This is a genomic window from Kitasatospora sp. NPDC050543 (genome assembly GCF_044457565.1).
Taxonomy (GTDB): Bacteria; Actinomycetota; Actinomycetes; order Streptomycetales; family Streptomycetaceae; genus Kitasatospora.
The window spans coordinates 345,324-447,858 of record NZ_JBITGZ010000001.1; the positions used below are offsets into that span (position 1 = coordinate 345,324).

Here is a 102,535-nt window from a genome sequence, read left to right on the forward strand (position 1 = left end):
CTGAGGATCGCGGAGGGCTGTGCGTCGGAGGACATCCGCCGACGCCCTGCCGTGCTGGAGCTGGCCGGTGACATGGCCTCCCGTGACCGACGTGGCGCTGTCCCTGAGCTTCGCCGTTTCTGCCAGGAGTTGGGAGTCCAGGTTTGACCGATCAGCGCGAGCCGTTCCTCTACGTTGTCGTCTGCGCTTCAGGCGTCGCGGACGACGTGGGCACGCTCATCACCGCCGCTCACAACGAAGGCTGGAAAGTCGGCGTGGTGGCCACCCCCAGCGCGCTCGGCTTCATAGACCAGGAAGCCATCCAGCTCCAGACCGGCTACCCCATCCGTTCGGCCTGGCGCACGCCCAGCGTCCCGCAGCCGCTACCGCCGGCCGACGCCATCGCGGTCGTGCCCGCCACCTTCAACACCATCAACAAGTGGGCCGCCGGCATCTCGGACACGCTCGCGCTCGGCATCCTCTGCGAGGCGTACGGACTCGGCATCCCAACCGCCGTCCAGCCGTACGTGAACTCCGCTCAGGCGGCCCACCCTGCGTACGACGAGAGCCTGGCCCGGCTCCGCTCGATGGGCGTCCTGATCGGCGACTACGTGCCCCATAAGCCCAAGGCTGGCGGAGGTCGCGACAACTACAGCTGGACCCACGTCCTTGACCTGCTCCGCCCAGTCGTCATTCCAGACGCGCGACGGGATTAGCCCGGTAGCAGGTCTGCGGACCGGCGAGCGGTGGTCCGGCACTAGGAGGCTTGGGTGCCGGACCGCCGTCATATGCGGCACGCCTCGTTACCGGCGATGCCGCTGGGTGCGGATCTTGAGGGTCACCGGCGGACCAGCAAGGCCACGGCCTCATCCACCGCGCCGATGGCGTCTTCGATGCGCTCCAGGAGCTGGCGTAGGTTGGCATTCGGCTGTCCACCGGCGTTGACGTAGTGCGTCAGATGGTTGAGGTTGTTGCCGACTGCGCCGAGTTGCCGGTTGGACTCCATCAGCTCCTGGATGCCGCGGCGGTAGTCGGCAACGGCTGCGGCGGCGTAGCCGCCGGCGGCGAGTTCGGCCTGGTCGGCGGCTCGCTGGAGGAGGGTCCACTCGCTGTCGCTGAAGCGGGGGGGTGACTCGGTTGGTGCGCGGCACGCTCTCGCGCGGGCGGCGGCGCGGCACACCTCGGCCTGCGATGGTCGGCGGCTGTTCATGTCCCTTCGTCGGCACCCCTGGGCCGACTCCCTCGTCGTCGGCAGGCCCCCCTGGGTCTGCCGACGACCAGGGACCTTCCGCCCCCTTCGGGGCGGGGGTGGGGTAAGGACTCCTTACCCCACAACTTGCTCCGCCAGGAGCCTGATCGGGGTCGCGCTCACCGCCGTCAGTCGAGCCCCAGGAGTCTGAGCGGTCACCGGCCTGACTCCGCGCTCTGCTGGTGGATATCGCACTGGATGTCCTCGATGAAATCCATAGCCAGATAGCGGGTTCGGCGGCGGCCATGTCGGCACTGTTGCACATTCCAGATGCCATCAGAGCCTGCCTCGGCCGGGTGACGGCGGTCGATCTCGTGCAGGCCAGCGATCCAGGTGTCCACTTCGACGGCCGTAGTGCAGGTCATGCGTATGGTGGTGCTCTCCGGTTCGCTGGAGGAGGTCGTCGGGTGGATGGCGTGGGGCAAGCGACTGGGCCGGCCACCCGCCCCAGGTGGTGCCGGGTCAGTTCTGGGGGGGCGGTGATCGGCTGTCCGTTCTGCTCACGTAGTTGGGCCGTCAGGGCGGTCAGCGTGTCGGAGGACAGCGGGATCTGCTGACTGCGGATCGGCTGGACGACCACCCTCCGGGTCAGCTTGTCCTCGGCCATGACCGCCAGTTGGGCGTTCTCCAGAAGCCGCTCGGTCTCCGGGTCACCGCGCAGGTCACCGGCTGTCCGGTAAGTCCCGGTCACTGACCGGGCGGCGCGGTCACCGACCGGTCAGTGACCAGCGGGGCGCTGACCGGCCGGTGACCGCCCAGGTCAGCGGCATCCGGCTGCTGGTCACCGTGACCGGCGCCGGCCGAGTGCGGCCCGATGCTGCCCGTAGGCGCGCTACCTCTGGTCACCGCCGGGGGTCTGCCCGGCGGTGCACCAGGGACGCCCGGGGCCCTGCGGTCAACGCGGTGACCGGGTGACCGGCTGACCGGGCTCGTGCTGACGCTGACAGGCGTGGTCAGCCCCCTTGACCGGAATCCGATCGACCTGACCGGAGTGACCGGGCTGGCTGAGGTCTCCTCGGTCACTCTCGCTGGCCGCCTCCTGGGCGATAGGGATGCAGTGGTGGACCGCTCCGGCCAGGGCGAGCGGAGCGAGGGTGGACAGGCCGACGGCAGCGTGGTCCCAAACGGTCACACGGCGATAGGCCCAGTCGCTCGGCGGTGTGGTGGTGGGCATGGCGGTGGGGTCCTCGCGGGTGGTGGAGGTGCTCTCTGAGATCCGTCTTTGCCGTCTTGGCCGTTGAAACCGCAGGTCAGGGCTGGTACTGCTCGGTGGCCCGTGGCGTCTTGATCGCGGGCGGATGCCGTCTTGGACGGCGACCGCTTCCGTCTTGAGACGGCTATCCGTCTTGGCGGCAGGCCGCCTGACCTGCGGAATCATCGGCTGGTACGGCGGGGACGGCACAAGACGGCTGTGGGTACCGTCCCCGCCTGCCTACCGTCGGCGCGTTCGGCGGCAGGCAGGGGCGGTATCGGCTGGTGTGCCGTCTTGCATGCGGTTGGCGTCTTGGCGCCATGTGGTGTGACCTGCGGTGTTACGGCAGGGACGGCACGGACGGCAACCGCTGGTGGGTGGTCAGCTCTCGCTGCCCTCTCTCGGGTCGAGTGGGTGGACGGCGGGGCAGTATCGCCGCCAGGCGTCGGCGAACTTGTTGCGGGTGTACCCCTTGCGCTGGATCTCGCCGACGCGGACGTTGCCCGAGGAGATCCCGTAGTCGCGGAGCATCGCGCCGAGACCACGAGGGCTCAGGCCGCCCCGCCCTCGCTCGGCCCACGGCGCTTCGGAGTCACCGTTCAGGGCGAACAGGAGGTCGTCGGTGCTCAGGCTCTCGACATCGCCCCGGTTGAAGAAGATCCGCCGGATGTCGGCGAGTATCCTCGCGCCGCTCGGATTCTCCTCCTCGGCCTGGGCCTCGGAGGCGACCATGCGGGCGCACGCCTTGCGGGCCAGGCGCGGCCAGGGGCCGCCCGCGAGGTCGGCGATGATCACCAGCGGTTCCCAGGTGTCGGCGGCGCGGTCCTCGACCGGCATCTTGGGCTCCAGGTGCATGGCCTGGTCGGCGAGCGGCTTGGTCCAGAGCACGATCTCGGCGCGAATCTCGTTCAGGACCGTCTGGTCGCGGCGGGTGCGATACGGGCAGACGCGCTCGCCGTCGGCTCGGCGGCGCATCCGGATGACGATAGACCGGTCCATGATCGTGTCGGGCAGGTCGCCGATGCCGGCGATGGCCGCCATGGCGAAGGTGTGGAAGGCGTGGGGCTTGTGGTCGTTGCCGACCACCCGCAGCACATAGCGGTCGCGCTGGTGCCCAGCGTTGAGCAGGCCGCGCATCTCCTCGTTCTTCTCTGCCATCTTCGGGGTGCCGAAGATGGTGTCGGCCTCGTCGACGATCAGTGTCGGAGGCTCCTCGGTAATGGAGCGGAAGACCGCCGCCGGGGTGGAATTGACCATGATCACCGGCTGGTGCACGGTCTCGGTGAGCACGTCGAGCAGGCGGGACTTGCCGCACCGCTTGGCGGGACCGACCACGGCCAGGCGTGGTGCGTGCTGCCACGAGCCTTGCAGGTGGGTCGCCGCGACCCAGAGCGTGGCAGCGTCCAGCGCCTCCTCGGAGGGCAGGATCACGTACTTGGCGATCAGGGCCTTCAGTTGCGCGAGCAGGTCGGCGCCGCCGGTCGCGGGGACGTCCGGCATCGCGTCGAGTCCGGTTGGCTCGGTCGATCCGGCGGCGTCCCGCCCATCTCCACGGACTGTGGACGACGCCGAAGGCTGGACCGGCAGGTACTGGCCGGGCTCTCCGGGCTTAACGACGGGTGGCCACGATGCACTTCCGGATGCATCAGTGGCTTGCGGGGACGTAGCCTTCACGGTGCACTCCTCTTGGTGGAGCGCGGGGCTGGCAGGCCCTGCTCCACCGGCTCGAATCGGTTTGGCGTGGACGGGGTGTTCATGGCCCTCGGCGTTGGCGCGCCGAGGGCCGTTTTTCGTACAGGAGTCGGGCCCATCAGGCCCCCAGCGCCCAGTTGGCGCGCTCGTCGAGCAGTTCTTGGTCGAAGCGGGTGAGCTCGGCCTCCGGGTACAGGACACGGCGGCCGACCTTCACACCTCGCGGGCCGTAGCCGATGTGCCGCCAGTAGCGCACCGTGCTCTCGGCGGTGCGGTATCGCTCGGCGACCTCCGACGTGGTGAGGTAGCGATCCATGATTTTCCCTTTCGACTAGCTTGAGTTCCCTTCTGCATAGGTTGTACCGCGCGGAGAGCTGCTAGTCAAACGGGAAAGGACATGGTTCAATCGGGATAGCCGCGAGACACGATGGAGGACTGCATGTCCGGAGAGCCGGGCAGGGGCGAAGCGCCACTGCTGTACAGCGAAGGCAACGCGGCGGCGCGCGTCGCGTTGGAACGTGAGGTCAGAGGGTGGAGCACCACCGAGCTGGCCGCGCGGATGACCAAGGCCGGCGTCCCGATGAACCAGACGGCGGTCTGGCGTATCGAGAACGGAAATCCCCGCCGCAAGATCACCTTGGACGAGGCCCTCGGCTTCGCTCGCGTCTTCGAGCTGCCCTTGGAGGAGCTCATGTCGCCGCCACTGGATGGCGTCGACATCGAGGGGAGACGCGTCGTCCAGGAGGCCGTCGAAGCGTTCTACGAGGCTCGCGATGCGCAGGACCGCCTGCACCGCACCGTCGTCGCCATCGCCGACTACATCGCAGCCCATCCCGACAGCTCGACGGGCATCCACGAGCAATGCCTCCGCCTCATGGGCGAGGAACGCGATGCCCGCGCCCTCACCGAGTACATCGAGAGCGGCGGCTACTACTAACTACCAGAGGAGAAGAGCAACTTGGCGAACATCCAGAAGCGCCCCAACAACAAGTGGCGCGCGCGGTACCGAGACCTCGACGGCAAGGAACACGCCCGTCACTTCGACCGCAAGATCGACGCCCAGCGGTGGCTCGACGAAGTCACGGCCAGCCTGGTCACCGGCCAGTACGTGGACCCCCGGTCGACCAAGAAGCCGTTCAAGGACTACGCCGAGGAGTGGCGCACCCGTCAGCCCCACCGGCCCTCGACGGCCAAGGCTGTCGCCCAGCATCTGCGGTGCTACGTGTACCCGGCCTGGGAGAAGCGAGCGTTGGGCGCCATAAAGCCGGGCGACGTTCAGAGCTGGGTGACTGGTCTCTCGACCACCCACAACCTGGCGGCAAGCACAACGCGGACCGTTTTCAACACGGTCAACGCGGTCTTCCGGGCGGCCGTCCGCGACCGCATGATCCCTCGCAACCCCTGTGAGGACGCGAAGTTGCCGTCGGTGCCCCGCAAGCGGATCGTGCCGCTGCCCGTGGATCAGGTCCGCCGTCTGGCAGCGGAGATCCCTGCCCGCTACAGGGGCCTGGTCCTGCTGGGCGCTGCCACCGGACTTCGTCCCGGGGAACTCTTCGGGCTCCAGCTCCGGCACGTCGATCTGCTGCATGCGACCGTCTCGGTGGAGCAGCAGATCCAGCAGGCAGCGAAGCACGGGGTGTACGTCGGGCCGCCGAAGACCGCGCGCTCGTATCGCACCGTGCCTTTGCCGAGGGTCGCGGTCGACGCTCTCAAGGCGCACCTGCGGGACTTCCCCGTCAACGCTCCGGAGGGCTGGCTCTTCACCGCTCCCCAAGGCGGTCCGGTGGTCTACACCCACTTCATGGACGGCTCATGGCGGACCGCCTGCGAGAAGGCCGGCATATCGAAGGGCACCGGTCCACATGCCCTGCGGCATCACTACGCCAGCCTGCTGATCAAGCACGGCGAGTCGGTGAAGACCGTCTCCGAGCGGCTCGGCCACACCAATGCGGCCATGACGCTGAACATCTACACGCACCTCTGGCCCGACTCCGAGGAGCGGACCCGGGCTGCCGTCGACAAGGCTTACGCCGACGGCGGTCCGCACCAGGGCGATCTACCGACCGCTGAAGCGGCGTAACCGAGCCCGGTGCGTTGGCTGAGGTTGGCACACTTGCGGACTCCACGCGGACCGCAAGGCCGCCCAACCCGCTCCGCCGCAGGTCAGACGGCCTTTCCGCCAGTCGATTAGACGTTGAAGCGGAACTCCACCACGTCGCCGTCCTGCATGACGTACTCCTTGCCCTCGATGCGGGCCTTGCCCTTGGCGCGGGCCTCGGCGATCGAGCCGCAGTCGACCAGGTCGTCGAAGGAGATGACCTCCGCCTTGATGAAGCCCTTCTGGAAGTCGGTGTGGATCACGCCGGCTGCCTCGGGCGCGGTGGCGCCCTTCTTGATCGTCCAGGCGCGGGTCTCCTTGGGGCCTGCGGTGAGGTAGCTCTGCAGGCCGAGGGTCTCGTAGCCGACGCGGCCGAGGGTCGCCATGCCCGTCTCCTCCTGGCCCATCGACTGGAGGAGTTCGAGGGCCTCGTCCTCGTCCATGCCGATCAGCTCGGACTCGATCTTGGCGTTGAGGAAGATCGCCTCGGCGGGGGCGACCAGGGCGCGCTGGGCGTCCTTGAACTCCTCGTCCGTCAGCTCGTCCTCGTCGACGTTGAAGACGTAGAGGAAGGGCTTGGTGGTGAGCAGGTGCAGCTCGCGCACCGAGGTGGCGTCGAAGCCGGCCTCGAAGAGGGTCTTGCCGGACTCCAGGATCTTCTGGGCGGCCTCGGCGGCGGCCAGCGTGGCGGCCGACTCCTTCTTCAGGCGGGCCTCCTTCTGGAGCCGCGGCAGCACCTTCTCGATCGACTGGAGGTCGGCGAGGATCAGCTCGGTATTGATGGTCTCGATGTCGTCCTTCGGCGAGACCTTGCCGTCCACGTGCACCACGTCCGGGTCGACGAAGGCCCGGATGACCTGGCAGATCGCGTCCGACTCACGGATGTTCGCCAGGAACTTGTTGCCCAGGCCCTCGCCGACCGACGCGCCGCGCACGATGCCCGCGATGTCCACGAAGTCCACGGTGGCCGGCAGGATGCGCTGCGAGCCGAAGATCTCGGCGAGCTTGCCCAGCCGGGCGTCCGGGACACCGACGACACCCACGTTGGGCTCGATGGTGGCGAACGGGTAGTTGGCCGCCAGCACGTCGTTCTTGGTCAGGGCGTTGAACAGGGTCGACTTGCCGACGTTCGGCAGGCCGACGATTCCGATCGTGAGCGACATGAAGCGAAGTCCCGTGGGCTCGGAGGAAGGTGGAGCGGCACCGTACGGGCCGATCCCCCAGTCTACGGGCAGGCGGTCATTCGCCCGGCTCGGGCTCCAGGAACTCCAGCCGGTTGCCGAGGACGTCGCGCGAGTGCAGGCGGCGGTAGCCGGGGAAGCCGTCGTCCCAGATCACCTCGTGGCCGTGCGCCTCCAGCCGGGCGGCCAGCGCCGGGAGCGAGCGGACCAGGATGCCGGGGTGGGCCTTGCGGGCGGGGACGAACCCGGGCACCACCCCAGGTGCACCTCCACACCGCCGCCGCGGAACCAGCAGCCGCCGCGGGCGGCCAGGACCGGCAGCTTCACCACCTCGGTCATGCCGAGCACCCCACCCCAGAACTCCCGGCAGCGCCCCTCCCCACCGGCCGGTATGTCCACCTGGACGTGGTGAAGCCGCTCGAACGCGAAGTCGGACCCGGCGCCGGCGGTCATGGCGTCTCCCCCGGTTGTGCTGACGGACGATCACATGACTACTCCACCCGGAGACACGGAACAAGCTCCGGGCTGCCATTACACAGTGTGGCGATGATCGGACCGTACGTTGGGCGGGTGGAGCAGAGCATCCGTACCCAGCCACCAGGGCCCAGACGCCGTCCGCCGTCCGGCGGCGCCGGGGCCGCCGTACCGGGGCCCGGGCGGGCCTCCGAGCCCGCTCCGGACGAGGGCCCGCCCTGGCCGCACGCGAACGGCGCGAGCCGGCTGCGGGCCAGCGGGGCGGGGCTGTCCGCGCGCTCCAGCCCCCGGCTGCGGCTGGCCCTGCCGCTGCGCGCCCGGCCCCGGGCCGAGCGCCGGCGCGGGCGCCCGGCGCGGCTGACGGCGGTGGGCACCGGCGTGCTCGCGCTGCTCGGGACGCTCGCCGTGGCCGGCGCGGACCGGCTGCTGTTCGGCGGTCTCGGGGTGCTGTTCGGGCTCGGCTACCTGCTGGTCTGCTTCCAGCTCGCCGTCCGGGTGCGCTTCGCCGACCTGCTGGCCGCGCCGATCAGCGGGCCGATCGCCTTCGCCGCCGCCCTGCTGCTGCTCGGCCCCGTCATCGGCTCGGGCGTGACCGCCCACGTGGTGGCGCTGGCCACCGGCCTGGCGCTGCGGGCGACGTGGCTCTTCTCCGGCACCGGCCTGGCGGCGCTGATCGTGCTCGCCCGCTTCGTGGCGCAGCGCCGGATCCAGCGCGCCCGCTGAGGAGTGGGAAGTCGGACCGGCCGACTTTCCACTCCGGACACGCCCGGCGCCCCGCCGCCCGCGCACCCCCGAATCGTCACGCTCCGTGACGAATCTCGGCCTCGGTCGCCCTGGTCGGCCTCAATCGGTCCAAGCCGGTCTCAGCCGGTCTCAGCCGGTCTCAGCTGCCTCAGTCGGCCTTCGCCGCGGCCGCCATCGCCGCGCCCACGATGCCGGCGTCGTTGCGCAGCAGGGCCGGGACGATCCGCGCCTCGCGCCCCTTGAGCAGCGGCAGGAACCTCTCGTGCTTGCGGCTCACCCCGCCGCCGATGATGATCAGCTGCGGCGAGAACAGGCGCTCCACCAGGTCCAGGTACTCGTCCACCCGGACGGACCACTGCTCCCAGTTCAACCCGTGCCGCTCCTTGGCCGCCGAGGAGGCGCGGCGTTCGGCGTCCTTGCCACGCAGCTCCAGATGGCCCAGCTCGGTGTTGGGGACGAGGGCTCCGTCGGTGAACAGCGCGCTGCCGATGCCGGTGCCGAAGGTGAGCATCATGACCACGCCGCCGTGATCCCGCCCGGCGCCGTACGAGATCTCGGCCAGACCGGCCGCGTCGGCGTCGTTGAGCAAGGTCGCGGGCAGGTCCAGCGCCTCCCGGAAGAGGCCCTCGGCGTCCAGGCCGATCCAGCCCTTGTCCACGTTGGCCGCCGTCCGGGTGTGACCGCCGACCACCACGCCGGGGAAGGTCAGCCCGACCGGGCCCCGGTGGCCGAAGTGCTGGACCACCTCGCAGACCGCGGCGACGACGGCCTCCGGCGAGGCGGGGCGCGGGGTGAGCACCTTGTGACGCTCCTGCGTCAGCGCGCCGCGGCCCAGGTCCACCGGGGCGCCCTTGATGCCGGACCCGCCGATGTCCACGCCGAAAACCGTCGCCGTCATGGCGTCCTCCCTGTCCACACCTGTGAACAACGTACGAGAGAGCCTGCGGTCCCGCCCGCCGATCCCCGAAGCCGGTCCCGGTCAGGCCGGGGCCGGCTTCGGGGCCGGGTTCGGGGGCCGGGTTCGGGGCCGGGGCCGGTCCTCAGAGCTTGCCGGCGGCCTCGGCGCGCAGGTCGCGGCGCAGCTCCTTGGGCAGCGAGAAGATCAGGTGCTCCTCGGCGGTCTTGACGGTCGAGACGTCGGCGTAGCCGCGCTCGGCCAGCCAGGCCAGCACGCCGTCGACCAGGATCTCCGGCACCGAGGCGCCGCTGGTCAGGCCGACCGTGGTGACGCCCTCCAGCCAGGACTCCTCGATCTCGTCGGCGAAGTCCACCAGGTGGGCGGCGCCGGCGCCGTACTCCAGGCCGACCTCGACCAGACGCACGGAGTTGGAGGAGTTCTTGGAGCCGACCACGATCAGCAGGTCGGTCTCGGGGGCCATCTGCTTGACGGCGACCTGGCGGTTCTGGGTGGCGTAGCAGATGTCGTCGCTGGGCGGGCTGACCAGCAGCGGGAAGCGCTTCTTCAGCTCGCCGACGGTGGCCATCGTCTCGTCCACCGACAGGGTGGTCTGGGACAGCCAGACGACCTTGGTCTCGTCGCGGACCTCGACGTTCGCCACGTCCTCGGCACCGTCCACCAGGTGGATCCGCTCCGGGGCCTCGCCCATGGTGCCGATCACCTCCTCGTGGCCCTCGTGGCCGACCAGCAGGATGTCGTAGTCCTCCTCGGCGAACCGGACGGCCTCCTTGTGGACCTTGGTCACCAGCGGGCAGGTCGCGTCGATGGTGGCCAGCCGGCCGGCCTTCGCCTCGTCGTGCACGGCCGGGGCGACGCCGTGGGCGGAGAAGACCACGATGGAGCCGGCCGGCACCTCCTCCGTCTCGTCGACGAAGATCGCGCCCCGCTTCTCCAGGGTCTGCACCACGTACTTGTTGTGGACGATCTGCTTGCGGACGTAGATCGGAGCCCCGTACTGCTCAAGGGCCTTCTCCACGGCGATGACGGCGCGGTCGACGCCCGCGCAGTAGCCCCGGGGGGCGGCGAGCAGGACACGGCGCTGAGCAGTGTTGGACATGCCTCCCATGGTACGGGCGCCGCCGGGCCGCGCCGACGGGAGCCGCGTCCGGGGCGCGCTGCCCCGCGGTGCTCGAACGGGCGGCACGGTGGCGCCCGCGGTGGGCGTCGCCGTGGCCGTCGCGGTCGCGGTCGCGGTCGCGGTCCCGCACGCCGCGCAGCCGCCGGTCCCGCTCGCCCCTGGTCCCGCTCCTCCGGGGCGCCTCGCCTGTCGGCCGACGGCGCTAGATTCGTCGGCATGGCCAACATCAGCTCTCCCGAAGCCCCGCTCCCGGTGGGCAAGGTCTCCACACTGATCGGGGGCTGGATCGACCGGCTCGGCTCGGTCTGGGTCGAGGGCCAGATCACCCAGCTGAGCCGCCGTCCGGGCGCCGGTGTGGTGTTCCTGACCCTGCGTGACCCGCAGCACGACGTCTCACTGACCGTCACATGCTTCCGGGCCGTGTTCGAGCAGGTCGCGGAGGTGGTGCAGGAGGGCTCGCGGATCATCGTGCACGCCAAGCCCGAGTGGTACGGCGCCCGCGGCACACTCTCACTGCGGGCCTCCGAGATCCGGCTGGTCGGGCTCGGCGAGCTGCTCGCCCGGCTGGAGCAGCTGAAGCGGCGACTGGCCGGCGAGGGCCTCTTCTCGGCGGAGCGCAAGCGCCCGCTGCCCTTCCTGCCGCAGTGCATCGGCCTGGTGACGGGCCGGGGCTCGGCGGCCGAGCGGGACGTCCTGGAGAACGCCAGGCGGCGCTGGCCGGCCGTCCGCTTCGAGGTGCGCAACGTACCCGTGCAGGGCGTCAGCGCGGTGGCGCAGGTCTCGGCGGCCGTCCGGGAGCTGGACGAGCACCCCGAGGTGGACGTGATCATCGTGGCCCGGGGCGGCGGCAGCGTGGAGGACCTGCTGCCCTTCTCGGACGAGGCGCTGCTGCGGGTGGTGGCCGGCGCCACGACGCCGGTGGTGAGCGCGATCGGGCACGAGCCGGACCAGCCGCTGCTGGACTTCGTCGCGGACCTGCGGGCCTCCACCCCGACGGACGCGGCCAAGCGGGTCGTACCCGACGTCGGCGAGGAGCTGGCGAAGGTGCGCCAGCTGCGCGACCGCGCCCGGCGGCACGTGCTCGGCCGGGTCGAGCGCGAGCAGCACGGGCTGGACGGGCTGCGCAGCCGCCCGGTGCTGGCCGCGCCGCACCGGATGCTGGGCGGGCGGGCGGACGAGCTGTCCGGCCTCCTCCAGCGGGCCCGGCGCACCCTCGGGCACCGGCTGGACCATGCCGAGTCCGACCTGGGGCACACCCTGGCCCGGGTCGTGGCGCTCTCGCCCGCGGCCACGCTGGAGCGCGGGTACGCGGTGCTCCAGCGGGGGGACGGCTCGGTGGTGACGGACCCGGCGCAGGTCACGGCGGGCGAGCGGCTGCACGCTCGGGTCGCCGGCGGCGGCTTCGAGGTGACGGCGGCCGGCGAGGGGTGACGGCCAGATGCGGCGGCCGGTGAGAGTGACGGCGGCCGGCCGGAGGTGGGCCGCCACCGCTGTCGGGGATCGGGGGCCGCCGGGCTGTCGGTGTCAGCCCCTAGGCTGGGCCCATGGCAGAGCAGGAGATCGATCAGCCCCAGGAGCTCCCGGGCGCGCAGCCGAAGAACGCCGACGACGCGCTCGGCTACGAGCACGCCAGGGATGCGCTGCTGGACGTCGTCCGGCAGCTGGAGACGGGCGGCACGTCCCTGGAGCAGTCGCTGGCGCTGTGGGAGCGCGGCGAGCAGCTGGCGAAGGTCTGCCAGCGCTGGCTGGACGGCGCCCGGGCCCGGCTGGACGCGGCGCTGGCCGCCGAGGGCACACCGACCCAGGAGTGAGCGCGCGATTCCGAAGAGTGATGCGCGTCACACGTCAGCCCGGGAATAGTTGAAGATTCACTCATGTTGTGGATGCGTGAACGGCGCCCGCCGTCTCGTACGCTCCCGCCGACGCATGAGGTAGACAAGCCATGACGACCGCTGCCAACGACGCTCTGGTGCTGGACACCGCCGCCCAGGACCTCCTCTTCCGCGAGGCCCGTACGGCCAACACCTTCACCGACGAGCCGGTGACCGACGAGCAGATCCAGGCCATCTACGAGCTGGTCAAGTACGCCCCGACCGCCTTCAACCAGCAGCCGCTGCGCGTCGTCCTGGTCCGCACCCCAGAGGGCCGCGAGCGCCTCGTCCAGCACATGGCGGACGGCAACAAGGCGAAGACCTCGGCCGCCCCGCTGGTCGCCATCCTGGCCGCCGACAACGAGTTCCACCACGAGCTGCCGACCCAGCTCCCGTCCTTCCCGCAGGCCAAGGACATGTTCTTCTCCGAGCGTCCGGCCCGCGAGTCCTCCGCGCTGTTCAACGGCGCCCTGCAGGCCGGCTACTTCATCGTCGGTGTGCGCGCCGCCGGCCTGGCCGCCGGCCCGATGACCGGCTACAACGCCGAGGGCATCAACAAGGAGTTCTTCGGCGACGGCGAGCACTCGGTGCTGGCCGTGGTCAACATCGGCAAGCCGGGCGAGAACGCCTGGTACCCGCGCTCCCCGCGCCTGGCCTACGACGAGGTCGTCACCACCGTCTGATCCGGGCGGACGCGAAAGGCCCCGGCCGACCGGCCGGGGCCTTTCGCATGCCGTCGCGGGCATTCCCCGAGCGGCCGCCGGCCACTTCGGACCCCCCGGCCACTTCGGAGCCCCGCCGCCAGGCCGTGGGCCGCCCGCCGCCGGCTACTTCAGGGCCTGAGCGAGCTGCGTCAGCTCCTCGTACGAGGCGGTACCGGTGACGAGCGTGACCGCCTTGCCACTCTGGACGGCCAGCGCGCGATCCTTGGCGCCCTGCACCCGCTCCCAGTCCCTGCCGCCCACGGTCGCACTGCCGTCCGACTTCGCGTCGTGCACCTTGTCGGCCAGCACGTCGTCCCGGGGCGCGTCGCTCTGCTCGACCGCCGCGTACTGCCCGGACGGCGTGACGAAGCCCAGGTGCCAGGTCGAGTGGCCGTCGGAGCCGGCGCGGCCGGCCGGGCGGTACTCCACCGAGGTGGCCCGCCACTTCTCGGGCAGCCCCTCGGGCGCCAGCAGCGGGTAGGGCGCGGCCCGCTTCGCCGACGCCGCCGCCGTGCGGTACTCGACCACGTGCACCCCGTCGCCCGACGAGTGCGGGCCGAACGCGTACGCCACCGCGACCACACCGCACACCGCCAGCATCGACAGGACCATGTCCCGTACCGTCTGCCGACCCCTCATGCTGCTCTTGCCTGCCACCCCCACATGGTGACCCATCGCGCCCCGGGGCCTCGCACCCGGGGTACCCACGTACGGGTGAACGGGGACAAACCGCCGTGAAGCCCGGCAGCCGGGACCCGCGCCACAGACAGCTATCTGGTGGGCGGCTACGATCGCAGAACCCTCACCACGGCGTTCGACCAGGCAGTAGTCGGGCGCTCACTGGCCGTCGCGTACAGAGAGGTAACGACGATGACCACGCAGTACCCGCACAACCTCCCTCGATCCCTTGAGGTTGCACCCGAGGCTCCCGACCGGAACCTCGCACTCGAACTGGTCCGCGTCACCGAGGCCGCCGCCATGGCGGCCGGCCGCTGGGTCGGCCGCGGCGACAAGAACGGCGCCGACGGCGCCGCCGTCAAGGCCATGCGCACCCTCGTCTCGACCGTCTCGATGAACGGCGTCGTCGTCATCGGAGAGGGCGAGAAGGACGAGGCCCCGATGCTCTACAACGGCGAGCGGGTCGGCGACGGCACCGGCGCCGAGTGCGACGTCGCCGTGGACCCGGTCGACGGGACCACGCTGACCGCCAAGGGCATGGCCAACGCGGTCGCCGTACTGGCCGTGGCCGATCGCGGCACCATGTTCGACCCGAGCGCCGTGTTCTACATGGACAAGCTCGTGGCCGGCCCGGAGGCCGCAGAGTTCGTCGACATCACCGCCCCGCCAGCGGTCAACATCCGCCGGGTCGCCAAGGCCAAGGGCAGCGCCGTCGAGGACGTCACGGTGATGATCCTCGACCGCCCCCGGCACGAGGGTCTGGTCCGGGAGGTCCGCGAGGCGGGCGCCCGGATCAAGTTCATCACCGACGGCGACGTGGCCGGCGCCATCATGACCGCCCGCGAGGGCACCGGCGTCGACCTGCTGCTCGGTGTCGGCGGTACGCCCGAGGGCATCATCGCGGCCTGCGCCATGAAGTGCATGGGTGGCGTGATCCAGGGCCGGCTGTGGCCGAAGGACGACGCCGAGCGCCAGAAGGCCCTCGACGCCGGCCACGACCTGGACCGCGTGCTCACCACCAACGACCTGGTCAGCGGCGAGAACGTGTTCTTCGTCGCCACCGGGATCACCGATGGCGAGCTGCTGCGCGGCGTGCACTACCGCCAGGAGACCGCCACCACCAGCTCGCTGGTGATGCGCTCCAAGAGCGGCACCATCCGGGAGATCCACTCCACCCACAAGCTGTCCAAGCTGCGGGCGTACAGCGCGATCGACTTCGACCGGGCGAACTGACCCGGACGCGGTCCGTAGGAACGACGGCAGCGGCCTCGGCGAAATCCCCTTTCGCCGAGGCCGCTGCTGTTGCGTCCGGTACGCGTGGACGCGTGCGGGTGCGCCGTCACGCCGGCACGCGTGTGAGTCCGGACGCCTGTGAATCCGTCCGGACGCCTGTGAATCCGGCCCCCCGGACGCCGTGGCGCCCGTACGCCGGCGGTCTCAGCCGGCTATCCGGCTGCCGCCGGCCGGCACCCGCGCCGCCTCGCGCAGCTCGGTGTCCCGCCGCCGGCGCCGGGCCAGCACCACCCGGCGCTCGGCTGCCGTCAGTCCGCCCCAGACGCCGTACGGCTCCGGCTGGGCCAACGCGTGCTCGCGGCACTCCAGCAGTACCGGGCAGCGCGCACAGACCCGCTTCGCCTGGTCCTCACGGGAGAGCCGGGCAGCGGTCGGCTCCTTGGACGGCGCGAAGAACAGCCCCGCCTCGTCCCGCCGGCAGGCGGCACCGGTGTGCCAGGGGTTGTCCTCGGCGTGCGGCTGGGGTGGTTGCCCGGCGGGCCCGTCCAGCCGGTTGGCCGGCTGCCGCTCCAGCCGCTGCGCGGCGGCGACGGGACGTGCGGTGCGGGACTCGATCGGATGCAGCACGGCGGACTCCTGACGAGGCTCAATCTCGGGGAAGGTCGCATCCCTGCCCGGCTGCCCCGTGCTTCACCCCCCGGACCGGCAAAGGCCGCCTCCGGTGTCACAGCCGTACAAGAAACGATGTGCGAGAGGAATTACCCCGCACCACTGTGATTCATGCACACCGCACGCAACTGACTACAGAGTGCACTCGACGCCCCGCACAGTGCCCTCCCGGAGCCCGCCCGCCCCACCTCCCCCACCCGGCCCTCAGGTGCCGAGCTGCTTGCGCACCCACTCCTTGAGCTTCTTGCCCTTGCGCGGCCGCGCCTCACAACCACCGAACACCGCAGCACCCTTGACCCGCACCACCGGGGCGTACGGGTCGGCCGAGGTCTGCTCCCGGACGTCGAAGCCGCCGAAGATCCCCACCCCGCTGCCGTGCAGGCTGACGTTCTCCGGGACCTTGATGTCGACGCCGCCGAACACCGCCGCCACCTCGATCACCACCTCGGGCGACTCGAACACGGCGTCCGTCAGGTCGATCTCGACCCCGCCGAACACCGCCACGGCCCGCAGATGCGAACCGACCCGCCAGCGGCCCTTGCGCGACGCCCCGCCGAAGATCGCCACCATCATCGGCGACTCCTGCCGGGCCGGCGGCAGCGGCGCCGCCCGCGGCGCGTCCAGCGAAGGCTTCTCGAATGAGATCGGCCGGTGCACGGGCAGATCCCGGGTCAGTGGCGCCAACTCGCCGAGCGTCTTGGCGGAGTAGGCCGCCTCGATCCGCTCGGCGTGTTCGTCCACGCTCAGCCGGCCCTCGGCGTACGCGTCGCGCAGCAGCTCCGCGATCCGCTCGCGATCGGCGTCCGAGGCCCGCATGTCGGCCTCCGCCACCGGGGCGGTCTCGGGCCGGGCCGCCGGCGCGCTCCCGGCCTTTGTCATCGGTACGGGCGTCTGCCCCTGGTCGTCCTGCGACGGCGAGTTGTCCACACCGCAAGCCTAGTCACCGGGGTGCCTGCCGAACGGCAGTTCCCCCCTCTTGCACGTGACCCCCGTCACGCAGGCGGACCTGTGCGCGTGCGGTGATTTCGCGACGCCTACCCTGGAGGGTGCTTCGTCGACGCAGCCGGATCACCCTAAGGACCTCCCCCATGGCTCCCACGCCAGAGTTCGCCTACACCGACCTGCTCCCCATCGGTGCGGACCCGACCCCCTACCGCAAGATCACCTCCGAGGGGGTCTCCACCTTCGAGGCCGGCGGCCGCCGCTTCCTCCAGGTCGAGCCCGAGGCCCTGCGGCTGCTCACCGCCGAGGCGATGCACGACATCTCGCACTACCTCCGCCCGGCCCACCTCGCCCAGCTGCGCCGCATCCTGGACGACCCGGAGGCCAGCCCGAACGACCGCTTCGTCGCGCTGGACCTGCTGAAGAACGTCAACATCTCGGCCGGCGGCATCCTGCCCATGTGCCAGGACACCGGCACCGCCATCGTCATGGGCAAACGCGGCCAGAACGTGCTGACGGCCGGCGCGGACGAGGCCGCCATCTCGCGCGGCGTCTTCGACGCGTACACCAAGCTCAACCTGCGCTACTCGCAGATGGCCCCGCTGACCATGTGGGACGAGAAGAACACCGGCTCCAACCTGCCCGCGCAGATCGAGCTCTACGCGACGGACGGCGACGCGTACAAGTTCCTCTTCATGGCCAAGGGCGGCGGCAGCGCCAACAAGTCGTACCTGTACCAGGAGACCAAGGCGATCCTCAACGAGGCGTCGATGCTCTCCTTCCTGGAGCAGAAGATCCGCTCGCTGGGCACCGCCGCCTGCCCGCCGTACCACCTGGCGATCGTGGTCGGCGGCACCAGCGCCGAGTTCGCGCTCAAGACCGCCAAGTACGCCTCCGCGCACTACCTGGACGAGCTGCCGACCACCGGCTCCGCCACCGGCCACGGCTTCCGTGACCTGGAACTGGAGGCCAAGGTCACCGAACTGACCCAGAAGATCGGCATCGGCGCCCAGTTCGGCGGCAAGTACTTCTGCCACGACGTGCGCGTCATCCGCCTGCCGCGGCACGGCGCCTCGCTGCCGGTCGCAATGGCCGTCTCCTGCTCCGCCGACCGCCAGGCACTGGGCAAGATCACCGCCGAGGGCGTCTTCCTGGAGCAGCTGGAGACCGACCCGGCCAAGTACCTCCCGGACACCACCGACGAGCACCTCGACGAAGACGTGGTCCGGATCGACCTCGACCAGCCGATGTCGGCCATCCGCAACGAGCTCTCCAAGTACCCGGTGAAGACCCGCCTTTCGCTCACCGGCACGCTCGTCGTCGCCCGCGACATCGCGCACGCCAAGATCAAGGAGCGGCTGGACGCGGGCGAGGGCATGCCCAAGTACCTCCAGGACCACCCGGTGTACTACGCGGGCCCGGCCAAGACCCCCGAGGGCTTCGCCTCCGGCTCCTTCGGCCCCACCACGGCCGGCCGGATGGACTCCTACGTCGACCAGTTCCAGGCGGCCGGCGGCTCGATGGTGATGCTCGCCAAGGGCAACCGCTCCAAGCAGGTCACCGACGCCTGCGCCGAGCACGGCGGCTTCTACCTCGGCTCGATCGGCGGCCCGGCCGCCCGTCTCGCCCAGGACTGCATCAAGAAGGTCGAGGTCCTGGAGTACGCGGAGCTCGGCATGGAGGCCGTCTGGCGCATCGAGGTCGAGGACTTCCCCGCCTTCGTCGTCGTCGACGACAAGGGCAACGACTTCTTCCGGGAGACCACCGAGGGCCCCCTCATCACCAGCCTGCGCGTCCGCTCGGCGGAGTAGCGCGGCGGGCCGGCTGGAGAGCGGGCCCGCGGAAGAGATACACAGCAGCGGAGTAAGCGCCTCGCGCCCACAGCTCGTGGGGGCGAGGCGTGCACTCCGGCCTACCGGCGTCGGGCTACGGACGGTTGGTGATCACGCCGAGCGGCTCGAAGGTCTCGCCCGGCTTGGCGCCGTCCGCCGGCTTGGTCCCGTCCGCGGGCTTGGTCCCGTCCGCGGGCTTCGCCTCGGGCGACAGCACGGGCTCGGCGCCGAACAGCTCGTCGGGGTTGAGCTCGGCACCGACTGGGACGTCGAAGGCGACCGGTGCCGCGGGGTCGAGCGGTGCCGTGGTGGTGGCGGGCTGAACGGGCTTCGGATCGGCGGTCGTACTCTCGTTACTGGCCATGGGCGTACTGCCTTTCGGGTCGTCGGATTGCGTCGAGCCCGACCGGTCCGGCCAGGGCGCCCGGACAGTATCGTAGGGGCCGGTAAATGTCCTATAAACATCAGGCCGCTCGTCCTCTTCTCCAACGTTTGCGCTGTTCCGCCTAAACTGGCGCGGAACCACAAACCACTGAGCGCTCGGCGCAGGAAGCACAACCACAGGCCATCGGGGGATTTCATGGAGCTTCGGGAACCGCCGCTGTCAGATGCGCTGCGCTTCCAGGTGCTCGGTCCCGTGCAGGCTTGGCGCGGCGACCAGAGCCTCCCGCTCGGATCCCCACAGCAGCAGGCGGTCCTGACCGCCCTTCTGCTCCACCACGGACACCCCGTCACCACCCAGGACCTCGTCGACGGTCTCTGGGGTGACCGGCCGCCGCCCCAGGCGGTTGCCGCCCTGCGCACCTACATCTCCCGGCTGCGCGGCGTCATCGAACCCCATCGCGAGGCGCGGACTCCCGCCGAGCTACTGATCTCCGTTCGCGACGGATATGCCTTGAAGATTCCGGCACAGGCGCTGGATCTGTCCGTATTCGACACCACATATGCCGAAGCGACGGCCGCGCGCACGGCGGGTGATTCCCACCGCGCGCATCAACTGCTGATCTCCGCACTGTCGCTCTGGGGTGGGCGCCCACTCACCGGTATCCCCGGCCCGTACGCCGAAGGCCAGCGCCAGCGACTGGCCGAGCGCCAGGTCACGGTGACGGAGGAGCGCTTCGCAGCAGCGCTCGACATCGGCCTCCACTCTGAGGTGGTCGCGGAGTTGAGCGCGCTGGCCGCCGAGCACCCGCTGCGCGAGCGGCTGCGCGAGCTGCTGATGCTCGCGCTGTACCGCTGCGGGCGGCAGGCCGAGTCGCTGGGCGTCTACTCGGACACCCGGAAGCTGCTGATCGAGGAACTCGGCGTCGAGCCGGGCGCCGGCCTGGCGGCCATCCACTCGCGCATCCTGGCCGCCGACCCCACCCTGATCCCGCCCCCCAGAACGGATCCGCAGGTCAGCAGCAGGGACGAGGCCCCGGCCTTCACCCCCCCAGCCCAACTCCCGGCTGATATCTCGGACTTCAGCGGACGAGTGAGCCTGGCCGGCGAACTGCGGGACGCGCTGCGCAAGGCGGCCAGCCAGGCCGTCGTCATCACCTCGTTGGCCGGAATCGGCGGGGTCGGAAAGACCACGCTGGCCGTCCACGTGGCACACAGTGTCCGAGCCGATTTCCCCGACGGTCAGCTGTACGTCGACCTGCGTGGCGCCGGTGCCTCCCCGGCTGATCCGGCCATTGTCCTGGGCGACTTCCTCTTCGCCCTCGGTGCCACCGAGGCACCCGACTCGCTGGAACAACGCGCCGCGCTCTACCGCTCGATGCTCGCCAACCGGCGGATGCTCATCCTGCTGGACAACGCCCAGGACGCGCGTCAGCTGACGCCGCTGATCCCAGGGGTGTCCGGTTGTGCGGTGCTGGCGACCAGCCGCTCCCGACTGGCCGGCATCCCCGGCGCCCACCTCTTCGATGTCGAGGAACTGACCCCCGACGAGGCGTTGGCGCTCTTCTGCGCCATCGTCGGCGAACAGCGGGTGTCCGCCGAGCCCGAGGCCGCCCTCGCCGTGGTCACCGCCTGTGGCTTCCTGCCGCTCGCGGTACGGATCGCCGCCGCCCGGCTGGCCAGCCGGCCGCGCTGGAGCGTCTCCGACCTCGCCCGCCGCTTAGCGGACCAGCGGCGCAGGCTCGCCGAGCTGCAGCTGGGCAACCTCGCGGTGGAGACCACCATCGGGCTCGGCTACGGGCAGTTGCGGCCCGAGGAGGCCCGGGCCTTCCGGCTGCTCTCCCTGGTGGACTCGCTCGATCTGCCGCTGAGTGCGGCCGCCGCCCTGCTCGGCGTCGACGAGGAGCGCGCGGAGGAACTCGTCGAGGCCCTGGTCGAGGCCAATATGCTCGAATGCTTCACCCCCGACCGCTACCGCTACCACGACCTGCTGCGGCTCTACGCCCAGCGGAAGAACGAACAGCTCGGCGACACCGCGGAGCAGCAGGCCGCCCTGCTGCGGCTGCTCGACCTGCTGCTCGCCACGGTCCGCAACGCCGCACAGAGCGTCGAACCCGACGACCTGCTCTTCGCACCGCTCAACGAGCTGTCGTCCGCCGGCCTGCCGATGAAGTCCGGCGCGGAGGCCCAGGGTTGGCTCAGGGCCGAGGTGGCCCTCCTGCTGAGCAGCGTCGAGGCGGCCGTCCAGGGGCCTCAGACGCTGCTGCGCCCTGCGGTGGACCTGCTGATCGTCCTCAACACCATGGTCGAGGACCCCACTCACGCGCAACGCATCCGGCGGATCCTTCAGATCGCGGACACCAACGCGCGGGCTGCCGACGACGTCCCCACCCTGGCCCGGGTCCGATTCGCGCTGGGTTTCCTCCAGCATGTCACCAGTGACTTCCAGAGCGCCGAGATCACGCTCCGGGAGAGCCTGGAGCTGCAGAGCCCCAATGACGTCACGATCCTGAAGTCGACCGTGACGAACCTGCTCGGCGTCATGCTCAGCATCGCCAACCGTCCGGCCGAAGCCCTTCCGTTCTTCGCGCAGGCGCTGACCATCAGCCGCGCCATCGGAGCCGCGAACAGTGAGGCCCGGCTGCTCGGCAACATCGCCCGGGCCCGACTGGACATAGGGCAGACCGACGCAGCCGTCGAGGCCGTCCGGGAGGCCGTTGCGACCGCGCGGATCTCCGACAACGTCCCGTGCCTGGCCGACACGCTGTACCAGCTCGGGGTGGTGCTCTCCTCGACCGGCGCACCCGCCGAGGCCGTCACACATCTGCGCGAGGCCCACCAGCTCTACCAGTCACAGCAACACCGGCTCTGGGAGGGCTACTCCCTGGTGCGGCTGGCCGCCAGCCTGCTCGCCGACCAGCAGATCCCCGCCGCCACCGAGGCGGCCGAGGAGGCGCTGGCGATCGCGCTGGAGATGGACGCCGCGTACTGCCAGGGCCTGGCCAACGCCGCGCTCGGCGAGGCGTTGCTGCATCTCGCGCAGCCGGCGCGTGGGCTGGCGTGTCTTCAGGAGGCGCACTCGATCTTCACGCGGCTCGGTGTGCCTGAGGCCGCCCCCGTTGCGGACCTCGTCTCCCGACAGCAGCAGCACACCGAGCCTCTCTCCTCCCCCGCGCCGTAGCCCCCGGTCCCCCGTTCCCCCGACTGGGAGGCTCCCCCCGGTGCGTCCGGTGTTCCCGCAGCCCCCCGGCTGCGGGAACACCTTCGACGCTTCCCCGGCGCTGAGAACACTGTGCCCGGCGCCGATTGACGTTCGATAAACGCCCAATAGCCGAACAAACGCGCAGGTCAAGGCGGTCTGCGTGGTCGCGTCCACGGCGCGGGGGCGGCGCCCGGGGCGGCGCGGTCCGCCCCGTGTGCTTCCGGGGCACCGGCCACATTCGACCCAATCAACGCGAGTTGGCCGGAAAGGGGCCCCATGGCGCAACGATCACGCATATTCTCGGAGGCCAGTGCCGAGCACTGGCATTCGGATCGATGCGACGAAGTGCCGGTCAGGCACTCGGCGGGGGCGGGATCCCGGCAGCAGGGGCAGCCGGGAAGCAGGGCAGTTGGGCAGCAGGAGAGCAGGGCAGCAGCACACAGTGACGCGGGGGGCGTGACAGACCACCACCGGCAGGAGGCCGGCGGGGCAGCGCGGCGCCACCGGCAGCGGCGGCGACCAGCCACCGCAGCGCCGGCCGGGGCCAGGGTGGAAAGGTGCATCTGAATCGTGACGACCGGCCGGATATCGGACCCCACCCCCACAGGCACCGCCGCGACGGTGACCGACGAGCCCGACGAACCCGACCAGCCCTTCGAGAGCGCCGAACGCTTCGGGAGTACCGAACCCTTCGGGAGCACTCCGGCCCTCGGACCCGAGCAGCCCTACGGGTACGAGCGGCTGGACCAGCACGGCCGACCGTCCGCAGCCGCCCCACCCGCGGCCCCACCGGCCGAGGCCACCGCGCCCACCCCCACCACCATCCCCACCACCCCGCCCGACGCCGACGCAGACGTGCTCCGCCGCCGCGCCGAACGCGCCCTGCAGGCCATCGCCTTCGACGCGATCGGCGCCGGCTACGCCGAGGCCTTCCCCGCCAAGGGCGGCCAGCTGGCCTGCGGCGATTGGCTGCTGCGCGAACTGGAGCCGGGCGCCACAGTGCTGGACGTCGGCTGCGGCACCGGCGACCCGACCGTCCGTCAGCTCACCGACGGCGGGCTGCACGTCACCGGCGTCGACCTCGCCGACGGCATGCTCTCGCTCGCCCGCACCACCGCCCCCACCGCCGCGTACCACCGCCTGGACATGTACGACCTGGCCACCGACCGCGCCGGCCACGCCTGGAACGCCCCCGGCCTCGGCCCGGCCGGGACCGGCCGCTTCGCCGCCGTCACCGCGTTCTTCTCGCTCATCCTGCTCCCCCAGGACGAGATCCCGATCGTGCTCCGCCGCATCCACCGGCTCCTGCGCCCCGGCGGCCTGCTGGCGCTCGGCACGGTGGAGGCCGATCTCGATCACTGCCCGCTGCCGTTCCTCGGACATGAGATCCGGATCAGCGGGTATCTGCGAGAGGAGCTCGAACGCGTGCTCGTGCAGGCCGGGTTCACGGTCGAAGGGCTGCACGGGCTCTCGTACGCGCCCGCCAGTACCACGTTGCCCCCGGAGGAGCAGCTGTTCCTGCGTTGTCGGCGGACCGGCTGAACCCACCGTCACCCCCCTCCTACCTCCGAGGACAGGCTGCCGTGCGCGACCAGCTCTACCCCCAGACCGGGCAGCCCCCCGCCGTACCGGCGCAGCGCCGCCCGCCGCCCGAGGACGCCGAGGCCGACCGCCGGGTCGCCGAGCGGCTCGGCTACCTCAACGCGGCCACCCGCCGGATCAACAGCGCGCTCGACCTGACCGCCACCCTGCGCAACCTGTGCCGGGTGCTGGTGCCGGTGGTGGCCGACGCCGCCGTCGTGCACCTGCGCGAGCCGCTGCCGAACGTCGAGCACGATCCGGGCTGCCCCGACGGGCTGCGCCTGCTGCTCTCGCACGGCAGCCGGCTCGGCAGCCGCTCCGCCGGGCAGACCGTCCCGGTCGACCCGGTCGGCCCGCTCGCCCAGGCCATGCTGAGCCGGCTCCCCCCGGAGCCGGTCGTGCTGGGCACGCCGGGCGAGGCCCGGCTGCGCCCGCTGCTGGAGGAGCTGTACGGCGGGCGGACGCTCGCCCGGCTCGCCGCGGGCACCGCCCTGCTGGCCCTGCCACTGCGCGGGCGGCGCTCCGTCCTCGGGCTGGTGCTGCTGATCCGGCGTCCGGACAAGACGGGCCAGGACCGTTCCTTCGACGCCACCGACAGCGCGACCGCCGTCCACCTCGCCACCCAGGCGGGCCTGGCCGTGGACACCGCGCTGCGCTACGCCCGCGAGTGGGAGATCGCCGACGAGCTCCAGCGCTCGATGCTGCCCACCCATCTCCCGCAGCCGCACGGCGTCCGGCTGGCGTACCGCTACCTGCCGGGTGAGCGCGGCGCGCAGGTCGGCGGCGACTGGTACGACTCGATCCCGCTGCCCGGCAACCGGGTGGCGCTGATCGTCGGCGACGTGATGGGCCACTCGCTCACCTCGGCCGCGATCATGGGCCAGCTGCGGACCAGCGCGCAGACCCTGGCCGCCCTCGACCTGCCCCCGCACGAGGTGCTCTACCACCTCGACGAACAGGCCCAACGGCTGGGCCGGGAACAGCACCTGGCGACCTGCGTGTACGTCGTCTACGACCCGATCGCCAACCGGGTGGTGCTCGCCAACGCCGGCCACGTACCGCCCGTCCTGGTCCAGCCCGACGGCCGCACCGAGCTGCTCGACCTGCCCTCCGGCGCCCCGATCGGGGTCGGCGGCGTCGACTTCGAGTCCACCGAGCTGCCCGCCCCGCCAGGATCGGCGCTGCTGCTCTTCACCGACGGGCTGGTGGAGACCAGACAACGCCCGCTCAGCACCGGCCTGGAACTGCTCCGCGCCCGGCTCGCCACCTCACACCGCCACTCGCCCGAGCACCTCTGCCAGGACGCGCTGCGGATCCTGCCGCCGGGCGACCGCGGCGACGACATAGCGCTGCTCGCGGCCTCCTTCGACGGCATCCCGGCGGAGGACGTCGCGCACTGGTACCTCCAGCCCCGGCACGAGACGCCCGGGCGCGCGCGCCGGCTGGCCGGGCACACGCTGCGCCGCTGGGGGCTCGAACACCTCACCGAGTCGACCGAGTTGATGGTCAGCGAGTTGGTGACCAACGCGGTGCAGCATGCCACCCGCCCGGTGACGCTCAGTCTGGTCCGTACCTCACGGCTGCGCTGCGAGGTGGGCGACGACAACCCGCTGCTGCCCCGGCCCAAGCGGGTCGGCCCGGAGGACGAGCGCGGGCGGGGGCTGCAGATAGTCGCCCGGTGCGCGGACCGCTGGGGCGCCACCCGCCTCGGCGCCGGGAAGGTGGTCTGGTTCGAGCAGCGGCTGCCGTAGCCGGCCCCCTGGCCGTACCGGCCGGCGGCCGAGCAGGTCCGCAGCCGGGCACGTCCGCCGGGGCCGAGCCCCACCGGCCCGGCCACCCCACGATCCCGGCTACTCCACGATCCGGACGGGAAGTTCGGCCAGCACTTCGCGCAGCGAGTCGGCGAAGCGGTCGTACTCGGCGGTGCGGGCCGACCCCGGCCGGGTGGCGAGGCCGATCCGCCGGCCCGGCGCCGGCGCGGCGAACCGGACGGCGGCGAGCCGGTCGGTGCGCCCGGCCTCGACGTCCAGGGCAGTGGCGGGCAGCAGTGTCACCCCGAGGCCGCCGGCCACCAGCTGGACGAGGGTGGAGAGCCCGGCCGCCCGGGTGGTGGCGCCCGAGGTGTCGGCGCCGACCTCGCGGCAGATGTCCAGGGCCTGGTCCCGCAGGCAGTGGCCCTCCTCCAGGAGCAGCACGTCCAGGTCGAGCAGGGCGTCGCGGGGCACGTCAGCGCGTCCGGCCAGCGCGTGCTCGGGCGGGGTGACCAGAACGAAGTCCTCGTCGAAGAGCGGGATGTCCCGGGTCGGCGAGGCCCCGCCGGCGGGCAGCGCGAGCAGCAGCACGTCCAGCCGGCCCGCGGCCAGCCCCTCCAGCAGGGACGGCGTGCGCTCCTCGTGGACGTGCAGCTCCAGCTCGGGGTAGCTGCCGCGGACCAGGCGGAGCACGGTGGGCAGCAGGTACGGCGCGACGGTCGGGATGACACCAAGGTGCAGCGGGCCGGTGAACGGGCGGCGGGCCGCCTCGACCTCCTCGGTAAGGGCGTGCAGCGAGGACAGCACCCGGCGCGCGTGGTCGAGCACCCGCTCCCCCAGTGGAGTGATGATGACCTTCCGCGTCGTACGCTCTACGAGCTGCGCGTCCAGCGCCTCCTCCAGTGCGGCGACCGCTCCGGACAGGGCCGGCTGGCTGGTGCCGACGGCCGCCGCGGCCTCCCTGAAGTGCCGGTGCTCGGCCACCGCGACGAAGGCCCTGAGCTGGGAGACGGTCGGGGTACGGGGCGCTCGCGATGTGGCACTTGCCACAGCGGGCCGAGGTTTGCGCGGCCGACCGGTGCGCTGGTCGGCCCGGGGCCTGGGCTGCTGGGTATTGATAGCTCTCTCCGATCAGATACATCGAGTGTAGCTATTTCCCCGATCAGTACGCGGTGTGTCACTGTGGATCACGTCCGAATCCGCCGAACCATAGGTAATCCGGACATAATCCCCTCACTTTCTCAACCCAGGAGAAGCGAACGTGCTCACGATCGGTGACAAGTTCCCCGAGTTCGAACTCAACGCCTGTGTCGACCTCGACGCCGCGAACGCCTTCGCCGAGATCAACCACAAGTCCTACGAGGGCAAGTGGAAGATCGTGTTCTTCTGGCCGATGGACTTCACCTTCGTCTGCCCGACCGAGATCGCCGCGTTCGGCAAGCTGAACGAGGAGTTCGCGGACCGCGACGCCCAGATCCTGGGTGTCTCCGGCGACTCGGAGTACGTCCACCACGCCTGGCGCAAGGACCACGCCGACCTGCGTGACCTGCCCTTCCCGATGCTGGCCGACGTCAAGCACGACCTGATGCGCGCCTGTGGCGTCGAGGCCGCCGACGGCACCGCCCAGCGCGCGGTGTTCATCGTCGACCCGAACAACGAGATCCAGTTCGTCATGGTGACCGCCGGCTCCGTCGGCCGTAACCCCAAGGAGGTCCTGCGCGTGCTGGACGCCCTGCAGACCGACGAGCTGTGCCCGTGCAACTGGAACAAGGGCGAGGCCACCCTTGACGCCGAGCAGCTCCTGGCCGGCTGACCGATGGCGCTCGACGACCTCAAGGCGGCCCTGCCCGAGTACGCCAAGGACCTCAAGCTCAACCTGAGCGCGGTCATCGGCAACTCGGACCTCCCGGCCCAGCAGCTCTGGGGCACCGTGCTCTCCTGCGCGATGGCCACCCGCAGTGTCTCGGTCCTGCGCGAGCTGGAGCCCGAGGCCAAGGCGAACCTCACCCCGGAGGCGTACAACGCCGCCAAGGGCGCGGCCGCCATCATGGGGATGAACAACGTCTACTACCGGACGCTGCACCTGCTCTCCGACAAGGAGTACAGCAGCATGCGGGCCGGCCTGCGGATGAACATCATCGGCACGCCGGGCGTGGAGAAGGCCGACTTCGAGCTCTGGTGCTTCGCGGTCTCCGCCATCAACGGCTGCGGCCAGTGCCTCGACTCGCACGAGGCCGTGCTCCGCAAGGCCGGCGTCGAGCGCGAGGTCATCCAGGCCTCGATGAAGATCGCCGCCGTCCTCCAGGCCGTCGCCGCGACCCTCGACTCCGAGGCGATCCTGGCCACCGTCGACGCCTGACGGCACCGCACGACACCGCACCACCGCTGAGGGCCCCTCCGGAACACCATCCGGAGGGGCCCTCAGCCGTCCCGGGGGCTTGCCTTCGGCGCCCCCGCGCCGGCGATCAGTCGGCCGAGGCCGGCGGCGGGGCCGCGGCGGCGGTCGCGGTCGCCGCCGAGGCGGAGGCGGTGCGTTCGGCGGCCTCGCGTGCGGCTTCCAGGGCCACGAAGACCTCCTGGCCGGCCTCGTTGCGGCGGCGGAGGTGGGTGACGACGGTGTTGGTGACGGCGATCAGCGGGACGGCGACGATGGCGCCGCCGATGCCACCGACGATGGAGCCGGCCGCGACGCCGAGGACGACGCCCAGCGGGTGGACCCGGACCGCCCGGCCGAGGATCAGTGGCTGGAGGATGTGGCCCTCGATCTGCTGGACGGCGATCAGCACCACGAGCACCATCAACGCGGTGAACGGGTCCTTGGTGACCAGGGCGATCAGTACCGCGATGGTGCCGGTGACGAGCGCGCCGACCAGCGGGACGAACGCCCCCAGGAAGATGATCACCGCCAGCGGGAGCGCCATCGGCACGCCCAGCAGCTGGATCCCGATACCGATGCAGACCGCGTCGATGAAGGCCACGCAGACGGTGCCGCGGACGTACGCGGTGAGCGTCGCCCAGGCCTTCGGGCCCGCGCCGGCCATCGCGTAGCGGGAGTGCCGGGGCAGTCCGCGCAGCGCCCAGTTCCAGATCCGCGCGCCGTCGTAGAGCAGGAAGAAGGTGGTGAAGAAGGCCAGCAGCATGGTGGTCAGCACCTCGACGGCGATCTGCGCGCCGGTGATGCTGGCCGAGGTGATCTGCTCGGAGTTGGCGTTGATCGCCGTGGTGATCTGCTTCGCGAAGTCGGTGATCTGCTGCTGCGTCAGGTGCAGCGGGCCGGTGACCAGCCAGTCGCGCAGCTGGTAGACGCCGTCCTGCACCCGGTTGGTGACCGACGGGAGGTTGGTGGTCACCTGCCAGACCACGAACCAGCCGACCAGACCGATGCCCGCCAGCCCGCTCATGAAGGTGCCGGCCGCCGCCAGCGAGCGCGGGACGCCGTGGCGGCGCAGCCAGGAGACGGTGGGCTCCAGCAGCGCGGAGATCAACAGCGAGGCGAGGACGGCGAAGGCGACCAGCCGCAGCATGTCCACCACGCGGAAGAGCACGTAGAGCGCGGCGCCGAGCAGCAGCAGCCGCCAGGTCGACTCGGCCGCCACCCGCAGACCCCACGGCACGGCCTCGACGGGGGTGGCCGGGCGGCCCGGGTGGAGCTCGCGGCCGAAGGCGCCGTGCGTGGACGCCGGCGGCGCGCTCGACGCCCGCCGCGGGGCGGGGACGTGGTCGGTGCCGGCCACCGGGGTCGCGGTGACCACCGGCCCGGCTGCGACGGCCGGTACGGCCGCGGCGAGCGGGGCGGGGGCGGGTACCGGGGCGAGGAGGTCGACCGGTGCCTCGTCCGCCTCGGCGGCGATCGCCGCCCGCCGGCGCCGCTCGATGCCGGCGGCCACCCGGACGACCGCTGCGGCACCTATCGCCGCCACCTTGAAGACTCTTCCGCCCCGCGCCATCTCGCCCTACCCACCGCTCCCCGCTGGACCGCCGTGCCGGGCGGAACGCCGTGGGTCCGCCACGGCCGTCAGGGATGACGCTACCCGCCCGACGGGCGCGGATTCCGGCGGGCCGGTGGGTTGGTGCCCGCCGGACGCCCGCCGGGCTGCGGACGAATCACCCGAAACGGGGCGGTAGTGATGGTTTCGGGCTCGGGGGCGGCGGGGAGGAGTCCGAACACAGGAGCCATCCGTCTGCGGACCGGCCGGTGCGGGAAGCACCCAGGACCCCTTCCCGCGCCCCGCGTCCGCGCCGGGACCGCACCGTCCGTGAGCGCACTGGTCAGCGCAGCCCGGACGGCGCGGCCCACCTTCGTCCGGGCGGTCGGCGCGGTCAGGGCAGCCAAGGCGCCACCCGGGGCGGGGTGCAGGAGCGCGGCGGTGAAGCAGAAGGCCCCCGACCGCGTCGCGGTCGGGGGCCTGACACCCGGGGCGCGGGTATCTGGGTACCAGCGTCTAGTACCAGTGGTGCGACTGCCAGAACGACCAGGCGCCACACGGGCTGCCGTAGCGGCTGTTCATGTAGTTCAGGCCCCACTTGATCTGCGTGGCGGGGTTGGTGCGCCAGTCCGCGCCGGCCGAGGCCATCTTGGAACCGGGCAGCGCCTGCACCAGACCGTACGCGCCGGAGCTCGCGTTGGTGGCGGTGTAGTTCCAGCCGCTCTCGCGCTTCACGATCTGACTGAAGCACTGGAACTGCGCGTCGTCGCCGACGATCTGCTGGGCGATCTCCTGGACCGAACCTGGGCTGACCGAGACGGCCGGCGCGGAGGTGTCCACGGCGGACATCGCCGAGCGGGCCTTGGAGCGGTTGGCGGCGGCCTCGTCGGCCTTCCGCTTCTCCTCGGCGGCCTTGGCGGCCTTCTCGGCCTCCTCCTTGGCTGCCTTCTCCGCGTCCGCCTTCGCCTGCGCGTCGGCGGCGGCCTTCTGGCGCGCGGCCTCCTCGGCAGCCTTCTTCGCGGCCGCGTCGGCCGACGCCTGCTGGGCGGAGGCCTGGTGGCTGAAGTTGTCGCTGATGGTCTGTGCCTGGACACCTGAGGGGACCTCGGCAAGCAGGGTCGAGCCTGCTACGTCGACCGTGTGCACGGCCTTGCCCTCGCTGCCCGAAGCCATACCGACGACGGCACCCATTGCGGTGACGGCGGTGGCGGAGGCCACAGCGACTCCCCGGACCGAGATCCGAGTCACATGGTTTCCTTCCAGCATCGCCCACGCGTGACCGTACGGGCGCAACATGCCCCTTGGCGCTGCCCTCCGTCGGTGCTGGTCACGGGAGGTGCTGGCCCGGCGTCCGGCCGAGGTGAATCGGCTGGGCGTGGTGATCGGGCGGCGTACGGCTCAGGTCTTCAGTTGTCGCCCGGCCGCCGGAGCGGCCGAACATTTCGTACACATCGTCACCTTGAGGTGGCGTGGGCCTCCTTGCGGAAGCCCCGTCATGCCGTACGCGGGGCCTGACAGAACCCTCACCATGCCGCACCGGATGGCGCCGACGCAATTCCCTGCTGCGTGGCGCATCTCACAAACCATCCGTCCGGGCAAGTTTGGCCGAGCTCTGGACAGCACCCGGTCCGATGTGATGACGAACGAGGGGCCCATCCCGCCAAGGATGGGCCCCTCGTAGCAATTTGACCGATATATCCGATCTGTCGCTATGTCCTCTGTGTACCGATCAGGGCTGAATGTCCTCCAGCATCTCCGTCACCAGCGCCGCGATCGGCGAACGCTCCGAGCGGGTCAGGGTGATGTGCGCGAAGAGGGGGTGCCCCTTCAGCTTCTCCACCACGGCCACCACACCGTCGTACCGACCCACCCTCAGGTTGTCCCGCTGCGCCACGTCGTGGGTGAGGACCACCCGCGAGCCCTGGCCGATCCGGGAGAGCACGGTGAGCAGCACGTTCCGCTCCAGCGACTGCGCCTCGTCCACGATCACGAAGGCGTCGTGCAGCGAGCGCCCGCGGATGTGGGTCAGCGGCAGCACCTCCAGCATCCCGCGGGAGATGACCTCCTCGATCACGGCCGGGGTGGTGACGGCGGACAGCGTGTCGAAGACCGCCTGGGCCCAGGGGCTCATCTTCTCCGACTCGGAACCCGGCAGGTAGCCGAGTTCCTGGCCGCCGACCGCGTACAGCGGCCGGAAGACCATCACCTTGCGGTGCTGCTGGCGCTCCAGCACCGCCTCCAGCCCGGCGCACAGGGCCAGCGCCGACTTGCCGGTGCCGGCCCGGCCGCCCATCGAGACGATGCCGACCTCGGGGTCGAGCAGCAGGTCCAGCGCGACCCGCTGTTCGGCACTGCGCCCGCGCAGGCCGAAGGCCTCGCGGTCGCCGCGCACCAACCGCACCCGTCCGTCGCCGGTGACCCGGCCCAGGGCCCGGCCCCGCTCGGAGGTGAGCACCAGCCCGGTGTGGACGGGCAGTTCGTCGGCGCCGTCGATGTCCACGGCCGCGTCGTGGCCCGCGCCGAACAGCGCGTCCACCTGGTCGCCGGAGACGTGGAGCTCGGACATTCCCGTCCAGCCCGAGGTGATCGCCAGCTCGGCCCGGTACTCCTCGGCCAGCAGGCCGACCGAGCTGGCCTTGATCCGCAGCGGCAGGTCCTTGGAGACGACGGTGACGTCGTACCCCTCCGCCTGCAGGTTGCGGGCCACCGCGAGGATGCGGGTGTCCGCCTCCCCGCCGCCCGCGCGGTACCCGGCCGGCAGTATCGACGGGTCGGAGTGGTTGAGCTCCACCCGGATCGTGCCGCCGAGCTCGCCCACCGGGATCGGCTCGTCGAGGCGCCCGTGCCGGATCCGGAAGTCGTCCAGCAGGCGCAGCGCCTGGCGGGCGAAGTAGCCCAGCTCGGGATGGTGCCGCTTGGCCTCCAACTCGGTGACCACCACCACCGGGAGGACGACCTCGTGCTCCTCGAAGCGGCTCATGGCGAGGGGGTCTGCCAGGAGCACGCTGGTGTCGAGAACGTACGTGCGCCGGTCTGGTGTCCGGCGGCTCTTGGAACTGACCACTAGGCCTCCAGGGCGGATGACCCTGCGTCACCCGCGGCATACCGGCCCCCGCGGCCCCGGTGGCCGGGGTACCGGTCTGATCCGAGTATTCCCAGGCGAGGGGGTGTGCATTCGCGTCCGGAAGAACTGACGGATCATTCTCGGTGAACGTTTGCCCCCACCGGCGCCGGGTACGTCAGCCCTACGGAAGCCGGACTCGCGCCCGGGCGCGCGGAGCCGGTCGGGCGCGGATCGACGGCCCGTCGGAGCGAGCGCCGGGCGGTTGTCCGGCGTGGTGGCGAGAGCACCGCGGGGCGGGCGTGGTGCCCGGGCGGGTGGCCGCCGTCGGAGTGGGCGTCAGAGACCCATCCGCCGGTTGCGCTGCTCGAACGCGCGCAGGGCCCGCAGGAAGTCGACCTTGCGGAAGGCCGGCCAGTACGCCTCACAGAAGTAGAACTCGCTGTGGGCGCTCTGCCAGAGCAGGAAGCCGGAGAGCCGCTGCTCGCCCGAGGTGCGGATCACCAGGTCGGGGTCGGGCTGGCCCTTGGTGTAGAGGTGCTCGGCGATGTGCTCGACGTCGAGGATCTCCGCCAGCTCCTCGATCGAGGTGCCGCGGCCGGCGTGCTCCTGGAGCAGTGAACGCACGGCGTCGGCGATCTCGTGCCGGCCGCCGTAGCCGACGGCGACGTTGACGGTGATGCCCTCGATGTGGGCGGTCTCCTGGGCGGCCTGCTTGAGGACGTCCGCGGTGTGCTGGGGGAGCAGGTCCAGGGCGCCGACCGGGTTGACCCGCCACCGGCGGGCGGCGGCGAGGCCGGTGACGGCGTCCTCGATGATCCCGAGCAGCGGGACGAGCTCCTCCGCCGGGCGGGAGAGGTTGTCGGTGGAGAGCATCCAGAGCGTGACGACCCTGACGTGCGTCTCGTCGCACCAGCCGAGGAACTCGCTGATCTTGTCGGCGCCGCGCTGGTGGCCGTAGGCGGTGGTGCCGCCGGTGGCCTTGGCCCAGCGGCGGTTGCCGTCCAGGATCACACCGACGTGGTGGGGGGTACGGGCGAGGTGCACCTCGACCCGGCGGCCGTAGAGGCCGTACATCCCGTCGAGCAGGGTGCGCAGACCCGGCGTGCGTTCGACGACATCGCGCAGACCCATGGCTTTCGGCCCCTCCGTGCTCTTTCCCCGGGGTGCGGACAAACCCCCGGCGCAGCCTACTCCGGCCTGGTCTCAGGCGGTAAAGCCGCAGGTCCCGGTCGGGTCACGGTCCGGTGCGGCAAGGTGTCCGACGGGCGGGGGCGCGGTGAAGAGCCCCGGCCGGGCGCGGGATACGCAACGGCCTCCGGTTCCTTAAGCGAGCCGTAAGCCCGGGTCCGGACGCTTGACGGCACCCAATGGTCTAGTCCAGCTTGTGAGCCGGGGGCGGTCGAGCACCGAAGTCGAGCAGCCCCCGCCCCACCCCCAGCTGTCCCGCGGACGTCCCCTCCCCCCACACGCGGCCGCCGCGACCCCCACCGCGGCGGCCGCCCCTCCTCCCCCACAGGAGTCGTCAGATGGCCCGTACGCCGAACGCGCCCGCGCACCGTCGCCGGCGCAGCACCCTGCCCGCCCTCGCGGCCGGCACCACCGCCCTCGCCCTGGCCGGCGCAGGCCTGGCCCTGTTCGCCGGCGGCGCCGGCGCAGCGGTCGGCAACCTGGTCAGCAACGGCGGCTTCGAGGCCGGCACCCTCTCCGGCTGGACCTGCACCGGCGCGGCGAGCGTGGTCGGCGGCCCGGTGCACTCGGGCAGCCGGGCGCTCGCCGCGACCCCGAGCGCCTCGGACACCGCCGAGTGCCGCCAGACCGTCAGCGTGCTCCCCAACAGCAGCTACACCCTGAGCGGCTGGGTCCAGGGCCCGTACGTCTACCTGGGCGCGAGCGGCACCGGCGGCGCGGACCCGAGCACCTGGTCCAGCCAGTCCTCCTGGAACCAGCTGAGCAGCACCTTCACCACCGGCGCGAACACCAGCAGCATCACGCTCTACGTGCACGGCTGGTACGGCCAGGGCGGCTACGGCGCCGACGACATCACGCTCACCGGCCCGGGCGGCACCGCCTCCCCGACCCCGACCGTCCCGGCCTCGCCGACGGCGACCCCCACCGCGACGGCCACCCCGACCACCACGCCCACGGCGACCGCGACGCCCACCGCCACGCCGACCTCGACCCCGACCACCCAGCCGCCCGCCACCGGCCTGCCGAAGCACGTCCTGACCGGCTACTGGCAGAACTTCGACAACGGCGCCACCGTCCAGCGGCTGCGGGACGTCCAGAGCACGTACGACATCATCACGGTGTCCTTCGCGGACGCCGACCCCGCCAAGGCCGGCGGCATCACCTTCACGCTCGACCCCAAGCTCTCCACCCCGCTCGGCGGCTACAGCGACGCGGACTTCCGCGCGGACATCGCCGCCAAGCACGCGGCCGGCAAGAAGGTCGTCCTCTCCGTCGGCGGCCAGAACGGCGCGATCAGCGTCGGCAACGCGACCGCCGCCGCCAACTTCGCCACCAGCGCGTACGCCCTGATGCAGCAGTACGGCTTCGACGGGGTCGACATCGACCTGGAGAACGGCGTCGACCCGACCTACCTGGCGCAGTCGCTGCACTCCCTGCGGAGCAAGGCCGGCGCGGGATTCGTGCTGACCATGGCGCCCGAGACGATAGGGATGTACAGCACCGCCGGCGCCTACTTCCAGCTGGCGCTGAACACCAAGGACATCCTGACCGTCGTCAACACCCAGTTCTACAACTCGGGGTCGATGAACGGCTGCGACGGCAAGGTGTACTCGCAGGGCAGCATCGACTTCATCACCTCGCAGGTCTGCACGCACATCCAGGGCGGCCTGCGGCCCGACCAGGTCGGCATCGGTGTCCCGGCGTCCACCCGGGGCGCGGGCAGCGGCTACGTCTCCCCCGCGGTCGTCAACAACGCGCTGGACTGCCTCGCCACCGGCACCCACTGCGGCAGCTTCGTCCCGCCGGCCAAGTGGCCGACCATCCGCGGCGCGATGACCTGGTCCACCAACTGGGACGCCGCCAACGCCAACGACTTCTCCAACACTGTGGGCGCGCACGTCCACGCCATGCCGTAACTCCCCGCTGCGCCCTGCCCCTTGAGGGAGGAGCCGGTGCGCCGACGACGGGCCCGCCGCACCGGCCAGGTGCGGCGGGCCCGTCCGCGTCAGGACCCCGGGCGGGCACGGCGGGCGGGCGGGCGCGGCGGCACCGTCACGCGGCCGCCAGCACCGCCAGCAGCGTGCCGAGCAGCATGAACGGCCCGTACGGCACCTCCAGGCCCCGCACCCGGCGGCGCCGCGCCAGGGCCACGACGGCGAGCCCGACGCTCCAGAGCCCGCCCAGCAGCGCGGTCAGGAAGAGCGCCGAGAACGCGGTGCGCCAGCCGTACAAGCCGAGCAGCGCCCCGAGACCGAGCACCAGCTTGCCGTCACCGAAGCCGATCAGGTCGAACCAGGCCGGGATCTCGAACAGCGCCCAGGCCGCGAGCGCCACCAGCAGACAGCGCAGCAGCACCGACGGATGCCCATCCGCGACCGCGGCCACCGTCAGCAGCGCGGCCGTGCCGAGGCCGAGCGTCAGGGTCAGTACGTCCGGCAGCCGCCGTACCGAGGCGTCCACGAAGCCGAGCACCACCCCGAGGGCGCCGGCCCAGAGCAGCAGCGGGCCGTGCCAGCGGTCCGCCGCCGCGCAGAGGGCCGCGCCCACCGCCGCCGCCACCGGCTCCACCCGCCAGGCGCCCGGCCCGATCCGACCCCGGCACCCGGGGCACCGCCCGGTCGGCGGCAGCCACCGCACCCCCCGGCTGCACCCCGGGCAGGCCGCCCGCCACGACTCCCCGTACGGGACGGAGTACCGCGCCACCGCACCCCTGAGCACCGGCGCCACGGCCGACCCGGCCACCGCCCCGAGGACCAGCCCCAGCATCGCTCCCCCTCTCGCCCACCGACCGGGCCGAGCCTATGCCCGCCGGCCCACCCACGGCCCGCACCGCTGTCCTCTCTTCCTCTTCCTCTCGTCCTCTTCCTCGCCTTGCCGGCGACTTTGCCGTCCACGTGGCAGAAGACACCCCCTGTGCCTGGCCCGAGCGCCGTAAAGTAAGCAGGCATGCAGGTCATCCAGTCCAGCAAGCTCGCCAATGTCTGCTACGACATCCGCGGCCCGGTGCTCGACGAGGCGATGCGACTGGAGGAACAGGGCCATCGCATCCTCAAGCTCAACACCGGCAACCCGGCCGTCTTCGGCTTCGACGCGCCCCCCGAGATCCTCCAGGACATCCTGAAGAACCTCTCCACCGCGCACGGGTACGGGGACTCCAAGGGCCTGCTCTCCGCGCGGCGCGCGGTGGTGATGCACTACGAGGAGCGTGGCCTGCACGGCCTCACCGTCGAGGACGTCTTCCTCGGCAACGGCGTCTCCGAGCTGATCCAGCTGGCGATGACCGCCCTGCTGGACGACGGCGACGAGGTGCTCGTCCCGGCGCCGGACTACCCGCTCTGGACGGCCTCCGTCAGCCTGGCCGGCGGCACGGCCGTGCACTACCTCTGCGACGAGCAGTCGGAGTGGTACCCGGACCTGGCCGACATCGAGGCCAAGGTCACCGACCGCACCCGGGCGATCGTGGTGATCAACCCGAACAACCCGACCGGCGCCGTCTACCCGCGCGAGATCCTCGAAGGCATCGTCGAGATCGCCCGCCGGCACAAGCTGGTGATCTACGCGGACGAGATCTACGACAAGATCCTCTACGACGACGCCGTACACATCCCGCTGGCCACGCTCGCGCCCGACCTCTTCTGCGTGACCTTCAACGGGATGTCCAAGTCCTACCGGGTGGCGGGCTTCCGCTCCGGCTGGATGGTCCTCTCCGGCGACCGGCACCGCGCGAACAGCTACATCGAGGGCCTGACGGTCCTGGCCTCGATGCGGCTCTGCGCCAACATGCCGGCCCAGCACGCGGTGGCGGCGGCGCTCGGCGGCCGTCAGTCGATCAGGGACCTGATCCTGCCGGGCGGCCGACTGCTGGAGTCCAGGGACGCGGCGTACAAGCTGCTGAACGAGATCCCCGGCGTCAGCTGCGTCAAACCCAAGGGCGCGCTGTACGCCTTCCCCCGGCTCGACCCCAAGGTCTACAAGATCAAGGACGACGCCCAGATGGTGCTGGACCTGCTGCGCTCGCAGCGCATCCTGCTCGTCCAGGGCACCGGCTTCAACTGGCCCGAACCGGATCACTTCCGCCTGGTCACCCTCCCCCGCGCGGAGGAGATCACCGACGCCGTGACCCGCATCGGCGACTTCCTCTCCGGCTACACCCAGCCGTAGCCGGAAGAGCAGGAAGAGAGAGCGGCCGGACGGTCTCCCCCGAGTCGGGGGGAGACCGTCCGGCCGTGGCGTCAGCGGTCAGCGCTCAGCCGAGGCGCTTGACCAGTGCCCGGTACTCGTCCCACAGCTCGGTGGGGGTGTGCTCGCCGAACAGCTCCAGGTGGGCCGGCACGAGCGCGGCCTCCTGGCGCCAGATGTCGGCGTCGACGCTGAAGAGCAGCTCGCGGTCGGCCTCCGAGAGGTCCAGGCCGGAGAGGTCGAAGCCGTCCTGGGTGGGCAGCACGCCGATCGGGGTCTCGACGCCCTCGCCGGTGCCCTCCAGGCGCTCGACGATCCACTTCAGCACCCGGCTGTTCTCGCCGTAGCCCGGCCACACGAACTTGCCCGCGCTGTTCTTGCGGAACCAGTTCACGTAGTAGATCTTCGGCAGCTTCGAGGCGTCGGCCTGGGCGCCGAGCTTCAGCCAGTGGCCGAAGTAGTCGCCCATGTTGTAGCCGCAGAACGGCAGCATCGCGAACGGGTCGCGGCGCAGCTCGCCGACGGTACCCTCGGCTGCGGCGGTCTTCTCGGAGGCGATGTTCGCGCCGAGGAAGACACCGTGCTGCCAGTCGAAGGACTCGGTGACCAGCGGCACCGCGGTGGCGCGGCGGCCGCCGAACAGGATGGCCGAGATCGGCACACCCGCCGGGTCCTCCCACTCCGGGGCGATGGTCGGGCACTGTGCGGCCGGGACGGCGAACCGCGCGTTGGGGTGGGCGGCCGGGGTGCCGGACTCCGGCGTCCAGTCGTTGCCGCGCCAGTCGGTCAGGTGGGCCGGGGGCTCCTCGGTGAGGCCCTCCCACCAGACGTCACCGTCGTCGGTCAGCGCGACGTTGGTGTAGACGGTGTTGCCCCAGAGCGTCTCGATGGCGTTGGCGTTGGTGTCCACGCCGGTGCCGGGGGCGACGCCGAAGAAGCCGGCCTCGGGGTTGATGGCGTAGAGCCGGCCGTCGGCGCCGAAGCGCATCCAGGCGATGTCGTCGCCGATCGTCTCGACCTTCCAGCCCGGGATGGTGGGCTGGAGCATGGCGAGGTTGGTCTTGCCGCAGGCGCTCGGGAAGGCCGCCGCGACGTACTTGGCCTCACCGGTCGGCGGGGTGAGCTTGAGGACGAGCATGTGCTCGGCCAGCCAGCCCTCGTCACGGGCCATGGTGGAGGCGATGCGCAGCGCGTAGCACTTCTTGCCGAGCAGGGCGTTGCCGCCGTAGCCGGAGCCGAAGGACCAGATCTCGCGGGTCTCCGGGAAGTGCGAGATGTACTTGGTGTTGTTGCACGGCCACGCGACGTCCGCCTGACCCTCGGCCAGCGGCGCGCCGACGGTGTGCACGGCCTTGACGAAGTCGCCGTCCTCGCCGAGCTGGTCGATCACGGCCTGGCCCATGCGGGTCATCACGCGCATCGACACGGCCACGTAGGCGGAGTCGGTGATCTCGACGCCGTACGCGGCCAGCGGGGAGCCGACCGGGCCCATCGAGAAGGGCACGACGTACATCGTGCGGCCCTTCATCGAGCCGCGGAACAGGCCGTTGTCGCCCTGGAAGATCTCCCGCATCTCGGCGGGGGCCTTCCAGTGGTTCGTCGGGCCGGCGTCCTTCTCCTGCTCGGAGCAGATGAAGGTCCGGTCCTCGACGCGGGCGACGTCCGTGGGGTCCGAGGCCGCGTAGTAGGAGTTGGGACGCTTGTCCTGGTTGAGCTTCTTGAAGGTGCCCTGAGCCACCAGCAGCTCGGCGAGGCGCTGGTACTCCTCCTCGGAGCCGTCACACCACTCGATGCGGTCCGGCTGGGTGAGCTCCGCGATCTCGCTCACCCAGGCCAGCAGACGCTTGTGGCGGGTGGGCGCGGATGCGCTGAGAGCAGAGTTCTCGTACGACACGATCGCTCCGTTTCACGCCATCTCGGCACCGAGACGGCGTAGCGGGGGTTTGAGGGTGCTTGCAGCGTAGCTCCGGCTGCCAGGGGTGAACACGGCGCCTTGGTGAAATTGACGCCACTTTTACTACTAGACGGATAATTACTGGCCAGTAATCAGGCTTCGCTGTCCCACTCGGGGCCCCCGGATGCCGCACCCGAATACTCCAAAACGTCTAAGAGTGACGAGCGACACTACCTACGCCCTGGTAACCTACGCCGCCGTAGGTAGGATCTTGCGCATGACTGCAGATCAGAGCACGGCTCTCGAAGCGCTCGTCGCGGAGATCAAGCCGAAGTGGCGCGGATGGCTGCACGCCGGCATGTTCCCGGCGGCGCTCGCCGCGGGGATCGTCCTGATCTGCCTCGCCGGATCGACCCGCGCGAGGATCGCCTGCGCCGTCTACTCGGTGAGCGCCTGGCTGCTGTTCGGCGTCAGCGCGGTGTACCACCGCTTCGACTGGGGGCCCAGGGGCGACGCGGTGCTGCGCCGCCTCGACCACGCGAACATCTTCCTGATCATCGCCGGCTCCTACACCCCCTTCACCATCCTGCTGCTGGACGGCGGCCGCCGGCAGCTGCTGCTCTGGCTGGTCTGGGGCGGGGCCCTGGCGGGGATAGCGTTCCGGGTCTTCTGGGTCGGCGCGCCGCGCTGGCTCTACACACCCTGCTACCTCGCGCTCGGCTGGGCCGCCGTCTTCTTCCTGCCCGACTTCCTGCGGGCCGGCGGGGTCGCCGTGATCACCCTGATGATCGTCGGCGGTGTCCTCTACAGCCTGGGGGGCGTGGTGTACGGCCTCAAGCGGCCGAACCCGTCACCGCGTTGGTTCGGGTTCCACGAGGTCTTCCACGCCTTCACCCTCGGGGCCTTCATCGTGCAGTACGTCGGCGTCTCGCTGATCGCATACAACGCCGCCAGCTGAACCCCCCGGCGCGGTCGCGGCCACCGGCCCGGCTGCGCCGGCCCCCGCGGCCCCGGACCCGGCCACGCGTCGGCCGGGGAGCCCCGCCGCCCGCGCGTCCAGCGCCTCCCGAGCCCGGCGGCAGCGCTCGCAGTGGGCGGCGTCCGGCGCCGCACCGCCCGGGCGGTGCGCCCTGAGCAGTGCCGGGACGTGCCGGACCCGGAACCGGCGCGCCACGTAGACCATCACCAGCAGCACCTCCACCCCGGCCACCGCCAGCACCAGCGCCTCGCCGTTGATCAGAAACGCCGCGACCACGGCCAGCGCGGCCGCCACCACCGCGGCCGCACCCCAGAGCTGCGCACCCGTCGAACCCCTGCCCGCCATGGCTCCTCCTTCCTGCGCCGGGCTCGTGGTCGGCTCCTGCCGCCCCACCCCTTCTCCGCTCTCGGCGTCGCACCGGTCCCGCACTGACCGATTGCCACATGATATCTACCGACAGTGACACGGCGGGGCCCCGGAACGGCGAACGCCGGATCAACGTTGCGTCAATTCCTCATGCCGGACGGGCACTTACCCTCCCCATCGGCGCACGCCCCGCGCGTACCCTCCGTAGCGCCCGCCCCGGGGCGCACCCAGGCGTCCGCTTCCCCGATGCGGGAGCGGCGGGAGCACGGGGAGCACTGCCCTCAGGCCTGCGCCCCGGCCTGCTCGGCGTCCGCTGGGACCGGGAGCAGGCCGGGGACCGGAGCAGGCCGGGGCCGGTGGGGTGGGTGAGCGGGCTACTCCCCGGCGCGCACGCCCAGCCGCTCGGCCAGCACGGCCGCGTCCACCGTCGGGGCGTCGCAGGTGAAGTGACGGCAGACGTACGCGGCCGGTGCCCCGGCCACCAGCGGGCGGTCGGCCAGCAGCGGCACGTCGCTCGGCCCGCCCTCACCGCGGGCGACCACCGCACCGGGCGCGGTGGCCAGCAGCGCGGTGCGGTGCAGCGCGGCGGTGGCGGGGTCGTCCGCCGGGCCGACCACGGCGACCTCGCGGGGGCCGTCCGTCCACGCCTCGGCCGCGGCCAGCCCCCAGCCGATGAAGCGCGGCGCCCGAGATGCCAGCGCGCCCACGATGGCCAGCGCGCGCTCGGCCGCGGTGCGGTGCAGCGCCGAGCCGGTGTACGCGGCGTACGTCAGCAGGGCGTTCGCGGCCGCCGTCCATCCGGAGGGGGTGGCGTTGTCGGTCGGGTCCTGCGGGCGGCGGATCAGCTCCTCAGCGTCGTCCGCCGTGTCGTACAGCGCCCCGGATGCCTCGTCGGCGAAGTGCAGCAGCACGGTGTCCAGGAGGCCGCCGGCCAGCCCGAGCCAGGCGCTCTCACCGGTCGCGGCGTAGAGCGCGAGGAAGCCCTCGGCGGTGTCCGCGTAGTCCTCCAGCACGCCCGCGTTGGTGCCCGCCCGGCCGTCGCGCGAGGTGCGCAGCAACCGGCCGTCGGCCGTCAGGTGGACGGCGATCAGCAGGTCGGCGGCCCGCACGGCGGCGTCCAGCAGGTCGGGGCGCTCCAGCAGCGCGCCCGTCTCGGCGAGGGCGGCGATCGCCAGGCCGTTCCAGGCGGCGACCACCTTGTCGTCCCGGGCGGGCGCCGGCCGCTGCGCGCGGGCGGCCAGCAGCCGGGCCCTGATCCGCTCGAACGCGGCCGGGTCCTCGGGGTCGGCCGGCAGCTGGAGCACCGAGGCGCCGCGCTCGAAGGTGCCGCGGTCGGTCACCTCGAAGAGCCGGGCGGCCAGCGCGCCGTCCTCGGGCCCGAGCACCTCCACCAGCTGACGCGGGGTCCAGGCGTAGTAGGCGCCCTCCAGCGAGTCGCCGGTCGCCTCGTCGACGCTGTCCGCGTCCAGCGCGGAGGCGAACCCGCCCTCTGGGGTGCGCAGTTCGCGCAGCAGGAAGTCCGCAGTCTCCAGCGCGACCCGGCGGGCGAGGCCGTCGCCGGAGGCGCGCCACAGGTGCAGGTGGACGCGCAGCAGCAGCGCGTTGTCGTAGAGCATCTTCTCGAAGTGCGGCACCACCCACTCCGCGTCCACCGAGTAGCGGGCGAACCCGCCGCCGAGCTGGTCGTAGATGCCGCCGCGGGCCATCGCCTCGCAGGTGCGCCCCGCCATCTCCAGGGCGGCCTCGGATCCCGTCCGCGCGTGGTGACGCAGCAGGAACTCCACCGCCATGGCCGGCGGGAACTTGGGCGCCCCGCCGAAGCCGCCGCGCTTGGCGTCGAAGCTGCGGCTGAGCCCGAGCAGCGCCTGGTGCAGGTCCGCCTCGGCGGGCGGCCGGTGCACGCCCGAACCGACCGCGTAGAGCGAGGCCCGCTCGGCCAGGTCCGCCCTGATCCGGGCGGCGACCTCGCCGACCTCCTCGCGGCGGTCCCGCCAGGCGGCGAAGACCCCCTCCAGCACCTGCCGGAAGCCGGGCATCCCGTGCCGCGGCTCGGGCGGGAAGTACGTCCCGAAGTAGAACGGGTCCTTGTCGGGTGTCAGGAAGACCGTCATCGGCCAACCGCCCTGCCCGGTCGCCGCCTGGACGGCCTCCATGTAGACGGCGTCCACGTCCGGCCGCTCCTCGCGGTCGACCTTCACCGCGACGAAGTGCTCGTTGGCGTACGCGGCGAGGCTCTCGTTCTCGAACGACTCGTGCGCCATCACGTGGCACCAGTGGCAGGCCGCGTACCCCACTGACAGCAGCACGGGCACCCCGCGCCGCCGGGCCTCCTCGAACGCCTCGGGGCCCCACGGCCACCAGTCGACCGGGTTGTCGGCGTGCTGGAGCAGATACGGCGAGGTCGCGTCAGCGAGACGGTTCGGCATGCCCCCATCCTTGCGCATCCCACCCCACCCGGGGCAGAGGACTCAGCCCCGAGCAGGAGACTCAGCGCCGGCTGAGCACCGCCGGGTCGAACCGCACCGGGAACGGCAGCGCCACCTCGGCCTCGGCGCCGGCGAGCAGCGCCGCGGTCTCCTTGTACCGGCCCTGCACCAGCTCGAGGACGATCAGTTGCGGCGAGGGTGCGAGCTCGAGCCGCCAGAAGTGCGGGATCTCCGCCTCGGCGTACAGACCGGGCTTGACGCTGCGGTCCATGTGCTTGTTGCTCGGCGAGACGATCTCCACGATCAGCTGGACGGCCTCACTGTCGAGAGCGACCGGATCACCGGCGGTCGCGGCGGCGTCCACCACCACGAGGTCCGGCACGAACAGCCCGGAAGGCACGATGACGTTGACGGCCTCCAGCACCTCGACCCGCGCGTCGGCCGCGAGGGCTGCGGCCTCCAGCAGATTGGCCAGGCGACGCGAAGCCCGCTGGTGGTTCACGGCGGGTGCAGGCGACATCATCAGGACACCGTCCAGGAGCTCGTACCGGCTGTTGCTCTCATCCAGCGCGAGTACGTCCTCGACGGTCCACGCCCCAGCGTGGTCATAGGCAACGCTCATCCGGCGGCCACCTCCTCGGCCGCCTCCATCATGCTGTGGCGCGTTCACCGTTGTCTCCCGATGCGGGCCGCGTCACTCCTTCGTGGGTTCGGGCTCCTCCACGAAGTCGACGCGCTTGAACTGCTTGTTCATGGACTTGACCAGGAACCACGTCGCCACACCGAGGGCGGCGAAGACCACGAAGCCGAGCAGGCCGGGGGTCACCTTGGTCTGGTCGAGCGCGAGGTCGGCGGCGAGGTGGCTGAGGTTCACGGGGGTACTCATCTCTCCATGGTGACCCGGCCCGGTGCGGGCCGGGTCACCGGGGTGGTGCGTGTCGCGGGCCGGTTCGGGTCAGCTGCCCGACTCGGCGGCCAGGCTGCGGCTGCGCAGCCCGGCGAACAGGTCGTCCTCGGGGAGGTCGGTGTCGATCAGGGAACGGGCCAGCTCGTAGTCCTCGGTCGGCCAGACGTCGCGCTGGACCTCCAGCGGCACCCGGAACCACGGGCCGTCGGGGTCGATCTGGGTGGCGTGGGCGATCAGCGCGGCGTCCCGGGTCGCGAACCAGTCGTCGCACTTCACCCGGGTGGTGATCTCGCGCTCCTTGCGGCCGCTCTTCTCCCAGCCCGCGATCCACTCGCCGTACGGCGAGTCGTGGCCGTGCTCGACCAGGTACCCGTGCAGGGCGCGGATGCGGTCCATCGGGAAGCCGTGGTTGTAGTAGAGCTTCAGCGGCTGCCAGGGCTCGCCGGACTCGGGGTAGGCGTCCGGGTCACCGGCGGCGTCGAAGGCCGCCATGGTGATCTTGTGGGTCATGATGTGGTCGGGGTGCGGGTAGCCGCCGTTCTCGTCGTAGGTCGTGATGACCTGCGGCTTGAACTCGCGGATCAGCCGCACCAGCGGCTCGGCCGCCTCGGCCACCTCCTGGAGGGCGAAACAGCCCTCCGGCAGCGGCGGCAGCGGGTCACCCTCGGGCAGGCCGGAGTCGACGAAACCCAGCCAGGCCTGCTTGACGCCGAGGATCGCGCGCGCCGCGTCCATCTCCTTGCGGCGTACCTCGTGAATGTTCTCCTCGACGAACGGGTCGCCCTGGAGCTTGGGGTTGAGCACCGACCCGCGCTCCCCGCCCGTGCAGGTGGCCACGAGCACGTCCACCCCCTGCTCGACGTACATGGCCATGGTGGCCGCGCCCTTGCTGGACTCGTCGTCCGGGTGGGCGTGCACCGCCATCAGTCGCAACTGCTCAGTCAACGCCTGGCTTCCTTCCGAGAATGTCTGCGCCGTACCAACGCCCGGGCCGCACAACAGCTGCGCCGTACCGCGACCGCCGCCCGTGCCACCGCCGGCCGTACGACCGCGGAGCCCGCCGCCGAAGCGCCCGGCCCCCCGCCCCCGCCGGACCGACCGCGGGTGTGTTCCTCCTATAGTGACGGACTGGAGGAGCCGTACATTCCCCCCGCACCACCCAGGTGGCCCCTCCCACCGAGAGGACTGAGCCACCATGAGCGCCGGCACCACCACCCCGCAGCCGCCCGAGGGGCGCTACGGCCGCCGCGGCGACCGCGAGGCCGACCGCCGGCTGAAGGCCGTGGGCGCGGCGTGCGCCGTCCTGCTGCTCGGCGTGATCGCCTGGTCCGGCGGCTCGTACCTGCTGCGCGAGACCAGGATGAACGGGTCGGTGCCGGCCTTCGAGGCGGTCTCCGACTCCGAGCTGCTGATCCATCTGTCGGTGAGAAAGCGCGAGGGCACGGCGGGCACCTGCACCGTCCGCTCGCAGGGCGCGGACGGCTCGGTGGTCGGCCAGTACGACTTCCAGGTCCCGGCCGAGGGCACCAGCTACGACGACCGGCTGACGCTGCGGACCACCGCCCGCGGCACCACCGCCCAGCTGCTGGGCTGCACGCCGGCCCGGTAGCGGCGGCCGCGACGGCCCGAAACCCGCCCCTCCGGGCGCATATTCGATCAGGGGAGCGGGAATCCGTACTGGGTGTCCCGGACACCCGGGCTTCACCTGGGCGTCAATGGCGCGCAAACGGCTCTCCCGTCCGCTGACGGAAATTGTTAGGCTCGTGGTTTCGCCCCTTCCGCGCCGGATGGTACGGGAGCGGGCGTTGCTTTGTAGTTACGACCGATATACCACCGATACCACCGCGCCCCTGCTGACGACCAACCCTCAGCACAGCCCCAGCACCTACGAGGAGCACCTGTGACCCAGACCAGCGAACACGTGACCTGGCTCACTCAGTCCGGCTACGACCAGCTCAAGGCCGAGCTGGAGCACCTGACCGGCCCCTGGCGGATCGAGATCGCCCAGAAGATCGAGGCGGCACGCGAGGAGGGCGACCTCAAGGAGAACGCCGGCTACCACGCGGCCAAGGAGGAGCAGGGCAAGTACGAGCTGCGCATCCGCCAGCTCACCCAGCTCCTGGAGCGCGCCAAGGTCGGCGAGGCGCCCGCCGACTCCGACGTGGTCGCCCCCGGCATGGTCGTGACGGTCGCCTTCGACGGCGACCCGGACGACACCATGGTCTTCCTGCTCGGCTCGCGCGAGGTGGCCGGCGACGACCTGGACATCTACTCCCCGCAGTCGCCGCTCGGCCGCGCCATCGACGGCAAGAAGGTCGGCGAGGACGCCGGTTACGAGCTGCCGAACGGCAAGAAGGCCTCGGTGCGGATCACCGACATCAAGCCCTACGCCGGCTGATCATCGCCCGGACAGCGGACCCGGACGGCGAACCGGGACACCGAAGGGGCGGCCGTGGAACACTCCACGGCCGCCCCTTCGCGTTCCCCTCAACCGGACCGGGCGGCCCGGTCCAGCGGCGCGCCCAGCCAGGACCGGACCGGGTCAGCCCACCGCGGAGCGGTACTTGCGGACCGACAGCCAGGAGAACACCGCCGTGATCACCAGCGACCAGACCACCGACACGCCCACCGCATGCTGCATCGGCCAGGCGTCCGGCACCGGCCCGACCTGGTTGCCGAAGAGGTCGCGGCAGGCCTGCACGGTGGCGCTGAACGGGTTCCAGTAGGCGATGCCCTGCAGCCAGCCCGGCATGCTGCTGACCGGCACGAAGGCGTTGGAGATGAAGGTCAGCGGGAACAGCCAGATCAGGCCGGCCGAGGTCGCCGCCTCCGGGCTGCGCACCGACAGACCGATCAGCGCGCCGATCCAGGAGAAGGCGTAGCCGAGCAGGAGCAGCAGCCCGAACGCGCCCAGTGCCTTCAGGATGCCCTCGTGGATCCGCCAGCCGACCAGCAGCGCCACCATGGCCAGCACCAGCAGCGTGAACGCCGTCTGGCACAGGTCCGCCAGGGTACGGCCCACCAGCACCGCCGAGCGGGTCATCGGCAGCGAGCGGAAGCGGTCCACCAGGCCCTTGGTCATGTCCTCCGCGACGCCGGCCGAGGCGCCGGCCACCGCGAAGGTGACGGTCTGGGCGAAGATGCCCGCCATCAGGAACTGGGTGTACGCCGAATGGCTGGCCTCGGTGCCCGGGATCTGGATGGCCCCGCCCATGACGTACGAGAAGAGCAGCACGAACATCACCGGCTGCATCAGGCCGAAGACCACGATCTCCGGGATGCGGGTCATCCGGCGCAGGTTGCGCTTGGCGACCACCCACGAGTCGTGGGCCATCACGATCACACCGTGCCGCTGGGTCGGGACGGCGCCGCCGATGGCGTGCTCGGTGACCGTCGTCATCTCAGGCGTCCTTTCCGGCCGGAACGGCCTGCTTGTGCCTGCCGTTCCCCTTGGCGGGCTCGGCTCCGTCGCCGTTCTCCTCGTCCTCCGGGGCGGTGGCGTGGCCGGTGAGGGAGAGGAAGACGTCGTCCAGGGTGGGGCGGCGCAGGCCGATGTCGTCGATCTCGATGGAGCGGGCGTCCAGCTCGCGGATCACGTCTGCGAGCACCTTGGCGCCGCCGCTGACCGGGACGGTGATCCGGCGGGTGTTCTTCTCCACCGACGGCTCGCCCTTGGCGTACGGGGACAGGGCGGAGACGGCCTCGCCGACGAGGTCGCGCTCGTGCACGACGACCTCGATCCGCTCGCCGCCGATCTGCGCCTTGAGGTGGTCGGCGGTGCCGCGGGCGATCACCCGGCCGTGGTCGACCACCGCGATGTCGTGAGCGAGGCGGTCGGCCTCCTCCAGGTACTGGGTGGTGAGCAGCAGGGTGGTGCCCTGCTCGACCAGGGTCTCGATCACCTCCCAGAGGGCGAGCCGGTTGCGCGGGTCCAGGCCCGTGGTGGGCTCGTCCAGGAACATCACCGGCGGCCGGACGACGAGTGCGGCGGCGAGGTCGAGCCGCCGGCGCATGCCGCCGGAGTACGTCTTGGCGATGCGGTCCTTGGCCTCACCGAGGTTGAACCACTCCAGCAGCTCCAGTGCGCGGGCCTTCGCGTCCCGGGAGGTCATCTGGTAGAGCTCGCCGACCATCTGGAGGTTCTCGCGGCCGGTGAGGTACTCGTCGACGGCGGCGTACTGACCGGAGAGGCCGATCAGGCTGCGCACCCGGTTGGGGTGCTTGAGCACGTCGACGCCCGCGACCACGGCGCGGCCGGAGTCGGGGCGGAGCAGGGTGGCGAGGACCCGGACGGTGGTGGTCTTGCCGGCGCCGTTGGGGCCCAGCAGCCCGAGCACCGTGCCCTCGGGGACGTCGAGGCTGACGCCGTCGAGGGCCCGTACATCACCGAACGTCTTGACCAGGTTCTCGGCTTGGATGGCTGGCGCCATGGGCCTGTCTCATCTCCTCTGACCGTGCAGCTGTTGACGACTCGACTGATCTGTCCCGCTTTGACCCGTTAGGGCCTACCCGGGCGACCCGACCTTCATGCCTTCCTGGCCACGCCGCCGACGCGATGCATCGCGAGAATGGCATCCGCGATATATCGCGTCAAGCGAATTGGCTCACCTCGCGCCCCCACCTTGCGCCCCCGGGGCGCCGCTCACCTCACGCCCGCCGCACGGCCGCCCGGCGCATGGTCACTGCGAGACGACGTACCCCGCGACCCTCAGCTCGCTGAGCACCGCCGTGCAGTGCTCCGGACCTTTGGTCTCCAGGTGCAGGTCCACCTCGACCTCGGTCAGCCCCAGCCGGGGGTCGGTCCGCACATGCGCCACGTCCAGCACATTGGCGTCCAACCGGGTCAGCACCCCCAGCAGGTCGGCCAGCGCCCCCGGCCGGTCCGCCAGGCGCACCCGCAGCGAGAGGTAGCGCCCGGCCGCCGCCAGGCCGTGCCGCAGCACCCGTTGCATCAGCTGCGGGTCGATGTTGCCACCGGAGAGCACCGCGACGACCGGGCCCTCGAAGGCCCCCGGGTGCTCCAGCAGCGCCGCGATCGGGCTCGCCCCGGCCGGCTCCACCACCAGCTTCAACCGCTCCAGGCCGAGCAGCAGGGCTCGCGACAGCGCGTCCTCGGAGACCGTCAGCACGCCGTCCGCCAGCGTGTTGATCACCTCGAACGGGATGTCACCGGGCCGCCCGACCATGATCCCGTCGGCCATCGTCGCGAAGCTCTCCAGCGACACCGGACGCCCGGCCGCGAGCGAGGGCGGGTACGCCGCCGCGGCGGCCGCCTGCACGCCCACCACCCGGATGTCCGGGCGCAGCGGCTTGACCGCCGCCGCGATGCCCGCCAGCAGGCCGCCGCCGCCCACACCGACCAGGATGGTGCGCACCTCCGGGCACTGCTCCAGGATCTCCAGGCCGACGGTGGCCTGCCCGGTGATGACGTCCCAGTGGTCGAAGGGGTGGATGAAGACCGCGCCGGTCGCCTCCGAGTACCGCTGGGCGGCCATCAGCGCCTCGTCGACGGTGGCGCCGTGCAGGCGCACCTCGGCGCCGTACTCCCGGGTCGCGGCGACCTTGGGCAGCGGGGCGGCGAGCGGCATGAAGACCGTCGCGTGCACCCCCAGCAGCGAGGCGGCCAGCGCGACCCCCTGGGCGTGGTTGCCGGCGCTCGCGGCCACCACGCCGCCGGCGCGCTGCACCGGCGAGAGCCCCGCGATCCGCACGTACGCGCCGCGCAGTTTGAACGAGCCGGTGCGCTGGAGGTTCTCGCACTTCAGGTGGACCGGTGCACCGATCAGCGCCGAGAGGTGGCGGCTGCCCTCCATCGGGGTGACCCGGGCGACCCCGGCGAGCATCTTGTGGGCACCGCGGACATCGTCGAGGGTGATCGGCCAGCTCTGCATACCGCCAGCCTACGGCCGTGGGCGCGGCCGACCGGGGACGCCGGGACGGTTCCCGGGGCCGCCCGGCGCGCGTACGCTGCTGATCCTGAGCCTCTCTCACCGCACACCGATCGTGAGCCGCGATGACGACGACCTCGCCCCGGGCCACTCCCCCGCGCACCGATCCCGTCCACGCCCAACTCCAGTACCAGGTGGCGCTGTTCGCCCGCCGGATGGAGCAGGTCAGGGCCTCCGACGGTGTCGGGGGCCTGGACCGGGCCGCCTATCTGCTGCTCGACCGTCTCGAACTCCACGGCCCGGCCAACATCAAGGCGCTGGCCGACGCGCTGGGCATCGACTCCTCCACCGTCACCCGGCAGGTCGCGCCGCTGGTCGCCGCCGCACTGGTCGGCCGGGTGCAGAACCCGGCCGACCGGCGCGCGGTGTGCCTCGCCCTCACCTCGCTCGGCGCCCAGCATCTCGCCGAAGTCCGGGCCGGGCGGGTGGAGTTGATGCGCCGGCTGGTCGCCGGCTGGCCGGCCGAGGAGCAGCGGGCGTTCTGCGCCCTGCTGGCCCGCTTCAACCACTCCATGGAGTCGTACACGGCGGGCCGGCAGGGCGGCGGCGGGGAGCTGCCCGCGGGCGGCGACTAGCCCGGCGCCTGCTGGCAGCGGTCAGCCCAGCGCCTGCTGGAGGTCGGCCAGCAGGTCGTCGATCGACTCGATGCCGACGGAGACCCGGACCAGGTCGGCGGGAACCTCCAGCGCGGAGCCGGCCACCGAGGCGTGCGTCATCCGGCCCGGGTGCTCGATCAGCGACTCCACACCGCCCAGCGACTCACCGAGGGTGAACAGCTTCGCGCGGTTGCAGACGTCCACGGCCGCCTGCTCGCCGCCGGCGACCCGGAAGGACACCATGCCGCCGAAGGCCTTCATCTGCTTGGCCGCGATGTCGTGCCCCGGGTGCTCGGGCAGGCCCGGGTAGAGCACCTGGCTGACCTTCGGGTGCGCGGTCAGCAGCTCGGCGATCTTCTCCGCATTGGAGCTGTGCCGGTCCATCCGGACACCCAGCGTCTTGATGCCGCGCATCACCAGCCAGGCGTCGAACGGGCCGGAGACCGCGCCCATGGCGTTCTGGTGGTACGCGATCTCCTCGCCGAGGCCGGCCTCGGCCGCGACCAGCGCGCCGCCGACCACGTCCGAGTGGCCGCCCATGTACTTGGTGGTCGAGTGCACCACGACGTCCGCGCCGAGCGAGATCGGCTGCTGGAGGTAGGGGCTGGCGAAGGTGTTGTCCACCATCAGCAGCGCGCCGGCGCCGTGCGCGATCTCGGCGAGGGCGGCCAGGTCGGTGATGCCCAGCAGCGGGTTGGAGGGCGTCTCCACCCAGACCGCGCGGGTGTTGGGGCGCAGCGCGTCGCGGACGGTCGACAGGTCCTGGGTGTTGGCGACGGAGAACTCCACGCCCCAGCGGGTCAGGACCTTGGCGAACAGCCGGAAGGTGCCGCCGTAGGCGTCGTTCGGGATGACGATGTGGTCGCCCGGCTTGAGCACGGTGCGCAGCAGGGTGTCCTCGGCGGCCAGGCCGGAGGCGAAGGCCAGCCCTCGGCTGCCCCCCTCCAACGCGGCGAGGCACTCCTCGAGCGCGGTACGGGTCGGGTTGGCGCTGCGGCTGTACTCGTAGCCGTTGCGCAGGCCGCCGACCCCGTCCTGCTTGTAGGTGGACACCTGGTAGATCGGCGTGACGACGGCCCCGGTCTGGGGGTCTGCTTCCTGACCCGCGTGGATGGCGAGGGTCTCGAAGCCGTGGGGAAGCTGGTGCTCGGTCATGCCACCGAGCGTAGTGGTCAAACCGCCCGTCGTCCGGTCGGAGCAGGATCACCGGTATATCGGGCCGGTGCGACCCGCCGACCCGCCGCCGTGCATACCCGCTCGCCCGCGCGTTCGAGCACGGCCAGCCGATCCCTACAACCACCCGCGTCGTACACACGTTCCCACGACGGCCAGATCGGCATGGGCACCTCCGCGTGCTTGTCCGACGCGGTTCGCCTCACAGTCCTTGCGCATTGCTTACGTCGTCGCAGACGCCGGAATCCGGCGTCTGCGCGGGACGTTGAAGCTGACGCAACCTCCCCCGAGCCAGTTGGAGCAGGCCGTGCTGTTCAACCGCCACAAGACCGAGCTCGTCACCGCCGAGCGGGCGCTGCCCGGCCGGGCGGCGCCGGCGTTCACCCTCACCGCCCCGCACACCGTGCTCGGCACCCCACTCACCGGGCCGTACCCGGCCGGGTACGAGGTCGCGGACTTCGGGCTGGGCTGTTTCTGGGGCGCCGAGCGCAAGTTCTGGCAGCTGCCGGGCGTCTGGACGACGCTGGTGGGCTACCAGGGCGGTCACACCGAGAACCCGACGTACGAGGAGGTGTGCAGCGGGCTGACCGGGCACACCGAGGCGGTCCGGGTGGTCTACGACCCGGCGCTCGTCTCGTACGAGACGCTGCTGAAGACGTTCTGGGAGGCGCACGACCCGACCCAGGGCAACCGGCAGGGCAACGACGTCGGTACCCAGTACCGCTCCGCCGTCTACACCCACTCCCCCGCCCAGGCGGCCGCCGCCGAGGCGACCCGTGACGCCTTCCAGCCCGAGCTGACGGCGCTCGGCCTCGGCGCGATCACCACCGAGATCGCCCCGGCCGGCCCGTTCTACCCGGCCGAGCCGTACCACCAGCAGTACCTGTCGGACGCCAAGAACCCGAACGGCTACTGCGGCCTCGGTGGCACCGGCGCCAGCTGCCCGATCGGCGTGGCCCGCACCGAAGGCTGAGGCCGGGAGCGGAAGCGGGGGGGGGGGGGGGGGGGGCCCCCCCCCCCGGGCGGGGGGGGGGGGGGCGCGGGCCGGGGGGGGGGGCGGGGGGGGGGCGGGGGGGGGGGGGGCCGGGGGCCCCCGGGCCCCCCCCCCCCGGGGGGGGGGCCCCCCCCGCGGGGGGGGGCCGGGGGGGCGCGGGGGGGCCCCCCCCCCCGCCCCCGGCCGGGGGGGGGGGGGGCCCGCGCCGCGCGGTGTCCGCTCAGCTCTTCATGTCGAGCAGGTCCTTCATGTCCTGGAAGCCCAGGCCCAGCTTGGAGTAGGTCGAGATCTGCGCCTCGGTCAGGCCGCCCGCGACCAGCTCCTTCACCTGGGCGTCGGTCAGCGGCTCACCGGGCGGGAGGTCGTCCAGGCTCGCGTCATCGGCGCCGGTACCGCCGGTACCACCGGTGCGGCCGGCGGGCCCGCCCGGGCGGCCCGGACCGCCCTCGCCGAGGGCCGCACCGACGACCGCCCCCATGATGCCCTCAAGGTCGTCCGAGGTGAGCGGGGTGGCCGCGCCGGGTGCCTGCGGGGCGGGCGCGTCCTTGCTGAAGGCGAGCTTGACCGGCAGGTGGACGTCCGGGCCGACGTCCTTCGCCAGCTGGGCGACGTCGAAGGTCAGCGCGGAGAGCGAGCCGTCCTTGAGGTACAGGTCGACGCCGACCGTGCGGTCCGGCACCGAGGTCGGGGCGGCCGACGGCAGGGTCTTCAGCTGCGGGAGGTCCTTGGCGGCCGGCTTGACGGCCTTCAGCAGCTCGTCGGCGAGCCTGCGGGCGGGCGCGGAGACGACGAGGTGCTCGGTGCCGTCCTTCTTGCCCTTGTCCTCGAAGCTGAGGTTGTGCGACAGCACATCGCCGATGGTCTTGTTGAGGTCCTTGGCGGTCTTCGGGTCCAGCGACGGCTTGGCGGAGGGGGTGGCCCCGCCCTTCGCGCGCCCCGGGGCGCCGGCGGCCGCCTCCTCGCCGAACTTCTCCAGGACCTTGGGGTCAAGGGAGATCCACTGACCGGCCATCGCGTCCTTGAGGGCCTTCAGGTCCGACGGGAACTCGTCCGCGAAGCCGCGGACCTTCGCCGGGTCCTCGCCGCCGAGTTCGGCCAGCGCCGCCAGGTCGAGCTTCAGGTAGGTCTTGGCGTCGACGTGGCGCAGGTCGACGTAGACCTTGCCGCCCCTGCCCGACAGCACATAGGAGAAGTCGAGCGCGGCGTCCTCGGAGACGGTGTTGAAGTCACCCGACTCCTGGGCCTTCTTGAAGGAGTCGAGCTCCTTCAGCGGCTTGTCCGCACTGACGGCCATCTCCAGGCTCAGTCCGGACAGCGCCTCGGCGGCCTTGGGCTCGATCGGGTCATGCACGGCCTTGCCGAACGCGATCAGCTGGTCAGGGGTCGCCTCCACCGAGAACTGCGCGCGGAACGTCCTGCCCTCGTCGATCCGGTCGAACGCCTTCGCCACCTTGTCGGCGGCGCTGAGTTGCTGGACCGCGCTACAGGCCGTCAGGCCCGTGGCGACGACGGCGGAGCAGGCGGTGGCGGCCAGGACGGTGCGAATGCTCCGCCGTGCAACAGTGTTGATGGGATTCTCCCCGAAAGCGCTGATCAGATCCGTCGGACAGACAAGCACGAATCTCTCGCACCGGCATGCGAATTTCGCTCCGCCCGAACGCGACCACACGCTATCCCAGCGCCGCGCAACCCCCGTCCGGTCAGGTCGCGCTGCCGGCCTTCCAGTCGCTCCAGCTCATGTTCCAGCCGTTCAGGCCGTTGGACGGCTCGACCGTCCGGTCGCCGGAGTTCACGACCTCGACCACGTCGCCGGTCATCGAGCTCTTGTAGAACCTGTAGCCGTTGGTGTTCGCGTCCTCGCCGCCCTTGGCGTCCTGGAGGCCGATGCAGCCGTGGCTGGTGTTCTGGCTGCCGAAGATCGACGGGCTAGACCAGTAGTTGCCGTGGATGAAGGTGCCCGAAGTGGTCAGACGCTGGGCGTGCGGCACGTCGGGGATGTTGTACTCGTCGCCGAGGCCGACCGTGGTGGAGTCCATCTTGGTCTGCTGGAACTGCTCGGAGATGACCATCTTGCCGCCCCAGGTCCGGTGCTCGGGGGCACCGCCGGAGATCGCGTAGACCGCGGTGACCTGACCGTCGGTGGTGACGGTGAGCTTCCTGGCGCCGAGGTCGGCGACGCTGGTCTGGCTGCGGCCGATGGCGAAGCCGACGTCCTTGGACTGGGTGCCGAAGGTGCCCTTGGCCCCCTCGACGTCCTTGAGCCGGAGCTTGAGGGTGACCTCGGTGCCCTTGGCCCAGTACTCCTGCGGCCGGAAGTCGAGGCGGGTGCTGGAGAACCAGTGCCCGACTATCTCGACGCCCGGCTCGGCTATCACGGTTATCGCCTGCTGGACGGCCTTGCGGTCGGTGATCGGCTTGTTGAAGTTGATCGAAACGGGCATGCCGACGCCGACGGTGGAGCCGTTCTCGGGGGTGAAGTAGCCCACGAAGGTGTTGGCCGGAGTGGCGGTGGTGAAGGTGGTGTTGGCGTCCGCCTCCAGCTTGTCGGCGTCGGTGGCGGTCACAGCGACGGTGTACTCGGTGCCGCTGGCCAGCGTGCCGGTGGACGTCCAGCTGGTCGAGTCGGCGGACATCTCGCCCTCGACGGCCTTGCCGGCGGCGTCGGCGACCTTCACCGAACCGAGGGTGCCGGCGGCGACGGTGACCTTGACCGGGGAGCCGAAGGCGGCGTTGGCGGCGCCGGCGGCGGGCGTGACGGTGATCTTCGCGACGGAGGTCCTGGGCGCGCTGCTGGTGCCGCCACCGGGCGCCGTACCGCCGGAGCCGCTGCCGCCGGCCCGGGAGCCGTTGTCGTCGTCGCAGGCGGCCAGCAGCAGCACCGGCGCTCCGAGCAGGCCCGCCAGCACGCCGCGCCGGCTCCAGCCGCCCTGGTCCGGTCGTTCCCGCTGCTCCCGTGCCGTCACGTCGTGGCCTTTCTGCCGTGCGCGCCGCGGTGCCGTCCGCTGCGTGGTCCGCGGTGCGCGAGCCGCCGTACGAGCCCGCTCTCTCCCGGATGGTTCGGATACAGAAACGCGGATCGACTGCCGCCGGTTCCACCATCAAGGGGATGAGATCGTATGAGATCACTTAACATCCCGCCAAACATGGACAAACCGCCCGACCCGTGGGATCACGGCTCGGGCGGTCGCAGGACGGATCCAACCGTCGGTTCGCCCGGTCGACTCAACCGGCCGGACTCAGACGGCGGCCGGATTCAGACGGGCGGATTCAGCCGGTCGTCACTCGGCGGACTGCTCCTCCACCGTGTACTCGTCCCAGCCCTCCCCCTCGGGGTCGAACTCGGTCTGCGCGGACTCCCAGGTCGCCGAGGCGAGCTCGATACCCGGGACATCGCCGAGCAGGGCGACCGGGTCGATGAAGTGGGCGAGCGAACCCGAGGGGTCCACCTCGATCGCCTCGACGGACTGCTCGCGCTCCTCGTCGTCGAGGTACTCGTCGTGCTCCACCTGGGCAAGGGCGGCGGCCTTGAGGGCCTGCTCATCGGTGATCTCGGCGATGAGCTCGATGCTGAGCCGGACGTAGCGCGGGGCGTCCTGGCCGGTCGTTTCGGTGCTGGTCATGCGTGCGAGCGTACGGGAAAGGGCCGGCCCCTCCGAAGAGGGACCGGCCCCACCCGCCTGCGCACGGGCTCCCCCACCCGGGAGCCGCGCAGACGCGCCTTACGGCGCGATCGGTGCCGCAGGAGCCGCCGCACCCTGTCGATCGGCCGGAGCCGAACAGGGGCGGGACGACGGCGCCTCCTACGGGCCCCTCCCACCCCTTACGGGCGGGAGGGCGGACACGGTGGGCCGGGTCAGGGCCGACCGACGTGCCCAGGACGACCTCGGTCACCGGGGAGCCGCTCCCGGCGGTTGCTGTCGTCCAGCTCGGCGTGCTTGCCGTTGACCACTACGATGCCCGCCGCTTGTTAAGCGCGTGCTGCGCGCACGTGACGCCGGTGTACCAACTCACCGTGGACGAATCTTCACCCGTCCGGTGCGGGTGGCACCCTGACGCCAGGTCAGTGCCCGGTGCGGCTGGTGAGGAAGCCCAGCAGGTCCTGGCGGGTGACGATGCCCTGCGGCTTGCCCTCCACCAGCACCACGGCCGCGTCGGCCTTCTCCAGCACGGTCATCAGGCTGGTGACGCTCTCGCCCGAACCGACCACGGGAAGCGGCTTGGACATCACCTTCTCCAGCGTGTCGTCCAGCTCGATCTCCTTGGCGAACAGGCCCTCCAGCAGCAGCTTCTCCGCCACCGAGCCGATCACCTCGCCCGCCATGATGTCGGGGTGGCCGGCCCCCGGGGAGACGACGGGCATCTGCGAGACGCCGTACTCCTGGAGCACCCGGACGGCCTCGGCGACGGTCTCGCTGGGGTGCATGTGGACGAACTGCGGGATGCCCTCGTGCTCGATGGCGTCCTTGCGGGCGAGCACCTCGCCGATCGAGGCCTCGTCGGTCGAGGAGGGCAGGAAGCCGTAGTCGGCCATCCAGTCGTCGTTGAAGATCTTGGAGAGGTAGCCACGGCCGCCGTCCGGCAGCAGCACCACGACCACGTCGTCCGGGCCGAGCCGCTTGGCGACCTCCAGCGCGGCCACCACGGCCATCCCGCAGGAGCCGCCGACCAGCAGGCCCTCCTCCTTGGCCAGGCGACGGGTCATCTGGAAGGAGTCCTTGTCGGAGACCGCCACGATCTCGTCCGCCACATCGCGGTCGTAGGCGGTCGGCCAGAAGTCCTCACCGACACCCTCGACCAGGTACGGCCGGCCGGTGCCGCCCGAGTACACCGAGCCCTCGGGGTCGGCGCCGATCACCTTGACCTTGCCGCCCGACGCCTCCTTCAGGTAGTTGCCGGTGCCGGAGATGGTGCCGCCGGTGCCGACACCCGCCACGAAGTGGGTGATCTTCCCCTCGGTCTGCTCCCACAGCTCCGGGCCGGTGGAGTGGTAGTGCGAGGCCGGGTTGTCGGGGTTGGAGTACTGGTCCGGCTTCCAGGCGTTCGGGGTCTCCCGGACCAGGCGGTCGGAGACGTTGTAGTACGAGTCCGGGTGCTCGGGGGCAACGGCGGTCGGGCAGACCACGACCTCGGCGCCGTACGCACGCAGGGTGTTGATCTTGTCGGTCGAGACCTTGTCCGGACAGACGAAGATGCAGTGGTAGCCCTTCTGCTGGGCCACGATCGCCAGGCCCACGCCGGTGTTGCCCGAGGTCGGCTCGACGATGGTGCCGCCCGGCTTGAGCGCACCCGAGGCCTCGGCGGCCTCGATCATGCGCATCGCGATCCGGTCCTTCACCGAACCGCCGGGGTTGAAGTACTCGACCTTCGCCAGCACCGTCGCGCTGATGCCCTCGGTGACCTTGTTCAGCTTGACCAGCGGCGTATTGCCGACCAGGTCGATGATCGAGTTGTGGTACCGCACGGGGGTCCTCCCGGTCTGTGGCCATGCCAGTGCTTTATCGGTACCTCAAAGACTATGGCCCCGGATGGCCGACGCTCACCGATAGCGCGCACCGCCGGACGGGTACTAGGGATACGAGGTACTGGAACAGCCCCCACAAGGGGCGGCTACAGCACGCGAAGGGGGTGCCGGATGCCAGGGGCACAGGAGTCACGAGCCCGGGTGGCCCGCCGGATCGCCACCGCGGCCGCGTACGGCGGCGGTGGGCTCGGCCTGCTCGGGGTGGGCCTGGTCGGCGTGCTGCTCACCGAGAGCAAGCTGGCCATCCGGGCGGTCGGCATCCTGGACGGCGATCCGCCCAAGGCGGACGGCGTCTACGGGGACGCCTTCGCCGATCCCGACCCTGCTCCCGGGGGCGACGGCTGGCCACTGGTGCTCGCCTTCCTCGGCGACTCGACGGCCGCGGGCCTGGGCGTGCTGCGAGGACAGGAGACGCCCGGCGCCCTGCTCGCGGCGGGCCTGGCCTCGGTGGCCGAGCGCCGGGTGCGGCTGCACAACGTGGCCCGCTCGGGCGCGCGCTCCACGGACCTCGCCCGGCAGGTGGAGCTGGCCCTGCCGCACCGGCCGCACCTCGCGGTGATCATGGTGGGTGCCAACGACGTCACCCGGCACAGCCCGGCCGCGCAGTGCGTGCGCCAGCTCGGCGAGGCCGTCGAGACCCTGCGGGCGCACGGCTGCGAGGTGGTGGTCGGCACCTGCCCCGACCTGGGGACGATCAAGCCGGTGCGGCCACCGCTGCGCTGGGTCGCCCGGCGGCTCAGCCGGCAGCTGGCGGCCGCCCAGACCATCGCGGTGGTGGAGGCCGGCGGCCGTACCGTCTCGCTGGGCTCCCTGCTCGGCCCGGAGTTCGCGGCCCGCCCCGAGATGTTCGCCTCGGACCGCTACCACCCCTCCGCCCAGGGCTACGCCACCGCCGCGATGGCCATGCTGCCCTCGCTCTGCGCCGCGCTGGACCTCTGGCCCGAGGACGATGAACCGGCCGGGCCGGCCACCGGCGAGGGCGAGGCGGTGCTGCCGGTGGCGGTCGCGGCGGCCGCCGCGGCCGGGCACTCCGGCACCGAGGTCACGGCCGCCGGGCCCGAGGGCGGGACCTGGCGCTGGGCGCTGCTGCGCCACCGGCTGCGGCTCGGCCTGCCGGGCTCCGGGCCGCCCGCCCAGGAGGCCGGGGCGCAGGCCGCCCGGACCGCCGGACCGGACGCCGGGGAGAGCGTTGGCGAGGGCCTCGGGGAGGCCGTCCGCGATGCCGTCGGGGAGGGGGGCGCAGACCCTTCCGGGGAGGCGGCCGGGGCCGGAGCCGGGCAGGCTGCCGGTGAGCCGTCACCGGCCCCGCCGGGGGCCGCCGATCAGGCCGCCGATCAGGCCGACGCCGCGTCGGCCAACTCACACACGAGGGCAGGTGACGCCTGAGCTACTAAGCGGTAACTTTCCTCGGGGTGTCCCCGCAGGCCGACCGCCGCGGGGCCGCCAGGTAGCCGAAGGTCACTCAGCGAGGAGCCCGTCATGCCCGAAGCCGTCATCGTCAGCGCCGCCCGTTCGCCGATCGGCCGGGCCTTCAAGGGCTCGCTCAAGGACGTCCGCCCGGACGACCTGACCGCCCACATCATCGCCACCGCGCTCGCCAAGGTGCCGCAGCTCGACCCGCGCGACATCGACGACCTGATGCTCGGCTGCGGCCTGCCCGGCGGCGAGCAGGGCCACAACCTGGCCCGGATCATCGCGGTCCAGATGGGCATGGACTACCTGCCCGGCACCACCATCACCCGGTACTGCTCCTCCTCACTGCAGACCACCCGGATGGCGCTGCACGCCATCAAGGCGGGCGAGGGCGACGTCTTCATCTCGGCCGGTGTCGAGACCGTCTCGCGCAGCATCAACGGCACCTCGGACGGCCTGCCGGGCACCCAGAACCCGCTCTTCGACGAGGCCGTCGCCCGTACCGCCAAGCGCGCCGAGGAGGGCGGCGGCGAGTGGCACGACCCGCGCGCGGACGGCCTGCTGCCGGACGCCTACATCGCGATGGGCCAGACCGCCGAGAACCTGGCCGCCCTGAAGGGCGTCACCCGCGCCGACCAGGACGAGTTCGGCGTGCGCTCGCAGAACCTCGCCGAGGCGGCCATCAAGGCCGGCTTCTGGGAGCGGGAGATCACCCCGGTCACCACCCCCGACGGCACGGTCGTCAGCAAGGACGACGGCCCGCGCGCCGACGTCACGCTGGAGGCCGTCTCCGGCCTCAAGCCGGTGTTCCGCCCGGACGGAACGGTTACCGCAGGTAACTGCTGCCCGCTGAACGACGGCGCGGCCGCGCTGGTCATCATGTCCGACACCAAGGCCCGCGAGCTGGGCATCACCCCGCTCGCCCGGGTGGTCTCCACCGGCGTCACCGGCCTCTCCCCCGAGATCATGGGCCTGGGCCCGGTCGAGGCCTCCCGGCAGGCGCTCAAGCGCGCCGGGCTGACCATCGACGACATCGACCTGGTCGAGATCAACGAGGCCTTCGCGGCTCAGGTCATCCCGTCCTACCGGGACTTGGGCATCGACATCGACAAGCTGAACGTCAACGGCGGCGCGATCGCCGTCGGCCACCCGTTCGGCATGACCGGCGCCCGGCTCACCACCACCCTGATCAACTCGCTCCAGTTCCACGACAAGCAGTTCGGCCTGGAGACGATGTGCGTCGGCGGCGGCCAGGGCATGGCGATGGTCATCGAGCGGCTCAGCTGACCGATGGTGCGGGCGCCGTCCGGCGGGGCGGCGCCACCCATATGGAGTGACACAGAGTAATTGAGGGCCGGATCACATCCCGATGCTGATCCGGCCCTCTTCCCGTTCACTTCCGCCCGCTTTATCGACGGACCGAAGTGGATCAACTGCGCAGCGTAGAACGGAGTTACCTAACAATTTGAGGACAAGTGCGAAAGTCACAAACAAATTGGACATGCGCCACTGCGATAACAGCCCCCCATGCGGCAGTGTGGAGACGTAACCCCGTTCCACTCCTCCCTAGGAGTACGTTCCGTGAGCGCCGTCTACACCATCCTGCTGCTGGCCCTGATCGCCCTTTCCGCCGCCGTCCTGGTCCACCTGCGCGGCCTCTCCCGCCGCCTGGACGCACAGCGCGCCGCCACCCCCGCCCCGCTGGACGAGGCCGCGATACGCCGGGCCGTCACCGATGCGATCGCCGCCGACCGTGAACGGGAGATCACCGAGGCCCGGGCGTTCTGGGCCGAGCAGGAGGCCAGGGCCGCCGAGGACGCACCCCTGTTCGACAGCCCCTTCGGCGTGCTCGGCAGCACCGAGGAGTGGCCGCTCTTCTTCCCCCGCCCCACCGGCCCGCAGGACGCGGCCGACAACTCCGGCACCATGGACCCGGAGTTCGGCGAGGCGCTGCGCTCCGCCCTTGAGGACCTGATCGGCGAGGACGGCGGCGCCACCGGCGGCGGCGCGCCGCTGCGCCCCGGCCACCCGGCGCACCCCGGGCACCCCGCGGGGGTGTCCTCGGCGGAGGCGAACGGCGACGCCAAGGCCCGCCGCGAGGCCGACCTGCTGGCCACCGGCCTGGAGGCGGGACTGCTGGACGCCGACCCCGTCATGGAGGCCGAGCCGGCCACCGCCCCCGACCCGCGCCGCCACCCCTCGCACCCGGACTTCGTCCCCAGCCAGGCGCCCTCGCGCGAGTGGACCGACACCCGGCTGACCCTGCTCGCCGAGGAGCGCATCGCCCTCACCGATGTCCGCCCCGGCCCGCTGGGCACCCTGGACGTCTACGGCTTCGCCGACGGCACCACGCTCTGCGTGGCCCCGGGCGACCGCGAGGCGGCCTACCGGCTGATCGACGCCGTACGGGCCGGTGAGGACGTCCGGCTGCTGGGCGGCTCGCGCTTCTCCGGCTCCTACTCGCTGACCTTCTCGACGGACGAGGAGGCGGTCTACGTCCTCGCCGACCGGGTGGTCGCCAGCATCTGACCCACCGCCAGGAGGCCGTTCGAGTCGCGGGTTACCGACTCGGCCGGCCTCCTTTCGTATGCCCGGAGCCGGACCGGGGACCGACGGCGGACCGGGGACCGGCTCCGACGAAGGTTCGATTGCCACCGCCGGTGCCGGCTCAGCCGCAGAGCTCCGCCGTGGCGGCGACCGCCGCCAGGGCCTCGGCGAGGACGGCCGAGGCCTCGGCGCCGGAGGGCAGCGGCACGGTGGCGGCTGCCGGGCGGGCGGCGAGGGCGGCCGCCAGGTCGTGCCCGGCGACGGCAAGCTGGTCCCCGGCGGCGAAGGCGCCGGCGTCCGGGAACTGCCGAGGGGTCAGGCCCTCGACGGCGAGCGCCGAGGCCGCCAGCTGCCGGGCCAGGGCCAGCGCGGCGGCCGCCCGGGAGGCATGGCCGGGCACGGCGGCGAGCAGCCGGCTCTGCGGCATGGCGCGGAAACGATCCGCCAGGCGGTCGACCGCCTCGACGAGGGACTGTGCTTCGGGCATAGCGCGAGCGTAACCGCAGCGGTGGGCCCCGGGACGCCGACGGGCCCCGGAGCGTGCTCCGGGGCCCGTACGACCAACGCTTGCCGGCAACCGCCGGCCGGTACCACTAGTCGTCGCCGCGCAGGATCGCGATCAGCCGGAGCATCTCGACGTAGATCCAGACCAGCGACACGGTGAGCCCGAAGGCGGCCCGCCAGGACTCGCGCTGCGGAGCGCCCTGCCGGATGGCCTCCTCGATCGCGGCGAAGTCAAGCGAGAGGAAGAAGGCGCCGAGCCCGATGGCGACCAGACCCACCAGGACGCCCAGCGGGCCGGAGCGCAGACCCATGTCCGCACCGAACAGCCCGGCGACCAGGTTGACCACCAGCAGGAGCAGGAAGCCCATGGCGATGGCCAACCCGATCCGCGTGTAGCGGGGCGTGACCCGGATCCGGCCGCTCTTGTAGGCGATCAGCATCGCCGCGAAGACGGCCGCCGTACCCAGCACCGCCTGGATGGCGATGCCGGGCCAGATGGTGTTGAAGACCTTGCTGACCGCCCCGAGGAAGAAGCCCTCCAGGCCCGCGTAGAGCAGGATCAACGGCGCGCTGACGCTGCGCTTGAAGGAGATCACCAGGCCGAGGACCATCGCCACCAGGGCGGCGGCACCGGCGAAGCCGTAGTTCTCACCCGGCAGCGCGAACCAGGCGACGGCGCCGGCGGCGATGAGCGTCAGCAGCGTCATCGTCGTGCGGGCGACCACGTCGTCCAGCGTCATCCGGCCGGTGTCCAGCGGGCCGGCCGACGGGGCCTGGTACAGCTCCACCAGCTGATCGTCCGTCAGCTGCCCGCCGTACGGGTTGGCGGCGTAGGGGTTGTTGCCGTAAGGGTTGTTGGCGTACGGGCCGCCGGCCTGCGGGGCCTGCTGCGTGGTGCCGAAACCCGCGTAGCCGTTGTCGCGGGTGAAGGACCCCTCCCGCGAGAAGACCGGGTTGCTGCTTCTCATGCTCATTCCCTCCGGGGCGGCACTGCGCTGCCCACGCGTCAAGGGTAATGGCTTGGCAAAGGATGGCGCATACGCCGCGAGGATGATCCCGCGGGGAATCTCGGATATCGCAGCGGGGGCGTCCGGATGGTCGCCCCCGCTGCCCGAACGCGGTGCCCGGAGCCGGACTCGAACCGGCACGACCTCTCGGCCAAGCAGTTTTAAGCTGCCCGTGTCTGCGTTCCACCATCCGGGCGTGAACCGCTCCGCCCCCTTTGTGGGCGCCCCCTGAGCCTAGTCGCCCGGATCCCTCTTTCGCATGTTCCCGGGCGGGGAAGTTGTCATGTTTCCTTGCCATCTGACGAACAGTTCGTGATCCAGCCACCCGGGTATGCGATCCGGCCAGCGGCCGGACCTCAGGGTGAGCGTCATACCGCAGGATGAGAAACCCGCCGGAATGTACGCCCAGCGGCGGTCAGGCCAACCGTTCCCCGGAGCTACGGAAATCCATGATCACGTAGCCGAGGATTGAGGTACGTCCGGTGCCCTGCGCCCGGCCGTCCGGACACCTCACCCTCACCCAAGGAGCACTCCCGTGACCACGACGACCGCAACCGCCGTCCACGCCGGCCAGGCGGCCGCCCGCGCCACCGGCCTCAACAAGGTCTACGGCGAGGGGGAGACTCGGGTGGTGGCCCTGGACAACGTCAGCGTGGCCTTCCCGCAGGGGCAGTTCACCGCGATCATGGGCCCGTCGGGCTCCGGCAAGTCGACGCTGATGCACTGCATGGCAGGCCTGGACACCGTCTCCTCCGGCTCCTCGATGATCGGCGGGACGGAGCTGGTCGGCCTGAAGGACAAGCAGCTCACCCAGCTGCGCCGGGACCACATCGGCTTCATCTTCCAGGCCTTCAACCTGCTGCCGACCCTGACGGCGCTGGAGAACATCACGCTCCCGATGGACATCGCGGGCCGCAAGGTCGACAAGCAGTGGCTGGACCGCGTGGTGGACACCGTCGGCCTCTCCGGCCGCCTCTCGCACCGCCCCTCCCAGCTCTCCGGCGGCCAGCAGCAGCGCGTCGCCTGCGCCCGCGCGCTGGCCGGCAAGCCGGACATCATCTTCGCCGACGAGCCCACCGGGAACCTCGACTCCCGCTCCGGCGCGGAGATCCTCTCCTTCCTGCGCAACTCGGTGCGCGAGCTCGGCCAGACCGTGGTGATGGTCACCCACGACCCGGTCGCGGCCGCCTACGCCGACCGCGTGGTCTTCCTCGCCGACGGCCGGATCGTGGACGAGCTGCACGGCCCGACCGCCGACAGCGTGCTCGACCGGATGCGCCGCTTCGACGCCAAGGGCCGTACCAGCTGACGTTCTGCAAGTCACCGCCCGCCCCGACTTCCCCAGGACGCATCCATGTTCCGCACCGCACTGCGCAATGTGCTGGCCCACAAGGGCCGACTGCTGATGACGGCTCTCGCCGTCATGCTCGGCACGGCCTTCGTGGCCGGCACCATGGTCTTCTCCGACACCCTCGGCAAGGCCATGAGCAACAGCTACGCCAAGAGCTTCTCCGACGTCTCGGTCCAGGTCACCCACTACGGTGCCGGCTCGGACCGCTCCTCCAGGAGCGGCAAGGCCGACGTCAAGCTGACCGACGCCACCATCAAGGACATCAGCGCGCTGCCCGGCGCCGAGAGGGTCCGCGGCATCGTCTCCGGCTTCACCGCCGTCGCCGACAAGAACGGCAACCGGATCGGCGAGTCCTGGGACACCCGCGGCGGCAACTACGTCCCCGACGCCTCCGGCAAGGACCCGCGCTACCCGATCGCCGAGGGCCGCGGCCCGCAGAGCACCGGCGAGATCGCGCTCGACAAGGAGACCGCCGCCAAGGGCGGCTACAAGGTCGGCGACAGCGTTCGGATAGCCGGCAAGGGCCCGGTCCAGAAGTCCACCCTGACCGGCATCTTCACCACCGACGACCCCGACGTCAGCTCCGGCGCGACGCTCGCCCTGATGGACACCGTCAGCGCGCAGAAGTTCTTGCTGACGCCCGGCCAGTTCAGCGGCATCGCGGTGACCGCCAAGCCCGGTGTCAGCCAGGACGCGCTGCTCGCCGAGGTCAAGGCCAAGCTGCCCGACACCAACCCGTTCGAGTCTCGGACGCAGCAGCAGCTGACGGCCGAGCAGGAGACGATGATCGCCAGTGGCACCAGTGCCATGAAGACGATGCTGCTGGTCTTCGCGGCCATCTCGCTGTTCGTCGGCATCTTCATCATCGCCAACACCTTCACCATGCTGATCGCCCAGCGCACCAAGGAGCTCGCGCTGCTCCGGGCGGTCGGCGCGAGCCGCCGCCAGGTCACCAACTCCGTGCTGGTCGAGGCGCTGCTGATCGGTGCCACCGCCTCGGTCGCGGGCCTGATCTCCGGGATCGGCATCGGCGCCGGGATGCAGGCACTGATCCGCGCGCTGACCCCGGCCATGCCCACCGGTCCGCTGGTGATCGCCCCGCTGACCGTCGTGGTCGCGCTGGTGGTCGGCGTCCTGGTGACGGTCCTGTCCGCCGTCCTGCCCGCCGTGCGGGCCTCCCGGATCGCCCCCGTCGCCGCGATGAGCAGCGGCGACCAGCCGGCCACCCAGAAGTCCCTGGTGATCCGTAACATCATCGGCTCGGTGATCGCCGGCGGTGGTGTCGCCCTGGTCGCGATGGGCGCCGCCAGCGGCGACAGCAGCGGCCGGGTGCCGGTCGGGGCCGGCGCCGCGCTCGCCCTGATCGGCGTCTTCATCCTGCTGCCGCTGCTCTCCCGCCCGGTGATCGCGCTGGTCGGGCCGCTGCTCGCCAAGCTGGCCGGCACCCCCGGCAAGCTGGCCCGGCAGAACGCGGTGCGCAACCCGCGCCGTACCGCCGCCACGGCCGCCGCGCTCACGATCGGTCTGACCCTGGTCAGCGCGCTGACCGTGCTCGGCGCCTCGGTCGGCGACGCCGTCGACAAGGCCGTCACCAGCGCCATGCGGGCCGACTACTCGATCGGCATGGCCAACGGGAACCGGATGTCCGCCGAGGTGGCGTCGCAGGTCGCATCGGCCGCCGGGGTCGCGGCCTCCAGCCCGGTGTACGACAGCGACCTGGTGCTGCCCAACAGCCGCTACAGTCCGGCCAAGGGCCTCGACGCCGCAGTCTTCGACCAGCTGATCCGGCCCACCCTGGACGCGGGCTCCACCGATGCGCTGGCCAAGGGTCAGATCCTCATCGACACCGACGTCGCCAAGGCCGACAAGCTCACCGTCGGCGCCGGCGTCGAGGTGGAGTACGCGGACGGCACCAAGGGCACCGTCACCGTCGGCGGCATCTTCAAGCGGAACGAGATGCTGGCGCCGGTGCTGATGGCCAACGCCGACCTCCTCAAGCACGATGACCAGGCGACCATCCGCGAGGTCCTGGTCAAGGGCAAGGACGGCGCCACGAGCGCCCTCCAGCAGGGCATCAAGGACGCCACCGGCCAGAACCCGGTGATCGACGTCAAGAGCAAGCAGGACATCCGGGACGAGTTCAGCAAGATCATCACCTTCGCGCTGAACATGATGTACGGCCTGCTGGCGATGTCCGTGCTGGTGGCGATCCTGGGCGTGATCAACACGCTGGCGATGTCCGTCTTCGAGCGCAAGCGCGAGATCGGGATGCTGCGGGCGATCGGTCTGGACCGCGGCGGCATCAAGCGGATGGTCCGGCTGGAGTCGGTGGTGATCTCGCTCTTCGGTGCGGCGATCGGCGTGGCCCTGGGCTGCTTCGTGGCCTGGGCCGTCAACGGCACCCTGAAGTCCAGCATCACCGGACTGGCCACGGTCATCCCGTACGACAAGATGGCGATCTTCCTGGCGCTGGCCGGACTGGTCGGCCTGGTGGCCGCGATCTGGCCCGCCCGCCGGGCCTCCAGGCTCGACATCCTGGAGAGCATCAAGACCGACTGACCCACCCCCGAAGCACGGTGCCCGGCGCGGACAGCGCCGGGCACCGTGCGTTGCGCCCGCCGGCCGGGGTGACGGCAGGACAGCAGGACGGACGAGAAGGACCCCGCCGGAGGGTTTCGGCGGGGTCCTTCTCATCTGTCCGGTACTTCTGTACTCCGCCCGGTCGCACTACCGGCTGAGCACCACGGAGGTCGTGGTCCGGCGACACTGCCGGGCGGAGGGCCTCCGACACATACCCGGGCGCTCCCACGCCCGGGCCGGGTCGTTACTTGCTGGTGGCGAGTTCCTTGTCGGCGGGCTTGGCGGCCTCGACCGGCTTCGGCGCGGGCGCCGCAGCCTCCTGGAACGCCTCGAAGGGCTTCTCCATCTCGGCCAGGCCCACGGTCTCGCGCTTGAGGAACATCGCGAGCGTCCAGTCGGTGAAGACCCGGACCTTACGGTTCATGGTCGGCACCCGGCTGCCGTGGTACAGGCGGTGGAACCACCAGGCCGGACGGCCCTTCAGCTTGTACTTGCCGAAGAGGATCGCCACGCCCTTGTGCAGGCCCAGACCGGCCACCGCACCCAGGTTCTTGTGCTTGTACTCCGACTGCGGGAAGCCCCGCATACCCGAGATCACGTTGTCGCCGAGAACGATCGCCTGACGGACCGCGTGCTGCGCGTTCGGCGGGCACCAGGCGCCCTCGCCGACGGCGAGGTCCGGCACCTGGGCGTTGTCGCCGGCGGCCCAGACGTAGTCGAAGCCCTGCACCTGGAGCGTCGGCGCGGTGTCCACGTGGCCACGCGGGCCGAGCGGGAGGCTGAAGTTGCTCAGCACCGGGTTGGGCTTGACGCCCGCCGTCCACACGATGGTGGAGGCGTCCGCCTCGACGCCGTTCTTCAGCACGACGTGCTGGTCGACGCAGGAGTCCATCGAGGTCTCGATGTAGATCTCGATGTTGCGCTCTTCGAGCTTCTCCTTGGTCCACAGACCGAGGTCCGGGCCCATCTCCGGGAGGATGCGGTTGGCCGCCTCCACCAGGATGAAGCGCATGTCGTCGCGGCTGACGGTCTTGTAGATCTTCGCCGCGTCCCGCGCCATGTCCTCGACCTCGGCGATGGTCTCGACGCCGGCGAAGCCGCCGCCGATGACCACGAAGGTGAGGGCCTTGCGCCGGACGTCCGGGTCCGTGGTGGACTCGGCCTTGTCCAGCTGCGCCATGACGTGGTTGCGGAGGCTGATCGCCTCTTCGACCGTCTTCATGCCGATGCCGTGCTCGGCGAGGCCGGGGATCGGGAAGGTGCGGGAGACCGAGCCGGTGGCCACGACGAGGTAGTCGAAGGGCAGCTCGTAGGACTCGCCGGCCAGCGGCGCGATGGTGGCGACCTTGCGGGCGTGGTCCACGCCGGTCACGTGACCGGTGAGCACCTCCGCCTGCTTGAGGGCGCTGCGCAGCGGGGCAACGAGGTTGCGAGGCGCGACGTTGCCGCCGGCCGCCTCGGGGAGGAAGGGCAGGTACGTCATGTACGACCGTGGGTCGACGACCGTGACGGTCGCCTCCCCGTAGCGCATCTTCTTGAGGATGCGCATCGCGGCATACAGGCCGACGTAACCACCGCCGACAATGAGGATGCGAGGACGCTCCGTGGTGCTCATATCCGAAAGTATCCAGCACCGTCCGGAGCGCTCTTCGTGAGGCCCGTCACAGGACTCTGGACACCCCGTGCTACACTACGCGCCCACTTTGGGCCGGACCGGTCGCCATCCTCACACCGGGGCCACCCGGGCGTGAGCACATCCGTTCGGACGGCCGTCGTGAGCAGCAACGATCCTTGTGCGGCCCGGGTTCCCGGCCACCATTTCGATTCCATCAGCACAGCGGCGAACCGACCTGCGATCCAGCGGCTCACCGTCGAGCACAGCCTTCAGTCCCACATATCGGACGTAGCGGGCAGCCGGGCACCCCGAAAGACCGGATCGCCATGTGAAGAAATTCACGAACATTCTCGCGGCGCGCCGCAGACGCCTCGGCCCCGGGCGCGCGAGCGGCGTCCCGGGGCCGGAAGGTAAGTCCCGAAGGGGCTCAGGGGGCAATACTCCAGGCGATGCCGTCCAGGATGTCGTGCTCGCTGACGACCACCTCGGCGGCGCCGGTCCGCTGCATGATCTCCAGCAGCTCCAGGGCGCCGGCCGCGATCACGTCCACCCGGCCCGGGTGCATCACGGGGATGGCCGCGCGCTCGTCGTGGGTGGAGGTGAGCAGCTGCCCCGCGATCCCGGCGACCTGCTCGCGCGAGATCCGCGAGTGGTGGATCCGCTCGGAGTCGTACGCGGGCAGATCCAGCGCGATCGCCGCGACCGTGGTGACCGTGCCGGCCAGGCCCACCAGGGTGGCCGCGGCGGTCAGCGGGACGATCTCGGCGGCCTTGTCCAGCTCGTCCCTGATGTGCGCCTTGGCGGCCGAGATCTGGCCCAGCGTGGGCAGTTCGGCGCCGTCGAAGTGGCGCTCGGTGAGCCGCACGCAGCCGATGTCCACCGAGCGGGCCGCCTCCACGTGGTCCGTGCCGAGCACGAACTCGGTGGAGCCGCCGCCCAGGTCGAAGACCAGGTAGGGGGCGGGGAACTGGCCGCCGGTCAGCTCCTTGGTCGCACCGACGAAGGAGAACCGGGCCTCCTCGTCCCCACTGATCACCTCGGGCTCGACGCCCAGGATGTCGCGGACGCCGTCGACGTACTCGGCGCTGTTCTCGGCATCCCGCGAGGCGCTGGTGGCCACGAAGCGGATCCGGTCCTTGCCGATGCCGTGCGCGCCGATCACCTCGGCGTACTCGCGGCAGGCCGCGAAGGTGCGCTCCAGGGCCTCGGGGGCGAGCCGGCCGGTACGGTCGACGCCCTGGCCGAGCCGGTTGATGATCATCCGTCGGTCGAGGTCGGTGATCTCGCCGGTCTCCGGGTCCAGGTCGGCGACCAGCAGCCGGATGGAGTTGGTGCCGCAGTCGATCGCCGCGACGCGAGTGGTGCTCATTCGCCTGCCTCCTCGGCCGCGCGCTTCTTGGCCGCACGCTCGGCGGCGAGCCGCTCCTTGGCGGCGATCACGGCGGCGTGGTCCTCGTCCTTGGCCCGGTTCTTCGCCACCCGGGCGCCGGCGGCCTCCACCTCGGCGGCGGAGACGCACGGGCCCTTGGCCCACCAGTCCTCCAGCATGCCGATCGCCTCGTCGCCGAGCGGGTTGACGCCGGGCCCGGCGGCCAGCGAGTGGCCGACCAGCACGTGCAGGCACTTCACCCGGTCCGGCATGCCGCCGGCACTGGGGAAGCCCTCCAGCACCTCGATGGCGTCCCGGCGGGCGATGTAGTCCTCGTGCGCCTTCTCGTACGCGGCGGCCAGCTCCGGGTCCTCGGCGAGCCGGGCGGTCTGGTCCTTCATCACACCGTCCGCCTCCAGGGTGCCGATCAGCGAGGCGGCCTTGGGGCAGGTCAGGTAGTAGAGGGTCGGGAACGGCGTACCGTCCGCGAGCCGGGGCGCCGTCTCGACGACGTCCGGGTTGCCGCACGGGCAGCGGTGGGCGACACCGCGCAGGCCACGCGGGACACGGCCGAGCTGGGCGGCGATGGCCGCCACGTCGGCGTCGGCGACGGGGGGAACGGCGGGGGTGTTCTCAGTGGTCATGGGGAGAGCTGTCTCTAGCTGGAGCAGGGGCGGGGGCATTGGCGGCCGAGTCGGCGGCGTCGACGGAGTCCCAGACGCTCGCGTACCAGGGCTTGGCGGCCTTCACCGGCCCGAAGGCGCCGGCGTCGGTCGGGGCGGGCAGGGCGGCGGAGGTCCTGGTGGCGGGATCGACCGAGATGAAAGGAGTCTCCCCCGGCATCGCGTAGTGCAGCCGGGTACGGGCCTGCGCCTTGACGTACTCCGGGTCCTGCCAGCGGGCCTTCTCGCTGCGCAGCTGCTCGACCCGCTGCCTGGCGTGCTCGGCGCGGGCACGCTGGGCGGAGATCTCGGAGCGCTGGGAGACGAACTGGCGGGCCGGGTACGCGAGGATCGCCACCAGCGAGCAGAGCACCAGCACGAGGACGGTCGCGCGGCTGGTGAACCTCGGCCGAGCCGCCAAGCCCGGAATCCTCCAGCCTGCCATCTCCCGTATCCCCTCCTGGTCGCGACGGTGCCCCGCCGCCCACCCTACGGGGTGAACAGGCGGGGCACCGGTCGGGCGTGCGCGCTACCGAAGGGTTCAGCCCTCGTGGCGGAACCGGGGGAAGGCGCCGCGGCCGGCGTACTCGGCGGCGTCGTCGAGGATCTCCTCGATGCGCAGCAGCTGGTTGTACTTGGCGACGCGCTCGGAGCGGGCCGGGGCGCCGGTCTTGATCTGGCCGCAGTTGGTGGCGACGGCGAGGTCGGCGATGGTGACGTCCTCGGTCTCGCCGGAGCGGTGCGACATCATGCAGCGGTAGCCGTTGCGCTGGGCCAGCTCGACGGCGTCCAGGGTCTCGGTCAGCGAGCCGATCTGGTTCACCTTGACCAGCAGCGCGTTGGCGGTGCCGGTCTCGATGCCCTTGGCCAGGCGGGCCGGGTTGGTCACGAACAGGTCGTCACCGACCAGCTGGACCTTGTCGCCGAGCTTGTCGGTCATCGACTTCCAGCCGTCCCAGTCGGACTCGTCCAGCGGGTCCTCGATGGAGACCAGCGGGTACGCGGCGACCAGCTCGGCGTAGTACGCGATGAGCTCCTCGGCCGAGAGCGCCTTGCCCTCGAACTGGTAGGCGCCGTCCTTGTAGAACTCGGAGGCGGCGACGTCCAACGCGAGCGCGACGTCCTTGCCGGGGACGTAGCCGGCCTTCTTGATGGCCTCGGTGATGAGGTCCAGCGCCTCGCGGTTGCTGTCCAGGTTCGGGGCGAAGCCGCCCTCGTCGCCCAGGCCGGTGGAGAGGCCGCGCTCCTTCAGGACGCCCTTGAGGGTGTGGTAGACCTCGACGCCCCAGCGGACGGCCTCGGAGAAGGACTCCGCGCCGATCGGAGCGATCATGAACTCCTGGATGTCCACGTTGGAGTCCGCGTGCGAACCACCGTTGAGGATGTTCATCATCGGGACGGGCAGCACGTGCGCGTTCGGGCCACCGAGGTAGCGGAACAGCGGCAGGTCGGAGGCCTCGGAGGCGGCGTGCGCCACGGCGAGCGAGACGCCGAGGATGGCGTTGGCGCCGAGCGAGGACTTGTCCGGGGTGGCGTCCAGGTCGAGCATGGCCTGGTCGATCAGGCGCTGCTCGGTGGCGTCGTAGCCGACCAGCTCCGGGCCGATCTGCTCGATGACGGCCAGGACGGCCTTCTCCACGCCCTTGCCGAAGTAACGGTTCTTGTCACCGTCGCGCAGCTCCAGCGCCTCGAAGGCGCCGGTGGAGGCGCCGGACGGGACAGCGGCACGGCCGGTGCTGCCGTCGTCGAGACCGACCTCGACCTCGACCGTGGGGTTGCCACGGGAGTCGAGAATCTCACGGGCTACGACGACATCAATGGACGGCACGAGGCATCTCCTATGCGGAAGCAGGTCCTACGGACAGGTGTGGCGTCAGCGGACGATTGCGGAGTCGTTTCGACCAGAGCCTAACGGCACGGGCCCGCCGGGCCACGCTGGCCCAGGTTCCGTCTCAGGGTGTGGCCCGGCTACCCGCCGGTAGTTCACCTGGTTGCCCCACGGGAGGCACCGGGAGCCCCGCCGAGGGCCGTACCGGGGCGAACCCGGTACGGCCCGTGCGCCACAGTCGCGTTGCAGTCAGAGCACCGCCGCGGTGCAACCGCGGCGCCGCCGTGTCACGGCCGTATCGCGCCCGGCCGGGACCTGGCCGTCAGCCCAGGTGCAGGACCTGGCCTGGGAGGATCAGGTCCGGGTTGTCACCGACGGTGTCGCGGTTGCCGTCGTACACCGCGTGCCAGCCGCCGGCGACCTGCTGCGCGCCGGCGATGGCGGAGAGGTTGTCGCCGGAGCGGACGGTGTAGTCATGGGCGGCCGGCGCGGGCGCGGCCTCGGGCGCGCTCGCCGGGTCGGACACGCTGGCCTGCACCGGCGCGGGCGCGGGCGCGGCGACCGGCGCGGCGGCGGACTCGGCCACGGGCTGCGCCTCGGGCTCGGCGGCGCGCTCGTCGGTGGACGCGGCCGGGGGCAGCGAGGTGGGCGGGGCACTGGAGTCACCGGCGAACTGGCTGTAGACGCTCTGGTGGCTGGTCCAGTACCAGGCGCCGTTGTTCTGGTACCAGTACACCTTCGCGTCCTCGTCCCAGCCGGCCTTGCCGGAGAAGACCGGGGCGGAGCTCGGGGCGCTCGGCCGGATCGGCTTGGAGTCGACCTTGGGCTCCGCCTGCTGAGTGTCCGCCGGGGCGTCCGCGGGCTTGGGCTGGACGGCGGCCGGCGAGGCGTCCGAGGAGGACGAGGCCGCGGAGCCGGTGTCGACCTGGGCGGCGGCGCCGCCCTTGGCCAGCCCCGCCTTCGCCGAGCAGACCGGCCAGGCGCCGGGCCCCTGCGCGGCGAGGACCTTCTCGGCGACGGCGATCTGCTGGCCCTTCGACGCCTGGTGCGCCTGCGCGGCGTACTGGTTGCCGCCGTAGGCCTTCCAGGTGTTGGAGGTGAACTGCAGCCCCCCGTAGAAGCCGTTGCCGCTGTTGATGCTCCAGTTGCCACCGCTCTCGCACTGCGCGACGGCGTCCCAGGTGAAGACGTCGGCTGCGTGGGCTCCGGTGGCGCTGAGCAGCGGCATCGCGAGTCCGACGCCGGTCACTCCGGCGACGGCGATCGCCTTCTCGGTCTGGGTGCGACGACGGTGACGGCCATTACCAGCGAACAGCATGTCGGTGTCCCTCTCCGCCCGCCTGCGAGGTGAGCTGTCGGGTTCGGACCGGGAGGTGGCCCGGCCGCGTGGAGCGGGAATCTCTTCCCGCGCCTGCGGCTTCACCCCAAGCCGTGGGGACGGCAACAAACCTGGTTCCCCCGCCCCTGCCCAGGGGTCTGGTCGGTTTCCCGAAACGCGGCGGGCAGGACTCGGCGTTCCACGCTCGGGGCTCGCACTGCGAGCTCCACGGAGGTTAGACGGATCCTCATACCGATCACAAGCTCATATCGCAGACATCACATAGAAATTACGACAGTCGATTGATCGTCCACAAACGGTACAAGTATGTCCGGATTGATCCGCATTCAGATCGCCTCTGACGCAGGTCGATCGACACGCCGTCCGCGTGACACCCCTGTTGCCCGCGAGGCCTCAGGGGTGAATGCCACGGGAAGTTCACGAAGCCCTCGCATGATCAGACCGCCACGCCAGCGCAGGTCATCGGGGTCGGCGGCGAGACGAAGATCGGGAAGTCGGGTGAGCAGTGTGGCCAGCGCGGCCTGACCCTCCAGCCGGGCCAGCGGCGCGCCGATGCAGTAGTGGATTCCGTGGCCGAAACCGAGGTGCGGGTTGTCCTTTCTGGCCAAGTCGAGGGTGTTCTCGGCCGCGAACCGGGCCGGATCGCGATCGGCCGCCGCCAGCACCACCAGCACCGGATCACCGACCGGGATGTCCACCCCGCCGATCGTCAGCGGGCTCGTCGCGAACCGCCAGGTGGCCAGCTCCACCGGTCCGTCGTAGCGCAGCAGTTCCTCGACCGCCGTCCCCAGCAGCCCCTGCTCCCCCCGCGCGATCGAGGACTGCAGCAGCGCCCGCTGCTCCGGGTGGCGCAGCAGCGCGAACACCCCGTTGCCGATCAGGTTGACCGTCGTCTCGAAGCCCGCGAACAGCAGGATGAAGGCCATCGCCGCGGCCTCGTTCTCGGTCAGGTGCTCCCCGTGGTCGCTGGCCCGGATCAGCCCCGAGATCAGGTCGTCGCCGAGGTCCGCCCGCTTGCGGTGGATCAGCTCCAGCAGGTACGAGCGCATCCGCTTCACCGCCCGCGCGACCCCGCCGCGCGGACCGCCGCCGTGGCGGATCATCATGCCGGCCCAGTCCCGGAAGTCGTCCTGGTCCTCCTCCGGTACGCCCAGCAGGTCGCAGATCGCGTAGATGGGGAGCGGGAAGGCGAACTCGTGGATCAGGTCCGCCGACCCGCGCGCCGCGAACGAGTCGATCAGGCGGTCGGTCAGCTGCTGCACCCTCGGCTGGAACTCGGCGACCCGGCGCGGGGTGAAGGCCTTGGACACCAGCCGGCGCAGCCGGGTGTGGTCCGGCGGGTCGATGTTCAGCAGGTGCGTCATCAGATCCGCGCTGCGCTCACCCGGAATCCCCACCCGGCCGCTGCGGTGGGCCTGCTCGCTGTGGTGCGCCGGGTTCTTGGACAGCCGGCTGTCGGCCAGCGCCTGCCGCGCGTCCGCGTACCTGGTGACCAGCCAGGCGTCCACACCGCTGGGCAGCGTGGTCCGGTGCACGGGCGCGTGCTCGCGCAGCCACGCGTACGCGGGGTACGGGTTCGCGGCGAACTCCCACGTGAAGAGGGGCGGCTGGGCGCCGGCGGGCTGATCGGGGCTGGGCTGATCTGGCATGTCTTGACCGTATCCGTTGGCGGGGAGGGGTGAGCCTGGTCACCTGCGGGGTAATCCCTGTTGCGGAGGGTCGTGCCGTGTCTACGATCCCTCCGACTGGACATTGGTGGGCGCCGGTGCGGTGTCGCCCCCAGGAAGGAGCGCACCATGCGAGTAGCCGGGGCAGTGGTGGTCATCGCGGTACTCAGCGGCGGGTCGGGTGCCGACCTGGCCCGCCGGTTCACGGCCGCCGGCGCCAACGGCGTGCTGATCGCCGACCAGCACCCGGGGGTCGCCGAGGACCTCGCCGCCGAGCTCGACCGGACCGGCTGCCCGGTCGTCGGCGTGTGCGCCGACATCCACCGGCCCAGCGACGTCGCCGCCCTCGTCGACACCACCGAGAAGCACCTCGGGCCGATCGACCTGTTCTGCGTCGCCGGGCCCGGCGGCGAGCGGATCGTCTCCCTCTCCGACCTGCCCGACCACCTGGACCTGGAGCGGCTCGCCGAGCTGCTCGCCCTGGTCGGTGAGGCGATCAGCGAGGTCGTCCAGGAGCAGCCCCACCACCGGGCCGACAGCCCGACGTACGCCGCGTAGGGCACCTCCGCAGGGCGCCCACGGGGGGCTTGCGGGGGCGGCGGGGGCGTGTTCAGCCGGTGAGGCCCTCCGCCGCGCGCACCGCGTCGCGGTAGCCGCGGGCGGCCGCCCGGAGCGCGGCGTCCACGTCCACGCCGGCGTCGTGCGCCCGCTGCACCACCGCGAGCAGCAACCGGCCCGCCGACTGCGCCGTCAGCTCGCGCGGCAGCTCGTACGGGGCGTCCGGCACCCCGGTGAACTCCGCGCGACGCACCCGGGAGACCAGCTTCGCCGCGTACGCCAGGGCCGGCAGACCGGCCGGCACGCCGTCCAGCACCGACTCGCGCTGCTTCTCCGCCGCCTTCAGCTGCTCCCAGTTGGCCTCCACCTCGGCGGCGCCCGCCGCCTCGACGTCCCCGAACACGTGCGGGTGGCGGTACATCAGCTTCTCGACGATGTCGCCCGCCACATCGTCGACGGAGAACGGGTCGTCCGTGTCCTCCTCGGCGATCCGCGAGTGGAAGAACACCTGGAGCAGGACGTCGCCGAGCTCCTCGCGCAGCGTCTCCCGGTCACCCTCCTCGATCGCCTCGACCAGCTCGAAGGACTCCTCGACCAGGTACTTCACCAGCGAAGCGTGCGTCTGCTCGGCGTCCCAGGGGCAGCCGCCGGGCGAGCGCAGCCGGTCCATCACCGAGACCAGGTCCAGCAGCCGCGCACCCGGCAGGTCGTACGAACCGGGCAACAGCTCGATCTCCGGCACCGCCCCGGCCTCCTCGACCGCGAGCCGCGCCAGCGCGTCGGTCAGCCCCGGATCACCGTCCGGGCTGCCGAGCCAGAGCGTCACTCCCCCGCCCTCGCCGGTGAGCACACGAGCCAGCGCCGGCGCCGACCCGCGCTCCACCAGCGTGACCTCCACGCCGGCCTGCCGCACCGCCGCCAGCTGCGGATGCCCCGCATCGGCCGCCAGCACCCGGTCGGCCTCCCGCAGCGCCTCCCACGCCGGCCAGGAGAGCAGGCCCGGGGCGACCCGGTGGGTGGTGATGAGCAGGATCAGCTTCGGGGCCGCGTTCGTCGTCGTCACCCTCCGAACCTACCCGCCCGGGCCGGCGGGCGGCCGCGACGGCCGGTGCTCGATGCGCGGCGGTCGGCGGCCACCATCGCCGTCGCGGGCAGGGGCTCGCCCGACCGGAGGCGGGAGGGCACCAGAGGCACCGCCGCCACCGTCCCGCGCTCAGGCCCCACGCTCACCCCCCGCCGGGCGATCAGCCCGCCGTGAGCCAGAGCGGTGCGTCGGGGGCCAGCGAGGCGCGGCCGGCGTCCCAGCTGCCGTAACGGGGATTGATCCGGACGTGCCGGCCGCCGGCGGCGGCCGCCAGGGCCCGCCGGACGGCCACCTGGCCGGACGGCGTCCCGGCGTCCTGCCCGTCGGCGGCGGCCAGCCCGCCGACGGCGAGCTGCCGGCGGTAGTACGTGTCGATCCGGCCCGCCGGGACCCCCTGCCGGATCAGTGCCCGCTCCAGCTGCTCCTCCCCTCCGAGACGCTGCCGCTCGGCCGCGCGGGCCGCAGCGACCTCGCCGTCCGTGACGGTCAGCCCGTGGTCGGCCAGCGCGCCGGCCAGCAGTGCGTCGAGCACCAGTTCCGCCACCGCTCGGCGGGCCAACCCGTCGGCCTCCCCCGTCGCGTCCCCGGAGCCCGTCGCGGCGGCCGACCGCAGCTCCGCCACCCGCGCCTGCACGCTCGCGTAGCCGATCCGTGCCCCGCCCACCACCGCGACCGTCCCGGCGGGCGAGGTCGCGCCGCACCCCGCGAGCAACGCGGCGGCCAGGGCGACCGCTGCGACGGCGGTCCCACGGTTCATAGCGAGCCTCCCGGTCGTGCCGACGGTCTGACGGGCGCTTCGACAGTAGGACCGCCCACCGGCACACCCGGGGACCCTGCCCCGAACGGGCCAGCCCGGCACGCCGTGGCTCCCCCGCCCCCGTCGAGCCGCCCCGGCGACGGCCCGACGCGCTGGCCGAGACCTCCGAAGGACGCTCGGCACCCGAACCATCACCCCGCCCGCGACCCGCACGCCCAACACGCCGCAGCCCCGCGGCAGGCCGGCGTCGGGCGGGCGCCGGTGTGGAGTGGCAAGTCGGACGGGCCGACTTCCGTTCCGGGCGGAGAGGGCGGGTCCGCAGGCGCACGGGCCGGCGCAGGCGCACGGGCCGGCGCAGGCGCCCGCGCCCACTGTCCGCCGGTTGCGGCATAGTGGCGGAGCCGGCGTGCACGGGGTGCGCCGCTGACCGGGGGCAACAGCGGGATGACGAACACCGACGTCGGCGGCCAGGAGGCCGCCGTGCACTTCGGGCCGCAGGCCACCGGACCAGGGCGCCGCCCGCCGAAGGCCCGCTACCCGCTGCTGCTGGTCCTGGTCGGCTGGGCGGGCAGCAGGGTGGCGGTCTGGGCCGACGGCCACTACGTCGGCGATGTGCTGCGCAGCTGCCACAACAGCCCCGGCCTGCCGTTCTTCGCCCTGGCCGCCGCCTGGGCCGGGCTCGCCGCGAGCCTGACGGGCGTCGTCCTGCTCGTACGCCTGCTGGTCGTCGTCCTGCGCGCCCAGACGGCACGGTTCAGCTGGCGCACCGGTTCGCTGGCCGCCCTGTTCCCGGTGGTGCTGCTGGTCCTGCTGGTGCAGGTCGTCGCGGTGAACAGCTCGATCGACCGGAGCGGCCGCCAGCACCACCCCTGCTCGGGCCTGGGCCCGGCGGTGGTGCCGCAGAGGTGAGCCACACCGCCCGGGGCGGGTCCGCGAAAGGACCCGCCCCGGGCACACCCTCATCCCGTCAGCGCTTGCTGCCCGCCAGGTCGTCGAACATCGCCGCGAGGAACTCGCTGCACCAGCCGAGCAGTTCACGCCCGACCAGCGGCTTGCCGCCGATCCGGCCGGTGCTCGGCCGGGGCACCAGCAGCTGCTGCGCGGCGGCCTTCACCTGACTGCGCGGGTAGAGGCGGTTCAACCGCAGCTGCTGCGACTCACGCAGCTCCACCGGCCCGAAGCGGATGTTGGCGCCCTGCAGGGTGATGTCACCGATGCCACAGCGCCGAGCGTAGAGCCGCAGCGCCGCCACCAGCAGCAGGTTCTCCACCGGCTCGGGCAGCTTGCCGTAGCGGTCGGCGAGTTCCTCGCGCACGTGCAGGATGTCCGCCTCGGAGTTGACCGCGGCGATCGAGCGGTACGCCTGGAGCCGCAGCCGCTCGCCCGGCGCGTAGTCGTGCGGGACGTGCGCGTCGACCGGCAGCTCGATCTTGACGTCCAGCGGCTCCTCCTCCGGCTGCGCGCCGCCGCCCGCCAGCGACTCGCGGAACTCGGCCACCGCCTCGCCGACCATCCGCATGTAGAGGTCGAAGCCGACGCCCGCGATGTGCCCGGACTGCTCGCCGCCCAGCAGGTTGCCCGCGCCGCGGATCTCCAGGTCCTTCATCGCCACGTACATGCCGGCGCCCATCTCGGTGTGCTGGGCGATGGTGGCCAGCCGCTCGTGGGCCGTCTCGGTGAGCGGCCTCTCCGGCGGGTACAGCATGTACGCGTAGCCGCGCTCGCGCCCACGCCCGACCCGCCCGCGCAGCTGGTGCAGCTGGGAGAGGCCGAAGGTGTCGCCGCGCTCGACGATCAGCGTGTTGGCGTTGGAGATGTCGATTCCGGACTCGACGATCGTGGTGGAGACCAGGACGTCGAACTCCTTCTCCCAGAAGTCGACGACGACCTTCTCCAGCGCCGTCTCCCCCATCTGCCCGTGCGCGGTGGCGACCCGCGCCTCGGGGACGAGGTCCTTCAGCCGGGCGGCCGCCTTGTCGATCGACTCGACCCGGTTGTGGATGTAGAACACCTGCCCCTCGCGCAGGAGTTCACGCCGGATCGCCGCCGAGATCTGCTTCTCGTCGTACGGGCCGACGAAGGTCAGCACCGGGTGCCGCTCCTCCGGCGGGGTGGTGATGGTCGACATCTCCCGGATGCCGGTGACGGCCATCTCCAGGGTGCGCGGGATCGGCGTCGCCGACATCGTCAGCACGTCCACGTTGGCGCGCAGCTTCTTCAGCTGCTCCTTGTGCTCGACGCCGAAGCGCTGCTCCTCGTCGACGATGACCAGGCCGAGATCCTTGAACCTGGTCTCGGAGGAGAACAGCCGGTGGGTGCCGATGACCACATCCACCGAGCCCTCGAAGAGGCCCTCCAGGACGGCCTTCGCCTCGCTGTCGCTCTGGAAGCGGGACAGCGCCTTCACCGTCACCGGGAAGTTCGCGTACCGCTCGGCGAAGGTGGAGAAGTGCTGCTGCACCAGCAGCGTGGTCGGCACCAGGACGGCGACCTGCTTGCCGTCCTGCACCGCCTTGAAGGCCGCGCGGACCGCGATCTCGGTCTTGCCGTAGCCGACGTCGCCGCAGATCAGCCGGTCCATCGGGACGGACTTCTCCATGTCCGACTTGACCTCGGCGATGGTGGTCAGCTGGTCGGGCGTCTCCGCGTACGGGAAGGCGTCCTCCAGCTCGCGCTGCCACGGGGTGTCCGGGCCGAAGGTGTGGCCGGGGGCCGCCATCCGCGCCGAGTACAGCCGGATCAGGTCGCCGGCGATCTCGCGGACGGCCTTCTTGGCCTTCTGCTTGGTCTTCGCCCAGTCCGCGCCGCCGAGGCGGTGCAATGTCGGGGCCTCGCCGCCGACGTACTTGGTGACCTGGTCCAGCTGGTCGGTCGGCACGAACAGCCGGTCGCCGGGGTGGCCGCGCTTGGCGGGGGCGTACTCCAGCACCAGGTACTCGCGGGTCGCGCCCTGGACGGTGCGCTGCACCATCTCGACGTACTTGCCGACGCCGTGCGCCTCGTGGACGACGTAGTCACCGGCGGCCAGGGCCAGCGGGTCGATGGCATTGCGCCGGCGCGAGGGCATCCGGCGCATGTCCTTGGTGGAGGACCGCTGGCCGGACAGGTCGGTCTCGGTGATGACGGTCAGCTTCAGCGTCTCGTCGACGAAGCCGTGCTCGATCGAGCCGCAGGAGACGTGCACGACGTCCCGGGTGGGCGCCTCGGTGAGGTCGGCGACCAGCCGGGCCGGGATGCCCTCGTTGCCGAGCACCTCGGCGAGCCGGCTGGCCGGGCCGTGGCCCTCCGTCACCATGACGACCCGCCAGTCGGCGGCCAGGCGCTCCTTGGCGTCGGCGATCGCCCGGGCGGTGTCGCCCCGGTAGGCCTCGACGGCGTGCATGCCCAGGGTGAGGGTGTCGGCGTCGAACTCCAGTACCTCGCTGACGGAGGACTCGCTGGTCGCGAACGGGCTGACGGACCACCAGGGCAGGCCGATCCGCTCCGCGTGCTCCCGCACGTCCGCCAGTGACCAGAGCGAGGCCGCGGAGACGTCGATCGCCTCGATGTCGATCGGCCGGTCGCCGCCGGCGGCGGCGGCCACCCAGGACGCGTGCAGGAACTCCTGACTGGTCGCCACCAGGTCGGCGGCCCTGGTGCGGACCCGCTCGGGGTCGCAGACCACCGTGACGCTGCCGAGCGGCAGGACGTCCAGCAGCAGCTCCATGTCGTCCACCAGGACGGGCGCCAGCGACTCCATGCCCTCGACGGCGATGCCCTGGGCGATCCTGTCGAGGATCTCGGCCAGCTCGGGATGCGCCCGGGCCAGCTCGCCGGCCCGGGCCCGGACCTCGTCGGTGAGCAGCAGCTCCCGGCAGGGCGGCGCCCACAGGCCGTGCTCGGCGATCTCCAGCGAGCGCTGGTCGGCGACCTTGAAGTAGCGGATCTCCTCGACGTCGTCGCCCCAGAACTCCACCCGCAGCGGGTGTTCCTCGGTCGGCGGGAAGACGTCCAGGATGCCGCCGCGCACCGCGAACTCGCCACGCTTCTCGACCAGTTCGACCCGGGCGTAGGCGGCCGCCGACAGCCGCCGGGCGACCAGCTCCAGATCGTGCGACTCACCGCGTTGGACGGCCACCGGCTCCAGCTCGGCCAGGCCCTTCACCTGCGGCTGGAGCACCGAGCGGACGGGGGCCACGATCACCTGCACCGGGCCCGCCGCCGCATCTCCCCCGGCCTCCGCCTGGGAGGCGCCCCCGAGCCGCGGGTGGACGATCCTGCGCAGCACCGCCAGCCGCCGCCCGACGGTGTCCGAGCGCGGCGAGAGCCGCTCGTGCGGCAGCGTCTCCCATGCGGGGAACTCGGCGACGGCGTCGGCGGGCAGCAGCGAGCGCAGCGAGGCGGCGAGGTCCTCGGCCTCCCGGCCGGTCGCGGTGACGGCCAGCACCGGTCGGCCCCGCTCGCCCTCGGCCCGGCCGGCGAGCGCGCGCGCCAGCGCGGCGACGGCGAACGGGCGGGCGGCGGGCGGGCCGACCAGGTCGAGGTGCTGGCGGCCGCCGGCAGCCGCACCTGCGGCGGTCGCGGCCTCGATCGCCTCGGCGAGGGCGGCGTCCCGCGCGACGACATCGAGCAGTCCGGTCAGGCTCATTGGAGTCTCTTCTTCGTCCCGTAGCTGGAGTGCCCCGTCGCCGGTAGGGACCGGCCGGGCAGCGCGAACGGCCCGGCACGCCTGGCGGCCGGGGGTCTCCAGAGTACGCCGCGCCGCCGACACTGACGCGGCGCACCGGGCGCGGCGGCCTCCGGCGGCTCGGCGATCTGCCACGAAGTGGACATACTCCTGTCACTGCGCGTCCATGGAGCTCGCGCAGGATGGAGCACGTGCCCGCCGCACCCAACCGTGGGGGATGGCTGCAGCGGCACGGACGCACCCCGATGGGGGTCGGGTGTGCGAGGCCGGGCGGCCCTGGGTGGGGGCGCCCGCCCATTCGCCGGGAACCGTGGCGCCCTTTCCTGGAGGGCGCCACGGGTCTCGGCCTCCGGCGTTCCCGTTCCCGTCCGGTGCCCGTTCCCGTCCGGTGCCCGCTGGGGGCGCCGGCTCCGGCGGGTGCTCCCGCGGCTCTGGCGGAAAGCCCGCGCGGCCACACTCCGCTCCCTACGCTGTTGTGAAGACGGTGTGGGGACGCCCCGGAGGGGACCTGGGGCACCGCGATGGAGGGGGTACTTCGTCATGCGCGTGGTCATCGCAGGTCAGGGCTATGTAGGGCTGCCGCTGGCGGTCCGCGCGGCCGAGGTGGGGTACCAGGTCGTCGGGTACGACGTCGACGAGCGGCGGATCAAACGGCTGGCGGTCGGCGAGTCCTACGTCGAGGACATCCCCGCCGAGCGGCTGCGGCCACTGCTGGAGAGCGGCGCCTACCTGCCGACGTCCGACCCGGCCGAGACCGCCGGCTTCGACATCGCGGTGATCACCGTGCCGACGCCGCTGCGCGACGGGGTGCCCGACCTCTCGTACATCGAGGCCTCCGCGCAGCTGCTGGCGGCCGGGCTGCGCCCGGGCGCGACGGTGGTGCTGGAGTCCACCACCTACCCGGGGACGACCGAGGAACTGCTCGCCCCGCTGCTGGAGGAGGGCTCGGGCCTGACCGCCGGCCGGGACTTCCACCTCGGCTACAGCCCCGAGCGGATCGACCCCGGCAACCCGACCTGGCGGCTGGAGAACACCCCGAAGGTGGTGTCCGGCATCGACCCGGCGGCGCTGGCCGCGGTGGACGGCTTCTACGGCCGGCTGGTCGAGCGGACCGTCCCGGTGTCCTCCTGCAAGGAGGCGGAGCTGACCAAGCTGCTGGAGAACACCTTCCGGCACGTGAACATCGCGCTGGTCAACGAGCTGGCGATGTTCGCCCACGACCTGGGGATCGACGTGTGGGAGGCGATCGACGCCGCCTCCACCAAACCCTTCGGGTATCTCCGCTTCACCCCGGGCCCCGGGGTCGGCGGGCACTGCCTGCCGATCGATCCCTCGTACCTGTCCTGGCGGGTGGAGCGGGCGCTCGGGCAGTCGTTCCGCTTCGTCGAGCTCGCCAACGACGTGAACAGCCACATGCCCGACTACGTGGTGCGACGCCTCGCGGACGCGCTGAACGAGCGGCGGCGCTCGGTCAAGGGCTCCCGGGTGCTGCTGTTGGGGCTCGCCTACAAGCGGAACACCGGCGACGCCCGGGAGACCCCGGCGGCGCGGATCGCCGAGCTGCTGATCAGGATGGGCGCCGAGGTCAGCGCCGCCGACCCGCACGTGGTGGTCGGGGTGCATGTGCCCGAGCCGGTCGTACCCGGCCAGCGGGTGGCCGAGCAGGACATCCACGGGAACCCGTTCGCGGCCGTCCGGCGGGTGGAGGCCACCGAGCAGGAGCTGGCGGCGGCGGACGCCGTCGTCCTGCTCGCCGACCACGACGAGTTCGACTACGACGCGATCGCGGGGCACGCCCGGTATGTCCTGGACTGCCGCCGCCGGCTGTCCGGCGCCACGGTGGAGGTGCTGTAGCCGGAGCCGGCCGGGCAACGGGGCAGCAGCGGGTCCCGGCCGCGCCGGTGCGGGCGGCCGGGACCCGGGCCTGCGATTGAGGTGCCCGCCGCCGCTCGGGCTGCGCCGGGACGGCTCAGCGGCGGCGGTGGGTGACGGTGTGCGGGGTGGCGTAGTCGGCGCCGTCGTCCACGATCACGATCTTCGGGATGATCCGGGTCTCGTCCTCGCCCTGCTCCTGCGGTGCCGCCGGTGGCGGCGTGGCTGGCCTCGGTGGGGCGCCGCCACCGGCGGCGGGCGCCGCGGTGACCGGCCCGTAGGAGATCGCGGGCGCCGCGGGAGCCACCGGACCCGGCGCGGTGACCGGGAGGACGGCGGTGGCGGCGTCGTTCTGCTGCTCCGGCACCGGCCGGGGGAACGGCTCCGGCTCCGGGACGAGCACGGCCGCCGGGACGAAGGCGATCTCCCCGGTCTCGGCCTCGGAGTCCACCTCGGGGGCCGGCTGCGCCTTGGCCTGGGCGTGCACGGAGGCGTGGACGGGTGCCTGGGCGGCCGACTGCGGCTTGGCGGCCGACGCGGACGCGCCGGAGGCGGACGCACCGGAGGCGGAGGACCCGGCCAACCCGGCCAGCTGAGCCTGCTCGGCCTGCGCGACGGCCTCCTCCGGCTCGATCGCGCCGACAGCCGCACCGGTGAGCGAGGCCAGCGTCCCCTTGATGTGGTCCAGGTGCTGCTGCACCGTCTCCAGCCGGACCGCGAATTCACGCTGCTCCTGCTCGATCACCGCGTTGATCTTCTCCGCCTCCCGGCGGGCCTGCTCGACCAACTGGTCGGCCCGGGCCTGCGCCTCGGCATCCGCCTGCTTGATCTGCCCGAGCACCGTCTCGCGGTGCTGCTCGGCCTCCTTGAGCCGGCGCTCCGCCATCGCCGCGATCTTGGCGTCCTCGGCCACGGCCTGGGCCTCGGCGGCGGCGAAGGCCTCGTCCGCCCGGCGGCGCAGCTCGGCGAGCTCGGCCTCGGCCTGCTCCTCGGCCTCGGCGGCGGCGACCCGCCGCTTGGCGGCGTAGGCGGTGGCGGCGTCGCGGGTGGCGCGGGCCTCGCGGTCGGCCTCCGCCCGCTCCTTCTCGGCCTCCGCCCTGGTCCGCTCGTCGGTGCGGCGGGCCGCCTGGTCCGCCTCGGCGCGGGCGGCCACGGCGTACTCCTTGGCGGCGGTGGCGAGCGCCTGGCCCGCCTCGTAGACCTCGTCCCTGAGGTCCTCGGCGAAGGTCGCGGCGTTGGTCCGCACGGCCCGGGCCTCGTTCTCCACGACGGCCGCGATGTCGGCGGCCTGCTCGCTGAGCTGGGCGTAGTCGGGCTCGGGGGCGTCGGCCGCGACCTGGATGAACTCGGCGAGCCGGTGCTCCATCTCGCGGATGCCGGCGCCGAGGATGCTCAACCGCTCCCAGGCGTGGTCGCGCTGGGCCACCAGCGCGGCCAGTGCTCGATCGACCTGCTCGGGCGCGTAGCCGCGCCGGGCAACGGTGAAGCCGTACTGGGAGACGGCGTCGCTCATGTGGGCTCTTCCCCTCGGTGTCGCGGGCTGCGGAGCCCATGGCCAGAACAGTACGGAACTGGTCGAGAGTGGACGAGTTAGGTCCATCCTCTTGACCTATTTTGCGCAGATCATGGCGAAACCCCAATGAGGCTGCGCCGGGCAGACATACGGAAGGGGCCGTACCGGCACCGGGTACGGCCCCTTCCGCCTGCGCCGATCCGCTACAGCAGGCCGTCCCAGAACTGCTCCAGGAGGACCGCCCACCACGTGTCCGGCGTCTGCAGGGCCGCCGGGTCGATCGCCACCAGTTGGTTCTGGAAGTCCGTGGTCCAGCGGGCCGCCTGCTCCTGCGTCAGACCGAACCGCAGGTGCCACATCCGGCCCAGCAGTGCGAGCGAGCGGACGAACTCCGGTACACCGGTGTTGACGAAGCGCGGCGGCTCGCCGGTTCCCTCCATGTCGACCGCGACCACGGCCGCCGTCCCGTACTGCACACAGAGCTGGCGCCCGTAGTCGTTGCCCAGCACCAGGTACCCGCCGAAGTCCGGCCCGGCGGGCAGGCCGCGCTCGGCGGCCAGCTCGGCCAGGGTCGGGATCGGCCGGCCCTCCTGTGCCTGCGCCCAGAAGAACGGCCCGAACTCACGCGGCAGGCCGGCCCACATCAGGGTCTGCGCCACCGGCTCGGGCACGCCCTGCCGGGAGACCGCGCGCTGCTCGAAGCGGAACACCGCCGGGCCGAACGCCTGCCCGAGCTCCGCCGCCAGCTGCTGCGGCGCCGGCGGCGCCGCCGGCGGGACGCTGCCCGGCGGGGGCGGCGGCACCCGGACGGGGCGCGAGCGCTGCGGCGCGGAGGCCAGCTGGTGCAGCTCGTCCAGGTGGTCCAGCAGGTGCGCCATCCCGGCCTGCCGGGCGTGGTGGTCACGCCCGTAGTCGGCGGAGTGGGTCAGCCGTACGTTCGGCCAGGACGCGCGGATCATCCGGGCGCAGTAGCCGCCCGGCAGATCGCAGGACTCCAGCTCGGTGTAGAGCTCCAGCACCTGCTCCGGCGGGACGTTCAGCCGACGCAGCTCGTGGAGGATCTTCCACTCCGGGTGCGGCGTACCGGGCTCGCTGCGCTGGAGCAGCTTCTGCTCGGAGCCGTCCGGGGCGCGGTAGCTGAGCGCGGCGAAGTAGCCCGGACCGACCACCGGCACGCCGGGCGGCACCGGAGCCGCCTGCGGCGGACCCGGTACGGGCGCCGGCGGCGCGGCGGGAGCCATCGCCGGGGCGGGCGTGCCCGGAGCACCGGCGCCGGGGTAGCCGTAGCCGGCCGCCGGACCGCCGGCGGGCATGCCGGGGCCGCCCGGGCCACCGGGCAGGTCCACCGCGTGGGCCAGCTGGGTCGCCTGGTGGGCGACACCCGCGGCCGGCGCCTGCGGCCCGCCCGGCGCCGCAGCCGGGTCGGCCCCGGCACCTGCGGCGGGGCCGACGCCCTGCTCGCCGGCACCGCGCAGGCCCGCCGGCGGCGGGGGCGGCGGCGTGCTGCCGCTGCTGCGGCCGCCCGCACTGCCCGCGGGGCCGGCGCCGGGCGCGTTGCGCAGCCCGCCCGGCGGGGGCGGAGGCGGCGCGCTGGGGCCACGGCCGGCCCCGGCCTGGCCCGCCGGAGCCGCCGCGCCACCACGCAGGCCGGCCGGTGGCGGGGGCGGCGGGGCACTCGCACCGGAACGCCCGAGCGCGCCACCGCCCGGCGGGCCGGCGGGGGCGGGGGCGGCGGGCGCACCGGGGAGCCCGTCCAGACCCGGCAGGCCGCCGGGCGGGGCGAGCATGGTCGGCGCGTGCTCGACGGTCGGTCCGCCGGGCGGCTGCGCCGCACCGGGCCCACCGGCAGCACCGGGCGCGCCGGGCAGGCCAGCGAGGCCGGGCAGGCCGCCGGGCGGGGCGAGCATCGTCGGGGCGTAGCCGTCGGCGGGGCCCTGGGCGGCGGACGGCGGGCCAGCCGGCGAACCGGCGGGCGCACCGGGCAGCCCCTCCAGACCCGGCAGGCCGCCGGGCGGGGCCAGCATCGTCGCGGCGTAGCCGTCGGCGGGGCCCTGGGCGGGCGGCGCGCTCGGCGGCGCGGCGGCGCCCGGCCCCATGCCGTAGCCGCCCTCGGGCAGCAGCACGGTCGCGGCCTCGGCACCCGCCCGGGGCGCCGGCGCCGGCCCTGCGGCGGGCACGGCGGCGGGCGGCTCCTGCGGCAGCGACGCCGCCGGCGCGCCCGCGTCGGCACCCTCGCGGGGCGGCGGCGGGGCGAGCATGGTCGGCGCGTCCCCCGCCGGGCGGTCGGAGAGCGGCGGCGTGGTCAGCACGGCGGCCGCGGGCGCGGGCGTGGGTACGGGAGCGGGAGCGGGCGCAGGAGCGGGTACGGCGGCAGGGGCGCGTACGGGGGCGGGTGCCGGGTCGGCCGGGGCCGTCCCCAGCCGCTCCGCCTCGGCCGCGATCGCCGCCGCCCCGGCCTCCTGGAGCCACTGCGGTGGGCTGAGCAGGAAGGAGGTCGCCTCGACCGGCCCGGGCGCGGGCCTGGCCGCGCCGGCCGGGTTGGCCACCACGGGCCGGCCGTACACCTCCTCGTACTGCCGGACGACCTCGTTGACCGGCAGCGCCGGCCAGAGGGTGCTCGCCCCGCTGTCCCGGGCGATCACCAGCCGGACCTCGCCGCCGTCCGAGGACGGACCGTCGGCGGGGTCGACCGCCCAGCAGACGAAGCCCAGGTCGAACTCCCGGACCCGTACCTCGCGCTGAAGCGATCGCGGCACACCGCCGTTGATCCAGTCCTCGGCGAGCTCCTGCGCCTGCGCGTACGTCACCACGCCCGGTTCACCCCTGTCCCCTCTGTGCCCCGCGATTCAGTCCCCGCGGCCGCTGTCCCGGTACCGTTCGCCATCTCAGCCCACCGGTACGGCGCGGGCGAACCCGCCGTCCACCATCAGCTCCGCGACCGTCTCCAGCTCCGGCGGGCTGCCGGCCAGCCGGAGCAGGAACGCGTCGAAGTCCTCGCCACAGGGCAGCAGCAGCCGGGCGACCCGGTCCTCGGGTGCCTCCGGCGCGCCGTTGTCCCGGGCGTCGTCGTACAGGCAGAACCAGACCGAGCCGGCGTCCTCGCCGCGCACCTTGAGCGCCAGGATGCCGCCCTGGACGTAGGCGATGCCGAGGTAGTCCTTGGTGAGGTGGTCGCGCAGGCACTTGTTGGCGTAGACGAGGTCATACAGGCCGTATTCCTCACTGAGGGTCAGGAACGGCTGGTCCAGCAGCAGCCCCAGCTCGGTGTCGAGCGCGACACCGACCGGGGTCCGGCCGCCGGCGATCTTCAGGAAGTTCCGGTACGCGCCGGGCAGCCGGTAGCCGAGCCGCTCCTCCGCGCTCTGCACCAGGTCCTCGGGGACGCTGAGCGGGTCGCCGCCGTCCTTGGCGAGCGAGAAGTGCACGGGCCGGTGCTCCTGGAGCGGGCGGGTGCCGCGTCGGCCGTGGTCCGCCGAGGAGCGGGCCAGGCCGCCGTGGTGCCGCAGCAGCGCCTTGACCTCGACCGGGACCAGCTCCATCCGGCGCCAGCCGGGGGCGGCCCGGCCGACCGCGTGGTGCCACGTCCAGCCGGGCGGGGTCGCCACGGCGGTGTCCAGGTCGGCCCAGAGTTCGTGGCCCTGGGTGAACAGCGCGGCGTTGGCCGAGACGAAGTCGGTCAGCCGCAGCTCGTCCACGCCGAACCCCTCCGGCGGGTCGGCGACCTCGGCCGCGGCCGCGGCGTACGCGCCGAAGTCCGGGTAGCCGTACTCGTCCACCCGGACACCGGCGGGGTGCTTCTGGGCCCGTACCGGGTCAGGGAACTGCACCACCTGACCTGCGTACGCCGCGTTCGGCGCGGAGGCGGCGGTACCGGGCCGACCTGTCGTCATCTGGGTGCCCCCACTGGCTGCTGCAACATTGTCCCTTGGCGATTGCTGGACACCAGCGTAGGGGGTGGGGCCCGGAGGCGGTCGCCCCGCCTGGAGGTTCGTCCGAGGCGGCGGGCCCGGGCGGGCTCCGCCGGGCCGGGAGCGCCCCGCGCCGGGGGGCGTCCGGCGGCGCGGGGCATAGGTGAGCGGGGCGGTGAGCGACGGCGGCTGTCAGGCGCTGTCGGGCGCCGGTCAGGCGTCGGGTCAGGCCTTCGTCAGGGCCTTCGTCAGGATCTCGGCGACCCTGGCCTGCTGAGCCGGTGTGATCTGCGGGTAGAGCGGCAGGGTGAGCAGCTCGCGGGCGGCCCGCTCGGTCACCGGGAAGCTGCCCTCGCCGTGCCCGAGGTCGCGGAAGGCGGGCTGGAGGTGCAGCGGCACGGGGTAGTGCACGCCGGCGCCGATCCCGGCGGCGCGCAGCGCGGCGAGCACCTCGCCCCGGCCGCGCTCGATCCGCACGGTGTACAGGTGCCAGACGTGTTCGTTGCCGGGCAGGGTGGCCGGCAGCCGCAGACCGCCGACCCCGTCGAGCAGTTCGTGGTAGCGGGCGGCGGCGCTCCGGCGGGCCTCGTTCCAGGCGGGCAGCCGCAGCAGCTTGGCACGCAGGACGACGGCCTGGAGGGCGTCCAGCCGGGAGTTGAAGCCGAACCGCTCGTGGACGTACTTCTGCTCGCTGCCGTGATCGCCGATCAGGCGGACGGCGCCGGCGAGGTCGTCGTCGTCGGTGACGACCGCGCCCGCGTCGCCGTACGCGCCGAGGTTCTTGCCGGGGTAGAAGCTGGTCGCGGCGATCCGGCCCCAGCAGGCGCGGCCGTGCTGCCGGGCGCCCTGGGACTGGGCGGCGTCCTCGACCACCGGCAGCTCGCCGGCGAGGTCCAGCAGCGGGCCCATCGGGGCGAGCTGCCCGGCGAGGTGGACGGGCAGCAGTGCGACGGCGCCGGGCAGCGCCTCGGCGGCCCGCGCCGGGTCGAGCAGCAGGTGCTCGGGGTCGGCGTCGGCGAGGACCGGACGCAGGCCGGCCCGCAGGACGGCCTCGGCGGTGGCGACGAAGGTGTTCGCGGGCAGCACCACGCCACCGCCCGGCGGCAGGTCCAGGGCGCGCAGGGCGAGTTCGAGGGCGTCGGTGCCGTTGGCCGCGCCGACGCAGTGCCGGGCGCCGCAGAAGGCCGCGTAGTCGGCCTCGAAGCCGGCCACCACCGGGCCCTTGATGTAGCCGCCGGTGGCGAGGATTCGGTCGAAACCGGCCCGGACGTCCTCGGCGACCTCGGCGTGGGCGGCCCGCAGGTCGACGAGCGGGATGGGCGCGTCAGTGGTCATCCGGGTGGTCTCCCTGGTCACGGTGGGAAGCGGGGGGCATCGGGGGGTTGTGGGATCGGTGGGATCGGTGGGGGCAGTGGGCGGGGCGTTACGGCCGGTGGGCCCGGCGGCTCACCCCAGGGCCCGGTGCAGGGCCGCGAGCACCCGGTCCTGCTGCTCCTCGGTCAGCGCGTGGTAGAGCGGCAGGATCACCGACCGGGCGGCCAGCAGCTCGGTGGCGGGAAGCGGCACCCGGGCCGTGCCCTTGTACGGGGCCTCCAGGTGGGCCGCCATGATGCCGCGCCGGGCGGAGATCCCGGCGGCGGCGAGCCGTTCGAGGAGCTCGGTGCGGCCGATCGCGCCGTCCGGCAGCAGCAGCCAGCAGGACTGGACGTTGCCTCTGCCGTGTGCCGGGTCGGCGACCAGCCGGGCGCCGGTGCCGGCCAACGACCGGCGGTAGCGGGCCGCGAGTTCGCGCCGGCGGGCGACCAGCGCGGGCAGCTTGCGCAGCTGTACCAGGCCGATGGCGGCCTGGATGTCGGTCATCCGGTAGTTGAAGCCGATCTCGTCGTACGTCTCCAGCAGGCTCGCGCCGCCCGCGGCGGCGTGCCGCTCGGCGGCCGAGACGCTCATACCGTGCTCGCGCAGCCGCCGCAGCCGGGCGGCCAGGTCGCCGTCCTGACAGGTGACCATGCCGCCCTCCCCGGTGGTCAGCAGCTTGCGCGGGTGGAAGGAGTACGCGGCGATCTCGGCGGTGCTGCCCGCCGGGCGGCCCCGGTACAGCGAGCCGGCCGCGCAGGCGGCGTCCTCGATCACGGTGATGCCCCGCGGGGCGGTGAGGGCGCGCAACGCGTCCAGGTCGACGGGGACACCGCCCTGGTCGACGGCGATCACCGCCCTGGTGCGCCCGCCGAGCAGCGGCTCGACGCTCTCGGCGGTGAGGTTGCCGGTGGCGGCGTCCACGTCGGCGAAGACGGGGGTCGCGCCGAGGTAGGTGACGGCGTTGGCGGTGGCGATGAAGGAGAACGAGGGGACGACCACCTCGTCGCCGGGCCGCACGCCCGCGCCGATCAGCGCCAGGTGCAGCGCCGTGGTGCAGGAGGAGACGGCGACGGCGTGCGGCACGCCGAGGTGCTCGGCGAAGGCCCGCTCGAACTCGGCGACCCGCGGGCCCTGTGCCACCCAGCCGGAGCGGACGGCATCGGCGGCGGCATCGGCCTCCTCCTCGCCCAGCCAGGGGATCATGACGGGGATGACGGGGACCGCGGGGACGGGGACTTCGGGGACGGGGACTTCGGACATGCGGCAGCTCCGGGGTGCTGGGGGCCGGACGGACTGGGCACGGGCAGGCCGGTCGAACGGGCAGCGGCGGACCGGAGCCCGGGCGCGCTCAGCCGGGCGCGGTCGGTCGGGCGGACCCGGTCGGTCGGCCGGACCCGGTCACTGCTCGCGCCACCACGCGACGAGCCTGCGCAGGCCCTCGTCCAGGCCCAGCTCCGGCTTCCAGCCGAGGTCGCGCTCGGCCGCCGAGATGTCGGCCAGCCGGCGGACCACCCCGCCCGCCGTACCCCTCGCCGGGCCGTGCTCGACGTCGAGGTCGGGCCGGCCCATCGCGCGGAGCAGCGCGTCGGCCAGGCCGCGCAGCGACACCTCGGTGCCGGTGGCGATGTTGTAGACCCGGTCCGTGACGGGCGCGGCGGCGGCCAGCAGGTTCGCCCGGGCGATGTCCTCGGTGTGGACGAAGTCCATCGTCTGGGTGCCGTCCCCGAAGATCAGCGGCGGCTGCCCGGCCGCGATCCGCTCCATCCAGCGGATGAACACCTCGGTGTACCGGCCGTGCACGTCCATCCGGGGCCCGTACACGTTGAAGTACCGCAGCGCGACGTAGTCCAGCCCGGCCATGGCGTGGAAGCTGCGCAGCAGGCCCTCGTTGAAGACCTTCGCGGCGCCGTACAGGGTGTCGTTGTGGTACGGGTGCTGGCTCTCCGGGGTGGGGAAGGTGTCGGCGAGGCCGTAGACGGAGGCGGTGGAGGAGGCAACCACCTTGCGCACGCCCGTCTCGGCGGCGGCCTCCACCACGTCGAAGGTGCCGTCCACCATGACCTCCAGAGCCAGCCGCGGCTCGGCGGCGCACTGGGTGATCCGGATCGCGGCGAGATGGAACAGCAGGTCGGTGCCCGGGTCGAGCAGCTCGCGCAGCAGCGCGCGGTCGCGGATGTCCCCGTCCACCACCCGCAGCCGCCCGGGGGCGGCGAGCCGCTGCGCGTGCGCCAGGTTGGCCCTCCGGCCCCGGACGAAGTTGTCCAGCACGATCACCTCGCGGGCACCCGCGGCGATCAGCTGGTCGACCACGGTGGAGCCGATGGTGCCGGCCCCGCCCGTGACCAGGCAGCGGGATCCCTCGATCTCTACAGCGTTCACCGCGCGGCGGCCCTCTCCTGAGCAAAGAACGGACGGTTGTCGGCGCCGGCCCCCACCGGCACGGTGGCGCCGCCGAGTCGGAGGCTGAGCGAGGCGGCGTGCAGCAGCTGGAGCACCCGCAGGCCGGAGCGCCCGTCGGTCAGCGCCGCCCGGCCCTCGGTGATCGCGGCGGCGAACTCCGCCATCACGTTGCGAAGCGCCTCCTGCTCCACCAGCGCGGGCGCGACCATCTCGCCCACCCGGTAGGAGATCAGCGCCTGGTGGCGGATCGCGTCGGTCATCTCGTCCGGCGGCGTGAGGTCCACACCCCGGTCGTGGACGGCCAGGCGGGCCTGCGGATTGAGGTCGTCCCAGACCAGCGTGCGGCGCGAGCCGCCGATCAGCGTGGTGCGGACCTTGGTCGGCGAGAGCCAGTTGACGTGGCAGTGCGCCAGCGCGCCGTTGCTCAGGCGCACCGTCAGGTACGCCACACACGCGCGCCCCGCGCCGATCGGGTCGGCGCCCTGCGCGCTCACCCCCACCGGTTCGACACCCGGCGGCAGCACGAAGTCGAGGATCGACAGGTCGTGCGGGGCGAGGTCCCACAGCACGTCCACATCGGGCTGGACCAGCCCCAGGTTGATCCGCACCGAGTCGAAGAACTGGATGTCGCCGATCTCCCCGCCGTGCACCAGCTCCCGGATGCGGCGCACCACCGGCGTGTAGCAGAAGGTGTGGTCGCACATCAGCACCAGGCCGCGCGCCTCGGCCAGCTCCACCAGCTCGGCGGCGTCCTCGGCCGAGGTGGTGATCGGCTTCTCCACCAGGACGTGCTTTCCGGCCTCCAGCGCGGCCCGTACCAGCCGGTGGTGCGCCGCGGCGGGCGTGGCCACCGCCACCGCCCGCACCCGTTCGTCGGCCAGCACCTCGCCGAAGGAGGTGGTCGACCGGACGGTGCTGTACTCCCCCAGCACCCGCCGGGACTTCGCCTCGTCCAGGTCGCACAGCCAGTGCAGTCGCAGCGCCGGCGTCTGCTGGGCGTTGCGCACCAGGTTCGGCCCCCAGTACCCCGCGCCGACCACCGCGATCCCGATCGGCCGCTCGGGCCGGGCCGGCGGTGGCGCTCCCGGGGTGGGCACGTGCTCGCCCGGCGCCTCGTTGGCGGCTTCCGCGTCCGTCATCGCAAGACCCCCCTTGCTCGACGCCGGGACGGCCCGCCCCGGCGGCCTCAACGGCCGTACCGGACCATGGAGTTACCGCGCCGCCTGCCACCCCCGCAGGTCGGCCCGACCCCTCGGCCCGTCCCAGGAACGCTACCGGCCGCCACCTCCCGAGGTGAGCCGAATCGGGAAACCTGGCGCACACCCGGTGACGGTCCGGTGAGGATCGGGCCACAACCGTGAGCCCGCACCCCGGTTGCGTACCGGGTCGGGGCATTTGACAGGCTTGTCCCCCGGAACGGGCCCGGCGGACGGCCCGCCGACCCGGCCGGAACGACCCGGCAGGGCCCGGCCCGACCACCCGGTACCGGAGGGGACCGGCGACCCGCCATCGGCCCGGCGTCAGGACGCAGAAGGAGGACGACGCATGACCATCGACGAAGCCGCCCCGGCCGGCGCACCCCTGCTGCGCCACCACCGCGACAGCCTGCTGCCCGCCGTCGCGGCCGCGCTCTCGCTGCGCGGCGGCGACGTGCACACCCTGGCCGGCGACAAGTCCGAGCGCCGCCCCGAGCTGCACCCGCTGATCGGAGCCTTCCTGGACGCGCTGCCCGTCGAACACCGGGAGCGGTTCACCGGACGCTGCCCCGAGGCCGTCCTGCTCTCCCAGCACCTGACCACCGTGGACGCCGCCCGCTCCAAGCGCTCGGCCCGCAAGCCGCTCAGCCTCGCGGACGCCCGCAAGTCGCTCAAGGGCGCCCGGCTGACCACCGTGCGGATCCGCGAGGAGGACGACCCGGCGCACGGCACCCACGCACCGCCGTGCCGCTCCTGCGCGACGCTGCTGGAGCACCTGGGCGTACAGAGCGTCGCCGTCGGGCCACCCGCCGGCTGACCGACCGCGCCCTGCGTACCGCCCCTGCCCCGATCACTGGAGCACACCCTGAACCCGCTCAGTCAGTCCCCCGCCCGGCCCCGCCCGCGCTTCCCCGCCGACGTCGCGGCCGAACTCAAGCAGGCCGGCTGGCACCCGGGCCGCTGGCAGATCCAGCAGGCCGAGGAGTGGGCCGACGCCCTGGCCGGGCACGACGTGCCGCACGCGGTGTTCCCGGCCGCGGTCGAGGCCTGGGCCGAGTTCGGCGGGCTCTCCTTCGAGCCGTCCGGCCCCGGGCGGCAGATCGCGCCGACGCCGTTCCTGCTCGACCCGCTCTGCGGGCTGCACCAGCCGCGCACCCTGGCCGACCTCGGACGCGCCCTGGACACCCGGCTCGCCCCGCTCGGCGAGGAGATGTACGGCCGCGCGCTGCTGGCCATCGACGAGGCGGGCCGGGTCTACAGCCTGGACCACGTCGGCGAGTGGTACCTCGGCGCGGGCGTCGACCAGGCCGTCAGCGCGCTGCTGCTCGGCACCGCCCCGGTACGGCTGCGCACCGGGGACCTCTAGCGCCCGCAACCCCTCCCGCCCCGGGCGCCCGGCCGGCGGCGCGGCCGGCCGGGGCGGACGGCGCAGGCGCCGGAGGCGCCGGAACACACCGGCCCCCGGAACAGGCCGGATGGTCAGAGCAGCCGTTCGGCATGGACGGCGAGGCGCGAGGGCAGCACCGCCTCCACCCGGAAGCCACCGTCCCGCTCGGACCCGGCCGTGAAGCTGCCCCCCAGCGCCACCACCCGCTCGCGCATCCCGATCAGCCCGTTCCCGCCGCTCGGCAGCCCGACCTTCTCGCCCCCGCCCGGGCAGTCGTTGACCACCGCCACCCGCACCCCGTTGGGCACGTACGCCAGCAGCACCGACACCTGGGCGCCGCCCGCGTGCTTGTGCGCGTTGGTCAGCCCCTCCTGGACCACCCGGAACGCCGTCCGCTCGGCCTGCACGCTGAACTCCCGGCGGGTACCGCTGACGGTCAGCGTGACGGCCATCCCCGCCGCCTTGGACTGCTCGACCAGCCGGGGCAGCCCGGCCAGTGCGTCCGTCGCCTCGCCCTGATCCTCCGACATCCGCAGCACCCCGAGGATCTCGCGCAGCTCGTTCAGCGCCTGCCGGCCCACCTCGCCCATCAGCTTGGCGCTCTGCGCCGCCCGCTCCGGGTCCTTCGCGACGATCCGCTCCAGCGCCCCGGCGTGCACCACCATCAGCGACACCCGGTGCGCCACCACGTCGTGCATCTCCCGGGCGATCCGGGTGCGTTCCTCCAGCCGCGCCCGGCGCGCGCGCTCGTGCGCCTGCTCGGCGAGCAGGTCGAGCTCCGTCTCCAGGCCCTGTGCGCGGTCCTTCAACGACTCGATCAGCCGCCGCCGCGCCCCCACGTACAGGCCCGTCACCACCGGCGGCACCGTCAGGCCGACCGCGACCAGCACCGACAGCAGGACGATCACCCAGACCGGCGGCTGGTCCGGCGGCTCGGGCCCCGCGCCCGGGGTGAGCATCGCGATCAGCACCATCACCAGCGCCTCGGCGAACGCCAGCGCCGCCAGCCCCACCACCCGGCGCCGGCGCGAGGGCCACTCCCAGGTCGCCGCCAGCGTGTACAGCGCCACCACCAGCAGGACCACCCCGAACAGCCCCGGCACGAACACCAGCGCCACCAGCACCGGCACCGCGGGCCAGCGCCTGCGCACCACCAGCGTCGTCCCCGCCAGCGCGCCGAACACCGTCGTCACGATCGTGAGCGGCCCACCCAACCGCAGATGATCGTTGACCAGGCCGTACGCCCCGAACGCACACTCCAATCCCGCGAGCGCGGCCAACCCGATGTCCAGGAACGCACCACGGCGCCGCTTCCACCACCACAGCGGCCGACCCGGACCGCCCTCCCCCGGCGACTTGCTCATACCCGACAGCCTAAGGCCGCACCTGCGGCCCGCCCCAGCGGGTTAACCCCCCGACACACACCCGACACCACCCCGGCACGCCGGTGCGCCCCGGGGCAGACCCCGGACACGCCCGGAGACCCCCGGACACCCGGCCGGCCCGGGCCGCCGGCCGCGGACCGCCTCGGACAGATTGGTCCAGACCGGCTGGGCCGCAGTGCCGAACCTGTCCGCCATCCGGCCACCTTTCGGACGCCGTCCCCCGCGACACCTATGCTGGTCGCGTCGGACAGCGCGGTCCGCACGCGTCGCCCCAACCAGGTGACAGAGCCGTTGCCGAACCCCACCACCACAGGGAGCCAGCCGTGACCGCTCCGGTCCCCACCCCGGCGGACAGCCCGACCCCCGGCGCCGCCGACCCGGTCGCAGACAACGCAGCATTGCGCGCGGACATCCGCCGCCTCGGCGACCTGCTCGGCGAGACACTCGTCCGCCAGGAGGGCCCGCAGCTGCTCGGCCTGGTCGAGCAGGTCCGCCTGCTCAGCCGCACCGACGGCGAGGCGACCGCCGAGCTGCTCTCCGACATCGACCTGGAGACCGCCGCCAAGCTGGTCCGCGCGTTCTCCACGTACTTCCACCTCGCCAACGTCACCGAGCAGGTGCACCGCGGCCGCGAGTTCGCCACCCGCCGAGCCCGCGAGGGCTCGCTCCTCGCCCAGACCGCGGACCAGCTCGCCGACGCCGACCCCAAGCACCTCGAGGACACCCTCGCCCACCTCGCCGTCCGCCCGGTCTTCACCGCGCACCCCACCGAGGCCGCCCGCCGCAGCGTCCTCAACAAGCTCCGCCGGGTCGGCGAACTCCTCGAACACATCCACCGCGAGCACGCCGCCTCCGGCCTCGCCACCACCGACCCGGCCCGCCACCGGCCCGCCGGCCAGCCCGGCCCCGCCGACCGGGCCGCGGTACGCCACACCTCCCTCGAACGCCAGGCCGACCGCCGGCTCGCCGAGGTCATCGACCTGCTCTGGCAGACCGACGAGCTGCGCATCGCCCGCCCCGAGCCCACCGACGAGGCCCGCAACGCCGTCTACTACCTCGACGAGCTCTACCGCGCGGCCGTCCCCGAGGTCCTGGAGGAGCTCCACGAGGAACTCGCCCGGGTCGGCCTCACCCTCCCCGAAGGCGTCCGCCCGCTGACCTTCGGCACCTGGATCGGCGGCGACCGCGACGGCAACCCCAACGTCACCCCGCAGGTCACCTGGGACGTCCTCAACCTCCAGCACGAGTACGGCATCAAGGACGCCCTGTCGGCCATCGACGACCTGCGGGGCTCCCTCTCCACCTCCGAGCGCCTGGCCGGCGCCTCGGTCGAACTGCTCGCCTCCCTCAACACCGACCTGCACGTGCTCCCCGAACTCAGCCCCCGCTACAAGCGGATGAACGCCGAGGAGCCCTACCGCCTCAAGGCCACCTGCGTCCGCCTCAAGCTGGAGAACACCCGCGAACGCCTCGCCCAGGGCACCCCGCACATCCCCGGCCGCGACTACCTCGGCACCCGCGAGCTGATCGCCGACCTCAAGCTCATCCAGGACTCCCTGCGCTCCCACCGCGGCGAACTCATCGCCGACGGCCGCCTGGCCCGCGCCATCCGCACCATCGAGGCCTTCGGCCTCCAACTCGCCACCATGGACGTGCGCGAACACGCCGACGCCCACCACCACGCCCTCGGCCAGCTCTTCGACCGGCTCGGCGAGGAGGCCTGGCGCTACGCCGACATGCCCCGCGAGTACCGCCAGAAGCTGCTCGCCAAGGAACTGCGCTCCCGCCGCCCCCTCGCCCCCACCCCGGCCCCGCTCGACGCGGCCGGCACCAAGACCCTCGGCGTCTTCAACACCATCCGTGAGGGCTTCGAGCGGTTCGGCGACGAGATCGTCGAGAGCTACATCATCTCCATGTGCCAGGGCGCCGACGACGTCTTCGCCGCCACCGTCCTCGCCCGCGAGGCCGGCCTGATCGACCTGCACGCCGGCATGGCCAAGATCGGCATCGTCCCGCTGCTGGAGACCACCGACGAACTCCAGGAAGCCGACCGCATCCTGGACGAGATGCTCTCCGACCCCTCCTACCGGCTGCTCGTCGCGCTGCGCGGCGACATCCAGGAGGTCATGCTCGGCTACTCCGACTCCTCCAAGTTCGGCGGCATCACCACCTCCCAGTGGGAGATCCACCGCGCCCAGCGCCGACTGCGCGACGTCGCCCACCGCTACGGCATCCGGCTGCGCCTCTTCCACGGCCGCGGCGGCACCGTCGGCCGCGGCGGCGGCCCCTCCCACGAGGCGATCCTCGCCCAGCCCTGGGGCACCCTGGAGGGCGAGATCAAGGTCACCGAGCAGGGCGAGGTGATCTCCGACAAGTACCTGCTGCCCTCCCTCGCCCGGGAGAACCTCGAACTCACCATCTCCGCCACCCTCGCCGCCTCCGCCCTGCACACCGCACCGCGCCAGGCCCCCGAGGAACTCGCCCGCTGGGACGCCGCGATGGACCAGGTGTCCGCCGCCGCGCACACCGCCTACCGCGCCCTGGTCGAGCAGGAGGACCTGCCCAAGTACTTCTTCGCGGCCACCCCCGTCGACCAGCTCGCCTCACTCCACCTCGGCTCCCGCCCCTCCCGCCGCCCCGACTCCGGCGCCGGCCTGGACGGCCTGCGCGCCATCCCGTGGGTCTTCGGCTGGACCCAGTCCCGCCAGATCGTCCCCGGCTGGTACGGCGTCGGCTCCGGCCTCGCCGCCGCCCGCGCCGCGGGCCTGGGCGACGTGCTCGACGAGATGCACGGCCAGTGGCACTTCTTCCAGAACTTCCTCTCCAACGTCGCCATGACGCTGGCCAAGACCGACCTGCGGATCGCCCGCCACTACGTCGAGCAGCTCGTCCCCGCCGAACTGCACCACATCTTCGACCAGATCACCGCCGAGCACGACCTCACCCTCAAGGAGGTGCTCCGCCTCACCGGCGAGAGCGAACTGCTGGAGCACAACCCCGTACTCAAGCAGACCTTCACCGTGCGGGACGCCTACCTCGACCCGATCTCCTACCTCCAGGTCGCCCTGCTGCGCCGCCAGCGCGAGCTGGTCGCCCAGGGCCGCCCCGAGGACCCGCTGCGCGCCCGCGCCCTGCTGCTGACCGTCAACGGCATCGCCGCCGGGCTGCGCAACACCGGCTGACGGGCCGCCGGCACGACGAGAGAGGGGGCCCGCGAGTGCGGGCCCCCTCTCTCGTCGTCCGTGGTCAGTGGCGCGGCACCACCCCGACCACCTCCGACACCTGCGGGCCGTAGCGGGCCACCAGCTGATCCCGGGCGGTCGCGGCCTGCGCGGTGTCCACCCGCAGCCCGGACCCGTCGTTGTTCACCGACACGCGGGCGATCTCCACGCCCCTGGACCGCCAGTAGGACTCCGCCTCGGCCTCGATCCGGGTCTGGAGGGTGACGAGGGCCTTGCGGGAGCCGACGGCGTCGACGAACGCGATCCTCAGCTCCACCCCCGGGCGGGCCGCCGCCCGCGCCGCCGCGGCGTCGAAGTCGCCACCGGGCACCCGCAGGACGTGCAGCACATGCCCCGCGGTGTCCGCGCATGCCCCGAAGTACTGGTCCGCGTAGTTCTCGCGGCCGAGCCGGTCGACCAGCACGCCGGCCTTCGCCTCATCGGTGTCGAAGAAGCCGCCCCGCTCCGGCGGCGAGGCCGACGGCGACATCGACATCGACCCCGGGGACTCCAGCGGCCCGGCCGGCCCGGAGGACTGCGGCGAACCCGAGGCCCCGGCCGAGGACGACGCCCACGACGACGGCGAACCCGAAACCCCCGCCGAAGACGACGCCCACGACGACGGCGAACCCGAAACCCCCGCCGAAGACGACGCCCACGACGACGGCGAACCCGAAACCCCCGCCGAAGACGACGCCCA

General features: G+C 72.4%; 83 protein-coding genes, 1 tRNA gene, 3 pseudogenes and 1 riboswitch (1 of these 88 running past the window's edge). Of the genes and pseudogenes, 34 read left to right on the plus strand and 53 right to left on the minus strand.

From position 1 onward, the window contains the following. On the plus strand, window positions 1-147 hold the 3' end of the coding sequence (locus ACIBH3_RS01410; RefSeq protein ID WP_396309774.1) for a helix-turn-helix domain-containing protein. It extends 1,128 nt beyond the left edge of the window; the window shows 147 of its 1,275 coding nt (coding positions 1,129-1,275); its start codon lies off the left edge, out of view; the stop codon is at window positions 145-147. Then, on the plus strand, window positions 144-695 hold the full coding sequence (locus ACIBH3_RS01415; protein WP_396309775.1) for a flavoprotein: 552 nt from the start codon (window positions 144-146) through the stop codon (window positions 693-695). Before ACIBH3_RS01410 ends, ACIBH3_RS01415 begins: the two co-directional genes overlap by 4 nt. 122 nt (window positions 696-817) lie before the next feature. On the opposite strand, the gene mobC is transcribed toward ACIBH3_RS01415, so the two are convergent. From mobC to ACIBH3_RS01435, 4 genes are all read right to left on the minus strand, one after another. Then, a complete protein-coding gene (mobC, locus tag ACIBH3_RS01420; protein ID WP_396309776.1) occupies window positions 818-1,189 on the minus strand; it encodes a plasmid mobilization relaxosome protein MobC in 372 nt (123 codons plus the stop codon). A 194-nt stretch (window positions 1,190-1,383) separates the two neighbouring features. Then, window positions 1,384-1,569 (minus strand): hypothetical protein, encoded by a 186-nt coding sequence (locus ACIBH3_RS01425; protein WP_396309777.1) that lies wholly within the window; start codon window positions 1,567-1,569, stop codon window positions 1,384-1,386. Between the two features lie 1,232 nt (window positions 1,570-2,801). After that, entirely contained in the window at window positions 2,802-4,094 is a 1,293-nt protein-coding gene (locus ACIBH3_RS01430; RefSeq protein ID WP_396309778.1) for a DUF3631 domain-containing protein, read from the minus strand. A gap of 136 nt (window positions 4,095-4,230) precedes the next feature. After that, window positions 4,231-4,428, minus strand: coding sequence for a helix-turn-helix domain-containing protein (locus tag ACIBH3_RS01435; protein ID WP_280695192.1), 198 nt, complete (start codon window positions 4,426-4,428; stop codon window positions 4,231-4,233). A 123-nt stretch (window positions 4,429-4,551) separates the two neighbouring features. On the opposite strand from ACIBH3_RS01435, the gene ACIBH3_RS01440 reads away from it, so the two are divergent. Continuing rightward, window positions 4,552-5,049: a helix-turn-helix transcriptional regulator gene (locus tag ACIBH3_RS01440; protein ID WP_396309779.1), complete on the plus strand. Its 498-nt coding sequence runs from the start codon at window positions 4,552-4,554 to the stop codon at window positions 5,047-5,049. A 21-nt stretch (window positions 5,050-5,070) separates the two neighbouring features. Beyond that, window positions 5,071-6,192: a tyrosine-type recombinase/integrase gene (locus ACIBH3_RS01445; RefSeq protein WP_396309780.1), complete on the plus strand. Its 1,122-nt coding sequence runs from the start codon at window positions 5,071-5,073 to the stop codon at window positions 6,190-6,192. 107 nt (window positions 6,193-6,299) lie between these two features. Here the strand turns inward: ACIBH3_RS01445 and ychF are convergent, their stop codons facing one another. Further along, window positions 6,300-7,373 carry a redox-regulated ATPase YchF gene (gene ychF / locus ACIBH3_RS01450; RefSeq protein ID WP_396309781.1) on the minus strand — a complete coding sequence of 358 codons (1,074 nt, stop codon included), beginning with the start codon at window positions 7,371-7,373 and terminating at the stop codon, window positions 6,300-6,302. A gap of 76 nt (window positions 7,374-7,449) precedes the next feature. Then, window positions 7,450-7,844 (minus strand): annotated as a pseudogene (locus ACIBH3_RS01455) (glyoxalase). 117 nt (window positions 7,845-7,961) lie between these two features. On the opposite strand from ACIBH3_RS01455, the gene ACIBH3_RS01460 reads away from it, so the two are divergent. Further along, a complete protein-coding gene (locus ACIBH3_RS01460) occupies window positions 7,962-8,588 on the plus strand; it encodes a DUF6542 domain-containing protein (protein WP_396309782.1) in 627 nt (208 codons plus the stop codon). 169 nt (window positions 8,589-8,757) lie between these two features. On the opposite strand, the gene ppgK is transcribed toward ACIBH3_RS01460, so the two are convergent. Together ppgK and ACIBH3_RS01470 are read right to left on the minus strand one after the other, a co-directional pair. Then, window positions 8,758-9,507 (minus strand): polyphosphate--glucose phosphotransferase, encoded by a 750-nt coding sequence (ppgK, locus tag ACIBH3_RS01465; RefSeq protein WP_396309783.1) that lies wholly within the window; start codon window positions 9,505-9,507, stop codon window positions 8,758-8,760. A gap of 142 nt (window positions 9,508-9,649) precedes the next feature. Next, complete coding sequence (locus ACIBH3_RS01470) at window positions 9,650-10,633, minus strand: 4-hydroxy-3-methylbut-2-enyl diphosphate reductase (protein ID WP_396309784.1); 984 nt, start codon at window positions 10,631-10,633, stop codon at window positions 9,650-9,652. A gap of 228 nt (window positions 10,634-10,861) precedes the next feature. Between ACIBH3_RS01470 and xseA the strand changes: the two genes are divergently transcribed. The 3 genes from xseA (at window position 10,862) to ACIBH3_RS01485 (ending at window position 13,199) form a co-directional block, all read left to right on the plus strand. Further along, a complete protein-coding gene (gene xseA / locus ACIBH3_RS01475; protein WP_396309785.1) occupies window positions 10,862-12,076 on the plus strand; it encodes an exodeoxyribonuclease VII large subunit in 1,215 nt (404 codons plus the stop codon). Between the two features lie 113 nt (window positions 12,077-12,189). Continuing rightward, complete coding sequence (locus ACIBH3_RS01480; RefSeq protein WP_396309786.1) at window positions 12,190-12,456, plus strand: exodeoxyribonuclease VII small subunit; 267 nt, start codon at window positions 12,190-12,192, stop codon at window positions 12,454-12,456. Between the two features lie 131 nt (window positions 12,457-12,587). Beyond that, on the plus strand, window positions 12,588-13,199 hold the full coding sequence (locus ACIBH3_RS01485; RefSeq protein ID WP_396309787.1) for a malonic semialdehyde reductase: 612 nt from the start codon (window positions 12,588-12,590) through the stop codon (window positions 13,197-13,199). Between the two features lie 144 nt (window positions 13,200-13,343). Here ACIBH3_RS01485 and ACIBH3_RS01490 read toward each other — a convergent pair whose 3' ends face one another. After that, window positions 13,344-13,859 carry a DUF4245 domain-containing protein gene (locus ACIBH3_RS01490; RefSeq protein ID WP_396309788.1) on the minus strand — a complete coding sequence of 172 codons (516 nt, stop codon included), beginning with the start codon at window positions 13,857-13,859 and terminating at the stop codon, window positions 13,344-13,346. A gap of 231 nt (window positions 13,860-14,090) precedes the next feature. Between ACIBH3_RS01490 and glpX the strand changes: the two genes are divergently transcribed. Beyond that, a complete protein-coding gene (gene glpX, locus ACIBH3_RS01495) occupies window positions 14,091-15,131 on the plus strand; it encodes a class II fructose-bisphosphatase (protein WP_396309789.1) in 1,041 nt (346 codons plus the stop codon). Window positions 15,132-15,335: 204 nt separating this feature from the next. On the opposite strand, the gene ACIBH3_RS01500 is transcribed toward glpX, so the two are convergent. Both ACIBH3_RS01500 and ACIBH3_RS01505 read right to left on the minus strand, forming a co-directional pair. Beyond that, the gene (locus tag ACIBH3_RS01500) at window positions 15,336-15,680 is read right to left on the minus strand and encodes a WhiB family transcriptional regulator (RefSeq protein ID WP_396309945.1); all 345 of its coding nucleotides are present in this window, start codon (window positions 15,678-15,680) and stop codon (window positions 15,336-15,338) included. Between the two features lie 324 nt (window positions 15,681-16,004). Next, window positions 16,005-16,679: a DUF1707 domain-containing protein gene (locus ACIBH3_RS01505; RefSeq protein ID WP_396309946.1), complete on the minus strand. Its 675-nt coding sequence runs from the start codon at window positions 16,677-16,679 to the stop codon at window positions 16,005-16,007. A 209-nt stretch (window positions 16,680-16,888) separates the two neighbouring features. Here ACIBH3_RS01505 and ACIBH3_RS01510 point away from each other — a divergent pair, with 209 nt between their 5' ends. Then, window positions 16,889-18,553, plus strand: coding sequence for a fumarate hydratase (locus tag ACIBH3_RS01510; RefSeq protein ID WP_396309790.1), 1,665 nt, complete (start codon window positions 16,889-16,891; stop codon window positions 18,551-18,553). A gap of 115 nt (window positions 18,554-18,668) precedes the next feature. On the opposite strand, the gene ACIBH3_RS01515 is transcribed toward ACIBH3_RS01510, so the two are convergent. Further along, complete coding sequence (locus ACIBH3_RS01515; protein WP_396309791.1) at window positions 18,669-18,938, minus strand: hypothetical protein; 270 nt, start codon at window positions 18,936-18,938, stop codon at window positions 18,669-18,671. Window positions 18,939-19,154: 216 nt separating this feature from the next. Here ACIBH3_RS01515 and ACIBH3_RS01520 point away from each other — a divergent pair, with 216 nt between their 5' ends. The 3 genes from ACIBH3_RS01520 to ACIBH3_RS01530 all read left to right on the plus strand — a co-directional run bounded on the left by ACIBH3_RS01520 (window position 19,155) and on the right by ACIBH3_RS01530 (window position 25,489). Then, complete coding sequence (locus tag ACIBH3_RS01520; RefSeq protein ID WP_396309792.1) at window positions 19,155-22,136, plus strand: AfsR/SARP family transcriptional regulator; 2,982 nt, start codon at window positions 19,155-19,157, stop codon at window positions 22,134-22,136. Window positions 22,137-22,727: 591 nt separating this feature from the next. After that, window positions 22,728-23,699: a methyltransferase domain-containing protein gene (locus ACIBH3_RS01525; protein ID WP_396309793.1), complete on the plus strand. Its 972-nt coding sequence runs from the start codon at window positions 22,728-22,730 to the stop codon at window positions 23,697-23,699. Between the two features lie 41 nt (window positions 23,700-23,740). After that, a complete protein-coding gene (locus ACIBH3_RS01530; protein WP_396309794.1) occupies window positions 23,741-25,489 on the plus strand; it encodes a SpoIIE family protein phosphatase in 1,749 nt (582 codons plus the stop codon). 99 nt (window positions 25,490-25,588) lie between these two features. Here the strand turns inward: ACIBH3_RS01530 and ACIBH3_RS01535 are convergent, their stop codons facing one another. Then, a complete protein-coding gene (locus tag ACIBH3_RS01535) occupies window positions 25,589-26,539 on the minus strand; it encodes a LysR substrate-binding domain-containing protein (RefSeq protein ID WP_396309795.1) in 951 nt (316 codons plus the stop codon). 211 nt (window positions 26,540-26,750) lie between these two features. Here ACIBH3_RS01535 and ACIBH3_RS01540 point away from each other — a divergent pair, with 211 nt between their 5' ends. Both ACIBH3_RS01540 and ACIBH3_RS01545 read left to right on the plus strand, forming a co-directional pair. Further along, entirely contained in the window at window positions 26,751-27,302 is a 552-nt protein-coding gene (locus tag ACIBH3_RS01540; protein ID WP_396309796.1) for a peroxiredoxin, read from the plus strand. A gap of 3 nt (window positions 27,303-27,305) precedes the next feature. Further along, the gene (locus ACIBH3_RS01545) at window positions 27,306-27,848 is read left to right on the plus strand and encodes an alkyl hydroperoxide reductase (protein WP_396309797.1); all 543 of its coding nucleotides are present in this window, start codon (window positions 27,306-27,308) and stop codon (window positions 27,846-27,848) included. A 106-nt stretch (window positions 27,849-27,954) separates the two neighbouring features. On the opposite strand, the gene ACIBH3_RS01550 is transcribed toward ACIBH3_RS01545, so the two are convergent. The 4 genes from ACIBH3_RS01550 to ACIBH3_RS01565 all read right to left on the minus strand — a co-directional run bounded on the left by ACIBH3_RS01550 (window position 27,955) and on the right by ACIBH3_RS01565 (window position 33,610). Beyond that, window positions 27,955-29,409, minus strand: coding sequence for an AI-2E family transporter (locus ACIBH3_RS01550; RefSeq protein WP_396309798.1), 1,455 nt, complete (start codon window positions 29,407-29,409; stop codon window positions 27,955-27,957). Between the two features lie 522 nt (window positions 29,410-29,931). Continuing rightward, on the minus strand, window positions 29,932-30,681 hold the full coding sequence (locus ACIBH3_RS01555) for a transglycosylase SLT domain-containing protein (RefSeq protein ID WP_396309799.1): 750 nt from the start codon (window positions 30,679-30,681) through the stop codon (window positions 29,932-29,934). A gap of 463 nt (window positions 30,682-31,144) precedes the next feature. Further along, window positions 31,145-32,479, minus strand: coding sequence for a PhoH family protein (locus tag ACIBH3_RS01560; RefSeq protein WP_396309800.1), 1,335 nt, complete (start codon window positions 32,477-32,479; stop codon window positions 31,145-31,147). 336 nt (window positions 32,480-32,815) lie between these two features. Then, window positions 32,816-33,610, minus strand: coding sequence for an isoprenyl transferase (locus ACIBH3_RS01565; RefSeq protein ID WP_396309801.1), 795 nt, complete (start codon window positions 33,608-33,610; stop codon window positions 32,816-32,818). 395 nt (window positions 33,611-34,005) lie between these two features. Here ACIBH3_RS01565 and ACIBH3_RS01570 point away from each other — a divergent pair, with 395 nt between their 5' ends. Further along, window positions 34,006-35,583 (plus strand): chitinase, encoded by a 1,578-nt coding sequence (locus tag ACIBH3_RS01570; RefSeq protein ID WP_396309802.1) that lies wholly within the window; start codon window positions 34,006-34,008, stop codon window positions 35,581-35,583. 136 nt (window positions 35,584-35,719) lie between these two features. Here ACIBH3_RS01570 and ACIBH3_RS01575 read toward each other — a convergent pair whose 3' ends face one another. Beyond that, window positions 35,720-36,433, minus strand: a complete 714-nt coding sequence (locus tag ACIBH3_RS01575; protein WP_396309803.1) for a prepilin peptidase — start codon at window positions 36,431-36,433, stop codon at window positions 35,720-35,722. Window positions 36,434-36,613: 180 nt separating this feature from the next. Here ACIBH3_RS01575 and ACIBH3_RS01580 point away from each other — a divergent pair, with 180 nt between their 5' ends. Further along, window positions 36,614-37,828, plus strand: a complete 1,215-nt coding sequence (locus tag ACIBH3_RS01580; protein ID WP_396309804.1) for a pyridoxal phosphate-dependent aminotransferase — start codon at window positions 36,614-36,616, stop codon at window positions 37,826-37,828. Window positions 37,829-37,913: 85 nt separating this feature from the next. Here ACIBH3_RS01580 and ACIBH3_RS01585 read toward each other — a convergent pair whose 3' ends face one another. Then, a complete protein-coding gene (locus ACIBH3_RS01585; protein WP_396309805.1) occupies window positions 37,914-39,740 on the minus strand; it encodes a phosphoenolpyruvate carboxykinase (GTP) in 1,827 nt (608 codons plus the stop codon). 277 nt (window positions 39,741-40,017) lie between these two features. On the opposite strand from ACIBH3_RS01585, the gene ACIBH3_RS01590 reads away from it, so the two are divergent. Beyond that, the gene (locus ACIBH3_RS01590) at window positions 40,018-40,698 is read left to right on the plus strand and encodes a hemolysin III family protein (protein WP_396309806.1); all 681 of its coding nucleotides are present in this window, start codon (window positions 40,018-40,020) and stop codon (window positions 40,696-40,698) included. 761 nt (window positions 40,699-41,459) lie between these two features. On the opposite strand, the gene ACIBH3_RS01595 is transcribed toward ACIBH3_RS01590, so the two are convergent. The 4 genes from ACIBH3_RS01595 to mca form a co-directional block, all read right to left on the minus strand. Further along, complete coding sequence (locus tag ACIBH3_RS01595; protein ID WP_396309807.1) at window positions 41,460-43,511, minus strand: thioredoxin domain-containing protein; 2,052 nt, start codon at window positions 43,509-43,511, stop codon at window positions 41,460-41,462. 61 nt (window positions 43,512-43,572) lie between these two features. Continuing rightward, window positions 43,573-44,133 carry a Uma2 family endonuclease gene (locus ACIBH3_RS01600; RefSeq protein WP_396309808.1) on the minus strand — a complete coding sequence of 187 codons (561 nt, stop codon included), beginning with the start codon at window positions 44,131-44,133 and terminating at the stop codon, window positions 43,573-43,575. Window positions 44,134-44,205: 72 nt separating this feature from the next. Next, entirely contained in the window at window positions 44,206-44,397 is a 192-nt protein-coding gene (locus ACIBH3_RS01605; RefSeq protein WP_396309809.1) for a hypothetical protein, read from the minus strand. A gap of 69 nt (window positions 44,398-44,466) precedes the next feature. Then, window positions 44,467-45,363 (minus strand): mycothiol conjugate amidase Mca, encoded by an 897-nt coding sequence (gene mca / locus ACIBH3_RS01610; protein ID WP_396309810.1) that lies wholly within the window; start codon window positions 45,361-45,363, stop codon window positions 44,467-44,469. A gap of 250 nt (window positions 45,364-45,613) precedes the next feature. Here mca and ACIBH3_RS01615 point away from each other — a divergent pair, with 250 nt between their 5' ends. Together ACIBH3_RS01615 and greA are read left to right on the plus strand one after the other, a co-directional pair. Continuing rightward, window positions 45,614-46,027, plus strand: coding sequence for a DUF4307 domain-containing protein (locus ACIBH3_RS01615; protein WP_396309811.1), 414 nt, complete (start codon window positions 45,614-45,616; stop codon window positions 46,025-46,027). Between the two features lie 291 nt (window positions 46,028-46,318). Then, the gene (gene greA / locus ACIBH3_RS01620; RefSeq protein ID WP_396309812.1) at window positions 46,319-46,816 is read left to right on the plus strand and encodes a transcription elongation factor GreA; all 498 of its coding nucleotides are present in this window, start codon (window positions 46,319-46,321) and stop codon (window positions 46,814-46,816) included. Between the two features lie 144 nt (window positions 46,817-46,960). Here greA and ACIBH3_RS01625 read toward each other — a convergent pair whose 3' ends face one another. The 3 genes from ACIBH3_RS01625 to ilvA form a co-directional block, all read right to left on the minus strand. Then, a complete protein-coding gene (locus tag ACIBH3_RS01625) occupies window positions 46,961-47,818 on the minus strand; it encodes an ABC transporter permease (RefSeq protein WP_396309813.1) in 858 nt (285 codons plus the stop codon). 1 nt (window position 47,819) lies between these two features. Next, a complete protein-coding gene (locus ACIBH3_RS01630) occupies window positions 47,820-48,848 on the minus strand; it encodes an ATP-binding cassette domain-containing protein (protein ID WP_396309814.1) in 1,029 nt (342 codons plus the stop codon). A 249-nt stretch (window positions 48,849-49,097) separates the two neighbouring features. After that, on the minus strand, window positions 49,098-50,309 hold the full coding sequence (gene ilvA / locus ACIBH3_RS01635) for a threonine ammonia-lyase (RefSeq protein ID WP_396309815.1): 1,212 nt from the start codon (window positions 50,307-50,309) through the stop codon (window positions 49,098-49,100). Between the two features lie 122 nt (window positions 50,310-50,431). Here ilvA and ACIBH3_RS01640 point away from each other — a divergent pair, with 122 nt between their 5' ends. Further along, window positions 50,432-50,941 (plus strand): MarR family winged helix-turn-helix transcriptional regulator, encoded by a 510-nt coding sequence (locus ACIBH3_RS01640; protein ID WP_396309816.1) that lies wholly within the window; start codon window positions 50,432-50,434, stop codon window positions 50,939-50,941. A gap of 21 nt (window positions 50,942-50,962) precedes the next feature. On the opposite strand, the gene ACIBH3_RS01645 is transcribed toward ACIBH3_RS01640, so the two are convergent. Continuing rightward, window positions 50,963-52,117, minus strand: coding sequence for a cystathionine gamma-synthase (locus ACIBH3_RS01645; RefSeq protein WP_396309817.1), 1,155 nt, complete (start codon window positions 52,115-52,117; stop codon window positions 50,963-50,965). Between the two features lie 325 nt (window positions 52,118-52,442). On the opposite strand from ACIBH3_RS01645, the gene msrA reads away from it, so the two are divergent. After that, window positions 52,443-53,108, plus strand: coding sequence for a peptide-methionine (S)-S-oxide reductase MsrA (gene msrA, locus ACIBH3_RS01650; protein WP_396309818.1), 666 nt, complete (start codon window positions 52,443-52,445; stop codon window positions 53,106-53,108). A 241-nt stretch (window positions 53,109-53,349) separates the two neighbouring features. Here msrA and ACIBH3_RS01655 read toward each other — a convergent pair whose 3' ends face one another. From ACIBH3_RS01655 to ACIBH3_RS01670, 4 genes are all read right to left on the minus strand, one after another. After that, window positions 53,350-54,747: a hypothetical protein gene (locus ACIBH3_RS01655; RefSeq protein ID WP_396309819.1), complete on the minus strand. Its 1,398-nt coding sequence runs from the start codon at window positions 54,745-54,747 to the stop codon at window positions 53,350-53,352. Between the two features lie 82 nt (window positions 54,748-54,829). Further along, complete coding sequence (locus ACIBH3_RS01660; protein WP_396309820.1) at window positions 54,830-56,092, minus strand: Ig-like domain-containing protein; 1,263 nt, start codon at window positions 56,090-56,092, stop codon at window positions 54,830-54,832. Window positions 56,093-56,407: 315 nt separating this feature from the next. Next, a complete protein-coding gene (locus tag ACIBH3_RS01665) occupies window positions 56,408-56,749 on the minus strand; it encodes a hypothetical protein (protein WP_396309821.1) in 342 nt (113 codons plus the stop codon). Between the two features lie 440 nt (window positions 56,750-57,189). Then, window positions 57,190-58,590, minus strand: a complete 1,401-nt coding sequence (locus ACIBH3_RS01670) for a cystathionine beta-synthase (RefSeq protein WP_396309822.1) — start codon at window positions 58,588-58,590, stop codon at window positions 57,190-57,192. Window positions 58,591-58,761: 171 nt separating this feature from the next. On the opposite strand from ACIBH3_RS01670, the pseudogene ACIBH3_RS01675 reads away from it, so the two are divergent. From ACIBH3_RS01675 to ACIBH3_RS01685, 3 genes and pseudogenes are all read left to right on the plus strand, one after another. Then, a pseudogene (locus ACIBH3_RS01675) lies at window positions 58,762-59,811 on the plus strand (SGNH/GDSL hydrolase family protein); the annotation flags it as partial. A gap of 318 nt (window positions 59,812-60,129) precedes the next feature. Beyond that, a complete protein-coding gene (locus ACIBH3_RS01680) occupies window positions 60,130-61,350 on the plus strand; it encodes an acetyl-CoA C-acetyltransferase (protein WP_396309823.1) in 1,221 nt (406 codons plus the stop codon). Window positions 61,351-61,644: 294 nt separating this feature from the next. Next, window positions 61,645-62,592 carry a hypothetical protein gene (locus ACIBH3_RS01685; RefSeq protein ID WP_396309824.1) on the plus strand — a complete coding sequence of 316 codons (948 nt, stop codon included), beginning with the start codon at window positions 61,645-61,647 and terminating at the stop codon, window positions 62,590-62,592. A gap of 139 nt (window positions 62,593-62,731) precedes the next feature. On the opposite strand, the gene ACIBH3_RS01690 is transcribed toward ACIBH3_RS01685, so the two are convergent. From ACIBH3_RS01690 to ACIBH3_RS01700, 3 genes are all read right to left on the minus strand, one after another. Next, the gene (locus tag ACIBH3_RS01690; RefSeq protein ID WP_396309825.1) at window positions 62,732-63,097 is read right to left on the minus strand and encodes a hypothetical protein; all 366 of its coding nucleotides are present in this window, start codon (window positions 63,095-63,097) and stop codon (window positions 62,732-62,734) included. A gap of 106 nt (window positions 63,098-63,203) precedes the next feature. Beyond that, complete coding sequence (locus tag ACIBH3_RS01695; RefSeq protein WP_396309826.1) at window positions 63,204-64,082, minus strand: Bax inhibitor-1/YccA family protein; 879 nt, start codon at window positions 64,080-64,082, stop codon at window positions 63,204-63,206. A gap of 153 nt (window positions 64,083-64,235) precedes the next feature. Beyond that, a tRNA-Leu gene (locus ACIBH3_RS01700) sits at window positions 64,236-64,317 on the minus strand. Window positions 64,318-64,656: 339 nt separating this feature from the next. Here ACIBH3_RS01700 and ACIBH3_RS01705 point away from each other — a divergent pair. Together ACIBH3_RS01705 and ACIBH3_RS01710 are read left to right on the plus strand one after the other, a co-directional pair. Then, window positions 64,657-65,430, plus strand: a complete 774-nt coding sequence (locus tag ACIBH3_RS01705) for an ABC transporter ATP-binding protein (RefSeq protein WP_396309827.1) — start codon at window positions 64,657-64,659, stop codon at window positions 65,428-65,430. 45 nt (window positions 65,431-65,475) lie between these two features. Further along, window positions 65,476-68,031, plus strand: coding sequence for an ABC transporter permease (locus tag ACIBH3_RS01710; RefSeq protein WP_396309828.1), 2,556 nt, complete (start codon window positions 65,476-65,478; stop codon window positions 68,029-68,031). Window positions 68,032-68,296: 265 nt separating this feature from the next. Here the strand turns inward: ACIBH3_RS01710 and ACIBH3_RS01715 are convergent, their stop codons facing one another. The 7 genes from ACIBH3_RS01715 to ACIBH3_RS01745 all read right to left on the minus strand — a co-directional run bounded on the left by ACIBH3_RS01715 (window position 68,297) and on the right by ACIBH3_RS01745 (window position 76,514). Next, window positions 68,297-69,667: an NAD(P)/FAD-dependent oxidoreductase gene (locus ACIBH3_RS01715; RefSeq protein WP_396309829.1), complete on the minus strand. Its 1,371-nt coding sequence runs from the start codon at window positions 69,665-69,667 to the stop codon at window positions 68,297-68,299. Window positions 69,668-70,094: 427 nt separating this feature from the next. Further along, a complete protein-coding gene (locus ACIBH3_RS01720; protein ID WP_396309830.1) occupies window positions 70,095-71,036 on the minus strand; it encodes an exopolyphosphatase in 942 nt (313 codons plus the stop codon). Beyond that, window positions 71,033-71,680 (minus strand): DUF501 domain-containing protein, encoded by a 648-nt coding sequence (locus tag ACIBH3_RS01725; RefSeq protein ID WP_396309831.1) that lies wholly within the window; start codon window positions 71,678-71,680, stop codon window positions 71,033-71,035. Before ACIBH3_RS01725 ends, ACIBH3_RS01720 begins: the two co-directional genes overlap by 4 nt. Next, window positions 71,670-72,119, minus strand: a complete 450-nt coding sequence (locus tag ACIBH3_RS01730) for a septum formation initiator family protein (protein WP_396309832.1) — start codon at window positions 72,117-72,119, stop codon at window positions 71,670-71,672. Before ACIBH3_RS01730 ends, ACIBH3_RS01725 begins: the two co-directional genes overlap by 11 nt. A 120-nt stretch (window positions 72,120-72,239) precedes the next feature. Continuing rightward, window positions 72,240-73,526, minus strand: a complete 1,287-nt coding sequence (eno, locus tag ACIBH3_RS01735) for a phosphopyruvate hydratase (protein WP_396309833.1) — start codon at window positions 73,524-73,526, stop codon at window positions 72,240-72,242. A 322-nt stretch (window positions 73,527-73,848) separates the two neighbouring features. After that, complete coding sequence (locus ACIBH3_RS01740) at window positions 73,849-74,844, minus strand: transglycosylase family protein (protein WP_396309834.1); 996 nt, start codon at window positions 74,842-74,844, stop codon at window positions 73,849-73,851. Window positions 74,845-74,849: 5 nt separating this feature from the next. Beyond that, a riboswitch (cyclic di-AMP (ydaO/yuaA leader) is annotated at window positions 74,850-75,019 on the minus strand. A gap of 172 nt (window positions 75,020-75,191) precedes the next feature. Beyond that, window positions 75,192-76,514 carry a cytochrome P450 gene (locus ACIBH3_RS01745; protein ID WP_396309835.1) on the minus strand — a complete coding sequence of 441 codons (1,323 nt, stop codon included), beginning with the start codon at window positions 76,512-76,514 and terminating at the stop codon, window positions 75,192-75,194. A gap of 147 nt (window positions 76,515-76,661) precedes the next feature. On the opposite strand from ACIBH3_RS01745, the gene ACIBH3_RS01750 reads away from it, so the two are divergent. After that, window positions 76,662-77,090 (plus strand): SDR family NAD(P)-dependent oxidoreductase, encoded by a 429-nt coding sequence (locus ACIBH3_RS01750; protein ID WP_396309836.1) that lies wholly within the window; start codon window positions 76,662-76,664, stop codon window positions 77,088-77,090. Window positions 77,091-77,142: 52 nt separating this feature from the next. Here ACIBH3_RS01750 and ACIBH3_RS01755 read toward each other — a convergent pair whose 3' ends face one another. Continuing rightward, window positions 77,143-78,153 (minus strand): MazG family protein, encoded by a 1,011-nt coding sequence (locus ACIBH3_RS01755; protein ID WP_396309837.1) that lies wholly within the window; start codon window positions 78,151-78,153, stop codon window positions 77,143-77,145. 181 nt (window positions 78,154-78,334) lie between these two features. After that, window positions 78,335-78,931: a SurA N-terminal domain-containing protein gene (locus ACIBH3_RS01760; RefSeq protein ID WP_396309838.1), complete on the minus strand. Its 597-nt coding sequence runs from the start codon at window positions 78,929-78,931 to the stop codon at window positions 78,335-78,337. A 444-nt stretch (window positions 78,932-79,375) separates the two neighbouring features. Between ACIBH3_RS01760 and ACIBH3_RS01765 the strand changes: the two genes are divergently transcribed. Further along, window positions 79,376-79,840 carry a hypothetical protein gene (locus ACIBH3_RS01765; RefSeq protein ID WP_396309839.1) on the plus strand — a complete coding sequence of 155 codons (465 nt, stop codon included), beginning with the start codon at window positions 79,376-79,378 and terminating at the stop codon, window positions 79,838-79,840. A 58-nt stretch (window positions 79,841-79,898) separates the two neighbouring features. On the opposite strand, the gene mfd is transcribed toward ACIBH3_RS01765, so the two are convergent. Continuing rightward, window positions 79,899-83,558, minus strand: a complete 3,660-nt coding sequence (gene mfd / locus ACIBH3_RS01770) for a transcription-repair coupling factor (protein WP_396309840.1) — start codon at window positions 83,556-83,558, stop codon at window positions 79,899-79,901. Between the two features lie 579 nt (window positions 83,559-84,137). Here mfd and ACIBH3_RS01775 point away from each other — a divergent pair. Then, window positions 84,138-85,451, plus strand: coding sequence for a nucleotide sugar dehydrogenase (locus ACIBH3_RS01775; protein WP_396309841.1), 1,314 nt, complete (start codon window positions 84,138-84,140; stop codon window positions 85,449-85,451). Between the two features lie 115 nt (window positions 85,452-85,566). Here ACIBH3_RS01775 and ACIBH3_RS01780 read toward each other — a convergent pair whose 3' ends face one another. The 7 genes from ACIBH3_RS01780 to ACIBH3_RS01810 all read right to left on the minus strand — a co-directional run bounded on the left by ACIBH3_RS01780 (window position 85,567) and on the right by ACIBH3_RS01810 (window position 95,785). Next, window positions 85,567-86,982 (minus strand): hypothetical protein, encoded by a 1,416-nt coding sequence (locus ACIBH3_RS01780; RefSeq protein WP_396309842.1) that lies wholly within the window; start codon window positions 86,980-86,982, stop codon window positions 85,567-85,569. Between the two features lie 203 nt (window positions 86,983-87,185). Further along, window positions 87,186-89,792, minus strand: coding sequence for an SUKH-4 family immunity protein (locus ACIBH3_RS01785; protein ID WP_396309843.1), 2,607 nt, complete (start codon window positions 89,790-89,792; stop codon window positions 87,186-87,188). A 75-nt stretch (window positions 89,793-89,867) separates the two neighbouring features. Continuing rightward, on the minus strand, window positions 89,868-90,872 hold the full coding sequence (locus ACIBH3_RS01790) for an SMI1/KNR4 family protein (protein WP_396309844.1): 1,005 nt from the start codon (window positions 90,870-90,872) through the stop codon (window positions 89,868-89,870). A gap of 243 nt (window positions 90,873-91,115) precedes the next feature. After that, window positions 91,116-92,225, minus strand: coding sequence for a DegT/DnrJ/EryC1/StrS family aminotransferase (locus ACIBH3_RS01795; RefSeq protein ID WP_396309845.1), 1,110 nt, complete (start codon window positions 92,223-92,225; stop codon window positions 91,116-91,118). 111 nt (window positions 92,226-92,336) lie between these two features. After that, a complete protein-coding gene (locus ACIBH3_RS01800; RefSeq protein ID WP_396309846.1) occupies window positions 92,337-93,506 on the minus strand; it encodes a DegT/DnrJ/EryC1/StrS family aminotransferase in 1,170 nt (389 codons plus the stop codon). Between the two features lie 138 nt (window positions 93,507-93,644). Continuing rightward, the gene (locus ACIBH3_RS01805) at window positions 93,645-94,625 is read right to left on the minus strand and encodes an NAD-dependent epimerase/dehydratase family protein (RefSeq protein WP_396309847.1); all 981 of its coding nucleotides are present in this window, start codon (window positions 94,623-94,625) and stop codon (window positions 93,645-93,647) included. Then, window positions 94,622-95,785, minus strand: coding sequence for a Gfo/Idh/MocA family protein (locus ACIBH3_RS01810; protein ID WP_396309848.1), 1,164 nt, complete (start codon window positions 95,783-95,785; stop codon window positions 94,622-94,624). Before ACIBH3_RS01810 ends, ACIBH3_RS01805 begins: the two co-directional genes overlap by 4 nt. Before the next feature lie 406 nt (window positions 95,786-96,191). Between ACIBH3_RS01810 and ACIBH3_RS01815 the strand changes: the two genes are divergently transcribed. Both ACIBH3_RS01815 and ACIBH3_RS01820 read left to right on the plus strand, forming a co-directional pair. Further along, window positions 96,192-96,659: a YwqJ-related putative deaminase gene (locus tag ACIBH3_RS01815; protein WP_396309849.1), complete on the plus strand. Its 468-nt coding sequence runs from the start codon at window positions 96,192-96,194 to the stop codon at window positions 96,657-96,659. A gap of 48 nt (window positions 96,660-96,707) precedes the next feature. Continuing rightward, window positions 96,708-97,208, plus strand: coding sequence for an SUKH-3 domain-containing protein (locus tag ACIBH3_RS01820; protein WP_396309947.1), 501 nt, complete (start codon window positions 96,708-96,710; stop codon window positions 97,206-97,208). A gap of 113 nt (window positions 97,209-97,321) precedes the next feature. Here the strand turns inward: ACIBH3_RS01820 and ACIBH3_RS01825 are convergent, their stop codons facing one another. Next, window positions 97,322-98,593 carry a sensor histidine kinase gene (locus tag ACIBH3_RS01825; RefSeq protein ID WP_396309850.1) on the minus strand — a complete coding sequence of 424 codons (1,272 nt, stop codon included), beginning with the start codon at window positions 98,591-98,593 and terminating at the stop codon, window positions 97,322-97,324. Between the two features lie 344 nt (window positions 98,594-98,937). Between ACIBH3_RS01825 and ppc the strand changes: the two genes are divergently transcribed. After that, complete coding sequence (gene ppc, locus ACIBH3_RS01830) at window positions 98,938-101,796, plus strand: phosphoenolpyruvate carboxylase (protein ID WP_396309851.1); 2,859 nt, start codon at window positions 98,938-98,940, stop codon at window positions 101,794-101,796. Window positions 101,797-101,860: 64 nt separating this feature from the next. Here ppc and ACIBH3_RS01835 read toward each other — a convergent pair whose 3' ends face one another. Further along, on the minus strand, window positions 101,861-102,259 hold the full coding sequence (locus tag ACIBH3_RS01835) for a hypothetical protein (RefSeq protein WP_396309852.1): 399 nt from the start codon (window positions 102,257-102,259) through the stop codon (window positions 101,861-101,863). A 19-nt stretch (window positions 102,260-102,278) separates the two neighbouring features. Here ACIBH3_RS01835 and ACIBH3_RS01840 point away from each other — a divergent pair. Continuing rightward, a pseudogene (locus ACIBH3_RS01840) lies at window positions 102,279-102,535 on the plus strand (hypothetical protein); the annotation flags it as partial.

Bases quoted from the DNA above. Each gene is read 5' to 3' on its own strand.
- ACIBH3_RS01605 (WP_396309809.1), bottom strand. From the start codon at position 44,397: ATGAGTACCCCCGTGAACCTCAGCCACCTCGCCGCCGACCTCGCGCTC.
- ACIBH3_RS01695 (WP_396309826.1), bottom strand. From the start codon at position 64,082: ATGAGAAGCAGCAACCCGGTCTTCTCGCGGGAGGGGTCCTTCACCCGC.
- ychF (WP_396309781.1), bottom strand. From the start codon at position 7,373: ATGTCGCTCACGATCGGAATCGTCGGCCTGCCGAACGTCGGCAAGTCG.
- ACIBH3_RS01575 (WP_396309803.1), bottom strand. From the start codon at position 36,433: ATGCTGGGGCTGGTCCTCGGGGCGGTGGCCGGGTCGGCCGTGGCGCCG.
- ACIBH3_RS01790 (WP_396309844.1), bottom strand. From the start codon at position 90,872: ATGACGACAGGTCGGCCCGGTACCGCCGCCTCCGCGCCGAACGCGGCG.
- ACIBH3_RS01625 (WP_396309813.1), bottom strand. From the start codon at position 47,818: ATGACGACGGTCACCGAGCACGCCATCGGCGGCGCCGTCCCGACCCAG.
- ACIBH3_RS01570 (WP_396309802.1), top strand. From the start codon at position 34,006: ATGGCCCGTACGCCGAACGCGCCCGCGCACCGTCGCCGGCGCAGCACC.
- ACIBH3_RS01490 (WP_396309788.1), bottom strand. From the start codon at position 13,859: ATGAGGGGTCGGCAGACGGTACGGGACATGGTCCTGTCGATGCTGGCG.
- ACIBH3_RS01545 (WP_396309797.1), top strand. From the start codon at position 27,306: ATGGCGCTCGACGACCTCAAGGCGGCCCTGCCCGAGTACGCCAAGGAC.
- ACIBH3_RS01715 (WP_396309829.1), bottom strand. From the start codon at position 69,667: ATGAGCACCACGGAGCGTCCTCGCATCCTCATTGTCGGCGGTGGTTAC.
- ACIBH3_RS01780 (WP_396309842.1), bottom strand. From the start codon at position 86,982: ATGAGCGACGCCGTCTCCCAGTACGGCTTCACCGTTGCCCGGCGCGGC.
- mfd (WP_396309840.1), bottom strand. From the start codon at position 83,558: ATGAGCCTGACCGGACTGCTCGATGTCGTCGCGCGGGACGCCGCCCTC.
- ACIBH3_RS01470 (WP_396309784.1), bottom strand. From the start codon at position 10,633: ATGGGAGGCATGTCCAACACTGCTCAGCGCCGTGTCCTGCTCGCCGCC.
- ACIBH3_RS01645 (WP_396309817.1), bottom strand. From the start codon at position 52,117: ATGACCGAGCACCAGCTTCCCCACGGCTTCGAGACCCTCGCCATCCAC.
- ACIBH3_RS01565 (WP_396309801.1), bottom strand. From the start codon at position 33,610: ATGGGTCTGCGCGATGTCGTCGAACGCACGCCGGGTCTGCGCACCCTG.
- ilvA (WP_396309815.1), bottom strand. From the start codon at position 50,309: ATGCAGAGCTGGCCGATCACCCTCGACGATGTCCGCGGTGCCCACAAG.
- ACIBH3_RS01815 (WP_396309849.1), top strand. From the start codon at position 96,192: ATGACCATCGACGAAGCCGCCCCGGCCGGCGCACCCCTGCTGCGCCAC.
- ACIBH3_RS01740 (WP_396309834.1), bottom strand. From the start codon at position 74,844: ATGCTGTTCGCTGGTAATGGCCGTCACCGTCGTCGCACCCAGACCGAG.
- ppgK (WP_396309783.1), bottom strand. From the start codon at position 9,507: ATGACGGCGACGGTTTTCGGCGTGGACATCGGCGGGTCCGGCATCAAG.
- ACIBH3_RS01795 (WP_396309845.1), bottom strand. From the start codon at position 92,225: ATGACCACTGACGCGCCCATCCCGCTCGTCGACCTGCGGGCCGCCCAC.
- ACIBH3_RS01555 (WP_396309799.1), bottom strand. From the start codon at position 30,681: ATGCTGGAAGGAAACCATGTGACTCGGATCTCGGTCCGGGGAGTCGCT.
- ACIBH3_RS01520 (WP_396309792.1), top strand. From the start codon at position 19,155: ATGGAGCTTCGGGAACCGCCGCTGTCAGATGCGCTGCGCTTCCAGGTG.
- ACIBH3_RS01580 (WP_396309804.1), top strand. From the start codon at position 36,614: ATGCAGGTCATCCAGTCCAGCAAGCTCGCCAATGTCTGCTACGACATC.
- ACIBH3_RS01690 (WP_396309825.1), bottom strand. From the start codon at position 63,097: ATGCCCGAAGCACAGTCCCTCGTCGAGGCGGTCGACCGCCTGGCGGAT.
- ACIBH3_RS01630 (WP_396309814.1), bottom strand. From the start codon at position 48,848: ATGGCGCCAGCCATCCAAGCCGAGAACCTGGTCAAGACGTTCGGTGAT.
- ACIBH3_RS01595 (WP_396309807.1), bottom strand. From the start codon at position 43,511: ATGCCGAACCGTCTCGCTGACGCGACCTCGCCGTATCTGCTCCAGCAC.
- ACIBH3_RS01825 (WP_396309850.1), bottom strand. From the start codon at position 98,593: ATGAGCAAGTCGCCGGGGGAGGGCGGTCCGGGTCGGCCGCTGTGGTGG.
- ACIBH3_RS01600 (WP_396309808.1), bottom strand. From the start codon at position 44,133: ATGAGCGTTGCCTATGACCACGCTGGGGCGTGGACCGTCGAGGACGTA.
- ACIBH3_RS01615 (WP_396309811.1), top strand. From the start codon at position 45,614: ATGAGCGCCGGCACCACCACCCCGCAGCCGCCCGAGGGGCGCTACGGC.
- ACIBH3_RS01720 (WP_396309830.1), bottom strand. From the start codon at position 71,036: ATGAGCACCACTCGCGTCGCGGCGATCGACTGCGGCACCAACTCCATC.
- ACIBH3_RS01765 (WP_396309839.1), top strand. From the start codon at position 79,376: ATGACGAACACCGACGTCGGCGGCCAGGAGGCCGCCGTGCACTTCGGG.
- ACIBH3_RS01590 (WP_396309806.1), top strand. From the start codon at position 40,018: ATGACTGCAGATCAGAGCACGGCTCTCGAAGCGCTCGTCGCGGAGATC.
- ACIBH3_RS01665 (WP_396309821.1), bottom strand. From the start codon at position 56,749: ATGACCAGCACCGAAACGACCGGCCAGGACGCCCCGCGCTACGTCCGG.
- ACIBH3_RS01435 (WP_280695192.1), bottom strand. From the start codon at position 4,428: ATGGATCGCTACCTCACCACGTCGGAGGTCGCCGAGCGATACCGCACC.
- ACIBH3_RS01480 (WP_396309786.1), top strand. From the start codon at position 12,190: ATGGCAGAGCAGGAGATCGATCAGCCCCAGGAGCTCCCGGGCGCGCAG.
- ACIBH3_RS01485 (WP_396309787.1), top strand. From the start codon at position 12,588: ATGACGACCGCTGCCAACGACGCTCTGGTGCTGGACACCGCCGCCCAG.
- mobC (WP_396309776.1), bottom strand. From the start codon at position 1,189: ATGAACAGCCGCCGACCATCGCAGGCCGAGGTGTGCCGCGCCGCCGCC.
- ACIBH3_RS01510 (WP_396309790.1), top strand. From the start codon at position 16,889: ATGGCTCCCACGCCAGAGTTCGCCTACACCGACCTGCTCCCCATCGGT.
- ACIBH3_RS01640 (WP_396309816.1), top strand. From the start codon at position 50,432: ATGACGACGACCTCGCCCCGGGCCACTCCCCCGCGCACCGATCCCGTC.
- ACIBH3_RS01750 (WP_396309836.1), top strand. From the start codon at position 76,662: ATGCGAGTAGCCGGGGCAGTGGTGGTCATCGCGGTACTCAGCGGCGGG.
- ACIBH3_RS01680 (WP_396309823.1), top strand. From the start codon at position 60,130: ATGCCCGAAGCCGTCATCGTCAGCGCCGCCCGTTCGCCGATCGGCCGG.
- ACIBH3_RS01745 (WP_396309835.1), bottom strand. From the start codon at position 76,514: ATGCCAGATCAGCCCAGCCCCGATCAGCCCGCCGGCGCCCAGCCGCCC.
- ACIBH3_RS01515 (WP_396309791.1), bottom strand. From the start codon at position 18,938: ATGGCCAGTAACGAGAGTACGACCGCCGATCCGAAGCCCGTTCAGCCC.
- ACIBH3_RS01760 (WP_396309838.1), bottom strand. From the start codon at position 78,931: ATGAACCGTGGGACCGCCGTCGCAGCGGTCGCCCTGGCCGCCGCGTTG.
- ACIBH3_RS01800 (WP_396309846.1), bottom strand. From the start codon at position 93,506: ATGTCCGAAGTCCCCGTCCCCGAAGTCCCCGTCCCCGCGGTCCCCGTC.
- ACIBH3_RS01775 (WP_396309841.1), top strand. From the start codon at position 84,138: ATGCGCGTGGTCATCGCAGGTCAGGGCTATGTAGGGCTGCCGCTGGCG.
- ACIBH3_RS01725 (WP_396309831.1), bottom strand. From the start codon at position 71,680: ATGACCACTGAGAACACCCCCGCCGTTCCCCCCGTCGCCGACGCCGAC.
- xseA (WP_396309785.1), top strand. From the start codon at position 10,862: ATGGCCAACATCAGCTCTCCCGAAGCCCCGCTCCCGGTGGGCAAGGTC.
- ACIBH3_RS01810 (WP_396309848.1), bottom strand. From the start codon at position 95,785: ATGACGGACGCGGAAGCCGCCAACGAGGCGCCGGGCGAGCACGTGCCC.
- ACIBH3_RS01505 (WP_396309946.1), bottom strand. From the start codon at position 16,679: ATGACAAAGGCCGGGAGCGCGCCGGCGGCCCGGCCCGAGACCGCCCCG.
- glpX (WP_396309789.1), top strand. From the start codon at position 14,091: ATGACCACGCAGTACCCGCACAACCTCCCTCGATCCCTTGAGGTTGCA.
- ACIBH3_RS01710 (WP_396309828.1), top strand. From the start codon at position 65,476: ATGTTCCGCACCGCACTGCGCAATGTGCTGGCCCACAAGGGCCGACTG.
- ACIBH3_RS01440 (WP_396309779.1), top strand. From the start codon at position 4,552: ATGTCCGGAGAGCCGGGCAGGGGCGAAGCGCCACTGCTGTACAGCGAA.